Origin of the sequence: Bradyrhizobium erythrophlei (assembly GCF_900142985.1) — a bacterium.
Lineage (GTDB): Bacteria > Pseudomonadota > Alphaproteobacteria > Rhizobiales > Xanthobacteraceae > Bradyrhizobium > Bradyrhizobium erythrophlei_B.
Map to the genome: position 1 here is coordinate 4,988,124 of NZ_LT670849.1, position 109,601 is coordinate 5,097,724.

At 62.5% G+C, this 109,601-nt stretch carries 115 protein-coding genes (1 of these 115 only partly in view); 57 read left to right on the forward strand and 58 right to left on the reverse strand.

Features of this window, described 5'->3' with window-relative positions:
- The first annotated feature begins 165 nt into the window (after positions 1-165).
- Complete coding sequence (locus tag BUA38_RS23715) at positions 166-1,848, forward strand: methyl-accepting chemotaxis protein (protein ID WP_072821678.1); 1,683 nt, start codon at positions 166-168, stop codon at positions 1,846-1,848.
- Positions 1,849-1,858: 10 nt separating this feature from the next.
- On the opposite strand, the gene BUA38_RS23720 is transcribed toward BUA38_RS23715, so the two are convergent.
- The 3 genes from BUA38_RS23720 to BUA38_RS23730 all read right to left on the reverse strand — a co-directional run bounded on the left by BUA38_RS23720 (position 1,859) and on the right by BUA38_RS23730 (position 4,683).
- Positions 1,859-2,842: a Bug family tripartite tricarboxylate transporter substrate binding protein gene (locus BUA38_RS23720; RefSeq protein WP_083587728.1), complete on the reverse strand. Its 984-nt coding sequence runs from the start codon at positions 2,840-2,842 to the stop codon at positions 1,859-1,861.
- Positions 2,843-3,009: 167 nt separating this feature from the next.
- A complete protein-coding gene (greA, locus tag BUA38_RS23725; RefSeq protein WP_072821680.1) occupies positions 3,010-3,492 on the reverse strand; it encodes a transcription elongation factor GreA in 483 nt (160 codons plus the stop codon).
- Positions 3,493-3,525: 33 nt separating this feature from the next.
- Positions 3,526-4,683, reverse strand: a complete 1,158-nt coding sequence (locus tag BUA38_RS23730; protein WP_244553031.1) for a D-alanyl-D-alanine carboxypeptidase family protein — start codon at positions 4,681-4,683, stop codon at positions 3,526-3,528.
- Positions 4,684-5,015: 332 nt separating this feature from the next.
- On the opposite strand from BUA38_RS23730, the gene BUA38_RS23735 reads away from it, so the two are divergent.
- The 3 genes from BUA38_RS23735 to BUA38_RS23745 are packed head-to-tail and all read left to right on the forward strand — an operon-like array spanning position 5,016 to position 6,532.
- Positions 5,016-5,357, forward strand: coding sequence for a hypothetical protein (locus BUA38_RS23735; RefSeq protein ID WP_156898680.1), 342 nt, complete (start codon positions 5,016-5,018; stop codon positions 5,355-5,357).
- 26 nt (positions 5,358-5,383) lie between these two features.
- Positions 5,384-5,863: a VOC family protein gene (locus BUA38_RS23740; protein WP_072821684.1), complete on the forward strand. Its 480-nt coding sequence runs from the start codon at positions 5,384-5,386 to the stop codon at positions 5,861-5,863.
- 9 nt (positions 5,864-5,872) lie between these two features.
- Positions 5,873-6,532, forward strand: a complete 660-nt coding sequence (locus BUA38_RS23745; protein ID WP_072821686.1) for a GNAT family N-acetyltransferase — start codon at positions 5,873-5,875, stop codon at positions 6,530-6,532.
- 17 nt (positions 6,533-6,549) lie between these two features.
- Here BUA38_RS23745 and BUA38_RS23750 read toward each other — a convergent pair whose 3' ends face one another.
- Both BUA38_RS23750 and BUA38_RS23755 read right to left on the reverse strand, forming a co-directional pair.
- Entirely contained in the window at positions 6,550-7,395 is an 846-nt protein-coding gene (locus BUA38_RS23750) for an outer membrane protein (RefSeq protein ID WP_072821688.1), read from the reverse strand.
- Positions 7,396-7,497: 102 nt separating this feature from the next.
- Positions 7,498-7,941: a HEAT repeat domain-containing protein gene (locus tag BUA38_RS23755; protein WP_072821690.1), complete on the reverse strand. Its 444-nt coding sequence runs from the start codon at positions 7,939-7,941 to the stop codon at positions 7,498-7,500.
- Here BUA38_RS23755 and BUA38_RS23760 point away from each other — a divergent pair.
- Positions 7,935-8,294: a hypothetical protein gene (locus BUA38_RS23760; protein WP_072821692.1), complete on the forward strand. Its 360-nt coding sequence runs from the start codon at positions 7,935-7,937 to the stop codon at positions 8,292-8,294. The two genes, BUA38_RS23755 and BUA38_RS23760, sit on opposite strands and share 7 nt — an antisense overlap.
- Before the next feature lie 102 nt (positions 8,295-8,396).
- Here the strand turns inward: BUA38_RS23760 and BUA38_RS23765 are convergent, their stop codons facing one another.
- Positions 8,397-8,753 (reverse strand): cupin domain-containing protein, encoded by a 357-nt coding sequence (locus tag BUA38_RS23765; RefSeq protein ID WP_072821694.1) that lies wholly within the window; start codon positions 8,751-8,753, stop codon positions 8,397-8,399.
- 49 nt (positions 8,754-8,802) lie between these two features.
- Positions 8,803-9,378 carry a TetR/AcrR family transcriptional regulator gene (locus tag BUA38_RS23770; RefSeq protein ID WP_072821696.1) on the reverse strand — a complete coding sequence of 192 codons (576 nt, stop codon included), beginning with the start codon at positions 9,376-9,378 and terminating at the stop codon, positions 8,803-8,805.
- Between the two features lie 164 nt (positions 9,379-9,542).
- On the opposite strand from BUA38_RS23770, the gene BUA38_RS23775 reads away from it, so the two are divergent.
- Both BUA38_RS23775 and BUA38_RS23780 read left to right on the forward strand, forming a co-directional pair.
- Positions 9,543-11,030, forward strand: coding sequence for an MATE family efflux transporter (locus BUA38_RS23775; protein WP_244553032.1), 1,488 nt, complete (start codon positions 9,543-9,545; stop codon positions 11,028-11,030).
- A complete protein-coding gene (locus BUA38_RS23780; RefSeq protein WP_072821698.1) occupies positions 11,027-11,425 on the forward strand; it encodes a hypothetical protein in 399 nt (132 codons plus the stop codon). The genes BUA38_RS23775 and BUA38_RS23780 overlap by 4 nt, the downstream gene beginning before the upstream one ends.
- A 36-nt stretch (positions 11,426-11,461) precedes the next feature.
- Here BUA38_RS23780 and BUA38_RS23785 read toward each other — a convergent pair whose 3' ends face one another.
- The 4 genes from BUA38_RS23785 to BUA38_RS23805 all read right to left on the reverse strand — a co-directional run bounded on the left by BUA38_RS23785 (position 11,462) and on the right by BUA38_RS23805 (position 17,071).
- The gene (locus BUA38_RS23785) at positions 11,462-12,001 is read right to left on the reverse strand and encodes a DUF805 domain-containing protein (RefSeq protein ID WP_072826377.1); all 540 of its coding nucleotides are present in this window, start codon (positions 11,999-12,001) and stop codon (positions 11,462-11,464) included.
- Between the two features lie 138 nt (positions 12,002-12,139).
- Entirely contained in the window at positions 12,140-12,937 is a 798-nt protein-coding gene (locus tag BUA38_RS23790) for a hypothetical protein (RefSeq protein ID WP_244553033.1), read from the reverse strand.
- Positions 12,938-13,116: 179 nt separating this feature from the next.
- Positions 13,117-13,572, reverse strand: coding sequence for a hypothetical protein (locus BUA38_RS23800; protein ID WP_244553034.1), 456 nt, complete (start codon positions 13,570-13,572; stop codon positions 13,117-13,119).
- A 43-nt stretch (positions 13,573-13,615) separates the two neighbouring features.
- Positions 13,616-17,071, reverse strand: a complete 3,456-nt coding sequence (locus BUA38_RS23805; RefSeq protein WP_083587730.1) for a CHAT domain-containing protein — start codon at positions 17,069-17,071, stop codon at positions 13,616-13,618.
- 335 nt (positions 17,072-17,406) lie between these two features.
- On the opposite strand from BUA38_RS23805, the gene BUA38_RS23810 reads away from it, so the two are divergent.
- Positions 17,407-17,622, forward strand: coding sequence for a hypothetical protein (locus BUA38_RS23810; protein ID WP_072821704.1), 216 nt, complete (start codon positions 17,407-17,409; stop codon positions 17,620-17,622).
- 21 nt (positions 17,623-17,643) lie between these two features.
- On the opposite strand, the gene BUA38_RS23815 is transcribed toward BUA38_RS23810, so the two are convergent.
- The gene (locus tag BUA38_RS23815) at positions 17,644-17,838 is read right to left on the reverse strand and encodes a hypothetical protein (RefSeq protein ID WP_156898683.1); all 195 of its coding nucleotides are present in this window, start codon (positions 17,836-17,838) and stop codon (positions 17,644-17,646) included.
- A 141-nt stretch (positions 17,839-17,979) separates the two neighbouring features.
- Positions 17,980-20,346, reverse strand: a complete 2,367-nt coding sequence (locus BUA38_RS23820; RefSeq protein WP_072826380.1) for a mechanosensitive ion channel domain-containing protein — start codon at positions 20,344-20,346, stop codon at positions 17,980-17,982.
- Between the two features lie 301 nt (positions 20,347-20,647).
- On the opposite strand from BUA38_RS23820, the gene BUA38_RS23825 reads away from it, so the two are divergent.
- Complete coding sequence (locus tag BUA38_RS23825; RefSeq protein WP_072821708.1) at positions 20,648-21,034, forward strand: DUF1330 domain-containing protein; 387 nt, start codon at positions 20,648-20,650, stop codon at positions 21,032-21,034.
- 95 nt (positions 21,035-21,129) lie between these two features.
- Here the strand turns inward: BUA38_RS23825 and BUA38_RS23830 are convergent, their stop codons facing one another.
- Positions 21,130-21,369 (reverse strand): hypothetical protein, encoded by a 240-nt coding sequence (locus BUA38_RS23830; RefSeq protein ID WP_072821710.1) that lies wholly within the window; start codon positions 21,367-21,369, stop codon positions 21,130-21,132.
- A gap of 289 nt (positions 21,370-21,658) precedes the next feature.
- On the opposite strand from BUA38_RS23830, the gene BUA38_RS23835 reads away from it, so the two are divergent.
- Positions 21,659-22,930: an MFS transporter gene (locus tag BUA38_RS23835; RefSeq protein ID WP_072821712.1), complete on the forward strand. Its 1,272-nt coding sequence runs from the start codon at positions 21,659-21,661 to the stop codon at positions 22,928-22,930.
- Positions 22,931-22,949: 19 nt separating this feature from the next.
- Here the strand turns inward: BUA38_RS23835 and BUA38_RS23840 are convergent, their stop codons facing one another.
- The gene (locus tag BUA38_RS23840) at positions 22,950-26,399 is read right to left on the reverse strand and encodes a bifunctional diguanylate cyclase/phosphodiesterase (RefSeq protein ID WP_072821714.1); all 3,450 of its coding nucleotides are present in this window, start codon (positions 26,397-26,399) and stop codon (positions 22,950-22,952) included.
- A 210-nt stretch (positions 26,400-26,609) separates the two neighbouring features.
- Positions 26,610-26,876: a hypothetical protein gene (locus tag BUA38_RS23845; protein WP_072821716.1), complete on the reverse strand. Its 267-nt coding sequence runs from the start codon at positions 26,874-26,876 to the stop codon at positions 26,610-26,612.
- A gap of 221 nt (positions 26,877-27,097) precedes the next feature.
- Between BUA38_RS23845 and BUA38_RS23850 the strand changes: the two genes are divergently transcribed.
- A complete protein-coding gene (locus tag BUA38_RS23850) occupies positions 27,098-27,358 on the forward strand; it encodes a pilus assembly protein PilZ (RefSeq protein WP_072821718.1) in 261 nt (86 codons plus the stop codon).
- Positions 27,359-27,616: 258 nt separating this feature from the next.
- On the forward strand, positions 27,617-29,029 hold the full coding sequence (locus tag BUA38_RS23855; RefSeq protein ID WP_072821720.1) for a hypothetical protein: 1,413 nt from the start codon (positions 27,617-27,619) through the stop codon (positions 29,027-29,029).
- Between the two features lie 346 nt (positions 29,030-29,375).
- On the opposite strand, the gene BUA38_RS37010 is transcribed toward BUA38_RS23855, so the two are convergent.
- The gene (locus BUA38_RS37010) at positions 29,376-29,639 is read right to left on the reverse strand and encodes a hypothetical protein (protein ID WP_156898685.1); all 264 of its coding nucleotides are present in this window, start codon (positions 29,637-29,639) and stop codon (positions 29,376-29,378) included.
- 124 nt (positions 29,640-29,763) lie between these two features.
- On the opposite strand from BUA38_RS37010, the gene BUA38_RS23860 reads away from it, so the two are divergent.
- Positions 29,764-30,369 carry a hypothetical protein gene (locus tag BUA38_RS23860; RefSeq protein WP_072821722.1) on the forward strand — a complete coding sequence of 202 codons (606 nt, stop codon included), beginning with the start codon at positions 29,764-29,766 and terminating at the stop codon, positions 30,367-30,369.
- Between the two features lie 63 nt (positions 30,370-30,432).
- On the opposite strand, the gene BUA38_RS23865 is transcribed toward BUA38_RS23860, so the two are convergent.
- The 3 genes from BUA38_RS23865 to bamA form a co-directional block, all read right to left on the reverse strand.
- Positions 30,433-30,801 carry a response regulator gene (locus tag BUA38_RS23865; RefSeq protein WP_072826381.1) on the reverse strand — a complete coding sequence of 123 codons (369 nt, stop codon included), beginning with the start codon at positions 30,799-30,801 and terminating at the stop codon, positions 30,433-30,435.
- Positions 30,802-31,323: 522 nt separating this feature from the next.
- Entirely contained in the window at positions 31,324-31,557 is a 234-nt protein-coding gene (locus tag BUA38_RS23870) for a hypothetical protein (RefSeq protein WP_072821724.1), read from the reverse strand.
- Between the two features lie 133 nt (positions 31,558-31,690).
- Positions 31,691-34,045 (reverse strand): outer membrane protein assembly factor BamA, encoded by a 2,355-nt coding sequence (bamA, locus tag BUA38_RS23875; RefSeq protein WP_244553035.1) that lies wholly within the window; start codon positions 34,043-34,045, stop codon positions 31,691-31,693.
- Between the two features lie 235 nt (positions 34,046-34,280).
- Here bamA and BUA38_RS23880 point away from each other — a divergent pair, with 235 nt between their 5' ends.
- Positions 34,281-35,339 carry a hypothetical protein gene (locus tag BUA38_RS23880; RefSeq protein WP_072821728.1) on the forward strand — a complete coding sequence of 353 codons (1,059 nt, stop codon included), beginning with the start codon at positions 34,281-34,283 and terminating at the stop codon, positions 35,337-35,339.
- Between the two features lie 134 nt (positions 35,340-35,473).
- Here BUA38_RS23880 and BUA38_RS23885 read toward each other — a convergent pair whose 3' ends face one another.
- Positions 35,474-35,902 carry a cupin domain-containing protein gene (locus tag BUA38_RS23885; protein ID WP_072821730.1) on the reverse strand — a complete coding sequence of 143 codons (429 nt, stop codon included), beginning with the start codon at positions 35,900-35,902 and terminating at the stop codon, positions 35,474-35,476.
- Positions 35,903-36,078: 176 nt separating this feature from the next.
- Between BUA38_RS23885 and BUA38_RS23890 the strand changes: the two genes are divergently transcribed.
- The 3 genes from BUA38_RS23890 (at position 36,079) to BUA38_RS23900 (ending at position 38,578) form a co-directional block, all read left to right on the forward strand.
- Positions 36,079-36,840, forward strand: a complete 762-nt coding sequence (locus tag BUA38_RS23890) for an SPFH domain-containing protein (protein ID WP_072821732.1) — start codon at positions 36,079-36,081, stop codon at positions 36,838-36,840.
- A gap of 119 nt (positions 36,841-36,959) precedes the next feature.
- Complete coding sequence (locus tag BUA38_RS37650; RefSeq protein WP_083587732.1) at positions 36,960-37,451, forward strand: hypothetical protein; 492 nt, start codon at positions 36,960-36,962, stop codon at positions 37,449-37,451.
- A gap of 302 nt (positions 37,452-37,753) precedes the next feature.
- On the forward strand, positions 37,754-38,578 hold the full coding sequence (locus BUA38_RS23900) for an N-acyl homoserine lactonase family protein (protein WP_072821736.1): 825 nt from the start codon (positions 37,754-37,756) through the stop codon (positions 38,576-38,578).
- A 47-nt stretch (positions 38,579-38,625) separates the two neighbouring features.
- Here BUA38_RS23900 and BUA38_RS23905 read toward each other — a convergent pair whose 3' ends face one another.
- The 3 genes from BUA38_RS23905 to BUA38_RS23915 form a co-directional block, all read right to left on the reverse strand.
- Complete coding sequence (locus BUA38_RS23905) at positions 38,626-39,033, reverse strand: hypothetical protein (protein ID WP_072821738.1); 408 nt, start codon at positions 39,031-39,033, stop codon at positions 38,626-38,628.
- A 256-nt stretch (positions 39,034-39,289) separates the two neighbouring features.
- Entirely contained in the window at positions 39,290-39,604 is a 315-nt protein-coding gene (locus BUA38_RS23910; protein ID WP_072821740.1) for a hypothetical protein, read from the reverse strand.
- Positions 39,605-39,771: 167 nt separating this feature from the next.
- Entirely contained in the window at positions 39,772-40,644 is an 873-nt protein-coding gene (locus BUA38_RS23915; protein WP_083587733.1) for a hypothetical protein, read from the reverse strand.
- Positions 40,645-41,326: 682 nt separating this feature from the next.
- Between BUA38_RS23915 and BUA38_RS23920 the strand changes: the two genes are divergently transcribed.
- The gene (locus BUA38_RS23920) at positions 41,327-41,830 is read left to right on the forward strand and encodes a hypothetical protein (protein ID WP_172805949.1); all 504 of its coding nucleotides are present in this window, start codon (positions 41,327-41,329) and stop codon (positions 41,828-41,830) included.
- Positions 41,831-41,907: 77 nt separating this feature from the next.
- Here the strand turns inward: BUA38_RS23920 and BUA38_RS37655 are convergent, their stop codons facing one another.
- Entirely contained in the window at positions 41,908-42,051 is a 144-nt protein-coding gene (locus BUA38_RS37655) for a hypothetical protein (RefSeq protein ID WP_172806079.1), read from the reverse strand.
- Positions 42,052-42,476: 425 nt separating this feature from the next.
- On the opposite strand from BUA38_RS37655, the gene BUA38_RS23925 reads away from it, so the two are divergent.
- A complete protein-coding gene (locus BUA38_RS23925) occupies positions 42,477-42,770 on the forward strand; it encodes a hypothetical protein (protein ID WP_072821746.1) in 294 nt (97 codons plus the stop codon).
- Between the two features lie 211 nt (positions 42,771-42,981).
- Complete coding sequence (locus BUA38_RS23930) at positions 42,982-43,953, forward strand: L,D-transpeptidase (RefSeq protein WP_072821748.1); 972 nt, start codon at positions 42,982-42,984, stop codon at positions 43,951-43,953.
- Between the two features lie 83 nt (positions 43,954-44,036).
- Here the strand turns inward: BUA38_RS23930 and BUA38_RS23935 are convergent, their stop codons facing one another.
- From BUA38_RS23935 to BUA38_RS23950, 4 genes are all read right to left on the reverse strand, one after another.
- Complete coding sequence (locus BUA38_RS23935; protein WP_072821750.1) at positions 44,037-44,588, reverse strand: TIGR02281 family clan AA aspartic protease; 552 nt, start codon at positions 44,586-44,588, stop codon at positions 44,037-44,039.
- Positions 44,589-44,649: 61 nt separating this feature from the next.
- Entirely contained in the window at positions 44,650-46,320 is a 1,671-nt protein-coding gene (locus BUA38_RS23940) for a DHA2 family efflux MFS transporter permease subunit (protein WP_072821752.1), read from the reverse strand.
- Between the two features lie 10 nt (positions 46,321-46,330).
- A complete protein-coding gene (locus BUA38_RS23945) occupies positions 46,331-46,846 on the reverse strand; it encodes an isoprenylcysteine carboxyl methyltransferase family protein (protein WP_072826382.1) in 516 nt (171 codons plus the stop codon).
- Positions 46,843-47,892, reverse strand: coding sequence for a type III polyketide synthase (locus BUA38_RS23950; RefSeq protein ID WP_072821754.1), 1,050 nt, complete (start codon positions 47,890-47,892; stop codon positions 46,843-46,845). Before BUA38_RS23950 ends, BUA38_RS23945 begins: the two co-directional genes overlap by 4 nt.
- A gap of 520 nt (positions 47,893-48,412) precedes the next feature.
- Between BUA38_RS23950 and BUA38_RS23955 the strand changes: the two genes are divergently transcribed.
- Positions 48,413-48,616: a hypothetical protein gene (locus tag BUA38_RS23955; protein WP_072821756.1), complete on the forward strand. Its 204-nt coding sequence runs from the start codon at positions 48,413-48,415 to the stop codon at positions 48,614-48,616.
- Positions 48,617-48,769: 153 nt separating this feature from the next.
- On the opposite strand, the gene BUA38_RS23960 is transcribed toward BUA38_RS23955, so the two are convergent.
- A complete protein-coding gene (locus tag BUA38_RS23960) occupies positions 48,770-49,015 on the reverse strand; it encodes a hypothetical protein (protein ID WP_156898687.1) in 246 nt (81 codons plus the stop codon).
- Positions 49,016-49,222: 207 nt separating this feature from the next.
- Between BUA38_RS23960 and BUA38_RS23965 the strand changes: the two genes are divergently transcribed.
- Positions 49,223-49,576 carry a phasin gene (locus BUA38_RS23965; RefSeq protein ID WP_072821759.1) on the forward strand — a complete coding sequence of 118 codons (354 nt, stop codon included), beginning with the start codon at positions 49,223-49,225 and terminating at the stop codon, positions 49,574-49,576.
- Positions 49,577-49,670: 94 nt separating this feature from the next.
- Here BUA38_RS23965 and BUA38_RS23970 read toward each other — a convergent pair whose 3' ends face one another.
- The 4 genes from BUA38_RS23970 to BUA38_RS23985 all read right to left on the reverse strand — a co-directional run bounded on the left by BUA38_RS23970 (position 49,671) and on the right by BUA38_RS23985 (position 53,056).
- Entirely contained in the window at positions 49,671-49,856 is a 186-nt protein-coding gene (locus tag BUA38_RS23970) for a hypothetical protein (RefSeq protein WP_156898688.1), read from the reverse strand.
- 252 nt (positions 49,857-50,108) lie between these two features.
- A complete protein-coding gene (locus BUA38_RS23975; RefSeq protein ID WP_072821763.1) occupies positions 50,109-50,948 on the reverse strand; it encodes an alpha/beta hydrolase in 840 nt (279 codons plus the stop codon).
- 281 nt (positions 50,949-51,229) lie between these two features.
- Positions 51,230-52,747 (reverse strand): tetratricopeptide repeat protein, encoded by a 1,518-nt coding sequence (locus BUA38_RS23980; RefSeq protein ID WP_083587734.1) that lies wholly within the window; start codon positions 52,745-52,747, stop codon positions 51,230-51,232.
- Positions 52,748-52,807: 60 nt separating this feature from the next.
- Positions 52,808-53,056: a PilZ domain-containing protein gene (locus tag BUA38_RS23985; RefSeq protein WP_072821767.1), complete on the reverse strand. Its 249-nt coding sequence runs from the start codon at positions 53,054-53,056 to the stop codon at positions 52,808-52,810.
- Positions 53,057-53,356: 300 nt separating this feature from the next.
- Here BUA38_RS23985 and rocF point away from each other — a divergent pair, with 300 nt between their 5' ends.
- Complete coding sequence (rocF, locus tag BUA38_RS23990; protein ID WP_072821769.1) at positions 53,357-54,325, forward strand: arginase; 969 nt, start codon at positions 53,357-53,359, stop codon at positions 54,323-54,325.
- A gap of 64 nt (positions 54,326-54,389) precedes the next feature.
- A complete protein-coding gene (locus BUA38_RS23995; protein WP_072821774.1) occupies positions 54,390-54,671 on the forward strand; it encodes a hypothetical protein in 282 nt (93 codons plus the stop codon).
- A 28-nt stretch (positions 54,672-54,699) separates the two neighbouring features.
- On the opposite strand, the gene BUA38_RS24000 is transcribed toward BUA38_RS23995, so the two are convergent.
- The 10 genes from BUA38_RS24000 to BUA38_RS24050 all read right to left on the reverse strand — a co-directional run bounded on the left by BUA38_RS24000 (position 54,700) and on the right by BUA38_RS24050 (position 62,207).
- Positions 54,700-55,431 carry a Crp/Fnr family transcriptional regulator gene (locus BUA38_RS24000; RefSeq protein ID WP_072821777.1) on the reverse strand — a complete coding sequence of 244 codons (732 nt, stop codon included), beginning with the start codon at positions 55,429-55,431 and terminating at the stop codon, positions 54,700-54,702.
- Between the two features lie 118 nt (positions 55,432-55,549).
- The gene (locus BUA38_RS24005) at positions 55,550-55,744 is read right to left on the reverse strand and encodes a hypothetical protein (protein ID WP_072821780.1); all 195 of its coding nucleotides are present in this window, start codon (positions 55,742-55,744) and stop codon (positions 55,550-55,552) included.
- Between the two features lie 137 nt (positions 55,745-55,881).
- Positions 55,882-56,067, reverse strand: a complete 186-nt coding sequence (locus BUA38_RS24010) for a hypothetical protein (RefSeq protein WP_072826383.1) — start codon at positions 56,065-56,067, stop codon at positions 55,882-55,884.
- A gap of 171 nt (positions 56,068-56,238) precedes the next feature.
- Positions 56,239-57,075, reverse strand: a complete 837-nt coding sequence (locus BUA38_RS24015) for a hypothetical protein (protein ID WP_072821782.1) — start codon at positions 57,073-57,075, stop codon at positions 56,239-56,241.
- A complete protein-coding gene (locus BUA38_RS24020; protein ID WP_083587735.1) occupies positions 57,072-58,655 on the reverse strand; it encodes a putative bifunctional diguanylate cyclase/phosphodiesterase in 1,584 nt (527 codons plus the stop codon). The genes BUA38_RS24015 and BUA38_RS24020 overlap by 4 nt, the downstream gene beginning before the upstream one ends.
- 584 nt (positions 58,656-59,239) lie before the next feature.
- The gene (locus tag BUA38_RS24030; RefSeq protein WP_072821795.1) at positions 59,240-59,623 is read right to left on the reverse strand and encodes a DUF4345 domain-containing protein; all 384 of its coding nucleotides are present in this window, start codon (positions 59,621-59,623) and stop codon (positions 59,240-59,242) included.
- 36 nt (positions 59,624-59,659) lie between these two features.
- Positions 59,660-59,938, reverse strand: a complete 279-nt coding sequence (locus tag BUA38_RS24035; protein WP_072821797.1) for a hypothetical protein — start codon at positions 59,936-59,938, stop codon at positions 59,660-59,662.
- Positions 59,939-59,941: 3 nt separating this feature from the next.
- Entirely contained in the window at positions 59,942-60,667 is a 726-nt protein-coding gene (locus BUA38_RS24040; protein ID WP_072821799.1) for a maleate cis-trans isomerase family protein, read from the reverse strand.
- Complete coding sequence (locus tag BUA38_RS24045) at positions 60,664-61,395, reverse strand: ankyrin repeat domain-containing protein (RefSeq protein ID WP_072821801.1); 732 nt, start codon at positions 61,393-61,395, stop codon at positions 60,664-60,666. Before BUA38_RS24045 ends, BUA38_RS24040 begins: the two co-directional genes overlap by 4 nt.
- Before the next feature lie 8 nt (positions 61,396-61,403).
- Positions 61,404-62,207, reverse strand: coding sequence for a Crp/Fnr family transcriptional regulator (locus BUA38_RS24050; protein ID WP_083587736.1), 804 nt, complete (start codon positions 62,205-62,207; stop codon positions 61,404-61,406).
- 991 nt (positions 62,208-63,198) lie between these two features.
- On the opposite strand from BUA38_RS24050, the gene BUA38_RS24055 reads away from it, so the two are divergent.
- The 4 genes from BUA38_RS24055 (at position 63,199) to BUA38_RS24070 (ending at position 68,303) form a co-directional block, all read left to right on the forward strand.
- A complete protein-coding gene (locus BUA38_RS24055) occupies positions 63,199-65,142 on the forward strand; it encodes a PrkA family serine protein kinase (RefSeq protein ID WP_072821803.1) in 1,944 nt (647 codons plus the stop codon).
- Between the two features lie 36 nt (positions 65,143-65,178).
- The gene (locus BUA38_RS24060; protein WP_072821805.1) at positions 65,179-66,453 is read left to right on the forward strand and encodes a YeaH/YhbH family protein; all 1,275 of its coding nucleotides are present in this window, start codon (positions 65,179-65,181) and stop codon (positions 66,451-66,453) included.
- Positions 66,450-67,994 (forward strand): SpoVR family protein, encoded by a 1,545-nt coding sequence (locus BUA38_RS24065; protein ID WP_072821807.1) that lies wholly within the window; start codon positions 66,450-66,452, stop codon positions 67,992-67,994. Before BUA38_RS24060 ends, BUA38_RS24065 begins: the two co-directional genes overlap by 4 nt.
- 123 nt (positions 67,995-68,117) lie before the next feature.
- On the forward strand, positions 68,118-68,303 hold the full coding sequence (locus BUA38_RS24070; RefSeq protein ID WP_072821809.1) for a hypothetical protein: 186 nt from the start codon (positions 68,118-68,120) through the stop codon (positions 68,301-68,303).
- A gap of 21 nt (positions 68,304-68,324) precedes the next feature.
- On the opposite strand, the gene BUA38_RS24075 is transcribed toward BUA38_RS24070, so the two are convergent.
- The 5 genes from BUA38_RS24075 to chrA all read right to left on the reverse strand — a co-directional run bounded on the left by BUA38_RS24075 (position 68,325) and on the right by chrA (position 73,499).
- Positions 68,325-69,242, reverse strand: a complete 918-nt coding sequence (locus BUA38_RS24075) for an amidohydrolase family protein (RefSeq protein WP_072821811.1) — start codon at positions 69,240-69,242, stop codon at positions 68,325-68,327.
- Complete coding sequence (locus tag BUA38_RS24080) at positions 69,242-70,192, reverse strand: DUF1932 domain-containing protein (RefSeq protein WP_072821813.1); 951 nt, start codon at positions 70,190-70,192, stop codon at positions 69,242-69,244. The genes BUA38_RS24075 and BUA38_RS24080 overlap by 1 nt, the downstream gene beginning before the upstream one ends.
- Before the next feature lie 24 nt (positions 70,193-70,216).
- Entirely contained in the window at positions 70,217-71,206 is a 990-nt protein-coding gene (locus tag BUA38_RS24085; protein WP_072821815.1) for a Bug family tripartite tricarboxylate transporter substrate binding protein, read from the reverse strand.
- A gap of 146 nt (positions 71,207-71,352) precedes the next feature.
- Positions 71,353-72,165 (reverse strand): class I SAM-dependent methyltransferase, encoded by an 813-nt coding sequence (locus tag BUA38_RS24090; protein ID WP_072821817.1) that lies wholly within the window; start codon positions 72,163-72,165, stop codon positions 71,353-71,355.
- Between the two features lie 107 nt (positions 72,166-72,272).
- Positions 72,273-73,499: a chromate efflux transporter gene (gene chrA / locus BUA38_RS24095; protein ID WP_072821819.1), complete on the reverse strand. Its 1,227-nt coding sequence runs from the start codon at positions 73,497-73,499 to the stop codon at positions 72,273-72,275.
- A gap of 123 nt (positions 73,500-73,622) precedes the next feature.
- Here chrA and BUA38_RS24100 point away from each other — a divergent pair, with 123 nt between their 5' ends.
- From BUA38_RS24100 to BUA38_RS24140, 9 genes are all read left to right on the forward strand, one after another.
- Positions 73,623-74,726, forward strand: coding sequence for an MBL fold metallo-hydrolase (locus tag BUA38_RS24100; protein ID WP_072821821.1), 1,104 nt, complete (start codon positions 73,623-73,625; stop codon positions 74,724-74,726).
- Positions 74,727-74,729: 3 nt separating this feature from the next.
- Positions 74,730-75,347, forward strand: a complete 618-nt coding sequence (locus BUA38_RS24105; protein ID WP_244553036.1) for an SCO family protein — start codon at positions 74,730-74,732, stop codon at positions 75,345-75,347.
- A gap of 120 nt (positions 75,348-75,467) precedes the next feature.
- Complete coding sequence (locus BUA38_RS24110; protein ID WP_072821823.1) at positions 75,468-76,154, forward strand: response regulator; 687 nt, start codon at positions 75,468-75,470, stop codon at positions 76,152-76,154.
- A complete protein-coding gene (locus BUA38_RS24115; protein WP_072821825.1) occupies positions 76,141-77,511 on the forward strand; it encodes an ATP-binding protein in 1,371 nt (456 codons plus the stop codon). The genes BUA38_RS24110 and BUA38_RS24115 overlap by 14 nt, the downstream gene beginning before the upstream one ends.
- A 126-nt stretch (positions 77,512-77,637) precedes the next feature.
- Positions 77,638-78,342, forward strand: coding sequence for a putative quinol monooxygenase (locus BUA38_RS24120; protein ID WP_072821827.1), 705 nt, complete (start codon positions 77,638-77,640; stop codon positions 78,340-78,342).
- A gap of 210 nt (positions 78,343-78,552) precedes the next feature.
- Positions 78,553-80,106: a DUF1800 domain-containing protein gene (locus BUA38_RS24125; protein WP_072821829.1), complete on the forward strand. Its 1,554-nt coding sequence runs from the start codon at positions 78,553-78,555 to the stop codon at positions 80,104-80,106.
- Positions 80,107-80,184: 78 nt separating this feature from the next.
- On the forward strand, positions 80,185-81,378 hold the full coding sequence (locus BUA38_RS24130) for a DUF1501 domain-containing protein (RefSeq protein WP_072821830.1): 1,194 nt from the start codon (positions 80,185-80,187) through the stop codon (positions 81,376-81,378).
- A gap of 152 nt (positions 81,379-81,530) precedes the next feature.
- Positions 81,531-83,927 carry a bifunctional diguanylate cyclase/phosphodiesterase gene (locus BUA38_RS24135; RefSeq protein ID WP_072821832.1) on the forward strand — a complete coding sequence of 799 codons (2,397 nt, stop codon included), beginning with the start codon at positions 81,531-81,533 and terminating at the stop codon, positions 83,925-83,927.
- A gap of 145 nt (positions 83,928-84,072) precedes the next feature.
- Positions 84,073-85,911, forward strand: coding sequence for a potassium transporter Kup (locus tag BUA38_RS24140; protein ID WP_072826387.1), 1,839 nt, complete (start codon positions 84,073-84,075; stop codon positions 85,909-85,911).
- A 15-nt stretch (positions 85,912-85,926) separates the two neighbouring features.
- Here the strand turns inward: BUA38_RS24140 and BUA38_RS24145 are convergent, their stop codons facing one another.
- Entirely contained in the window at positions 85,927-86,322 is a 396-nt protein-coding gene (locus tag BUA38_RS24145; protein ID WP_072821834.1) for a hypothetical protein, read from the reverse strand.
- Positions 86,323-86,780: 458 nt separating this feature from the next.
- Here BUA38_RS24145 and BUA38_RS37020 point away from each other — a divergent pair, with 458 nt between their 5' ends.
- The 18 genes from BUA38_RS37020 (at position 86,781) to BUA38_RS24225 (ending at position 100,072) form a co-directional block, all read left to right on the forward strand.
- Complete coding sequence (locus tag BUA38_RS37020; protein WP_156898689.1) at positions 86,781-87,005, forward strand: hypothetical protein; 225 nt, start codon at positions 86,781-86,783, stop codon at positions 87,003-87,005.
- Positions 87,002-87,178: a hypothetical protein gene (locus BUA38_RS37025; protein WP_156898690.1), complete on the forward strand. Its 177-nt coding sequence runs from the start codon at positions 87,002-87,004 to the stop codon at positions 87,176-87,178. The genes BUA38_RS37020 and BUA38_RS37025 overlap by 4 nt, the downstream gene beginning before the upstream one ends.
- A gap of 76 nt (positions 87,179-87,254) precedes the next feature.
- Positions 87,255-87,524 carry a hypothetical protein gene (locus tag BUA38_RS24150; protein WP_072821836.1) on the forward strand — a complete coding sequence of 90 codons (270 nt, stop codon included), beginning with the start codon at positions 87,255-87,257 and terminating at the stop codon, positions 87,522-87,524.
- Positions 87,525-87,559: 35 nt separating this feature from the next.
- Positions 87,560-87,724 (forward strand): hypothetical protein, encoded by a 165-nt coding sequence (locus BUA38_RS24155; RefSeq protein WP_244553357.1) that lies wholly within the window; start codon positions 87,560-87,562, stop codon positions 87,722-87,724.
- Between the two features lie 18 nt (positions 87,725-87,742).
- Positions 87,743-88,045: a hypothetical protein gene (locus BUA38_RS24160; RefSeq protein WP_072821838.1), complete on the forward strand. Its 303-nt coding sequence runs from the start codon at positions 87,743-87,745 to the stop codon at positions 88,043-88,045.
- Positions 88,042-88,224, forward strand: a complete 183-nt coding sequence (locus BUA38_RS24165) for a hypothetical protein (protein ID WP_072821840.1) — start codon at positions 88,042-88,044, stop codon at positions 88,222-88,224. Before BUA38_RS24160 ends, BUA38_RS24165 begins: the two co-directional genes overlap by 4 nt.
- Positions 88,209-88,691, forward strand: a complete 483-nt coding sequence (locus BUA38_RS24170) for a GNAT family N-acetyltransferase (RefSeq protein WP_072821842.1) — start codon at positions 88,209-88,211, stop codon at positions 88,689-88,691. Before BUA38_RS24165 ends, BUA38_RS24170 begins: the two co-directional genes overlap by 16 nt.
- Positions 88,692-88,795: 104 nt before the next feature.
- Positions 88,796-90,052, forward strand: a complete 1,257-nt coding sequence (locus BUA38_RS24175) for a CaiB/BaiF CoA transferase family protein (RefSeq protein ID WP_072821844.1) — start codon at positions 88,796-88,798, stop codon at positions 90,050-90,052.
- A 231-nt stretch (positions 90,053-90,283) separates the two neighbouring features.
- The gene (locus BUA38_RS24180; RefSeq protein WP_072821846.1) at positions 90,284-91,258 is read left to right on the forward strand and encodes a quinone oxidoreductase family protein; all 975 of its coding nucleotides are present in this window, start codon (positions 90,284-90,286) and stop codon (positions 91,256-91,258) included.
- 7 nt (positions 91,259-91,265) lie between these two features.
- On the forward strand, positions 91,266-92,120 hold the full coding sequence (locus tag BUA38_RS24185) for a type 1 glutamine amidotransferase domain-containing protein (RefSeq protein WP_072821848.1): 855 nt from the start codon (positions 91,266-91,268) through the stop codon (positions 92,118-92,120).
- A gap of 366 nt (positions 92,121-92,486) precedes the next feature.
- Positions 92,487-93,875 (forward strand): 3-isopropylmalate dehydratase large subunit, encoded by a 1,389-nt coding sequence (leuC, locus tag BUA38_RS24190; protein ID WP_197685958.1) that lies wholly within the window; start codon positions 92,487-92,489, stop codon positions 93,873-93,875.
- Positions 93,876-94,523, forward strand: a complete 648-nt coding sequence (leuD, locus tag BUA38_RS24195; RefSeq protein ID WP_072821852.1) for a 3-isopropylmalate dehydratase small subunit — start codon at positions 93,876-93,878, stop codon at positions 94,521-94,523.
- Positions 94,520-95,659, forward strand: a complete 1,140-nt coding sequence (leuB, locus tag BUA38_RS24200; RefSeq protein ID WP_072821854.1) for a 3-isopropylmalate dehydrogenase — start codon at positions 94,520-94,522, stop codon at positions 95,657-95,659. The genes leuD and leuB overlap by 4 nt, the downstream gene beginning before the upstream one ends.
- Positions 95,659-96,702, forward strand: coding sequence for an ABC transporter substrate-binding protein (locus BUA38_RS24205; RefSeq protein WP_072821856.1), 1,044 nt, complete (start codon positions 95,659-95,661; stop codon positions 96,700-96,702). Before leuB ends, BUA38_RS24205 begins: the two co-directional genes overlap by 1 nt.
- Positions 96,703-96,909: 207 nt before the next feature.
- On the forward strand, positions 96,910-97,719 hold the full coding sequence (locus tag BUA38_RS24210; protein WP_072821858.1) for an ABC transporter ATP-binding protein: 810 nt from the start codon (positions 96,910-96,912) through the stop codon (positions 97,717-97,719).
- Positions 97,716-98,591, forward strand: coding sequence for an ABC transporter permease (locus BUA38_RS24215; RefSeq protein ID WP_072821860.1), 876 nt, complete (start codon positions 97,716-97,718; stop codon positions 98,589-98,591). The genes BUA38_RS24210 and BUA38_RS24215 overlap by 4 nt, the downstream gene beginning before the upstream one ends.
- Before the next feature lie 68 nt (positions 98,592-98,659).
- Positions 98,660-99,319, forward strand: a complete 660-nt coding sequence (gene maiA, locus BUA38_RS24220; protein ID WP_083587739.1) for a maleylacetoacetate isomerase — start codon at positions 98,660-98,662, stop codon at positions 99,317-99,319.
- 132 nt (positions 99,320-99,451) lie between these two features.
- A complete protein-coding gene (locus BUA38_RS24225) occupies positions 99,452-100,072 on the forward strand; it encodes a glutathione S-transferase family protein (RefSeq protein ID WP_072826389.1) in 621 nt (206 codons plus the stop codon).
- 20 nt (positions 100,073-100,092) lie between these two features.
- On the opposite strand, the gene BUA38_RS24230 is transcribed toward BUA38_RS24225, so the two are convergent.
- From BUA38_RS24230 to BUA38_RS24265, 8 genes are all read right to left on the reverse strand, one after another.
- Entirely contained in the window at positions 100,093-101,166 is a 1,074-nt protein-coding gene (locus BUA38_RS24230) for an amidohydrolase family protein (protein ID WP_172806080.1), read from the reverse strand.
- 55 nt (positions 101,167-101,221) lie between these two features.
- Positions 101,222-102,112, reverse strand: coding sequence for an NAD(P)-dependent oxidoreductase (locus BUA38_RS24235; RefSeq protein ID WP_072821862.1), 891 nt, complete (start codon positions 102,110-102,112; stop codon positions 101,222-101,224).
- A gap of 27 nt (positions 102,113-102,139) precedes the next feature.
- A complete protein-coding gene (locus BUA38_RS24240; protein WP_338076281.1) occupies positions 102,140-102,865 on the reverse strand; it encodes an ABC transporter ATP-binding protein in 726 nt (241 codons plus the stop codon).
- Positions 102,855-103,610, reverse strand: coding sequence for an ABC transporter ATP-binding protein (locus tag BUA38_RS24245; protein ID WP_072821866.1), 756 nt, complete (start codon positions 103,608-103,610; stop codon positions 102,855-102,857). The genes BUA38_RS24240 and BUA38_RS24245 overlap by 11 nt, the downstream gene beginning before the upstream one ends.
- Positions 103,607-104,542 (reverse strand): branched-chain amino acid ABC transporter permease, encoded by a 936-nt coding sequence (locus BUA38_RS24250; protein ID WP_072821868.1) that lies wholly within the window; start codon positions 104,540-104,542, stop codon positions 103,607-103,609. The genes BUA38_RS24245 and BUA38_RS24250 overlap by 4 nt, the downstream gene beginning before the upstream one ends.
- A gap of 24 nt (positions 104,543-104,566) precedes the next feature.
- Entirely contained in the window at positions 104,567-105,433 is an 867-nt protein-coding gene (locus tag BUA38_RS24255; RefSeq protein ID WP_072821870.1) for a branched-chain amino acid ABC transporter permease, read from the reverse strand.
- Between the two features lie 71 nt (positions 105,434-105,504).
- Positions 105,505-106,752, reverse strand: coding sequence for an ABC transporter substrate-binding protein (locus BUA38_RS24260; protein WP_072821872.1), 1,248 nt, complete (start codon positions 106,750-106,752; stop codon positions 105,505-105,507).
- 190 nt (positions 106,753-106,942) lie between these two features.
- Positions 106,943-107,833 (reverse strand): NAD(P)-dependent oxidoreductase, encoded by an 891-nt coding sequence (locus tag BUA38_RS24265; RefSeq protein WP_072821874.1) that lies wholly within the window; start codon positions 107,831-107,833, stop codon positions 106,943-106,945.
- Between the two features lie 207 nt (positions 107,834-108,040).
- On the opposite strand from BUA38_RS24265, the gene BUA38_RS24270 reads away from it, so the two are divergent.
- Both BUA38_RS24270 and BUA38_RS24275 read left to right on the forward strand, forming a co-directional pair.
- Positions 108,041-109,273 carry an acyl-CoA dehydrogenase family protein gene (locus BUA38_RS24270; RefSeq protein ID WP_072826391.1) on the forward strand — a complete coding sequence of 411 codons (1,233 nt, stop codon included), beginning with the start codon at positions 108,041-108,043 and terminating at the stop codon, positions 109,271-109,273.
- A gap of 14 nt (positions 109,274-109,287) precedes the next feature.
- On the forward strand, positions 109,288-109,601 hold the 5' portion of the coding sequence (locus BUA38_RS24275; protein ID WP_072821876.1) for a flavin reductase family protein. 253 nt of this gene lie beyond the right edge of the window; 314 of the gene's 567 nt are visible here — the first part of the coding sequence; the start codon lies at positions 109,288-109,290; the stop codon falls past the right edge of the window.

The window sequence follows — 109,601 nt, forward strand, 5'->3', positions numbered from 1 at the left end:
GCATTGCTTCGCGCGGCGAGCGACCAGAACAGCATGGCTCGGCATGAGAACCCGTCGTTCGTCGGCCAAAGATTAACGCGCAGGTCGTTTGGCTATTTTTCGGTAACCTTTTTGGGCGATGAATGGAGCAGCCGAAAACCGCCTCCCTCCTGCTCGGATTCCGCCATGTTCAGCAAGCTCTCCATCCGCACCAAGATTATCTCCGTCGTCTGCCTGCTGCTGCTGGCCTTGGCCGGCATGGGCCTGCTCTCGGCGAGCAGCATGCGGTCGCTGAACGCCAACACCAACGAGATGGCCAACAACTGGCTGCCGAGCATCAAGGCACTGGGCGATCTGCGTGGCGACGCCATCATGTACCGCGCCATCATCCGCCAGCACATGCTGGCGGAGACCAAGGAGGACAAGGACGGAGCCGAAAAGGCGCTGGAGAATCTCGCCCAGAAGAACATGAAAGTCCGCAGGGCCTATGAAGCGATGATCAGTTCGCCGGAAGAGCGCGCGCTCTACGCGGATTGGTCGAAACGCTGGGAGGCATACCAGGGTATCGCGGCGAAAATGATCGAGCTGTCCAAGAAGGATGGCCTGTCACGCGAGGCGCGGGACCTGAACAAGGAGATGATCAAGGCCGGCAATGAAGCCGAGGCCCTTCTGGACAAGGACATCGAGCTCAACGACAAGGGCGCGGCGCAAGATGCGCGCGCGGCCGAAGAGACCTATTCGTCGATGCTGATGTGGCTTGGCGTCATTGTCGGTCTTGCCATTCTCGCCGGCGCTGCCGTCAGCTTCTACGTCATCCGCGACATTTCGGCGGGCATCGCCTCGATCGTCGAGCCGATGCAGGCGCTCGGCAAGGGCGACCTCACCGCCGTAGTGCCGCACCAGGGCGAGAAGACCGAGATCGGCCAGATGGCCGACGCCTTGCAGATCTTCAAGGAAGCCCTGATCGCCAAGCGCGCCGCCGACGAGCTAGCTGCCAAGGACGCCGAAGCCAAGATCGAGCGCGGCCGCCGCGTCGACGGCATCACCCGCGAATTCGAGCAGATGATCGGCGAAATCGTCAACAACGTCTCTTCGGCCTCGTCGCAGCTCGAATCCTCCGCCGGCACCCTGTCGACGACGGCTGCGCGTTCGCAGCAACTGTCGACGACGGTTGCGGCCGCTTCCGAGGAAGCTTCGACCAACGTGCAGTCGGTCGCGTCGGCGACCGAAGAGCTGTCCTCGTCGGTCAACGAGATCAGCCGTCAGGTGCAGGAATCGGCGCGGATGGCGAGCAATGCGGTCGGTCAGGCCCGCTCGACGACCGATCGCGTCGGCGAGTTGTCGAAGGCCGCCACCCGCATCGGCGATGTCATCGAACTGATCAACACCATCGCCGGCCAGACCAACCTCTTGGCGCTGAACGCCACCATCGAGGCGGCGCGCGCCGGCGAAGCCGGCCGCGGCTTTGCGGTGGTCGCCTCCGAGGTCAAGGCGCTGGCCGAGCAGACCGCGAAAGCCACCGGCGAGATCGGGCAGCAGATCAACGGCATCCAGGCCGCGACCCAGGACTCGGTCGACGCCATCAAGGATATCTCCGGCACCATCGAGAAGCTGTCGGAAATCTCCTCGACCATTGCGGCCGCGGTGGAAGAGCAGGGCGCGGCGACGCAGGAAATCTCCCGCAACGTCCAGCAGGCCGCCCAAGGCACCCAGCAGGTCTCGTCCAACATCACCGACGTGCAGCGCGGCGCGACCGAAACCGGCTCGGCTTCCTCGCTGGTGCTGGCGGCCGCGAAGACCTTGTCGGCCGACTCCGGTCGCCTCAAGAGCGAAGTGTCGAAGTTCCTGACCAACGTGCGGGCGGCTTGACGGACGATTTTTACTGCGAGCCTTCGAGCCCGAGCTGTTTCACCATCGTCCCCCATTTGAGATGCTCGGACTGAATGTAGCCGCGCATGCCGTCGATCGAGGACGAATCGTTCGGGATCAGTCCTAGCGCGGCGATTCTCGCCTGCATCTCGGGCGCCTGCATGATGCGTTTCATCTCGGCATGAAGCCGCTCGACGATCGGCCGGGGCGTCTTCACAGGCGCCAGCAGCATGTGCCATGACACGCCTTCATAATCGGTGGCGCCCGATACCTCGGCGAACGGCGGCACGTCCGGTAGCAGCGGCAATCGTTGCGCGGAAGAAACCGCGAGCGCACGCAGCTTTCCTTCCCTGATCAGGGGGATCGAGAGGCCGGCCTCGAGGAAGCTCGCCGCAACGCGGCCACCCATGAGATCGTTAACCGACTCCGGCGTGCTGCGATACGGCACGTGGTTTGCCTCGAAGCCAAGCCGCTTCTTGGCGAACTCCATTGACATATGTTGCACCGAACCCGTGCCGATCGAGGCATAGCTGAACGGCGGGTTCTTCTTTTTGGCGAGTTCGACGAATTCCGAAAGCGTCTTCGCCGGCAGCGATGGATCGATCACCAGGACGAACGGCGATTTCACATAGAGTGAGATCGGCGTGAAGTCCTGCGGATCATAGTTGAGGCTCTTGAACAATGTCGGATTGATCGACAGAGCGATGCTGGTCAGCACGACGAGCGTGTAGCCGTCCGCTGCCGCCTTCGCGACCTGATTGGCCGCCAGGGTCGTAGCCGCGCCGGGCTTGTTTTCCACGATGACCGGCTTGCCGAAGGCTTCCGACAGCTTCTCCGCGTAGAGCCGCGTGATCGCGTCCATGCCGCTCCCGGCCGCGAGCGAAACCACGATCGTGATCGGCCTTGAGGGGTAATCGTCAGCTCGGGCCGGCGCGCTTGCCGATAGCCCCAGCAACAGGACGCAGGGCAAGATCCAGTACGTCTTCAAATTCATGACACTCAACCCGGGAGGTCGGGAGATAAGGAAAAATCGGGAGGTAAGGAAAAATCGATCGCACGGTCTATCGTTCGATCTAGCTATGACGGCCAGCCCCGAAGGAGTCAAACCTAAGGTGGTGCTCGGCCTCGCACACTCTGATCGGTGAAAGGGGCCTGAGGCGCCTACGCGATCGCGATGACCTCGAGCTCCTGGCCTGCGGAGGCCACGACGTCGCCGACGCTTTTGCCCATCAGCGATCTCGCGACCGGCGAGGCAAAGGAGATCGAGCCGGTTTTCGGATCGGCCTCGTCTTCGCCGACGATGCGATAGGTCTGCACGCGGCCGTCGTTGCGCTCGAAAGTGACGGTGCTGCCGAAGGCGACCTTGTCACTGGAGGAAGGAGGCGGGACGACCTGGGCCGTTCGCACCCTTTCATAGAAGTAGCGGACATCGCGCTGCGGGTGAGCTGCCTGCCGCCGCCGCTCGTTGACGTCCTCGATGGCTTGCGCGGCTTCAAAAGCCTCGCGCGCTTCCGCCAACTGCCGTTCGAGCGACTTCAATCCGGCCTCGGTGACCAGATTGGCATGCGGCGGGATCGGACGATCCGGCAGCTGCGTTTCGGACGCCGTCTCGGCACTTTCTTCCTTGGTGAAGGCAACGCTCAAATCTAGAGCTCCGATTCCGAAGTTCGCGCCGCACTAGTTCGCCGCAGCCGTAGCCTGACGGGTCTTTACGCCCGGACGATGACGCGCGAATTCCTCGCCGTCGTTGGGGGCGACATGCGGCGGGTCGCGGTCGAGATAGGGACGGCCGATGCCGAATTCGCTGCCGTGATCGTCGACCCATTTCCAGAGAGCGTTGCTGTTGGTCAGCCGTTCAGCTCGCGTGGCGCCCTTGGTGCTGACGATGTCCGCGGCAAGGCCATGGCCATAACCGCCGCGAAGGCTGCCGCCATGGAAGGATCTGTTGCTGGCGGCCTTGAGGCCGCTCGCGATCGACTGGCGATAATCGTCGCGAAAACCGCTGGTGATACCGGGCGCAAGGCCTGCCTGATCCGCGGCGTGCAGCATCGAAAACAGCCTGAGCTTGAAGTTCCGGTCGACGCCGCCGATCACATAATCGGCGAGCGACATGCGGGCGTTGGTCGCCGCCTTCGGGTCCTTCCAGCCGAAATCCTCGTCGACGACATAAGATGTGGTTCGCGTGACGGTGATCGATTTGCCCTTGCGCTTGATCGTTACCTTTTTCGAGGTGCTCTCGCGGATGGAGTCTTCCTTCTTTGTTTTCTGATAGAGTTGCCAGAGATAGCGGTCGGCGCAGACGTCGATGACGAGACACTCGTCGTCGATCTCAATCGAATTGGCGGCGTCGTAGACCTCATCGGTCTGCGGGCCGGCGAGATTGTTCGGCTGGGCGGCCATATCGGGCGATGGTTTGGCCAGCGTCTGCGTCGGCATTTCCAGCGCGGCCAGGACAGGTCCGCTTCCCTTCGCGGCATCCGTGTTCGGCGTGGCGGCGCCTGCCGCATCGACATCAGCTGCATCGACGCCTGCCAAATCGACCTTTGGCGTATCGGTCTTTATCGTATCGGTCTTCGCTGTTTCGATCCTGGGCGTATCTGCGGCAGCCGCCGCCATTGGAAGCGCCGCGGTCGTCGCCGGTTCGACGGACAGCGGCTCGACGGACACCAGCTCGCCTGACAGCGGGACGTTTGCAGCGTCCGGCGTTATCGCTGAAGTGGCCGGCGTGACGTCGGCAATGGCCAGCGAATAGACATTGTTCGCGGGCGCGCTAGCGGTGATGAGCACAGCCATCACCACGGCCGGAATCGCGATTTCCCGGCACCAGACGGCCATCTCTGCGAACCGCCGCTGTATCACCAACGCCCCGATGTGGCAGAATCCAGTCGCATTTTCACCCGAGGGTTATTTCGAGTAAAGACCCGGCGCGGCTCCATCCCGCATGATAAGGACACACGATCCCGAGGGAACCAGGCTCATCGCCTCAGCGATGCAAGCAACGTGCCGCCTTGCGACAGGCCGCCGCAGGCATGACCCCCGGCACCGACCGGCGAAGCACTTTTCGCCAATTTCGCGCCTCGATATCTCGATATAATGTTGGATATCATCATATTGGATAGTTGTGCCTCGATGAACATCGCAACGGCCAAGTCGATCGGAACTGCCTGATGCCAAGACGGATGTGGATTCTCCTGCTCGGAGCAGGCCTGCTTTCTCCGATCGCCAGAGCGGAAGAGTCCAGGGTCACCGTTGAACTCAACGGCATCGGCGCGATGACGTGCGCGCATTGGCGTTCGACGGCGACGACACGCGGGGAAGGCATCGTCTGGATCTTCGGATTCTGGTCGGGGCTGAATTATGTGGCGGCGGCGAGCGAACAGGACCATCCGAACCTGAACGACAAGCAGGTGATCGCCGAGGTCGCGAGAATCTGCGCGACCGATCCGTCGCAAATCCTGGCGAGCGCCGCCTGGTCGGCCTACGTCAATTCAAATGCCCTGAAGAAGTGATCTGAAGCGGGGAAGGGCGCGAGCTCATGGCAAAGCCAAAGAACACGATCTGTCTCTGGTACGACAGGGATGCCGAGGCGGCGGCGCGTTTTTACGCCGAGACCTTTCCCGACAGCGCCGTGCATGCCGTTCACCGCGCGCCTGGCGATTATCCGTCCGGCAAGTCGGGCGATGCGCTGACGGTCGAGTTCACGGTGGTCGGCATTCCCTGTCTCGGTCTCAACGGCGGTCCTGTCTTCACGCATAACGAATCCTTCTCGTTCCAGATCGCCACCGACGATCAGGCCGAGACTGATCGCTACTGGAACGCCATCGTCGGCAATGGCGGCCAGGAAAACGCGTGCGGTTGGTGCAAGGATAAATGGGGCCTCTCGTGGCAGATCACGCCGCGCGCGCTGACCGACGCGCTGTCCGCCGGCGGCGATGAGGCCAAGCGCGCCTTCGCCGCGATGATGACCATGAAGAAGATCGACGTCGCGGCGATCAACGCGGCGCGGCGCGGCTAGTCGCAGCCCATGCCACCCCCCGGAAGCGAACGGCTGTCGAAGAGAGAAGTCTGGTTCAAGTGCAACCGTTACTTCCTTCGGACGATCAAGCGAGAGGACGCTTCCGATCGTTGGGCTGAATGGCTGTCGGACCCGTGGACGGTGCACGTCCTCAACACCTCGCCGGCGCGGATCGGAAAACGAGAGATCGCGGACTACATCAAGCAGTTCGACCAGCGTTCGCGCCTGCTGCTTGGCATTTTCGAGATGGGCAGCAGGCTTCATGTCGGGTTCGTGCGGATCGACCTCGACGGCGCAGGCACCGCTCTGGTCAACGCCGTGATTGGCGAGGCGGCGCATCGCAACCGCGGCGCGACCACGGACGTGTTCGTGGCCTTGCTCGATTTCCTGTTCAATACCGTCGGCGTCAAGCGCACCCGCGCCTCGGTGTTGCTGCGCAATCAGGTCACGCTGACCTATCTGCTCAAGCTTGGCTGGCAAAGGGAGGAGGCGCCGGGTTCGGCGGTGCGATCGATCACCGACGGTTCGGCGCTCGAAACCTGCATGCTGAGCTGGACACGCGAGGGCTACCACGCCTTCCGGAGTACGCCGACCGGTCGCCGCATTCTTCGCCGCGTCTCGACAGGCGCGAGCGCGCCTGTTCGAATCCCCTCAGCCGGTGACAAGTAACGAGGCGATGAGCGCGATCAATAGCGCGCGACGACCGGCGACCAGAAGCGGTAGTTGATCCCGACCTTGACGGTGTCGATGTCGTGCTTGACGGTGAGATTGGCGGGCGTGACCAAGAAGGTATTGCCGACGACGTTCATGGAAACCGTCTTGGCGTCAAATCCGTAGTGATCGAATTCGACCATCGCGGACCAGTTCTTGGCGAACGCCCACTCGACGCCGACGCCGGCGGTCCATCCCCATCGGTCCGCGCTGCCGACCAGATTACAGCCGGTAAAGGTGACCGTTGGCGTACTACAGCCGAGAAAAGCCTCGTTCACGAACGCGGAATTATTCACCGCATATCTGTCGTGAGCAAAAGCCGCGCCACCCTTGCCGTAAAACAGGACGTTGTCGAAGGCATAGCCGACGCGCCCGGTGACGGTCGCGATCTCGTCGGTGCGCGTCGAAAGCGTCATCGGGTTGCCGTTCTTGCCGCCGAAGAACGGATCGTTGACCAGACTGCTCAGGTTGGTCCACGAAAAGTCGCCGCCAATTCCGATGACCCAGTGATTGTCGAACTGATAATCGCAGCCGGCCTGCACGCCGCCAAGGAATGCCGGTTGCCCGCTCGCGGAAAAGGGCGCACCTGCCGGGGCGAAGTTCTGCGTGATGCCTTGAACGACGCCTGAACCTGGCACGAACGTACCCGGATCGGAATAATTCACACGATCGGCGCCGGAGCCGATGTGGCCGCCCACGTGGCAGCTGCTCCAGATCGTCAGCACGGGCAACGCCATCGGCGGCGCCTTGAGAGGGAGATCGGCGGCGAACGCCGGGCCGGCGGCCACAAGGGCGGAGCTGACGAGCAAAAGCTTTTTCATGCAATCAAACTTCAAATATCGAAACTGCGGGCGAAATTCCCGGAACAACTATAGCGAGCCAAGGGCTCGCGATCTGTGCTGGTTTGGCAACACCGGCTGCCTTTAATCGCCGCTTACCGTGTGCAGAAATGCACGGAGCAGGGCGGCTCCGCGGGAATCGGAGTGTCTTAATCTTTCCACCGCCGTCCGGCCCGCGATCGCGGCCAGGATTTCCTGTCTGGCGTGATCGTGGCGCGCGGCATCGCTCGACGTCACGCGGATCGCCATGGCTTGCGGATCGGCTGGATCGGCCGGCAGGCCATACAGCGTGAGCAGGCCGCGCGCCGCGGCGTGGCGCACCAGCGGCTCAGTATCGTCGAGCGCGTGGATCAACGCCTGCACGGCCGCGGGCTCGCTGACGTCTTGAAGCGCCTGGACCGCCTCCTGACGGAACACCCAATGCGGCGCCGATGATAACACCTCGATAGCCGCCTGCGGCCAGCGTGAATCCGGTTCGATCCGCCACAGGGCGTGGGCGAGATAGAATAGCGCGGGGACGGATGCCATTCATCGCTGCCGCCGGGCTGCATCCGCGCGTCCTGCCGCGCCGCGATCTGCTGCTTCCGCTCGGCCTCGAACAGCGCGGCCAACTTCGGCTCCGCCGCGCGCGACCGCAGCACGCCAAGCCCGATCACGGCACGCGCATCGGGGAGGAATCCGAGCAGCATGATTTCCGCGTGCCGGCGTTCGTCGCCCTCAAGCGCGGTGAGGGCGGGCGTATCCAGCCCGTCCCGTGCCGACGTCGGGTCCTCGAAGAAGCTGTATCGGAAGCGTTGAAAGGCGGCCGACATTTCTCCCTCTCCTGCCGCGAGGCACGGCCGCGACGCCGGCCAAATGAAGGCCAGCGCCAACGCAAGTGAACGCAGCGTCTGTAGCTTCGTCCTGGATCGGTCTGTTCTGGCTTTCACGACCCTTGGTCGCACCGGCACGCCCTGTGGTTCGAACGCGCCGCTGGCGTGGCCTCACGGCTCCATGGTGTAGGAGCGGCCGGGCTCCAGCGCGTAGATGGTCAGAAAACGTAAAGGACGTTCGGAATCGCAATTGCGAAACAGCGTGTGGGGCAGATCAGCGCGGTCCTGCAAGGTCTCGCCGGCGCGATACACGCGCGGTTCGTCATCGCCGTAAGCCGACTCGGCGACGCCTTCGACGATGTAGATGATGCCGCCGACGGGATGGCGGTGCCGCGGCGCCACGCCGCCGGGCGGGTAAGTCACCTCGGCCACGACCAGTTCGCGGCCGTCGCCGGGCAATGAGAGATGTTCGAGAATCGTGCGCGTGACGCCGGGGAATCCGGCCTGCTGCTTGCCTTCTTCAGCCATGTGATCGCCTTTTGAGATTGCCTGGCGGCAGGTCGCCGCCGCACTCCGCTCAGTCTTCGCCGGCCAGCGTGATAGCGCCTTCGAGCGCATTCTCCAATATCTCGCTGGAGAGTTTCGGATCGTTGACCGCGCGCGCCATCTGGAGCGAGCCGACCATCATGCCGTAGATCGCCATCGCCTTGCGCCGCCGCTCCGCATCCGTTCCGTGACGCAGGCGCGCTGCGATCAAAAGAACGATGCGCTCGACATTGCCGGTGAAAACCCCTTGCGTCTTCGCCGGGTGCCGCGCGATCTCGGCCACCAGTGCTGCGGTCGGGCAGCCAAGCGCCGCATTGTCGCGGTGACGCGTCGAGAGATAGTCGCGGAGGCTTTCTCTCAGGCTCCCATGGCGCTCCAGATTGCCCTGAAGCCCCCGCGCGCGCTGCTCCAGCGCGTCGCCAAGCACGGCGCGAACCAGGTCTTCCTTGGAATCGAAATGCACATAGAAGGCGCCGTTGGTCAGGCCAGCCTGCGCCATGATGCCGGCAATGCCGACGGCTGCGACGCCGCCCTCGCGAAACTGACGGGAGGCCACGTCAATGATGTGCTGGCGCGTCGTTTCCTTGTGTCCCTTTTCATAACGCATTGAGGAGCCTCAAGCTTTGCCGGCCGGTGCCATCACAGCCGATCACGGCCACAAATTCGTGATGTGCATCCGTTGAATTATAATCATAATAGTGCAGTATGACCGTAATTCAATAGAAATCGACGCATGTGACCGCGGGAATCGCGAGAAAAGGGACGTTGAGAGTGGCAATCGAGGAAGCAACGGTGGCGACGCTGGACGACATAACGCGCGCTGTGCCGGTTGCGGCCCGTAGCGGCGTTAGCGATAAAGAAGCCAGCGACAAGGCAGCCGGCAACCAGAAAGCCGCTGACCGGGCGGCGGCCGCCCGCGCGGCGCTGTTGACCGCGCCGATCCTGCCGACGCTGCTCCGCCTGGCGCTGCCGACCGTGACGGTGCTGGTGGCGCAGACGGCCGTGAACATCGCCGAGGCCTACTATGTCGGCTTTCTCGGCACCGATGCGCTGGCCGGCGTGGCGCTGGTGTTTCCGGTTTTCATGCTGATGACGATGATGTCCAACGGCGGGCTCGGCAGTGGCGTTGCCTCGTCCGTGGCGCGCGCCGTCGGCGCTGGCCGCCACGAAGACGCCAATGCGCTGTTGTTTCATGCCATCGTGCTCGCGCTCGTGGTCGGCGCGCTGTTCACGCTCGCCGCCGTCTTTGCCGGGCCCTTGCTGTATCGGGCGCTGGGCGGTCAGGGCGGTGCGCTCGACGCCGCGCTGCGCTATTCGAATTACCTGTTTGCAGGCTCGATCGCGGTGTGGGTCGTCAATTTGCAGCAGGCGGCGTTGCGCGGCGCCGGTAACGTCAAGGTGCCTGCTTTGGTGACGCTGGTCGGCGCCATCGTGATGATTCCGCTTTCGCCGTTGTTGATCTTCGGTTTTGGCCCCATGCCGCGTCTCGGCATTGCCGGCGCCGGTGTGGCCTTCGGCCTCTATTATTGTGGCGCCATGCTGTTCCTGCTGCGCTACATGGCCTCGGGCCGCGCCGGGCTGATGCTGCGGCCGGTGACGCTGCGCTACGCCTTGTTCGCCGACATTCTCAAAGTCGGTCTGCCGACGTCGCTGAACGCTCTGCTGACCAACCTCACCGTGATCCTGGTGACCGGCACCGTCGGCCTGTTCGGCACCACGGCGCTGGCCGGGTATGGTTGCGCATCGCGGCTCGATTACATCATGATCCCGCTTCTGTTTGGCGTCGGCACGGCAACGCTGACCATGGTCGGCGTCAACATCGGCGCAGGCCAGGGCGCGCGGGCGCGAAAGATCGGCTGGGTCTCGGGGCTAGTCGGCCTTTGCCTCACCGGCTCCATTGGCCTGTTCGTGGCGATCTTTCCGACGCTCTGGCTTTATCTGTTCAGCCATGACGCCGACGTCGTCGCCGACGGGGTGCGTTATCTTCGCATCGTAGCGCCCGCCTACAGCGCGCTCGGCTTCGGCTTCGTCGTCGCCTTTGCTTCGCAAGGCACCGGGCGGGCGTTGTTGCCTCTGGTGGCCTCGAGCGCCCGCATTGTGATCGCGGCCGGCGGCGGCTGGATCGCGGTGAGTTATTTCGGCGGAGGCATGCACGCGTTGGCCGCGATGGTCGCGGCCTCGCTGATCGCCTACGCGGCGCTCTGCACCATCATCATGCTGTCGGATTCGGTCTGGAAGACCGAGGGAGGGAAAAAATGAAGACGCCTTTCGCATCCAGTCTTGTTGCGCTGTGCGTGGCGTTTGGCGGGCCTGCGCTCGCGCAATCCGCGCCTCCGCCGACGCCGACCACACGAATTCTGGCCATCGGCACCTTGAACCCCGGCGTCGATCCCGCGGCGGCCCGCGCCATCCTGCCGACGGAAGTGCGCGAGACCGCAAAACTCTATCTCGATGGCAAGATCGACCAGTGGTACTCGCTCCAGGACAAGCGCGGCGTCGCCTTCATCCTCAACGTCACCGATGTCGCGGCCGCGCATGACATGCTGGAGAAGTTGCCGCTGGGGCAGGCGCATCTGATGAGTTTCGAGTTGATCCCGATCGGGCCGCTCAATCCGCTTCGGCAACTGTTAGGGCCGCCAGCCGGCGCGCAGTAGCGCCGCAAGCGCTGGGGACTGAGGCGAGGGCTCGTTTTAGGTGCGGCGGCCGAATTGCGCCGTGGCGCGCGCGATGCGTTCTGAAGAAACCGGCGAGTTGGACGGGCGCTGCGGGGGAGGCGCGGGATCGTCGAAGACGGGCGGCGAAGGAACGTGGTCGCTGCCGGGCCAGAACAGCAGGATGACGATCAGCCCGAAGTTGATGAGGCCGCCGACGATCGTGCCGTCGTGTTTTTCCAGGGCCATCGCCGGTACGCGGCTTGCGAGCAGGGGGTCGAGCAACGTCACCGCGATCCAGCAGGACACCATGATGATCGGGTCCCATCCGATGTCGCGAAAGCGCATCGCGGCGAGCATGAAGTAGCTCAGCATGCAAAAGGCGATGAAGGCGGTCATCGGCCAACCCAGCGACCAAATGGACTTGGGCATCGCGCCGTGCAGCATCCCCTGCATCATGCCATGCTTGTAAGCGTAGTACGCGACCGGGATCGCAATGATCCCGTTCACGATCCCAAGCAGGATCGAAAAGAGGAAATATTTCAGGCGACCGATACGGGCATTGAAGCCGAACAGCATGTCGAGCATGGACGCGCTCCCGTTTGTGCCAGCATCTAGCGCTGCATCATTTCGGGCCGGTTAAGGGAGGGCGGATTTGCGCAAAGACGGTTTCGTTCGCGTTAAGGGTGTGCCCGTTTGGCGCGGCCTGGCCTGGCGTTACCAGCCAAAAATACCTTTAAGCCCGGCATAGATCGACGCGCCGGCGGACGCCGCAATCCCGACCAGGGGCCCGGCCGCGCGCATCAGGTCCTGGATCGTCCGGGCGCGGCGGCGGAGCTGATCCTCGCCGACATGCTGGCCGAGCAGTCCGGCAATCCGGTAGGCGACGGGATTGGGCTTGCCGCCATGTGACATCGTTTTCGGCAGCACGTCGAAGATCAGCGATCCCAGCAGATTTCCGGTCACGTAAGCGAGCGCAATGCTCGCGATATATTCCATCACCTCGCGCCATTCGATCCAGCTAACGGGAAGGATCGGAACGTTGTCGTTGATCCCGGTGACCGTCAGCATGCCGATCACGGCGAGCGCTGCGGTGAGGAAGCCGACCAGAAAGGCGCCGAGCCTGATCTTTTCGCGCGCATAGAGCAGAATGCCGAATGGCAAGGGAATGACGAAGGATGCGAGCCTCAAGTAAAGCGGCGTCACGTTCAGGATGATCGTGATGACGATGTGCGCCGCCACGAGCGACAGGATCGGTGCCAGCACATACACCAGCGCGCGAACGATCGTATATCGAACCGGCGAGCGGGTCCGCGCCAGGTTGGCATTCACCCGGTCGAGGCTGTTCTGCAGCCGGTCAAGCTCGGAGACGAGCTCCTGGATTTCCAGCATCACCGGGCGTGCGACGCGCAAATCGCGCGCGCAATGTTTGCAGGCGATCGCTTCGTCCTTGATGGATTCGGCGCAGAAGGGACATTCCATCAGCTTGACGGGCGCTTTTTGCGGCGCTCCCACGTTTCAAGTTCTGATGTGGCTGTGGCCAGTGCCTCGCGCAGGACATCTCGCTTGCGAAGCAGCGCGTCGCGCTCGAGGACCAGCGATTCCGGCACAGCGATGTCGCGCCCGCAAGTGGCGCATACCAGCACCGAAGAGGCGTTGTCGCTTTGGCAAAACGGACAACTCATTGTTTTCCCTTACGGAGAAATCTTCAGCAGGAAACTCGTGCTGCCGGTGCGTCCATCCGAATCCTTGATGTCGACCCGGATCAGGTGGTCTCCCGGCGGCAGTTCGGCATCGGGAATGTCGAGCCCGGTGACGCCCGCGAAGGATTTGACGCGCTCGGTGAGATCGACATTCGGCGTTCGCAGATAGATCACCTTGAGCGACTCGGGGTCGATCTTCGAGCCGCCAAAGGATTCGAATCTGAGCTGCAGGTGAACCGGCGAGTGGCTCTGTTCCCTGTCGCCGACGACCTCGATCTTCGGTCCTCGGGTGATGCCCCGGCGATCGGCCGCGATGGCGCCCTTCGCCGGCGGCAGTTTGGCCTCGTCCTCGGTAATCAGAACATGGTTGGCGCGGGCCGCAGACGAGACGGCGCCCACGATGACGGCGCAGACGAACATGAAGGCCAGACCAAAAATTCGCAGCATCATTCCCCTCGGATACTTGACGTCCAGATCCCCAACACCAAACTCAGCGCGCCCCGCCATCCCCGATGATGGTATACGGTGCCCAGAACAGCGGATGCGCGTAGGCAAAATCGGTTTTGCCGTCGGCGCCGACATAACCGGGTCCGTCCATCAGCGCCACCATGGCGAGCCGCAGCGCTTCGGCGCGCGTCAGCTTCGGATCGTCGGCCTGCCGCTTGAAAAGATCGGTGACGAGTTCGCGCGCCGACTGTGAATGGACCGACCAGTTGGTTACGAGCAAAGCCCGCGTGCCGGCATAGAAGAAAGCGCGGCCAAGGCCGGAGGCGGCTTCCGCGCCGGCGCCTTCGCCCGCGCCGGTGTTGCAGGCCGAGAGCACGACCCAGTCGGCGTCGAGCTTGAGCGTCAGCACTTCCTCCATGGTCAGGAGCCCGTCGCCTTCGACGCCTGCGACCGCAGGGGCCGAGAGCGCGAGCGCCGGCTGCGTCAGGCCGTTGAGTTCGCCGGGTACGAGCCCGTGGGTGGCGAAAGCCAATACCTTGAAGCCGGAAAGGTCCATGGTTTTGACGACGGCCTCATTGGCGTCCTTGCCGAGCTTGAGGACTTTTGAGGGATCGGCCTGCAAGGCAAGCGCAATCGATTTCAGTTCTTCCGCCGTATCCGGCAGCCGCGGCAGCATGGCGAGTTCCGCGCTATCGACGCCCTCGAGCTTCGGGCTCGATCGTCGCTTCAGCGGCAGCCCGCGGGTCGCAACTGTCGCCCCGGCATCCGCGAGCTTGACCGGTTCCTGCTCGCTTGCGGCTTGCGCGGCCTGCTCCGGGCTGAACAGCGGATCGCCGAACCCGATCAGCTCGTTGCGTCCGGCCTTGCCGGGCGGCAATTGCCGCAAGGTGCGCAGGGCGGCCGAGGAGGGCACGCTCGTCACCGCGTAGTTGCGCGCGAGCCACGGCACCTTTCGGTAGCTCGAGAACAACGGATCGTCGTTGCTATCGATGGCGGCTTCGGCAGTCGGCAACAGCGACAACGGCAACAGGCCGAGCGCGCCATTGGTGACCACGATCAGGCTTTTGGATTTTTTCCAGCCGGCTTCGACCGGCTGCAGCAGCAGCGAATAGAGTTCGTAGCCGAGCTTGACGTCGAAAGCGGGGATGTCGGAAATCATCGCCGCCTGCGGTTCGAGCGCCTCGCGCAGTTTGCGCACCTTGCTCTGGATGTCGCCGCCGGTGGCCTTGATTTCCGCAAACGCGACGGGGCCGTCTTTCGGCACCGCCCATACGAAGCTGGCATCGCGCCCGAAGTAGAACGACAGCATGGCTTCGCCTTCGACCAAAGTCGCCTGCACCTGCGCGACATTCGGCGGTTTGGGATCGACGAGGTCGGCATAGGACGGAAAGCGCTTGTTGATCTCAGTGCGCGCCTGGTCACGCTCGGTGCGCAATTTCTCTATCGAGGCGTTGACAGCCTTCACGCCCTGCGGATCGCGCTCGGTGGAGGGAAGGGCGAGAATGTTGTTGAGCAGGCCCAATTGTGCGCCGACCTGCTTGCCGAGGTCCTGCTCCTTGCGCACGAGTTCGGCGAGCGCCGGGTCCTTGATCGAGGCGCGCGCCCCCGAGGCGGCCAGCGCCTGTTGCACCGAATGGCTGCGGATCGAATCCGCAAGGCTGAAGGTGTCGACGGCCGCACTGCCGCTGCCGCCTTGCGCGCCGGCGAGCAGCTTGATGTAGGCCTCGACGATTTCCTGCAACCGCTGGCTCCGCGCCGCCACGACGGTCGCATCGTCATCGTCGGTGTTATCGCGCGCGGCGGCGAGCAGAACGGGGAGCGCAAGGCCAAATTCGCGGATCGCATCGCTGTCCTTGCCGGCGCGCATCAAACCGACCGCGAGAATGCCGCGGGCCGAAGCCGCATCGAAATGTTTCTCGCCGACACGCGCGATTTCACGCTTCAGCAGCGATTGCGCCGCTTCAAGGCCGGCCTGCGTCTGTCCGGCGGCGAACATCGCGTTGATGCGCGACCCGTTCAGCTCGAGCACCAGACGGCGCTGCGGCTCCCATTTGGCGATCGCCTTGTCGAGTTCGGCATAGACGGCGGCGGCCTCGGGCAGTTTCCGCTCGAAGGTGAGGATGGCGCCGAGTTGCGACAGCGTCTGGGCGCTGTATTGCGTGTCGTCGCCGATGTTCAGGGTGCGGTTGATCTCGAGCGCGATCCGCACCAGCTTCTCGGCTTCGTCGTAGCGGCCTTCCTCGACCAGGATATTGGCGAGGCTTCGGATGAATGGCACGGTTCGCGGATTATATTTGCCTTGTTGTTTGAGCTGCGTTTGCAGCAGGCTGCGCACGTCGACCTCGGCTTCGGCGAGCCGACCTTGCCTGGCCTTCATGCGTCCGGCACTGAGAAACTCGTTGTCGGCATACTGCCGCATCTGGAGTTCAGATGGCGCGTGCGGAAACTTCATGTCGGGGATGGAAGCAAGCTTCCAGTCGTGCGATTTCGCATAGGCTGCCTCGGCCTCGCGAAACTGGCCGCGTGCCTCGAAGATCACGGCGCGAATGGCCTCGATCTCGCCTTCCCAGGCCCGGCCGGCCTTGGCATAGCCCTCGCGCCAGCCGGGCAGGCCGCTGGTGCGCGCCTCCTGAATCATGGCCAAGCTGCTGCGCATGTAGCCTTCGGCCTGCGGGATATCTCCCATCTGCGCGAGAACCTGGGCGGCGATCCGCCGTGCATTGAACATGTATCCCTTCTGCCCGGGCCGGTTGGCATCCGAAATCATGAACTGCGATACCTGAAGCGCGCCTTTGACGTCGCCCAGCGAGAGTTTTTGAATCGTGAGGAACTGACGGATGCGTTGTCCGAAAAATCCGTCGCCTGAGGCGACCGCGATAGACAACGCCTTCTCGCCGTCGGCCAGCCCTTCGACGTTACGGCCAAGCGAGGCGCGGGCGATTCCGCGATCATAGTAGAATTGCGCGAGGTCGGATTGGGACTGGCTTTTGCCGGGTTCGCTGTCGGCATCGGCCTTCAGCTTCGCCAGCACGGCGGGATCAGGCTTCTCGCCGTCGAGGATGGCGGCGATATCGCCGATCGTGCGCGGCGGCGGCACAAAGCCGGCCGGCAACGCATTGCCGGGCGCGACCGCATCTTCTTTCGGCTTGCCGTTCTTGTACATTTCGATCGGCACGTTGGCCCGGCCGTTAGCGGCATTGAGCGCCGCCAGCACGCAGGCCTTCACCCGGGGCGTCGCCGTCTCGCGGCAGCGCGCCAGATTGCCTTCGCGATCTCCGCCGCCGCCTCGGCCTCCGCCCATGCCCTGCATGCAGGCCATCACGATCGGCCGGCCGACGCTCTCCCGGCAGTTCGCGATCGCCTGCTCTTTCGACAGCGCGAGAGCGCTGCCGCAGGACGCGGCAAAAGCGAGGCTCGCGATAAAGCCGGTCGCAAACGTCGCGGCAAGCGCGCCTGGCCGTCGGCGGAGAGGTGGAGCGGTGTTGAAAGACTTCTGCATCGAAAAGCCCCACAAAATGACTTCAAGAAATGGGTCCGAAACGGACCGTGCCTGGAACCTGTCCAGGCGAGATAACAAGCCAGATAACAACCCAAAAAATCAGAGCCGGCAAAACGGCGACCGGCGCAATTTTGCGTTTAAAATGAGAGAAGTAAAGCCTGCTCGGCCGGCAAGCGGGTGGTTGAGCCGCCAGGTGGGGCCCATGGAACCGCCGGTTGCCGGGTTAAGAAAGGTTATCGGCCATTTGCAGGTTTCTTTTGGCCCGGTAGCAAGTCGTTGACTACCGCAACGAAGCGCGCTGGATCGTTTGCCGCAAGCGTAGCATCATCGCGGCCATGGCAGGCAGCATCTGGACCACCGAATTTTTTGATTGCCCCAAGTGCAGGCTCGGTTACGCCGCAACGAAGGAGCAGCATGCGACCCGGCGTTCGGGCGCTTTCGCATGCGAAGTCTGTGGCACGGAAGTCCACGCATGGTCCGGCTATTACGATTTCTTCGACTGGAAGATCGATCAGCCGGCCGCGCCCGTCTTCGGCAAACGCTGGGCCTGAGCCAGCGCCTCTAAGCCAGCATCATTCCGCGGCCACGAACGGGTCCGCGCGTTTGGCGATCACCTGGCGGAATTTGTCGGCGAGGTCGTCGCAGTATCCGGCGAGCCCCTGATAGAGCGCGCGGTCCGCCCTGGACTTCGCCTGTTCGGCTGCGGTCTTGTAGCTTGCGGCCTTGCGCTCGTACTTCTCTAGCTTTGTCTGAAGATCACTCGACACAACGCAACTCCACTCAACATGCGCTACCCACGTGATCATCGTTGGCCCGCGGGCCGACCGAAACCATGACCGACATGAGGCAATTTTGCGGACGCGATACGGTTCGCGTTGGACGTGGCTTCGCGGCCACACCAATTAAGATCATCCCGCGGCGCGGCGCGGCATCGCGCCCGGCGCATCGTCGCTTGCAGCCGCTGCCGGAACCTGCATCAGCACAGTGCGGCCAGGCGTAGCGATCTCGATGCCAGCTTCCTGGAAGCGCCGCTTCATGCGGCGGTTGAATTCGCGTTGCACCGGCCAGCGCCCAGAGTCGGAGCAGCGGATCTGGCCCACGATCGTCGCCATCGAGCCGTCGATCTTGTCGACGCCCCACAATTCGAGATCGCCGCGGATCGACATCCGGAACTCCGGATCTTTACGCATCTCGGCGACGATGTCTTTCAGGATCTGGCTGACGCGATCGGTGTCTTCCTTGTAGGCGACGCTGACGCTGACGGCGGCATTGCCGGCGCCTCGGCTGGCATTGGTAATCGTCGTCACCGCGCTGAAGGGAATGATGTGCACCGAGCCGTCGCCGGCGCGCAGGCGAATGGTGCGGATCGAGACGTTCTCGACATTGCCGGTGAGGCCCGCGACGCTGACGTCGTCGCCGACCTGGACGCCGTTTTCGAGCAACAGAAACAGACCCGTGATCAGGTCCTGCACCAGCTTCTGCGAACCGAAGCCGATGGCGATGCCGACGATGCCGGCGCCGGCCAGCAAGGGCGCAACGTTGACGCCGATCTCGCTCAAAGCCGTGAGGCCCACGACCACGACGATCAGGCACAACAGCGCCGTGCGCAGCATCGGCTGGAAGGTGCGCAAGCGCGCGGCGCGCGCGTAATGGCCCTCGCGCGACAGCGTATTGATCTGGCGATCGAGCAGCGCGTTGGAGATCTCCCAGATCGCGGCGGCGACGAGGGCTGCGACGGCGACGGTCGCGAATGCCGACAACAGCCGGCCGCCGATCTGGCCGCCATAGAACCAGACGATGGCGTCGACGCCCCACACCTCGAGCATCGCGACGAAGCCGATGAAGGCAATGATGCCGGCGACGATCCTTCGCAGCACCGGCAGATAGCGGTTGGCGCGGGTTTCCAGTCCGGGGAAGCGCTGAAGGATCTCGGGCCGGATCGAGAAGCCGCGGTCGATCAGGCTGAGCGCGACGATGGTCGCAAGCCGTGTGATCAGGCCGATCGCGACGGTGCCGACAAAATATTGCAGCAGCAGCGAATAGCCGTTGTGGATGTTGAGCGCCCACACCGCCCAGAGCGCGATGTCGAGCGCGATGGCGAGATAATGCCACACGGCGGCGAGGCGGTTGCGCATCCGCGCGGCAACGCCCTCACGCCCCGCAGGCGCGCGCATGAGGTCGGCGACTTGCGCGCGGCATTGCAGGATGATGACGACGATGAAGAGATGCACCACCAGCATCACCAGGCGCAGCAGCGCCGCATAGCCGCTGCGGTGCAGGCCCAACAGCAGCGCGACGTTGGCGAACGCGATGCCCGTGACGGCGACGCCGACGATGCGGCGGGCCCAGATCTCGATATAGGCGGCGGTCTCAGCCCGCACGCGTAACAGGCCGAAGGGACCTGCCAGCGCCCGCACGGCGCAAATCAGGCCGCGCGAGAACGCGTAGGCGTTCACCACGGCGAGGATCACAAGCCGCGTGGTCGGCGTGTCCGCAAGCCCGGTGCCCAACAACATCGTGGCGACGCCGACGAACACCACGACAGGAAGCAGTTCGAGCAACAGCCGCCCGAGCACGAAGGGCAGGCGGATCACCGATTGCCAGGCGCGTGCGAAGCTCAGGCGGCGGCGATGCTGATCCTGGCCCGCCATCACGTCCATGGCCGAGGAGGGCGGATCGGCCATCGCCAGCGTCGGTGCGGGCGCGTGGGCGGCTTGCGGAATCCGCGCTTCGAGAGCCGCGACCGGCCGCTTGACCAGGCGGAACACCAGCCATTCGGCCACGAAGGCGCAACCAAACACCAGCGCCAGCTTCCAGGCGATGTCGAGCAACTGGTCGTAGGCGGCGGGGTCGTTGGCGGTGCGGATGAACCACCAGTAGAACGCCTTGAAATGGGTCAGCGTGCGCGCGACATCGGCCACCTGGCGCGAAATCTCGCCGACCTGATCCGACACGGTTTCCAGAAGCTGCGCGGCGAGACTGTCTTCGCTGAGCGGGATCGCGGATTGTTTCTCCGGCGCAGGCGCGGCTTGCGGCGTCGCGTTAGCGATCGCCCGCAGCGTCTCGATCATCTGCGTGCGTTTCTGGTCGTCCTGGAGCGTGTCGAGCGCGCGCTTCGCCTGTTCCGGTGTCAGCGTCTCCACCTTGTTCGGGGCCGCCGGCGGTGCGTCGCTGGCGGGCGGCGCGCTGATTTGGGCCGCGCCGGTCTGGGCGAAAGCGGGAGTCGCGATGAGCGCGAGAGCGAGCAGGATCGCGGAGACGAGTTTGTGCGACACGAAAGCCTCATTGTTTGAACGGTTGGGCGCAGCGCCGAAGCTCGGCGTTGCGCTGTGCTCGCGTGATGTCGGAAAGGCCGGTTTCGCCGGTCCGGTGTGTCGGAAGTTTGCCAACCTGACGGCATTCTCTTGAAATTTGCCTTGCCGCGCATGGAGTTGATGGCGGCTCGTTCGCAATGTGCCGGCCGCATTTTCGCCCCAGCGCCCTCAAGTTGTCTCGAGCCGGGTCATGATCCCTGTGGTAGGCTGGTTCCCGTGGCGGATCCTCGCCACGCTAGCTCGCCACATCAGGGAGAGTGCAATGAAAACCCATTACACGATCGCAATGGCAATGCTCGCTGGTTTCGGCCTTGGCACGGTCGCGGTAGAGCGACTTCATGCTCAAGCCAAGGCGCCGGTCTACCAAGTCACTGAAGTGGAAATACTGGATCCGGAAGGCTATGCGAAGGACTACGCCCCGAAGGCCTCGGCCGCGGTCAAGACCGCTGGCGGCAAGTTCCTCGCAGTTGGCGGCAAGACCACTTCGTTCGACGGAGACCCGCCGAAGTCCCGCATCGTTATCTCGCAATGGGACAGCATCGAAAGCATCAAGGCCTATCGTGACTCGGCCGCCTTCAAGGAAATTCAGCCGATCCGCGCAAAGCTCGCGAAAGTCCGCACCTATGCGGTCGAAGGAATCCCGCAATAACGATTTTGATTTTTCTTTTGGATTTACTGACGACAAGGCCGCCGCAAATGACGGCCTCTTTCATTTGGCAACGTCCAGACCGGCTGCGCGGTGTCCTATTTCTCTGCGGTACGAACGCCCGATCCGTTCAGGCATGAGCGGGCAGCCTGGATCTCGGCGTCGGTCGCGCCATGGCCGCGCGCCCAGGCCTCGGCGGCCATTTCCGAATATTTCGCCACGTAGTAGCGCACGACGGTGCAGGAAACGCGATGGGCCAGACTTGGTTTCTCGCCGGCAACCGCCACCTGTCCGAGCGCCATCAACATGGACAGCGCCACCACTGCTCGCCTCAACATTTTCGTAACCCCGTGCCCGAATCCCACCCGGCGAACCAAAGTAAAATGATTCTTTTCGCCTTCGATATGCGGAACTGTGAGTCAATGCCGTTTTGTCGCGACGTGTGTTGCGGAAGACACGAGTGGAGTGGATTTGACCGGCGCCGGTTGCGCTTCAGCCAGCCATGGGATAGCCATTCCGGCCCATTTCTGCCGGGATAACCAATACCCGATAACCGAGAATTGTCTGTTGCTGGACGCCTTGCGTCGCTCTGCGACGGTCCCCAAATTATCTGCCGAAAGAAGCTGTATGACAGAACAAACTTTGGCGGCGCCGATCGAGGGCGATCTGGAGCTGCAACGTGGCTTTTCGGGCTACCAGTCGGGTGTGGTCGCGCTGCTGGCGTTGGTTCAGTTCACGATCATTCTCGACTTCATCATTATGTCGCCGCTCGGCGCGATCATGATGCCGGCGCTGAACATCTCTCCGGCGCAGTTCGGCGTCGCGGTTTCCGCCTACGCGTTCAGCGCAGGCGTTTCGGGCGTGCTCGCGGCCGGTTTCGCCGATCGCTTCGACCGCAAGCGCATGTTGCTGTTCTTCTATGCGGGCTTTGCCGTCGGCACCGCGCTGTGCACGATCGCTCCGAATTATCATGTGCTGATGCTGGGCCGGATCGTGACCGGCCTGTTCGGCGGCGTGGTCGGCTCCATCGTGATTGCGATCGTCACCGACCTGTTTCCGCTGCGGCTTCGCGGCCGCGTCATGGGATATGTCCAGACGGCATTTGCGGCGAGCCAGGTGCTGGGCATTCCGGCCGGGCTGTTCCTCGCCAATCGCTGGAACTGGCATGTCGGCTTTGGCGCGATCGTGGTTCTTGCGATCGCCGTGTTCGTGTCGGTGCTCGTCCTGATGCGCCCCGTGGACGGCCATCTGCGCGACCAGAAGCGCACCAATGCTTTCGCCCATTTGCTAGCGACTGTCAGCGACCCGAACTACACGCTGGCTTTCGCCGTCACCACGCTGCTTGCGACCGGCGGCTATATGCTGATGCCGTTCGGCAGCGCCTACACCGTGCACAATCTTGGAATCGGGTTTGAGCACCTGCCGACGATCTACCTGGTGTCGGGATTGTTCAGCGTCCTCATCGGCCCGCTGGTCGGCCGCGCCAGCGATTCCCTCGGCAAGTTCCCGACCTTCGTGTTCGGCACGGCGGTGTCGATCGTCATGGTGCTGATCTACACGAACCTCGGCCAGGTCGGGCTGCCGCTCGTCATCGTCGTCAACGTGCTGTTGTTCGTCGGCATCTTCTCGCGGATGATTCCGTCCCAGGCGATGATGTCGGCGATCCCGGCGGCGCATCAGCGCGGCGCGTTCAGCGCCATCGGCGCCTCGCTGCAACAGCTCTCCGGCGGCCTCGGTTCGGTGGTCGCCGCGATGGTGGTCGCGCAAAACGCCGACGAGTCGCTCCGGCATTTCGACCGCCTCGGCTATATCGTGGTCGCAACGGCGCTGGTGGCGTTGACGCTGATGTATTTCGTGCAGAAGCGCGTGGCGGAAAAGTCCGGCAAGGCCGTCATTTGAAGATGCCGGGAGACCGGCTTTACGCGACGAGTTCGGTCAGCATCGGCGCGTTGGCGCGGCCGAACTCGGACACCGGTACGGGCTTGCCGAACAGATAGCCCTGCGCGAGCTCGACCCCGGCGGCGCGCATGTAGTCGAGCTGGTCTTCGGTCTCGATGCCTTCGACGGTCGTGATGATGCCGAGCCCCTTGGCGAGCGCAAGCGAGGAGGCAACCACCGCCTTGCAGTCGGCGCGAGAGAGAATGCCGCGGGTGAAGGACTTGTCGATCTTGATCTTGTCGAACGGGAAAATCGTCAGGTAGTTGATCGACGAGAACCCGGTGCCGAAATCGTCGAGCGCGATCGACAGGCCGAGGTTCTTCAACTGCCGGATCGTGGTCAGGTGTGCGTCCTGGTTTTCCAGCAGCGACGTCTCGGTGATCTCGAGTTCGAGCCGTTCCGGCTGCAAGCCGGTCTTCACCAGCGTCGCCAGGATGATCTCGAACAGGTTGCCCTTCTTGAACTGGATTGCCGAGATGTTGACGGCGACTTTGACATGTTCCGGCCAGTTGGCGGCGTCGGCGCAGGCTTGCAGCAGAATCCACTCACCAAGCGGGACAATGAGGCCGGTGGATTCGGCGAGCGGGATGAAATGGTCCGGCGGGATCATGCCCTTGGTCGGATGCCGCCAGCGCACCAGGCACTCGACGCCGGTAAGCTCGCGCGTCTTGATGTCGACCACCGGCTGATAATGCAGCTCGAACTGTCTCTCGGCGATCGCTTCGCGCAGTTCGCGCTCGGCCGACTGCTGGGTATGGACGATTTCGAGCATCTCGGCGCGGAACAGGCAGTAGTCGTTGCGGCCCGATGACTTGACGTTGTAGAGCGCGAGGTCAGCGCGCTTGAGCAGTTCGCCGGGCTCGACGCCGTTCTCCGGCGCCAGCGCGATACCGATCGAGGTGCCGACCGCGACATCCTGGCCGTTGAGATCGAAGGGAGCGGAAATCGCCTCGAGGATACGAAGCGCGAGCGCCACCGCGCCTTCGCGCTGGTCGGCGCCGCCTTCCTGGATGATGGCGAATTCGTCGCCGCCGAGCCGCGCCAGCACGTCGGTGTCGCGCACGGTCGATTGCAGGCGGCGCGCCACCTCGCTCAGGAGCTGGTCGCCGGCCAGATGGCCGAGCGTGTCGTTGACTGCCTTGAAGCGGTCGAGGTCGATCATCATCACGGTGACGCCGCCGCCGTTGCGCTTCAGCCGGCGGCTCGCTTCGTCGAGGCGGGCGTTGAACTCGGCGCGATTGGCAAGCCCGGTCAGCACGTCGTGCCGCGCCAGGTGCACGATCTCGGCTTCGGCGCGGCGCCGCTCGGTGATGTCCTCGATCAGCGTGACCCAGCCACCGCCGGCCATCGGCTGGCGCGTCAGCATCACGAACTTGCCGTTCCGCAGTTCGTCGATCCTGGAGGCGTCGGGCGGCAGTGCGAGCAGTTCCTTTACCCTGGCCGTGACCACGGGATCGTCAGGCGTTCGCCGCATGTCTGTCGAGACCCGGCTGGTGAGAATCTCGTGCAGCGGCGTTCCAACCTTCAAAAGATGTGCCGGCATGTCCAAGAGTTCGACGTAGCGGTCGTTCCAGACCGTCAGGCGCTTCTCGCCGTCGAACATGCACAGGCCCTGCGCCATATTGTCGAGCGCGGTCGAGAAGCGCGTGTTGATCACCTCGAGCTCCGCGGCCTTTTCGGCCAGCAGCTTTTCGTTCTGCTTTTCGGCGGTGACGTCTTCGTGCGTGGTCAGCCAGCCGCCATTGGTCATCGGCTGCCGCTTGATCGAAATATAGCGGCCGTCGGCGATCCTCTGAATCTCGGCCGCCTGTTTCACGTTGACCTGGATATAGTCGTCCATGTTGGTGGCAAAGCCGGTGCCGTTGTCCTCGCGCGCCTGCAGGATGTCACGCAGCGCCGTGCCAGGCTTCACCTGATCTTCGCTCAGATGGTAGAGCGCGGCATATCGGGCGTTGGCGACCACGACGCGCTTGTCCGGGCCGAACAGGCAAAGCCCGTGCGACATGTGGCGAAGTGCTGCCGTAAAGCGCGAATTGGTCTCTTCGAGTTCGGCGGCCTTCTCCTCGATGAGTTTGGCCTGGGCGCGCTGCGCAGTGACGTCCTCATGGATACCGACCCAGCCGCCGCCCGCAATCGCGGTCTTGACGATCGCGATGATCCGTCCGTCGGCGAGGTAGTTGGTCGCAAGGCTCTTGCCGGTTTGCTCAAGCTCGCGTCGGAATCTGTCGACGAAGGTCTCGACATCGAAGCCGCGCTTGCCGTTCTCGGCGGAGAACTGCACGACGTCGTAGATGCTCGCGCCGTGTTTCACGAGGCCAGGCGGCATCCGGTAGATCTGTTCGTAGCGCTCGTTCCACACCGTCAGCCGCCCATCGGCGTCGAACATCGCAAGGCCGCTCGACATGTTGGTCAGCGCCGCATCGAAGCGGACGTTCTGCCGCGAGATCTCCTCGTTGAGCTGCCGCAGCGCCTGCTGGCTGCGGCTGAGCCGGATCTGGTAGCGGACGGCAAATCCGATGGCGATCAGGACCAGGAGCGTGACGACCGAGGCGACGATGCGATAGGCCGTGCGATGCTGGCGGTATTCGCTCAGGATGGAGTCTTCGGACAGGCCGATCGTGAAGATCAGCGGGAAGCGATCCGAGGTGCGGTAGGTGATCAGCCGGATGATGCCGTCGATATTGCCGATGCCCCAATAGTGGCCGGAGGCGGACTTTGCCAGTTCGCTAGACAACATCTGCCGGCCCGGCTTGGTGCCGATGAGGTTGGCCGAGTATCCCTTGGCCGCAAGGACGACGCCGGCCGTGCTGCGCATCGAGATGCCGCCATTGCTGCCGAGATCGGCGGCGCTGTAGAAGCGATCGATGAAGTTGGGGCTGATCGAGAGCGTGATGAGACCGGCCGTCGAGCCGTCCGGATTCCGCAACCGGCGCAACAGAACGATAGACATCCGTTTGGTGGTTCGCCCCACGACCGGATCGCTGATCATCAGTTCGTCGTCAGTGGCCTGCAACGCCTTGGCGACGTGCGGGCGGTCGCCGAGATAAGGCGGATCACCGCGGGTCGGCAGCGTCGTGGCCTTGGTGTAGCCGTCGGCGCCGATCAGGGTCAGCAGTATCGCGTCCCCGCTGATCAGCGCGCTCTGTTCGGCCCATTTAGGCAGATCGAAGTGGGCGGGGTCGTCCTCGTAGCTCTTGCGCAGGAGCAGCAACGTGCGGTCGAAGCGGGCGATGGTGTCCACGGTGCTGTGCTCAAACAGCCGCGCCAGGCTGTCGGACTGCTTGAGTGCTTCCTCCACCGCCTTCTCATGCTCGACGGAAGAGATGTAGGCGACGACGAACCAGCTCGCGGCGATCAGCACGAGGCCGGCAATAGCCGCCGGCTGCAGGAAAGCCCGCATCCAGAGCAGCCATTTGCCGCGCGCTATCATTTTCGATAGGCCTCGAAGAAAAAATGCCAAAAAACGAAAGCGTGTTATCGCCTCCTGCGGCTTAAACCGCGGTTACACGGGCATCTTTCCGAAAGGCGTGGTTAAGGGCGATCAAACCTGTGAGCCCCAGAAAGCCCGCATTTACCACGCGCATCCCGCGAGGCATGCGTCCCCCGCGGGGCTTGCTGCTGCGCAGCATCCGGCGCCAGCTCAGTACTGGCTGCGGTCCATCACCGGCACCGGCGCGCCTTCCTGCGCGATCGCCGCCGCCTTGCGGGCATCCTCGATCGCGTATCGCACTTCCTTGGCGTTCAGGAGCGCCTTGCGGACATTGCGGTCTTCGACGGTCGGATCGAAGGTGATCAGGCGGTTGCAGTGGGGGCAGTTGGTCTGAAAGTTGGGGCGAATTCGTTGCGCTCGCTCGCGGAAGACCTGCGAGCATTTCGTGCATTTGATCTTGACCTTTTCGTCGACCATGAATGCCCCTGTCGAGAGATGCCGGAAGATGTCGAAAGATGTCCATACAGGCGGGGGTTTAAAACCACCTTCGGACCTTTGCTAAAACTTGAACGACAGGTGAGGTGATCGCTTGAGGCGGCGTGGTTCGTTTTGATTCAAATTACCACGCTTAAGGTTTCCGGAACGCGCCGATCGGCACTTAATAATGCTGTAACCGGGTATGGCAGAGGGTGTCGCTGATGGTGCCGGATACCAAACCAAAACGACTTTATCAGCGCGTGCGGCCGACCAGCGGCGAGGCGGCGAAGGCGCAGATCATCGTTGGCCCGAAAGTGCCGGTGGTGACATGCCGGCTGGTCGACTATTCGCCGGGCGGCGCGTGTGTCGAGATCTTTCCGATGGTGCCGGTGCCGGACCGGTTCGAATTGCTGCATGGCCGGGTGAGAAAGAAATGCCGCGTCGCCTGGCGGCGCGGCGTCCGAATTGGGGTGGCGTTCTAGCGCTCCGTTTCTAGCATCGCCGCCCTTCTCAGCGGCCAGCGCGGCGACGGCGGGATCGGGCCGCCAAGCCCCGTGACAAAGGCCCCGTGACATCTTTGCGAACCCGCCTCCAGGCGCCTTTCGAAGCATTGCGGGGCCCGCTGCGGCCCGATATTGATACCCCCATTAAATACCGCAGCCGGACTGTCTACCCGGCCTCCTTTCGGTGCCGGCATCTGACGATGCCGGGTTGTGTCATTTGATTTTTGGGGATTTGCGATGTGGGGTCTCCTGGCGTGGCTCGCGCTGCTGGCCGCAACCGTGGCGCTCGCAGCCGTGGCGTTTCATTTCGACCCGACCTCCATCCCGGCCGCCTTCCAGGCCTTCTCGCCAACACAGCAGATCGTGGCCATCCTGATCGCGCTGGTTGCGGCGGCCCTGATTGCCTCGACGCTGTACCAGGCCTGGCGCGTGGCGGGCGAAGCCGAAAGCGCGCGGGCGCTGTGTGAGGGCGTGGTGAGCGCGAAGGGCGCGCTGGCAGCGGCCAAGGCGTCGCAAAAGGATTTCGACGCCGCTGTCTCCCATCTCTCCACCAGCGATCCGGAGGATGCATTTTCTTCGATCCACAAGCAGCTTTCGGAGTCCGAGGCGCGGCTTGCCTTGCAGCGCGGCCGCAACGAAGCTACCGACATGAAGGAGCGGCTAGAAGAGGTGCGCCGGCGTCAGCAGGCCCTGCGTGAGCAGATCGGCGAGGTCGCCGAACGGCGCCGCACCATCGAGCCGGTGTTCGAGGAGTTGAAGGACCGCCAGCGCCAGCTCGCGCGCTCGCTCGACAAGATCGAGACCGACGACAACAACAACAACTTCATCGATCTCCTGAAGGAGTTCGACATCAAGACAGGCCCGATCCAGTTGCGGCATCAGGCCTTGCAGGACGCCTTCGCGCTGCTGACCCGCCTCAAGGAAGGGATTGCGACCTCGCAAGGCGAACTGGTGCGGTTGCAGGCGCCGGCGACCGGCGTCAAGACGCTGCTCGCCGACGTTCAGGTCGCGCGCGATCAACTGGTGAAGGCGATCGAGGGGCTGGAGACGACGGCCGAGGGTGAAGCGCTCTCCGCGCGCGTCGGCACGCTCGATTCGGGGAAGAGGGACGCCGAGCAACGCATCGCGCGGCTGGAACAGTCCTTCGCGGTGCTCGATGCGGTCCGGCGCGACATGGCCGAATTCAAGAAGCGCCAGGAAGATCTCGCGGCGGCCTTTGCTGAGGTCGAAACCGATGCCGACGGCAAGAGCCTGAACGCGCGCCTTGAGGAACTGGATCAGTTCTCGGCGCAAACGCGAGGCCGCCTGCGCGCCTTGCAGGAAATACTAACGACGCTCAACCGTTACCGGAAAGACCTCATTCATTCGCAGAACGAAATGTCGCCGCTGCGCGCGCCGGGCGAGGGCGTCCATGCCGTGATTGAAGAGCTGGACAAGCGGCAGGCCGAAATCGCGGCGGTGCTCGACGAGATGGAAACCAGCGGCAACCAGACCCTAGGCGCGCGCGTCGCCGGCTTTGCCGACAACAAGCGTTCGGCTGAACAGCGGATTGCGGAAGTGCACCGGCTTTTCGCGCAACTGGAATCGATCCGCGACGAGATCGCGACCGCCTTCGCCGATCTGAACAGCTCGTTCAAGAAGTTCGTGTGAAGCGTTGGTTCGGCCTGTGTTTTCGCCGGCCTGTCTTTTGGCCAGCTTGTCGAGGCCGGGTGGGGCCGGGTTGCCCTGATGGCGAGACCCTGATTGCCGGGCAGCCTCCTGGCCAACCCTGGCGGCCAAGTCTGGCCGGCTCGGTCCGCTTTTTCGGCCCGCTTGTAGCTTTAGCGCAACACCCGGATCTTCTGGGTCCTGCCCTGAATCTGTGGCCCAAAGGCCACGTCCGTGCCGCGCCTGATGTGAGGGTGTGACCTAGAAGCCGAGCAGCGCGAGGCCAACCCAGCTGAAAGCGAACAATCCGCAGGCGCCGACGGCGACCGAGGCGAAGGTGGTTATCAACTTAGTGACCGGCATGACGCACCTGTATTCGAAAGACGGGAAGCACTGTGTCCTGCGATGTCAGCGCAATGATGGCGAGAAAATGCTCGCGCCAAATAACCGCTCGTTGTGGTAGTGCTGCAACATCATCCTCATCTTGCCCGCAAAAACCCGTAATCCGACGGCGTAGTGGGCGAATCAAAACTGGTGTTTGGTTTTTCAAAGTTCGCAATTTCGTCCCGGCGTTGCCGCGTTTTGCAACTTGTGTAATAGCCGGCAGCAGCAAGTGGGGCGCTGAGGAATCTAAAGGGTCTGGTGTTGCTATCGATCTGAAGTCCTTCAGCTAAGCCGCGGGTCGCGGGCGAAGCAGGGGATTTGAGACCGGTAGCCGCGCCGCGGGGGACCGAAGAATGTTTCATTTGGACTATGGCGTGCGGGTCTTGCTGGCGGCCGTGGCCGCCGCCGCATCCATTGCGCTGTCGGTCGTATGGCTTCTCTCCGGCGGATCGTCGCCGGATTTGGCGCGCGATTATGAAGACTGTGTCGAACGGATGCAGGCGCAGGGTCTGCCGGACGAGGAATTGAACAGCGCGTTGTCCGGCTGCGGCGCGCGGTTTGCGGGACGGCGCAAACCGGAGGGCGGCTACAGCTATTACGACTTCATGCAGGACCGGAAGTTCGACATCGCAGGACCCAACCCGACCGGCGAAGAACGCAAGGCGATCGATCGCGAATACATCACCTATCTCGAGGGCCAGCGCCGCGAGGCGATTTCGGAGGCGCTCGCCAAGCAGCAGAACGACAAGCTGCGCGCCGACATCGAGACCGCGCGCCAGCCGGCCGGCGCGCCGCTGTCGCTGACGCCGGGGGGCGTTGTGCCCTTGCCGGTGCCGCGGCGGGTGGCCGAGCAGCGCGGCAGGGCGCAGCGCTGCTCCGAGGACACGTTGTTCTGCACGATCTCGAAGCTGTCGAGCGCGGTGAAGGACGCCTTTGCTTCGTCGAAGGGACGGAATTGAGCTGCCTCGCCCCGCAAGCACTCTCTTATCCCTCCCCACAAGGGGGAGGGATAAGAGAAGCCCTCAATGCCTGCGATCGCCGCTGAGCTCGCGGATCAACTCGATCGGATAAAACGGCTTGGCGAAGAACGTCACGCCATCGGGCAGCGCACGCGCCGGCGGCCGCCCGGACATCACGATCACCCGGAGCGACGGATTGACCTGCCGCGCGCTTTCGACAAGTTCGAGGCCGGTCATCGCGCCGACGAGCGTAACGTCGGTGACAAGCAGCGCGGGATGCCGGTTCTTCAATGCGAGCTCCGCGGTCTGCGCATCCTCGCATTGAATGACGTCGTAGTCGGTTTCTTCCAGCAGCATCGCGATCATTTCGCGCTGGATCGGGTCGTCCTCGACCACCAAAGCGACCGGGCGGAAAGGTCTTGATTGTCCCATCGTCCGCTCCTCCATTGCCATTTCCAATTTTCAGCTCTTTTGCGCCTCGCCTCGTTCCTCCGTTACCAACCCAGGTTAAAGCCGCGAAGGCGCGGATAGTTGCGCGCGGAAGCCGCTGAAAAATCGAGCAGTTCCCGAAGAAGGAACTGCCGTTTGTAACTTTGGCCTTTTGAGAGAATGTGCGATCAGGCGGACGGCGAAGTCGCGGCGTCCCGATATCTCGACGCTGATATCAAGTCGGTGGATCGATCGGCCGATCATGGTGACAAAAAGCCAGATCACCAAGGAGACCACGAAGGAAGCCGTTAAAGACAATCGCGCAGGGAATGCCGGACCGTTGCGGCCAACCTGTGGTGACTATGCTCGTATGCTCTTTCATTCGCATACGAGGCTGCCGGTGCGTCGCGCACCGGCATTCCCTGTGCCCTCTGTTCCCGGAGGACGATGGGCAACGCGTGGCGGGAAGCCGTTTTCCTGCCACCAATCACGGCCGATGAAGCCACCAGTTTTATTGATTTTATTTCAGCGATGGTCCGGTCGTCGTACGGCTTTCGAGGTCTCGCCGTAGGTCATCCTGTTGTAGGCATTACCCCAGCCCCGGATGTCGGTCTCGCTCAGCTGATGAAAGGTGTCGTTGTCCGCGTTGCCCTTCCCAAAGGCAGGGTCGCGCGGCGGGATGCTCGGATCGTAGGTTTGCGCAATGGCGCCTGCCGTCAATGCGGACGCAAACACTGCTGCCAAAAGAAATGTTCTCATGATCGCCTCTCGGATTTTCCGTTGCCAGAATTCGTCAACGGATACGTGTCTTCGCACTTTCACTTGAGGTGTTCTGGCGAGGCTTCAAGAGGTCTCATGTCCGTCGACGATCACGAACTCGGGAAGGCGGCGCTCAGAACGGCGAGGCGGTGAAGCCGAGCGGCTGCGTCACGTCGTAGGACGCTTTAGTGAGCGGCGCGGCGTAGGTCACGGTGAGTGCGCCGAACGGCGAGGCCCAGGTCAGACCGGCGCCGATGGACGAGCGCACCACGTTGGAATTTGCCAGTTGCAGCGATTGCGACGAGCCGGGAAAGGTCGTCGACCCGTTGTAGCGAAACACGCTGCCGGCATCGACGAATGCCACCGCCTTCAATCCGTACTCCGCCGGCACGCCGGGAATGTTGCTCTGAAGCTCGGCCGTGGTCGCCCAGTACATGCTGCCGCCGACATTATCCATGGTGGTGCCGGGCGTGAGATCGCGCGGACCAAAACCGTACGGCGCAAAGCCGCGCACCATCGACGGGCCGCCGAAGAAGTTGTCGATCAACGGCACCTGGCTGCCGCCGAAGCCCGTGATGTAGCCGCCTTGCGCGCGCGCCAGACTGACGACGTCGTCGTTGATCTGGTGATAGTACTTGAAGTCTTCGGTGGTGCGCAGGAAGCGGACGTCGCCGCCGAGACCAGCGAGATCCTGGCGAAGCGATGACGTAAAGCCATTCGTCGGCGCCTTCGGATTGTCGACCGTCGAATAGGTCGCGGTGTCGCCGACCGCCGACACCCATTGCGGACCTGCCGCCGCCGCCGACTGCACCACGATCGAAGGCGGGGCGGCGAGCGAGGTCGGGTCGAGCGTCATTTCCTGGCGCGAGATCGAATAGCGCCACTGCACGCCGAGCTGTTCGGAGATCGGCGTGCCGATCAGCATGGTCGCGCCGTAATTCTCCGTGCCATAGGATACGAAGTCGTTGGCCACGGTCTGCTTGGCCGAGAGAACGATGCCGGCCGAGGCGCGGTTGTCGAAGAAACCGGGATCGGTCGCGCCAACCTCGAAGCCGCGCGTGTACTGGCCGTAGGTGAAGGTCGAGTTGAGCGCGACGCCGGTGCCGGCAAAGCTTCTGTCGCCAAGCTTGATCTCGGCGAGCCAGCCGTCGGTGGTCGAATAGCCGCCGGAGACGTTGAAGTTGCCGGTTTCCTTTTCCTGCAAGTCGACGTCGAGGATGACGCGATCCGGCGCCGAGCCCTGTTTGGTCGTGATCTTGACGGTCTTGAAGTAATCGAGATTTTTAAGCCGCCGTTCGGCGCGCTCGATCAGCCCCTTGTTGAAGGCGTCGCCTTCGGAGATATCGAACTCGCGGCGGATCACGTAGCCGCGCGTGCGCGTGTTGCCGTGAATGTCGATCCGCTCGATATAGGCGCGCGGGCCCTGCTCGATGGCAAAGGTCACGTCGATGCGGCGCGTGCCCTCGTCGCGCCGGCTGCGGGCCAGCGCGCGGGCAAAGGGATAGCCGAGCTTGGCGAGTTCAGCCGAAAGCTTGTCGTTGCTCTTGTCGAGCGCTGACCCGTCGAACTGCGCATCGGCCTTCACCAGCAGCAGGCGTCGGAGTTTTTCCGGATCGACGCCGTCGACATGGCTATCGATTCCGACGTCGCCGAAACGATAGAGCGGGCCTTCGTCGATGGTGAAGGTGAGCGCAAAGCCTTTTGCGGCGGGATCGTATTCGGCATTGACCGAGCGCACGTTGGCGTCGGCATAGCCTTTGCTACGATAGTAGTTGCGGATCGCTTCGCGATCGGTGTTGACGATATCCGGGTCGTAGACGTCGCCGCCCATCAGAAAGCTCAGCATGTTGGTGGCGGAAGTCTTGATGACGGCGGCGAGCTGCCGCTTGCCGAAGACGGTGTTGCCGACGAAGTTGATCTGCCGGACCGGCGTCTTGGCGCCTTCGGTGACCTCGAAGACGAGATCGACGCGGTCGTTGCCGCGATCGATGACCATGGGTTTGACGCTGACGTCGTCGCGCCCGAGGCGGCGATAGGCCTCGACGATGTGGTTGGCGTCGGACTGTATGGTTGCGCGTTGCAGGCTGCCGCGCGGCTTCGACTCGACGACCGGCGAAAGTTCGTTGTCCTTGACGCGCATGTTGCCCTCGAACACGACCTTGTCGAGCACCGGCGCCTCATGCAGATGGACGAGGAGCCGTTCGCCCTTGCGCTCGATCGTGACGGTGTCGAATAAATGCGTGCCGATCAGCGCCTTCAGCGCCGCATCGCGCGCCGCTTCATCGAAGCGCCCGTCGGGCGAGGCGTGAAAATAGGAGCGGACGGTGGCGACATCGACGCGCTTGTTGCCTTCGACGTCGACCAGCGCGCGCCCGTTTTCCTCGTAGTCGCTGCTCTTCGCATCATCGGCCGCCGCGGCAGACGCCATGCCTGACAACAGGCATCCGGCCAGGCCCAATGCGATCAGTACTCTCGTTACGCGCGTCACGTTCGGCTCGATATCCCGCGCCCTTGCCCAGGCTCGATCCAAATTGGTGGCGAGGGCGAAACAATGTCGCGGGCAGGGAGAGATGATGCCTTAAATCTTAACGCCTGCCACAATTTCGACGCGAGTGGTGCCAGGTCATCCAGAAAATGTCCTTATGCCGCTCAAAATGATTTTTAGGGTGTTGCCCAAATGGCGCTGCTTGCCTCACCAAGTGAGCACTTGCCGGGAGCATCACATGCGTTGCGTAGCCGTCTTTCTTGCCGTCCTGACCTTCATCCAGCCTGTCTTTGCCGCCGCGCCCGCGCAGGAGATCGATCCGCGCGCCTCGCTCGGCGTGGTGCAGCAATGGATCTACAACTATCGCGCCAAGCCGGACTATGCGCACATTCCAGCCGCCGTGCGCGTGCTGTTTCATGCGCAGACCTTCAAGGAGCCGGAGAATGCCGGCATCTATCTCGGCTTCATCGCGGGCGCGCTTGCCTCCAATCCCGCCAAGGCCGAAGCGCTCGTCAACAGCTTCTTCCCGGTGCCGGCGGAAGACGAATGGGTGATCGTGCGCGCGATCGCGTTTTCCGGCCTTCCGGATTGGCGCAACCTGCTGCGGCGGGTCGCGCCAAAGATGCCGGGCCGTCAGGTGATGATCGATGCGTATCTCGCGGGCTCCCTGCCGACGCTGACGGACATTCCGCTCGAAGAGAAACAGCCGGGCGCGATGGACAAGGTCAAGGCGGTCTTCACCAAGAACCCGTTCGCCAAGGAAGACAAGAAGCTGAAGATGAGCCAGACCTTCGCGGGCAATCAGGATCTGCTCGATACGCTGTGGGGCTATTACTTTGCCACCGGTTCGTTCCGCCCGATCCTGCGCATCATGGCGATGCTGCCCTGGAGCAAGAGCCGCGACACCGTCGACAAGCTCACCGTCGGCAGCATGGCGCGCTATACGCTGGCAAGCTACGCGGTGCGCGACAGCGCCTTGCGCGAATATCTCCGTAGCGAACTGAAGGTGCAGCCCGAGCCTGTGAAGGTGCCTCTGACCGAGGTCGTCGAGGCCGCCGACACCGTGCAACTCGGCGCGGTGCGCAAGGATGCGCTTGCCGCGGTCGATGAACTGAAGGCGAAGGGTTCGGACTCGCGGCGCAATCTCGACTTCTGGGGCCAGGTCGGCGTCGGCGCGGTCGCGCTCGGCTGCGTCTCGGCGGCGGCGCTGGGGGCGGTCGCGATCGGCATTCCCTGCGTGATCGGCGGCTCCGCCGGCCAGGGCCTGCTCTCGTTCTGGGAAAAAAATCAGCAGTAGCGCTTCGCTGCTGGAAGAAACCGTCATGCCCGGGTTTATCCCGGGCATCCACGCCTTTCTTGACGCGCTCATCAAAGACGTGGATGGCCGGGGTCAACCCGGCCATGACGACTGAGAGAGCGGGGGCATCGCCCCTACGCCGGCGAGGCCAGCGGCTTGCCTTTTTCGACGATGTAGGTCGAAACCAGGTGGCTCTTCTTGTCACCGTTCTTGCCGCCGGCATGCGGCGTGTTCGCCGGAACGACGATGCCCATGCCGGGCTTGAACGCGACCGTCGGCTGTCCCTCGATCGGAAGATCGAACCCGCCGTCGAGCATATAGGCGCTCTCGATGCCGGGATGGGTGTGACGGCCGATCGTCACGCCGGGCTCGATTTCGATATCGACGACGAGGGTGACATAGCCGGGCGTCGGGCCGTCGGTCTGCGAGAGAATCTTTCGCGTCACGCCGGGCGTCACGCCCGGGGTGGGCGGCGTCTGGGCGGAAGCGTCGGACGCGATGAAGCCGGTGAGCGAACAGAGCGCGCAGGATGCGACGCCCGCAAAATCGCGGCGTGAGAGCATGGGTAACCTCCCTTAAGTTTTCCGGTCTTGGTTTGGAGCCGGTCGGGCCAAAAAGTGCCCGAGGGCAGGGGGCTTGGCAAGAAAGGTTTGGCCGGGATAGCCGCCTATCGCATGGGGTTCATCGGCCTTGGATAGAGTATGGTGATGAGAATGAAATAGAGGTTGAGGAGCGCGCCATGGGTCTTTTGTCGTCCCTGATTGTTCTCGCCATCTTGTACGCTTTCGTGTCGATCCGCGTGATCAAGCAATATGAACGTGGCGTGGTGTTCTTCCTCGGCAAGTTCGAGGGCGTGCGTGGCCCGGGCCTGACGCTGATCTTCGTGCCGTTCCAGACCATGACGCGGGTATCGCTGCGCACGGTGACGATGCAGATTCCCTCGCAGAAGATCATCACCAAGGACAACGTCTCGATCGATATCGCCGCGGTCGCCTACTATCACATCACCGATCCGGAAAAGGCTGTGATCGCGATCGAGAACGTCTATAACGCCATCAACCAGATCAGCCAGACCACGGTGCGCAACGTGGTCGGCCGCTTCAGCCTCGATCAGCTGCTGTCGGATACCGCTTCGATCAACGAGCAGATCAAGAACGTCATCGACACCCACACCGAGCCGTGGGGCGCGCAGGTCACCGCGGTCGAGATCAAGGACATCACGCTGCCGGACAACATGCAGCGGGCGATGGCGCGCGAAGCCGAAGCCGAGCGCGAGCGCCGCGCCAAGATCGTCGCGGCCGAGGGCGAATACCAGGCTGCGGTGAAACTCGGCGAGGCCGCCGACATCATCACGGCGCATCCGGTCGCGCTTCAGCTCCGCACCCTGCAAACCATGGCGGAAATCTCGATCGAGAAGAACTCGACCATCATCTTCCCGGCGCAGTTCATGACCACGGTGCAGGAAGCGCTGGCGACGGTGAAGCAGGATACCGCGAAGTAGGGGCTGCTCGTCCATCCTCGAGACGGCGCTCGTACGAGAGCTTCGATATTCCAAAGGGCACGCTGCGCGGTTCGCCCGCCATACCCGACGATGACGTCACGACGCTGCGCGTGCAGTACATGCTCGTCGCCAACCGCCATCTGAACCCGCAGGTGGTCGGCGAACTCGCGAAGCGCGTGATGGCCGCGCGGCGCGATCTCGCGGCCAACCAACCGTTGATCGCCAATATCGCGACGCCGACGCTGGATGCGGATGCCTTCATCACGGTGCATCCCGGTGCGGCCGCGTTCTACAACGGCACCCAGGAAAGTTTCATGGATCGCTGGAGCAACGCGATCTACCTGACGCCGATGGTGCTCGGCGCGCTCGCCTCGGTCTTTGCCGCCGCCTGGCGCTTTCTCGGCATCCGAGGCAATGGTGTGGAGCACACCGCGCTGTCGCGGTTGTGCGCGATGCGCGAGCGCATCCGCGAGCTCGACGACGAGGCCGCCTTGCGTAAACTCGAAGACGAGATCGAGGCGGCGCTGAACGCGCAACTCGCCAAGCCGCCGGGCGGTGCTGTCGGCGCCCAAGGGGTGAGGCTCGCCGGTTTCCGTCGCTTGAGGGAATAATTCTGCAATCCCAATGTTGAAGAGGGACCGAGGCGTGCCGGTCTTGGGCCACTGCCGGGAGGAGGCATGCGGACATTTCATCGTCACTGACATGCATGTATCCTGCACAGGCCGTCTCAAGGCCGATCTAGTGTCCCGATTCCGAAGTTCGCAGCATTTTTCGGAGCCACGTTTCGAACTTCGGAATCGAAAGGACACTAGCACACCTATTGATCTAGTGCGGCTTTGGTTCAGAAGTCCGCATGACGAACCCGCGGCACAAATGATGCGGACTCCTGAACCGCCGCACTAGGGGAGAAACGATGACCAAGACACTGACCAACCTCGCGACAGGCGCGATCCTTCTCGCCGGTCTCTCCGCGCCCGCTCTCGCGGCCGATGTCTCGCTGGCGCGCTTTGCCGATTGCGGCACGCCGGCGGCGCCAACCGCTGTCAATCAGCGCTTCTCCGACACTTTTGCTTACGGTGAACTGAAGCTTCAGCTCGCTTTCAGCTGCTATGTCATCAAGCACGGCGACGAGTACATGCTGTGGGATACGGGCCACGCGATGACCATGCCCAATGTCGCGCCGAAGGTGAGCCTCGTCGATCAGTTGGCCAAGATCGAGGTCAAGCCCGAGCAGATCAAGTATGTCGGCATCAGCCATTACCACGCCGATCACACCGGCCAGATCTCGTCGTTTCCGAAGGCGACGCTGTTGATCGGCACCCGCGAGTGGGACGCGATCTCGGCGCCGAAGCCCGCCGAAGGCGTCAACTTCAAGCCGTTCGAAAGCTGGATCAAGGGCGACAGCAAGGTCGAGCCGCTGCCGCTCGGGCTCGACAAGGACGTGTTCGGCGATGGCAGCGTGATTGTGCTGCGCACGCCCGGGCACACGCCGGGCCATTCCAGCCTGCTGGTCAAGCTTGAGCAGATGGGCCCGGTCATCCTCAGCGGCGATGCCGTGCACTTCCGCGAGAATTACGATTCGGACGGCGTGCCGGCCTTCAACTACGACCGCGCCCAGACCGTCGCCTCGATCGAGCGCATGAAGAAGATTCTGGCAAACCTCAAAGGCACGATGATCATCCAGCACGACGCGCGCGACGTCGGCAAGCTGCCGGAGTTTCCCGCGTTCGCGAAGTAATGTGGGCTCGAATGAAAAATGAGAGCGCTGCCCTGACGGGGCAGCGTTCAGCCTCGCTGACGGAAGCGCAGGTATCCGCCGAAAGCACCCAGCACGAGACTTAAGGGGACGAAAGCGAGATACAGCCCGACGTGGTTCGTGATGCTTCCGCTGAATATGGAGTAGGCGCTTAGTCCGACGCACAGCACAGATGAAAGAGTTCCGTTCAGAACTTCGTCGTGCTTGGCGATCCGCGCTGAAACGTAACCGGCCAATATCGAACAAAGCGAACCCAAAATGCTGGAGACCGCAACAAACATGCCGCTCTGGCCGAGGGCGGATGGGTCAAGGGGCTGCCGATAGCTAAGCGTGTGGACGAGCGCGATCGGAAACGCGGCGACAAACGCCACGATGAACGACGATATGATGTCAATCAGATTGCCGGTCGCGACGCCAACCAAGGACACTCGGTTCATTCGATCTTGACCCCGGATTGTAGTTGGTGAGTTCTACACCGGGGGCAGCGACAGGGAACGACGGTTCTCCGTTTTGCGTAAGCAAATCACTAACAGCAGCGCTACAATCGCAACCGCGGCCAGCAGCGCCCAGACCAGCGCTCAAGCCTTGTTCACCGGCATCGCGAAGGCGGCGCACTCCGACACGCCGCCCTGGTTTCAGGGCAGCGTGGTTTTCAGGGCAGCCTCGTCGGCGCAAGGCGCAAGCCAAGCGCGATCAGAGAATTCGCTCCGGTTGCTGCGAGGGGTCGCGACGACCTTCTCGGTCCAGCGCAGAGGGCATATCCGGGTTGGACCAGATGTGATCCGGCGTCAGGCCCAGGTAAACCTTCCGGCTGTGGACGCCTCTGATACCCTGCTTGACGCTCAGCGTCGCCACGACACCAAGCTTGCGGCTTGCCGCCCACTTGCTGGCCTTGCCGATGGCGTCTTCGTCGTTTGACGCTTCGATGACCTGATTGTCGTAGGGCACAGCGTCGTCATCTTCATTGTCACAAAGTTCGGCAAAGTATTGTTTGTCATCGGTGATCACGCACGCCTCCCATTACTATTTGTTCTCAGGATCAATCTGGAACGTGGATCAACCGCGGCGTTTTTGTGCAGAAAGATGGCAAACACCGTGCTCAGTTAGAGACACGCGGTGGTTGAGCGGGCGCGAACGTGGTTTTCGGGAACGTCAGGGTAGGAGGAGGCTGGCCCTCAATATTGACCGCCGCCCCAGTAGCAACCGCCGACGCCACCCATGCAGGGCCCGGCATATCGGGATTTTCGGCGAATCCGGTCCGGCATGAAGTCGTTGTAGGTGCGCGATTGGGCCGTTCGGGGACGATCGTTCGCGACCGGCGGTGTTGACGGCGGCGGGCTTGCAGCCGGGGGATTGGCGGAGGCGGCCGGTGAAGGTTGAGCGGGGGTCGGTTCATTGGCGGATGGAGCAACTGTGGCTGCCGGAGGCGCCGAGGGGGTCGCGGAACCGGTTGACGGAGATGCCGATGGTGCCGGCTCGCCCGGCGAAACTGGCGGGGTGACATCGGCACGTTGGCGCGCCGCGCCGAGACCGGCGCGATATCCGGGAAAGTGCCAGCTGCCTGCGGCAAATTCGTGCAAGGCGTAAACCAGCACGACGCCTAATCCTGCGATCACGAGGAACCGCAGAAGATAAGAGACCAGCGCAGGGTCTCTCCGCGATTCCGCGACGTCCCGCTCGTTTTCAAGCTCCACTTGATGGAGCCCGCTGTGCACCGCCTTTTCGTAGCGGGGAGCGACGTGACCGCCCAGCTCGAGGGCCTCAGCGATCTGACGAAAGCTCTGGCCCTCCTTTCGCAACGACGCGCCGGTGTCGCGGAACGCCGCGTCTCCCAGCCCATCGGGCTGATCCATGCGCTTGATGCTGGCGACGATCCTGGGCCGCAGCAGCAATCGACGCTCTTCGATCAATTCGGCAATCTTCGCAAAGCTCAGCCCGGCGTTGGAAAGGATCTGCGCGGCGCGGTCCCTGGCGGCCTGGGCGACCGCGGGATCATCGGAGTCCATCTGCTCCATGGCGTGTTTCAACGATGCCATATCGTCGATCATCGCAATGTTCTCCGGCGATCAGTCAGCTTTCGCCGAAGTCGATCGTAGCCGATGCGAAGCCGCTTTCTGTAACTGTCCCGGTCAATTGTTCTGTAGCCATAGACCCAGTCGAATATATCGGGGTGCCGTCTTCTTTCGACGACTTCGAGCCAGACAGTGACGTTGTCGATGATGACAGGATGCCAGGCGAACCACCTCTGCCAGGTCGCTCTGTCTTTGGGCCTTATCCTCATTCATGCCCCTCTGGTTGCTTCACTGACCAGCGCTCCGATTTTAGCATTTGCGTCGCGATGAAGGCAGACGCTTTTTGCAAACGGCCTTGAAAGCACCGGGCTTAACGAAACGCGTGGCCGCATTTTCGATCGCGTCATCGGCACTTTTGCGTCCGAACATCGCAAAGCTAATCGCATCAAGGAAAATATCGAGCAAATGGTTAATGCGATCGGCGTGAGTACGCACCGGCGATCCCGTGCAGTGGAACTCTGGTCGAAATCTTCGTGCCTGCGGTTACTTAGATCAAGTGTCGCTGCAAGTTCATCGTGAGATCGCGAACCGGGTTTGTCGTCTGCAAAACGCGAAGGCGTGCTTGTCGAGATGTCGTGCGCGCAACCGGTCGCACTTTGGTCCCATTTTTTTTGCCACAACGCTGCATCGATCAGCGCGCGCATGTTGGAGTTTTACAATGAACAGTACTGTCAGCGCTCGACCATCGGCGCCTCGACGATGGGCAATGATCGCAGCCGGCACCTTCGCAATGCTTGGATCGTTCGTGATCACGGCGCCCGCGCAAGCCGGTTACTATGAGGACGGCGGCTACGGCCCCAATCCCTGCTCGTACCGTTGCGGCTACCCGGTCTATCGGCCCTATCCGGTCTATCGCCGCCACTATGGATGTTACTCGTGCCGCTCGCACCTCATCTATGAGCGTCGCTACGTCGAACGCGAGTATGTCGAGCGGCGCTACGGGTATGGGGGTTATCGCCGTCACTACGGCTACAATCCCTACGGCTACCGTCGTCCCTATGGCTACTATCCGTATGGAGGCTACCGGCCGACGACCTGGGGCTACGGCTATGGCGGTATCGGCCGCCGCTGGCCGGCGCCATATGTCGATGGGTCGTACGGCGATGGATACGAGGCACCGCCGCGGCCGCCGGAACCCGTCCCGTATGAGGGCGACTACTAGCTTTCAGTCTGGTCCGCCAACCATCGATGCCGGGTGCGCCGAGGCCGCAGCCTCGTCGCATCTCGCCTTCGGATATCTCAATCGAACGCGGTGCCTGCAAGAATAATGTAGGCACCAACGGCGAACCAGAACGCGTAGTTGCTGACGATCGGTATCTCGATGAAGACGCTGAGGACCGCGACGATAATCACAAGGAGCGAAGCGACAAAGCCAAAGTTCACTGCCTATATCTCCCGCTACAACCGAAACGCTCAAAAACCTTGTCTTGATGATTGCGCGTAGCAATGCGCCAGCTCATCCCACACCGCAATGTGCTGGATGTGCGGCAAGCTCAATGCGACCTACGAGTCGAGTGGCCTGTTGCTCGCAATGCGCGCGCTCATTTGGGATTGTAGTTCCAGAGTGGACTTGATCCTTCGAACCCCATTGCTACCCCTTGCGCGTTGCACGTAGGCCTGATTCGCGAATTTTTCGGGGCTTTAATTGGAGAGTTTCAAGGCCGGTGTGTCGGAAAGCGGTGAGGGGCGGTGAGGGCCAGTCGGCTACGGGCGAAAAAACACGAAAGCTTTCGCTGGCTTCGACGGCGAGCCGGCACGCGCATCGATCAACGCCGTCATCTGATCGTCATGCGAACGGAGAATTTCCAATGCTCGTGACCGAAGAAGACGCCGTGATGAAAAGGTGGTGCCCCATGGTCCGGCTTCGCCTGGATCCTAAGCAGTTTGCCTTTAATCGCGTCAATGCAGGACCCAGAGCCCGCATCAGAAACATGCTGTACCGGATGTTTTTCCCGCGCTTGCATCACGAGATGAGGGGGCACTTCTACCGGTGCCAGGGAGCCGGCTGCATGATGTGGCGATGGGAAGCCAATGCGCCGCGTGCGCCGGAGTTGCGTAAGGGATATTGCGGTTTGGCCGGTACGCCGCTCACGCTTGGCTGAGACGTCGGCACGGTGATGCGCATCGCGCGTTTCGGAACGCGGTAAACGATTTGCACCCGTCGCTAACCGCTGGCCGTACAAGGCGTTAGCGATCTCTCCGCACGCGATCCATTTTGCGCCCAAATTCGACACCCACTTTGGTCAAAAAGGCACCCTGATTAGTCCCCGATTCAATTGCTTTATGGCGCATCGCAAGATTCGGGGGTTATCCATGCGTGGCCATGCGGTCGTGCTGGCTGCAACGCTGGCATGGTTCATCAGCATCGATACCGCCGAAGCCAAGCTCGACATCCTCGTCGATAAAGCGACGCAGCGCATGCTCGTCATCCAGGACGGTTACATTCGTTACATGTGGCCCGTCTCGACGGGCCGCGACAACATGCAAACCCCAAACGGGGTCTATGCTCCGCAACGGTTGGAGCGCAACTGGTTCTCCTCGGCGTATTACGACTCGCCGATGCCGTTCTCGATCTTCTTCCACCATGGCTATGCGATCCACGGCAGCTACGCGATCGATCGGCTTGGCGGGCCCGCATCCCACGGCTGCGTGCGGCTGCATCCCCATCATGCGGCAATTCTGTTTGATCTCGTGCAACAGGAAGGGCCGGCGAGGACGACGATCGAAATAACCGACAAAGGGCGTCCCGCCGAGCCGCCGTCGCCGGGGCAGATCGCGGCATTGCGGGGCGCGAACCCGCCGATGCCGAGCACGGTGCGTTATCGGGAAGCCTTGGACGCGCCTGAGCCGCCGCTGCCGCTGCCACCGCCGCAAGGCGGCCGGCCGATGGTTGTGAGGGATGGTCCGCCGCCACCACCGCAAGGCAGCCGGCCGATCGTCGTGAGGGATGGTCCGCCTCCACCGCCGCGGCCGGCGCCGGTCGCGAGCCGCATGCCGGTCGGTGGAGCAGGGGAGGCCGACATAGCAGGCGGTTCTCCGAGGCTGCCGAAGGAATCGGTCTCTCGTCCCAAGCCGAAGGTGAGTGAGGGAGCGGTGCCCGCTGAGCCGCCGAAGGTCATTGAAGCGTCGAAGGTGGCTGAGGCGCCGAAGCTTGCCGAACGATCGGCTTCAGAACCGGCGCCATCGACGTCGAATCTCAAGCTCCTGCCGGCGTCCTGTTGGTCCGGCGGCGCCTCGCGATGGCAATGGTGGGCATCATCGAGCCAGCAAAATCCATGCAGGTAATTTCTGGAACAGCATGATCCGGAAAAGCGTGTAGCGGTTTTCCCTCGCGACAAGCGCAAAGCGCTTGCGCTTCCAGATGGCGTTTATTTGAGGACCAGACTGCGGCGGCCGACGTTCCAGACGACCGGCTCCTGAAAGCCGCGCAACATCAGTTGGTCGGCGCGGACTTCAAAACCCTCGAGCCGGTCCAGAAAGCTCATGCCGAGCAGGTTCGTCTTCATCAGGCCTTGCGGCACCACCAACGCTGGCACGTTGCGTTCAACCAGCTTTCCGATCACCAGTCGATCGAGCCAGAGACGCGCCGCCTTGGTGTGCCCGCCGGCGGTTTGAACGTCGATGTTGTACTCGAGCATCTCCAGCGGCAGACCGACCGCCTTCGCGGTTTCATAAGTCAGAACCACCGAAGTCGCTCCGGTATCGACCACCATCGCGGCGGCAATCCCGTTGATTCTGGCCTGCACGGCAAACTCGCCGTTCGAGCCGCGCGGAATCTGAACGGCATAGGTTGGCTCGCGCTGGTGCTGGGAAGCGGAACTTGCGTCCTTGGCGAGTGCGCTCCGGCTCGAATCTTTCTGCGCAACAACGACGCCGGCGATAAAGACCAGCGGGAGTGCCAGCGTCAGCAGCCGCATCATGATCGGCCTGCCTTGGGGGCGCCGCGGCGCCTCATTCTTGTTCTGAATGCGTCGGGACGTTTTACTCATCAAGCTTCACAAGTTTGCGCGATGCTTCGGGACCGTCTTTGCATCGCCTACCTCTTGCCAACAAATTCTTAAGAGGCTGCCACGCGTGGAGCGGATTTTGACATTCGCTATCGTTCGAGTGTTCGACGTTCGGCTTGCCCAAACACCAGACCGAAATCAAGGCAATCGTGGCAACCATAGCCAGCATCGCCCAGGCCTCGTTCACCGACATCGCAAGGGCGGCGCGCTCGACCATCGGGCGGACATAGGCCTCGATCGTCGCTTGTGTCACATCGGGAGGCGGATGCAGGAAGAGCTGTTCGTCGAGCCCGATCGCCCGTGCCGCGCTGACGTCGCCCGCGATCAGGCGATCGCGCAACGCTTCGCCGTGGCCGATGGTGCGGCCATAAAGAATGGTGTCGATCGCCGCAATCCCGATCGCGCCGCCGAGGTTGCGCATCAGGTTGAAGAGCCCGCTTGCATCCGGCACTTGCGCTGCGGTGAGCGCGCCGAGCGCGAGTTGCGTCGGCGGCAACAGGCAGAACATGATGGCGACGCCGCGCAGGACCTGCGGGAGAAACATCTCGTCGAAATCGGCGGTTCGGCCCTGGAAGAAGCTCAACGCCAATCCGAGCGCAAACAGCGCAAAGCCAAACGCCGATAGCTTGCGCGGATCGAGCCGGCTCTCCAGATAGCCCGCGACCGGCGCTGCGATCAGTTGCGCGGTGCCCGTCACCAGCATGATGCTGCCGATCTCGAACGCATCGTGGCGGCGAACGTAGGCAAGAAACACCGGCATCAGATAGACCGAGCCGAACAGGCCGACGCCGAGGCAAAAGCTCAGGGCGCATCCGACCGCGAAGGGGCGCGCGGCCAGCGTCGTGAGTTCGACGACCGGATGCGCAGCCATGATCGTCCGCTTGATGAAGATCGCGCCGCTCGCGAGGCTGCCTATGAACAAGAGCAGCGGCCGCAGCGCGAGCCAGCCGTCAAGCGGTGCCTGCTTGAGGCCGAGCTCGAGCGTGGCGAGCGAAATCGCCATCAGGATCAGCGAGAGAACATCGAGGTTTCTGAATTCGGCGAGATCGGTCTTGTCCTGCGGCAGCAGAAACGGCGTGGCGGCGGCAGCGAGCACGCCGGGCGCGACGTTGATGAGGAACAGCCAGTGCCACGACCATGTCTCGGTGATCCAGCCGCCGACGATGGGGCCTATGGTCGGCGCCAGCACCGCGACGACACCGGCGATGGTGGTCGCAACGGGATGCAGGCGCAGCGGAAACAACAAGAACACCGCGGAGAACACCGCCGGGATCAGCGCGCCACCGGCAAAGCCTTGCAGCACGCGGCAACAAATCAGCGTCGCGAAACTGTCGCTCGCCGCACAACCGATCGAGGAGACCGTGAACAGTGCGATCGCGGCGACGAACAGCCAGCGCAGTGTCAGCGTGCGCGTCAGCCAGCCGGTCAGGGGGATCGCGGTGATCTCGGCGATCAGATAGGCGGTCTGGATCCAGCTCATCGCGTCGCGCGAAATCTCGAGTGCTCGCTGGATCGCGGGCAGCGACGTTGCGACGACCTGGATGTCGAGGATCGCCATGAACATGCCAAGGCACATCAGGAGGAAGCCTGCCCAGGTCGCAAAACCGGCGTCCTCCCGTGCTTGCGCGTGCAAGGCAAGGCTCATGTGGCAAGGCTCATGTGGCGCGCTCCTCGCTCAAGGCGCGCCACGACGCAAGGCCACGATTTTCCGCGCGGATGCGGATGAACAGCACGAGCGCGTTGAGGATCGTGAAGAAGAGGGCGATGCCGGGCAGGTGCAGCGTCAACGGCAGCGCGGCGATTTCGCCGGCGACCACGGCATAATTCGGATGGCGGAGATAGCGGTAAGGGCCGGAGGTGACCAGCGGCGCGTTCGCCAACACGATGATACGCGTCGTCCAGCGCGAACCCAGCGTCGCCATCACCCAGACGCGCAAGACCTGAAGCAGGAGATAGGCGAGCAGCACGACCGGATTGACCGGCTGATCGTGTCCGAAGACCCAGAGCGAGGCCAGCCATGAAGCGTGGAGTGCGACCAGCAGCGGATAATGACTGGATGCGATCTCGACCGCGCCGCGCGCCTTGAGTTGCGCGGTGTTGCGGCGGGCCAGCACGAGCTCGAGGCCGCGCTGGACCGTCACAAGCGCAAGGAGGATTTCCGCCGTCGTCACGCCGCGTGCCGCAACGACACGCAACTGGCGGTGAAGCCGGGGCCGAGCGCGGTCAGCAGCGAACGCCGTGGCAATCCTTTTGCGCGAGCGCGCTCAAGGATGAACAGCACGGTCGGTGCCGACATGTTGCCATAGTCGGCAATCACGCCCCGTTCATGCTCAAGCGTGCCCTGATCAAGTGAGAGCGCGGTTTCGATCGCATCGATCACCTTGGCGCCGCCGGGATGGCAGATGAATTTGTCGAAATCGGCGATCGACAGATCCATGCGCGAAAGAATTTGTATCAGCGCGGGTTTGAGCTGGGTCGTGACGAATTCCGGCACGGTGCGGCGAAGGATCACGCCAAACCCCAAGGGATCGACGCTCCACCCCATGACATCCAGCGTGTCGGGCCAGAGATGCTCGCCGGCAGCTTCGATCAGCGTCTCGCCGCCATCACCGGCGCGCAGCACGATCGCGGCGGCGCCGTCGCCGAACAGGCTGGTGGCGATGATGTTGGCTTTCGAGAGTTCATCGAGCCGAAGGGCGAGCGAGCAGAGTTCGACTGCGACCATCAGCACATTGCTGCCGGGTCGCGCCTGCGCCAGACGGGAAGCAATCGACAGGCCGGAGATGCCACCGGCGCAGCCAAGCCCGAACACCGGCACCCGCGAGACGTCAGAGCGAAAGCCCATGCGCTTGGCGACGCGCGCATCAAGACTCGGCGTTGCAATTCCGGTCGAGCAAACCGTGACGACGGTGTCGACATCCGTCGCCTTGAGGCCGGCATCAGCCAGCGCTTTGTTCGCGACCTCGATGAACAAGGCTTCGGCGCCTTCAAAGAACGCTGCCGAGCGCTCCGGCCAGCCGCGCTGGGTCAGATACCAGTCGAACGGCTTGACACCGTAGCGCTTGACGATCCCGGTGTTGGCATAAATGCTGGCGAAGCGGTCATAGTCGGGAAAGCGACTGCCGAAGACCTCCCACGCCGCCTCCAGAACGTCCTTCTGCTGGAAACAATGGGGCGGGACCGAGGTCGTGAGCGAGAGCAGGGCAGCTTGGGGCATCAAAGAAATCCATGTCGTTATCTGTCTTGATGGGAACAGCATCTGTCTTGATGGGAACAGCGACTGGACGCGATTATTTCGACAGCTTTCAGCCGCATAGTCGAAAAAGTGTCACTTAAAAGTGTTTAGCGGCCGCTCGTGACCGCGTAACACACCGAGAACGGGTCGGCATTTCCATTGGCGGACGGCGGGTAGTAGTGGATACCAGATACAACCTGGTTCCGGTTGCATCCTGTTGTCGGCTGTTGAGCGATCTCGACGGCCCACAGTGGGTCCAGTTCATGCCAGCGTTGTGAGTCCAGATCGTGCGATCGGAGGATGTGGTGCGCCACACGCCACGGTGATGCGCGGCTGGCGCAACGAAACGAGTATGAAGCGGTAAATGCTACCTCTGCGCAAGTTCCGTCATGCACAACTGCCGACATAACTTGCTCGGGCTGATCTTCCTTGGCATACTTTTCACGTAGCGCTTGCGGCTTGTTTGATGTCCGCGTGGAAATAGTTGGCGAGAAGGCACGGGATGAAAAATCGCACATCTGCTTCTGAAGTCAGCGCCACGCTCGGTTTTCCTTCCAGCGAAACCGTGCAGGGTTTGCGACTGTGGAAGGCCTTTATCAAGCTTTCGCCGTCGCAGCGCTCCGAGGTGCTGGCGCTCGTGGAGCAACTTGCCACCGATCCCGCGCCGCTTCCGGGTGGCGTCAGCGGCCGATTCACACCGCGCTGACGATCAGCCGTCCTGATCGCGTTTCGCCGACACTGCGCGCCTGTCGCACGAATGGCTCGCAAAGAATTGCTCTAAAGAACATCTTGCCAGTTTCACGTAATTGGATTTTGAAGGAAGAGGCCGCAGGTCGCGGCGGCCTCTCCGCAGTCGGGTCTAGCGTTCGAACCAGAACCAGTCGGCGTGTGCCCGGCGCCAATCGGCGTTACGCTGTTCGTTGCGGCCGATCAGGATGCCGAACCGGATGCAGGCCTTGCGGTCACCCTTTTCGCAGAGCTGATGGAAGCCGATGATTTCCGCCTCCATGGCGCTTTGGGCGCGGGCGGGGGAAGCAACCATCGAAGCCGATCCGGCAATGCCGGCCGCGATCACACAAGCAGTCATCAATCGCCTTAAGGTCATGGGTTCTCCTGTCAAAAAATCGATGCCCCCGCGATCAGGCTTAGAGCGCCAAATCTGAATGCAATCTGAACCTTGCGGGGAAGGGTTCGCATGGCACTGCGAGTGCCATGGAGGAAACGCACCTTAAAAAATTCGTCCGGTCGCTTCGGCTCTTTATCTGTGCTAATCCTTAAAAAAATGGGCCCACAGGAAAAGAGGATACTGCCGATGTCCGAACCGAAACTCGAAGTGCCGGCCGAGCTGCGCGATCTGGCCGAAAAGACCATTGACCAGGCCGAGCGGGCGTTCGGCATGTTTTTCGAGGCGGCCGCCAAATCCGTCGGCGCGATCCCGAGTCCGGGCACGGAAATCTCCAAGCAGGCGCTGTCGTTTACCGAGCAGAACATGAAGGCCGCGTTCGAACATGCGCGCAAGCTCGTGCATGCGACCGACCTTCAGCAGGCGCTGCAAATCCAGTCGGAGTTCTTGCGGAGTCAGTTCACCAATGCCGGCGAACACATGCGGCAGATCACCGGCGACGTGATGTCGGCCGCCAAGGACACGATGAAGCCGAAGTTTTAAGCCCGCGGAGTCGCAGGAAGCGCGCGGCTTTTCGAAGGCCGCAAGCCAGCTTGTCGCTGATTGCTAACGCGCGTCTCGAAAGCGAGGTGTTGGATCAGATCGTCTTCAGGAAACTCTCGTTCGACGAACATCCACCGCAATGGTAAGTGACGAAGTTAAAGCGTTCGTCCCTCGGTTCGATCAGCATCAGTCTCATCCGATCGTTGCACTTGATGCAGGTTATCTCGGTCGTGGTCTGCGAACTCGTACATGTCGGTGTCGGCTTTGGAACGTCCAGCATGGCACCCTCTTTCGCTTCCTCGAATTCCCTTCTCTTCTTCAACGAGATATGCCGACGCAACCAACGATATCCGCAACTGACGGCAGTATGTCCGATTCCTGACACGCTTGATACGATTTAGCGCGCGCTGATTCTCCCACCGATAGAGGAGCTTAGTGGCTCAATCCTTGGGCACGCTTCAAGTTCCACTGGGTTCCCTGACATCGGCGGGATTGGCCTGACGTCGCCGGTGGCCGAAGGCCCGCGCGAAGGTTATGGATACGGACCCGGTCCCATTTTGGTGATTAGGAGATTGTCGGTCGGCACCGGCGACAGGTCGCTGGCTGCCGACTCGCCAAGGAACTTGTTGAGCGTCGACTGAATCTGCTCGCGCGCATTTTCCGGGCCGCGGTCGCTCATCCAGGTGTGCTGGAACGGCGTCTTGACGATGTCGATGCCCTCGGCCTTGGCCTGCTCAGGCGTCGGCAGCACGCCGGGATCGGCCTTGAAGTTCGGATCGTCCGAGCGGAACGACAGGATCTTCATCTTGTCGTTGAGGACGAAGGGGACGCGCAGGTTGTCGAGCGTGATCACCTTCGACACCAGCTCGGGGTGCTCCTTGGCGGTGAACATCGCGATGTCGCCGCCGTTGGAATGCCCGACCAGCGTCAGATGGTTGTAGTCGGCATTCGGCTGGACCTTCTTCAGCTCGCCGAGCACAAAGATGATGTTGGCCTCGCCGCGCTTGTAGACCTCGAGGCGGCCGACATAAGGCTGGCCCAGTTTGGTGACCAGCGGCGGATCGCTCGGCAGGTCCTGCTGGATGCTGGCGACGAGATAGCCGCGCGCGGCCAGCACGTTTTCCAGGAACGAATATTCGGTGTTCTTCACCGTGTTGCCGTTGCTGATGATGGCGACCGGCAGGATGCGCGTGCCCTCGTTGGCGCGCGTCTCGTAGTCGCGGCGCACGGCAAGGTCGACCGCGACCGGCCGCTGCCGCGTCGCGTCGAACAGCTCGAGCGTGTCATGGCGAATGGCCCACTTGCTGCCGGCGACGTAGAGCCCGCCGGCGACGGCAATGATGCAGGCCAGGACGATCAAGGCCCGTTTCATCTTTTTATCCCTCTCCGCCTCGACACATGGTGATTAAACGCGGCAACCAGCAGTTGGGAGCCGGCGTTCACCCGAATTAAATTTTGGATAGCTGCAATCTTTTTGCTTTGCAACATAAGGGCTTGACCTCGCTGGAGCGTCAAATGCCGCCCAACCATTGGTCGCATCTTCGCAGCCTGCGGTTCTAAGTGGAGTGGATTTGACATTCGCTACCCGCCTAGCCGCGAGTACATTCGCAAAAGTGGTCGCTGAGAAGGGATGCGAATGTTAGAATCGGACCACTAGCCGTGTTGTTCAACATTCGCCGGGAGCGCCACGCCAGCGCGTTGCCTGATCATCGCGACCACGGCCTCGACCGCGGCCGATATCGCGCCGCGCCGGTAGGCCCAGCGCGGGTCGTTGTCGGGCGGGGCTGCGATCACCATGGTGGCGTTGGCCTCGAACAGCAGAAGGTCGCCATCCGCATTCAGGGCGAAATCGATCCCGCCATAATCGAGGGACAGCCGGGTGCAGATCGCATGCAGCGCGGCCATGGCCTTGTCGCCGAGCACGCCGCCCATGTTTTCCAGGAAAGCCATTTCCTCCTTTCGATGATCGGGGTGATCGGCCATGTCGGAGGTGAAGTAGTGCACCTTCCAGTTTCGCGAAATCGCCAGATGCAGCGGAAACAACTCGCCGCCGATCATCATCACGCGATACTTGCGCGCGCTGCCGTCCGCAGCCCGCGCGTCGAGATATTCGATCGCGAGAAGCTCCTCGCCCGGCAGTGCCGCGACCGCTGTGGCGAGATCGGCGGCTTTCTCCACCAGCACGAAGTTGCGCCCAGTATGATAGCCGGGCGAGCGCAGCAATAACGGAAACGCAAAACCGTTGGCGCCAAGCCAGGCGGCGGCTTCCGCACCGGCGAGAGTTGCGCGGCTCACCGCGAGCGTCCTGGCGGTGATCACCCCTCGCAGGCCGGCAAGCCGTGCGGCGTTGTCGATGCGCCCGGTCGTCATCACCGCGTGCGGATCGTTGATGACCGGCGCTGTGCTCTGCGCGGTCAGGCGGATCGCGGCTTGAAGCGCCGGCTGGCACAAATCGGGATCGCCGATGGCGTTGAAGATCAGCCGGTGCGGCGGCAATGGCGTTGCGGGATCGAGATGGTCGGCCACCACCACCGTGGTCATGAACACGCAGTCGTCGAGAAACGGCGCGGTCGGAATGTTGCCGCCGCCGGAGGACACCAGTTGCAGCAGCGGGATCGGCGGACCACTGCCGCGATAGGGCAGCGTCGAGACCGCATGGCCGCGAAAGCCCTTCCTGAAATGCGCCAGCGCGCCGTCGCGATCGCCCTCGTCGGCGAGCACCGCGCCCATGCCCTGGTGGGCGGCGGCGTGATCGGGATCGGCTTTCAGCGCCGCCTCGTAATGCACGCGCGCTTCCGCATGGCGGTTGGCGCGAAGCAAGAGATTGCCGAGATTGACGCGCGCCATCGGATTGTCGGGATGGTGCAGGATCGCCTCCGCATAGACGCGGCAGGCGGCATCGATCGCGCCCTCGGCGGCAAGCCACGTTCCGAATTCGTTGAGCGCGCTGAAATGCGTCGGATGCCGGCGCAGGATGTCGATGAATGCCGCCTGCGCCTGCGCATTCCGATCGAGCGCGCCGAGCAGCGCCGCGCGCTCGATTTCGCTTTGCAGCCGCGCCGGCGCATCGCCAGGCAAAGCCAATTGCGCGTCGAGCTCGGCGAGCCGCGCCTCCTGCATGAGGCGCGGTGCCCAGGCCGGCGCAGGCGCGTGATTTGGTCTGGCGGTCATCGGCGCAACTATTGGCTGATTCGCGGTGCGACGACTCTTACGTTTTGCGGAGATGGCCGATCACACCGTATCGAAGGTGATGCCGATGCGCTTTTCCTTGCGCCAGACCACCCGGCACGGCCGGCGAATGCCTTCCGCCACCAGCGTGAAATCGGTGGGGATTCCGACCGGGCTTGTGACGTCAAGCGCTGCGCCGGTGTCGGAGAGGTTTCTGATCGTGCAGTCGATTGCGCTGCCGCCAAATTCGATCTTGGCGCCTTTCAGCACGCGATGCCGGGCAGCAATCCGGTTGTCGTCGTCCTCGTTCATTCCCCCAAATCCCAAACAAGGGCCGGAAAACCCCGGAAACCTCAGATTGATGACCCGACGGTACTTTTCTGCTTTGCCTGGAATAAGATCAAGCTGCGATGCGGCTTGTTAAACCTTTTTCCGATGCCAGGTGCGGCGGGTTGATCGGCTCCGTACATTTACCGGAATGTCAGAATCGGCGGCTTGCGGTTAAAGTCGGAGAGGCTTGCGGCGAGAAGTCGAAGCTGTTTCGCGTTGTTGCCAGGGCGCTCTGGCCTCTCGCCGCGGACCCTGAAAGCGAATGGTGAGGATGACGAGCCCATGACATCTTCCGCTCCAGCGAAAAAAATCGCCGTTCTCGGCGCGCCAATCGAGATCGGGGCGTCGCAAATGGGAACGCTGATGGGGCCGGACGCGCTTCGGACCGCAGGCCTTTTGACCTTGCTCGAAGGGCTCGGCTTTGCGGTCGAAGACCACGGCAATCTTTCGGTCAAGAATGTTCCCGCGCTCGAGGACACTCCGCCGGAAAACACCAAGCACTATCGGGAAATCCAGCGCTGGATCCATACCATCAGCTCACGCGCCTATGAGCTTGCGCGAACCGGCGCCATTCCGATCTTTCTCGGCGGCGATCATTCGCTCTCGATGGGGTCGGTCAACGGCGTGGCGCGCCACTGCCGCGAGACCGGCCGCGAGCTGTTCGTGATGTGGCTCGACGCGCATGCCGATTACAACACGCCCGCGACCACGATCACCGGCAATATGCACGGCATGTCGGCGGCGTTCCTGTGCGGCGAGGCGGGACTCGACAGCCTGCTCGGGCGCGAGCCGCGTGCACCGATCGATTCGAGCCGGCTGGAGTTGTTCGGCACCCGCTCGATCGACAAGCTCGAAAAAGACCTCGTCAAGCTTCGCCGTATCAGCGTCGTCGACATGCGCAAGATCGACGAGTTCGGCGTCAGTGTGTTGATCCGCCGCGTCATCGACAAGGTGAAGGCGGTGGACGGCGTGCTGCATCTGAGTTTCGATGTCGACTTTCTCGATCCCGAAGTCGCGCCCGGCGTCGGCACCACGGTGCCGGGCGGCGCGACCTATCGCGAGGCGCATCTGATCATGGAGCTGCTGCACGATTCCGGCATCGTGCATTCGCTCGATATCGTGGAACTCAATCCGTTCCTCGACGAGCGCGGCCGCACCGCGCGCAGCGTCGTGGAATTGATCGGAAGCCTGTTCGGCCAGCAGATATCAGACCGCCCGACGCCGACCAACGCGATCCCTCCGGAGCACTGAAACGCGGAACCATTGCCGCCGCGCATCATTGGTGTTTGGAGGAAACGACAGGCGAGGTGTTCGAATGATCTTCGATCAGGCGAAGCATAGAGGTGTGCGACCGGTATCGGTTGCGCTCGGCGTCGCGATTTTCGGAATGCTGGCGATGCTGGTGGTCGATCACGGTCCGTGGGCGCGTCCGCATGCACAGGATTCTCGTATCGCGACCTATCAGACGACGGGCGAGTCCGCGCATGCCGTTGGCGCGAACGTGGCGCCGACGCCGCCGAAATCCCAGCTCGAGCCTGATCCACTCGGGCCGAAGCGAGCAGATCCCCCAAATCCTGAACCCGGCATCGTGCACTAGAAAGTGCTCGTCCACTCAATGGATCGGATCACGTTGCGGGCGACTGATGAAGATATCGGTTGTCGAAGTCCGCAAGTTCCTGAAATTTCGCCTCATCGAGCACGGTGACGCGCCCGCGGTGAAGGTCGACGACGCCGTCCTCACGCAACTGCCTGATCACGCGGTTGGCGTGCACGGCGGTGATCCCGATCGCCTCGCCGATCTGCTCCTGGGTGAGCGGCATCTCGAAACTGTTGGTCTGCGCGCGTCCGATTATCTTGAGACGCTCGCGCAGCTCGGCCATGACGTGAGCAAGCCGCGCCGGCGCCGGGCGCTGGCCGACATTGACGATCCATTCGCGGAACATCGCGGCGTCGATCAGCGTATCGCGCCAGAAGATCTCGGCGACGTTCGGCCTGCGGAAGTGCAGCTTTCGCAACGTCTCATGGCTGATGAAGCCCAGTGTGCACGGTGTCAGCGTGACGAGGTCGTGATCCATCACGTGCAGGAACAGGCTCATGAGATCGGGAATTTCGCCCGGGATGTGGATCGACAGGATCTGCCGCCTGCCGTCGGCGATGGTCTTGGAGCGCACGCAAAAGCCCTCGGCGATCAGGCAGCAATCGGTCGCCCGCTGGCCGTCGCTGACCACGGACCGCTCCGCTGCGTATTGCTTCACCGAAATGGGCAAAGCCAGGATTGCGCTGACGTCCTCATCCGATATTCCGGATGAGATACGCAACCGCTGGACGAGCGCTGCGCGGATCGCATCGCTGGACACTGCTAGCTCCGGCCTTTCAGGGAATTCCGACCCGCCTTCGGACAAGAGAACCCGCAAGGAACCGTCCGGTTCCAACAAATGTCAGCGGCGTGGCGTGGCTAGCGAAAACACTGCCGATTCAGCCGGTTTGGTCTTCGGCGCCGCCGAGTTTGGCCGCGATCACGGCCTCGATGTCGCCGGCCAGCGTCGTCAGATGTTCGGCCAGCCGTCTAAACAGCTCTCGTTTGTCGGGATCGGTCGCCAGGTCGCGGATCAGCGCGCATTCGGCTGCGTCCGCCCGCAGCTTCTCAAGATGCGCCTTCATGTCCTGCATTTGTGATGCTCTCCCCGGCGGAGAGCGTAGCAGGCGCCAGCGAAGGGGGATTCAACAAATGTTAGACGCGCATCGATTTCGTTGGCCGGCGTTCGCGGCCGCAATGCAGCGGTCGTCTGCCGAGGCTACACGCTGCGTCAGCTTATGCTGACGAACTTGGCCCAGACGCCGGCGAGGATAGCGCCAACCAGCACATAATGCGGGCTGTCGCAGAACGTGCCGCCGTATTGGCACATGGTGATGCCGAGGTCGCCGATCTCGTGCTTGCCGGCGGCGTAGAAAAGTGCGGACAGGACTGCGAGCGCTGCAGCTACAAACCACATGGCACCCTCCATGAAGGGATCAAACCCGGTTGCACAGAAATACGCGGCCGCGCTGAGCTCGTATCTCGAACCCATTCTGGCGCGGCGCTGTTTCGAATCAGAGAATAAACTAGAGAAAATTTTCCGCATCGCGGCAAGTGGAGTTGCCGGAAATAATCACACCGGAAATCGTCAAAGTGAGTAGCCGCTCCAGGGCGAGGGGCGCGCGGGCGAGGCGGCGGCGCCGACCAGCGGACGCCTGTTCCAGTCCATCACCGAGTCGTTGTGCACGAGCTTGACCACCCAGAGGAAGTAGATCGAGGCGGGAATGCCCAGCAGATCGAAGAACAGCATCGCGCCGTCGCCATGCGTGGAGGCATCGACGAGATGCATCAGCGCGCAGGTAAAGAACACGCCGGTGAGCGAGACGCCGGACAGCGACCAGGCGCTGGTTGTCAGATAGCGGCGCACCTGGAAGTCGGCCAGATACCAGCCGACCATGCCGTAGGTGACGGTGACGAAGATGTTGGTGACGAAGCTGAGCGAGGTGAAGTCGACGCCACCATCGCCGGACGACGCGCGCCGTTCAAGACCCGACGACGTGCACACTACCTGCCACAGGGCGTCTGCGGCGGGCTGGACGAAGACGCCGGCCGCCAGCAGACCGGTCGCAAGTGCGAACACACCCGCCAGCATGGCCACGCGATCGGCCGAGGCCGTGATCACCCGCTCGCCCTGGCCGCCCCACATCCGCTCGAGCCGCAGCCCGACGAAGGTAAGGCCGGCGGGCAGCCCGATCACGGTTGCCGCCAACATCGGCCACGAAATGCTGCCGCCCTGAAGCACGTGCCAGCCATGCACGAGGTGATGCGGACCGCAGCTTGCGGCCATCAGCGAGAAACCAAGCCCGAAACGCGACCAGCCACGGTAACGGTGCAGGCTTGCGGTTTCCCAGGCGGCGAGTAGGCCGAGGCCCGCATAGGCGATGCCAATCCCGAGATTGCTGAGACCGATGACGAGCGAAATCATGACCGGCCTGCCGCCTTGGTCCCCATCGGGGCGCCGATATGTTGGAGGAATTCGTCGATGAAGTAGCGATGGCCGCGCCGCACTGGGCCGTCGGTGGCATCGGCGCCATGCAGCGCCACTGCCGCGCGCGGCTGCCACAGCGCGGTCGAAAGCATCGGCGCGATCTTGTCGGCCGCCACCGGCCGCGAGAAGAAGTAGCCCTGGGCGACTTCGCAGCCCATGCGCAGCAGGATCGCCGCCTGTTCACGCGTTTCGACGCCTTCGGCAATCGTGTGCTTGCCCATGGCGTAAGCGAGGCTGAGGATCGACGACACGATCGCGGTGTCGCCGGGTTCGCTGGAAAGGCCGTCGATGAAGCTGCGGTCGATCTTCAGCACCTCGGCGGGCATGTCGCGCAACCTGGACAATGATGAGTGCTCGGTGCCGAAATCGTCGATGGCGATGAAGACGCCGAGTTGCCGGACCCGCTCCAGCACCTCGATCACTTCCTGCCGCGCGCTCATCATCATGCTTTCGGTGACTTCAAGGCACAGCGCGGTCGGGTCGATGCCGGTCTCGGAAAGAACCTCGCGGAGCTCGGCGATGAAATTCGGTTCCGCGATCTGGCGCGGCGAGACGTTCACGGTCATCGCCAGCGAACGGTCCGGCATCTGGTTCGCCCACTCGGCGAGCTGGCGGCAGGATTCCTTCAGCACCTCGCGTCCGAGCTTGACGATGAGCCCGCACTCTTCGGCGACGGGAATGAAATCGCCGGGCGGAATGACGCCGTGTTCGGGGTGACGCCAGCGCACCAGCGCTTCCACCCCGACCACGCAGCCGTCCTTCAGGCGGACCTGCGGTTGATATTCGACGAAAAGTTGCTGTTCGCGCAACGCGGCGCGCAAATCCGACTCGATCCGCATCCGCTTTTCGGCGCGGGCGTGCAGTTCGTCGTTGAATTGTTCGAGCCGCGCACGGCCGCGGTCCTTGGCTGCATAAAGTGCGGTGTCGGCCTCGCGCAACAATTGTTCGACCGATTTCATGCCGGGCTTGCACAGCGCCACGCCGACGCTTGCGGAGACTACGACCTCCTTGCCGGAGACGAGCATCGGCTCGGTCAGGCTTGCGAGGATCCGGTTGCCCAAAGCGAGACTCGAATCGTTGGCGGCGCGCACGTGCAGCACGACCATCTCGTCGCCGCCAAACCGGCTTGCGATATCTTCCGGTCCGATGCAGTCGACGATGCGGTTCGCCATTTCGCGCAGCACGGCGTCGCCGCTGCCATGGCCGAGCGAGTCATTCACGAGCTTGAAGTTGTCGAGGTCGACGAACAGGATCGCGATCTCGGCGCCGTCGGAAGGATCGCGCCTGAGTTCCTGCTCAAGCTGTTCGAGCAGCACGCCGCGGGTCGGGAGAGCGGTCAGCGGATCGTGCGCCGTCTTGTGCATCAAATGCGCAATCAGGTCGCGCAGGCGCTCGACTTCCGAACCCGCCGCTGTGAGCAGCGGGTGGTCGGATGTGACGCTGACTTTCGATTCCCCCCTGGATTCCCTGGCTGACGTTCCGAAGGACACTGAGGTATTGGCACGAATTCCAAGCATATATTCTGCTCTTCATCTCCTTCTGGAACGGCCAAGCGTAAGCAGGGCGGTGTTTGCGAAAGGTTGCCGAAGCCGCGTTTCGGCCGGCGAAATACCGCTATCGAATGAAATGGTTAGCGATTTGCGACGTCGTCTCCTTTAAGTTGTAGTACTTTGGGTATTACGGATTGTGATGACCCTATCAATTTCGGCGCAAGCTGAAGGCGTCCGGCCGTTATGGTTCCGTAGAATTACGGCTGACCTGTAACCGCCCGAAAGCCGCAAGGCGAAGCCTCCGGGGAGCGAAATTGTTAAACACTTTCGATGTGAATGTGGGGCTGTCGCCAACTGGCGTTTTGGATCGCTCGGATGTGCAACTCGGTGCGTTACCTTGATCGTGACCATCAATCGCCTGTCCAGCTTGCCGAGTTAGTTGGCGGTGTGGACCATATTGTGTGGGTGGAAGACGGCTCCCGCGACATGAACGGCTGTCTTTGTTCAGTCGATCTGGAAGCAACGCTTCAGCGAGCGGGTTTTCGTTGGACACGAGGCGCTGATCCAATGGAATGGACGGCGCTCAAGACCGGCTAGCGATCAAGCAGTCATCACCGTGCGATCCGCGCCTGCCACCCGATGAAGAACGGCGCGCCGACGATCTCCAGAATCGTAAAGCCGACAAAAGGCAGCGGCGGGATAGCCAGAAACAGCATCGACGCCAATCGTCCGACGCCGCCCAGAAAAATCATGCCCCACAGGACACGAAACAGAAGCGTCTGCTTTTCGATGTTGGGAATGATCCAGTAGAGCGCCAGTCCCAGCCCCAGCCATATCCCGCCAAAGAATCTCAGGTTGCTGTCGAGCAGGGCATTCGCGGGGATTCCGGCCGAGGCGTAAAGCGGATCGCCGAGGCCTAACATGGTGACGATCCCGGTCAGCACCGGGATTAAGCCCAGCAACGCTGTTACGATCTGCAAGCCGCGCTTGTTCATGGCTCTGCCCTCGTTCAGGTAATCCGCGGCCGATGACTATTTGGCGGCCGTGGACCACTGCATCTCGTCTTTCAAGTCGTCAAAGCAGGTTTGGCAGACCCACTCATAGCGGGCGCCTCTCGGATAATCGTCGCAGGTCGCGTAGCCTTCGTGCAAGATATCGGAACCTTCAAACTCGGCGAATTTGGCCCAACAGGCGGCGCAGTGGTCGTGATCCGAATTTTCACCGCGCGGCTTGTAGGCCTGGAACTGGAGCCGGAATCCCTTCAGGCGTTTGGCGAAGTCGATACGCCATTGTTTGTCCGAACTCGCCACGACCTAGCCACCCTCGAGCAACTGGCCATAGCCCTTGATGCTACCATGGACACCCGCGGTGCGCAGCGCATGCCACATCATGGCGGAGGCGGCCGAGATCACGGGCTTGCCGGTGTCTTCCTCCAGCGCCTGCAACGCCTCGAGCGTCGGCATGCCGACGCCGGAGAGAAAGATCACGTCCGCGTTCGCGTGATCGACCTGCCGGCCGAGCGCATAAGCGCGCTCGCTGTTTTCCTCGTAGATGTTGCGCACGTTGGCCAGATGGCCCGAGGAGACCACCGTGAGGCCGCAGGTTTCGAGGTGCTGCCGTCCGCGCGCCGTCATGTCGGCGGAATAGGGCGTGCCGTAGGCGATGCGCCGCACGCCAAGGTGAGAAAAGGCCGCCAGCACGCTGCCGAAGGCGGTGATGAAGCGCGCCTCGCTCAACGCTTCCATCTGCGCGACAAGCTCGGCTTCGCGCTGTTGGCCGAGCGTATAGCTCGTCGCTGTATGCGCCATCGCGATGACCTTCGGCGACACCATCGCGAGCAGCTTGACGCATTCGGGCACGCTCGCGACCTGGCTCAGGTTGCGTTCTTCTTGTCCGGCGTGCGTCCCGGCCGGACCTTCGGCATGCATCCGCGTGAAGTGAAGCGAGACGCCTTGCGGCGCGAGCTCCATCATTTCCGGTTCGAGCGTTGGATTTCCGGGTGGCACCAGAAATCCGATGCGAGCGCGCCATCCCTTCATGCTGATTTCCCGTGTACGGCCCCTTTTTCGAGAAGCCATGCTACCACATCGCTTCGTCCCGTTTGCTCTGCGATATCGAGCGGTGTCTGCCCCGACCACGGCGTAGCCCAGTTGAGGTCGGCGCCCCGCTCAAGCAGATATTGAGCAACTGCGAGTTGCCCGCCATGGCAGGCATTCCAGAACGATCCTGGAAGCGCATCGGTCTGCGTCGCCGGTTCAACCTCGAACCGCCGCTGGATCGCGGGCAGCATTCCCAGCGCCGCTTCGTGCCACAAGCGCGTCTGCGCGCCGCGATTCACCAGCCGGCGCGCCACCTGCCACTGTCCATACCCAACAGCCGACGACAATGGCGGGCCGCCATCGATCGAGGACCCCTCGTGCTCGATGTCGGCGCCGGCGTCGAGCAGCGCGTCAGCCAGCGTTACATCGTCGTTGCTCGCAGCCCAGTGCAGCGGCGTTTCCCTATGCCACATCGACACCGCCGGTGCATCGAGGTCTGCGCCCGCCGCGGCAAGCGTCTGCACGATGGCGGCAGCATTGGGGTTGTGACCTGGCCAATCGGCAAACAGGTGCAGCAGCGTTCGTCCGCCGCCTTTCGCATCTTCGACCACACAGGAGGCAATCTCGGGATTTGATGCGATTAACTCGCGGAGTCGTTCGAACTCGCCAGCCTTGACGACCGCCGTGAGCTCGACCGCAAGCGGTTCGTCGCTTCGCAACCTGTGCATGCCGTTTCTCAATTCGCCGTCGGCTGCGTGGCGATCTTGTTCTGCGCGATGATGCCCTCGAGGCGGGCGATGTTTTCCAGCAACCGCTGGCTGGTGAGCACCAGGAAGTAGTAACCGAACTGCGGATTCTGGAAATAGATCTCCAGAAGCTTCTCATAGGTGATGGTGAGCACATGGCCGTCTTCCAGACAGGTCACGGTCGCCGTGCGCTTGTTGTCGGGGGAAAGGAATCCAAGTTCGCCCATCAGCCGGCCCGGCGGCAGCTCGACGCCGATTTCCTTCACCAGGAATTTTCCGGTCATCGTCAACATCATCTCGTTGGCGGCTTCGTCCTTTTTGAACAGCACGTCGCCCTTGCGATACTTGCGCTCGGTCATGAACGGCTTCAGCCATTCCATCGAGGCGTCGCCTTCGGTGGCGCTGCGCGCCATCTTCACGAGGTTGAGCATCTGGCGCAGACGAAACGCGTTGATCGGCACCATCAGGAAGTAGAGCAGGAAGGTCGTGATGTTGCCGGCGAGCGCGCCGAAGCCGGCGAAGAAGGCGCAGCCGAACATGTTGGCGACGCGCAAGGGGACCATGGTCTGCGTCAGCAGGGTTGCGACAAAGAAGATCGCACCGATCAGCGCGAACAGATTGGCGAGTGTGATGTTGGCAAGAAACAGCTCTAACAGGCGGTTGAAGATCGCGTCGTAAGTGACGTTGTTGGGATCGAGCCCGAGCTGGATCAGGATCTTGGCGACCCTCAAATTGTCTGCCGCGGTGTCGAGAATACGATTGAGAATCGTCGACATGTCAGCACTGGGAGTCATGGCCGTTCCTTGCGCAATAATTTGCCGGTTATTGCCTCTGTTCGGCCGGCCCCTTGAAATGGCGGGCAGCCGCGTTGGGCCGTTACTACCGGTTGTGACGTATACCGGCAACTATACCCCGAAATGGCCGTCCAAAAGCGGGTCGTCCCCTCATCCACTGGTCGAATAAGCCAGCCTATCCGGGGCGATCCTCGGCTATCCCGGCGCCTTTGGCGGGCGTTTTTTGCTCTGCGGCGGCCGTCGCCAGGTGATCGAATAGCGCGCAGACGCGGCCCAAGAAATGATCAGGTCAATGATCGGGTCGTGGCCAGGCCATGACCGGCAACGGGCGCCAAGGAGGGTTTGCGAAGGCGGTGGGCATTCCGCCGAACGGCGGAGTTGAAGCGCGACAGGGTAAGCCGGCGAGTGGACAAACGCGGTGGATAAGCGGATCACGAATGAAAGCGGGAAGAGTTGGAACGCCTCTCGCGAGATGTGTCGCGAGCCACTTTCCAATGTCGGGAATGCTTTGCGATGTCGGAGATGCTTTCCGCTGTCGCGCGGCCCGCGGAGAAAACGAAGTACGCTGCCCAAACGCGCGCTTAAGACTCTTGTCTCACGCGTTTGTTCCACTCACCGCGTCACTGGGCCGCGTCAGTCCCGCGCTTGTGAAGCTAAAGCCTCGCTTACGCCCTGCTTACGCCGGCCTCTACGGTATTCTACGCACTTTAAAGCCGTTCAGGAAAGCATAAGTTAACAAAAGATTAATGCATTTCCGAGCGTGCCAGTAGTGGCCCGGATGTTGCGAGATAGCTACATCGACCAAGAATAAACTTAATTTCCGCAGTGGCGGATCATCTAGCACAAGGTTTGCATTGCCTCATGAAGTCAGTCGCGTGTCCAATGGAAGATAGAGTTGAGACTGATTCGGAAGGGGCCGGTACAGCAGCGTTAGACGACGTGGTTATGACGCGTTTCAGCGATGCCAAAAACCAGATGAGGAGCGGGATCAATGTATAACGACTCTCTGTTCAACGCCTTCGCCAGATCGTTCGAGGCGCGAAGCGAAACCGACATGTCGATGGCGGAATACCTAGAATCGTGTCGAGGAGATCCGATGCGATATGCGAATGCGGCAGAACGACTACTAGCCGCGATCGGTGAGCCTCAGATGATAGACACGGCCAGGGACCCACGCCTTGGCCGTATTTTTTTGAACCGGACCATGCGCGTCTATCCGGCCTTCGCCGGCTTCCACGGCATGGAAGAAACGATCGAGCGCATCGTCGGTTTCTTCCGTCACGCCGCGCAAGGTCTCGAAGAGCGCAAACAGATTCTCTATCTGCTCGGCCCGGTCGGCGGCGGCAAGTCATCGCTCGCCGAGCGGTTGAAGTCGCTGATGGAAGTTCACCCGATCTACGTGCTGAAAGCCGGCGACGAACTCTCTCCGGTGTTTGAATCTCCGCTCGGCCTGTTCGATCCGGAGCAACTCGGTCCGATGATCGAGGAGAAGTACGGCATTCCGCGCCGGCGTCTCAACGGGCTGATGAGCCCGTGGTGTCTGAAACGGCTCGAGGCGTTCGGCGGCGACATCTCGCGCTTCCGCGTCGCCAAGATCCAGCCCTCGCGACTGCGCCAGATCGCGATCGCCAAGACCGAACCGGGCGACGAGAACAACCAGGACATCTCTTCGCTGGTCGGCAAGGTCGATATCCGCAAACTCGAGACCTACGCGCAGAACGATCCTGATGCGTATAGCTACTCGGGCGGCCTCAACCGCTCCAACCAGGGCATTCTCGAATTCGTCGAGATGTTCAAGGCGCCGATCAAGATGTTGCACCCGCTGCTCACCGCGACGCAGGAAGGCAACTATATCGGCAGCGAGAATATAGGCGCGATCCCGTTCACCGGCGTCATCCTCGCGCACTCGAACGAAGCGGAGTGGCAGAGCTTCAAGGGCAACAAGAACAACGAAGCCTTCATCGACCGCATCTGCGTCATCAAGGTTCCGTACTGCCTGCGCGTCACCGAGGAGCAGAAGATCTACGAGAAGCTGATCTCGGGCTCCGAACTGGCCGCAGCGCCTTGCGCGCCGTCGACGCTGGAAACGCTGGCGCGTTTCTCGGTGATGTCGCGCCTGCGCAAGCACGAGAACTCGACGACCTTTGCCAAGATGCGCGTCTATGACGGCGAGAGCCTGAAGGAGAGCGATCCGAAGGCGCGTAGCGTGCAGGAATACAAGGACGCCGCCGGCGTCGACGAAGGCATGGACGGCGTTTCGACCCGTTTCGCCTTCAAGGTTCTGGCGTCGACCTACAACCACGACACCGCCGAAGTCGGCGCCGATCCGGTGCATCTGATGTACGTGCTGGAGCAGTCGATCCGGCGCGAACAATTGGCCGAGGAAATCGAGAAGCGTTATCTCGAATTCATCAAGGCCGAGCTGGTGCCGCGCTATGCGGAGTTCATCGGCAACGAAATCCAGAAGGCGTATCTGGAATCCTATTCCGACTACGGCCAGAACCTGTTCGATCGCTACGTCGACTACGCCGACGCCTGGATCGAGGATCAAGACTTCAAGGATCCCGACACCGGGCAGATGCTCAATCGCGAGTTGCTCAACCAGGAACTGACCAAGATCGAGAAGCCCGCCGGGATCGCCAACCCGAAGGACTTCCGCAACGAGGTCGTCAAGTTCAGCTTACGCTCGCGTGCCCAGAACAGTGGCAAGAATCCGGCATGGACGTCCTACGAAAAGATCCGCGAAGTCATCGAAAAGCGTATATTCTCGCAAGTTGAGGACCTGCTTCCGGTGATCTCGTTCGGTTCCAAGAAGGACGGCGAGACCGAGAAGAAGCACGGCGATTTCGTCGCACGCATGGTCGGGCGAGGTTATACCGAGCGCCAGGTGCGAAGATTGGTCGAGTGGTACATGCGGGTGAAACAAGCCGGCTGACGCGAACGCAACAATGAGGCGATAGCAACAGTGGCGATGTTCATAGTCGATCGGCGGCTCAATCCAGGCTCGAAGAGCCTGGAAAACCGGCAACGCTTCCTGCGCCGCGCCAAGGCGCTGGTTCAGGGAGCCGTGAAGAAAACCTCCGAAGGCCGGGACATCAAGGATGTCCTGGAAGGCGGCGAGGTCTCGATCCCGCTCGACGGGATGCACGAGCCTCGTTTTCGGACCGAAGGCGGCACGCGCGACCGCGTGCTGCCCGGCAACAAGAAATTCGTCGAAGGCGATATCATCGAGCGCCCGAAGGGCGGCGGCGGCCGGGGCTCGCAGCCGGGCGAGGGCGACAGCGAAGACGATTTCCGCTTCGTGCTGTCGCGCGACGAATTCGTCAACCTGTTCCTCGATGATCTCGAATTACCCGATCTCGCCAAGCGCAAGCTTGCCGAAGTCGAAAGCGAGGGCTTGCAGCGCGCCGGCTATTCGACGTCGGGCTCGCCCGCCAACATCTCGGTGAAGCGCACCGTGCAATTGGCGCTGGCGCGCCGCGTGGCGTTGCGGCGGCCGAAGCCGGAGCAGATCGCCGAGCTTGAGGCGGAGTGCGAGGCTTGCACCGACGAGAAGCGCCGCGCCGAGCTTCTCGCCGAACTCGATAGCTTAAGAGCCAAGGCCAAGCGCATTCCCTTCATCGATCCGATCGACATTCGCTTCCGGCGCTTCGAGACCGTGCCGAAGCCGGTCGCGCAGGCGGTGATGTTCTGCCTGATGGATGTGTCGGGCTCGATGACCGAGCACATGAAGGACCTCGCCAAGCGGTTCTACATGCTGCTCTACGTGTTTCTCACTCGCCGCTACCGCCATGTCGAAATCGTCTTCGTCCGCCACACCGATCGCGCCGAGGAGGTGGACGAGGAAACCTTCTTCCATGGACCGGCCTCCGGCGGCACCATGGTGTCAAGCGCGTTGCAGGCGATGAGCGACATCGTGCGCTCGCGCTTCCGTCCCGCCGACTGGAACATCTATGCGGCGCAGGCTTCCGACGGCGACAACTCGATCGCCGACAGCGCGCTCACTGGGCGGCTGTTGACCGAGAATATCCTGCCCATCAGCCAGTTCTTCGCCTATCTCGAGGTGGGCGAGGCGAGCGGCTCGACCTTCGAGATGCCGGACTCCTCGCTGTGGACGCTGTACCAGCGCCTGCGCAGCGAAGGCGCGCCGCTCTCGATGCGCAAGGTCAATAACCGCAGCGAGATATTTCCGGTGTTCCACGATCTGTTCCAGCGTCGCAGTGCCCAGGAGAAAGCCGCTTCATGAGCGAGACCCACGAACGGCTGTTCGAAGGCGCCGATTGGGATTTCCAGCAGTTGCAGCGTATCCACGATGCTTGCCAGGAGATCGCGCATGGCGAGCTTGGTCTGGAAACCTATCCGAACCAGATCGAGATCATCACCGCCGAACAGATGCTGGATGCGTATTCTTCCTCCGGCATGCCGCTGTTCTACAAGCACTGGTCGTTCGGCAAGCGTTTCGCCCATCACGAGACCTTCTATCGCAAGGGGCTGATGGGGCTTGCCTATGAGATCGTGATCAACTCCTCACCGTGCATCTCCTACCTGATGGAGGAGAACACCGCGACGATGCAGACGCTGGTGATCGCGCACGCCGCCTTCGGTCATAACCACTTCTTCAAGAACAATTACCTGTTCAAGCAGTGGACCGACGCCGAAGGCATTCTGGACTATCTCGATTTCGCCAAGGGCTATATCGCAAGCTGCGAAGATCGCTACGGGACGCGCGCGGTCGAGATGACGCTCGATGCCGCGCATGCGCTGATGTCGCATGGCATCGACCGTTATCCCGGCAAGAAGGGCCTCGACCTTCGGCAGGAGGAAAAACGCTCCCGTGAACGCCGCGAGCACGAGCAGAGCGTGTTCAACGATCTCTGGCGCACGGTGCCGACGGGACCCGCCAAGAGCGCCGAGATCCTGAATTCGGAGCGCCGGCGCGCGCTGCTCGGTTTGCCGCAGGAGAACATTCTCTACTTCCTGGAGAAGACCGCGCCGCGCCTGCATCCCTGGCAGCGCGAACTGTTGCGCATCGTGCGCCATATAGCGCAGTACTTCTATCCGCAGAGCCAGACCAAGGTGATGAACGAGGGCACGGCGACTTACGTGCACTATCGCATCATGAATCGGCTGCACAGCCAAGGCCGGCTCACCGACGGCAATTTCCTCGAATTCCTGCAATCCCACACCAACGTGGTGTTCCAGCCGGAATTCGACGACCAGCGCTTCTCCGATTTCAATCCGTATGCGCTCGGTTTTGCCATGATGCAGGATATCGAGCGCATCGTGACGGCGCCTGACGACGAGGACCGCGAGTGGTTTCCGGACATCGCAGGCCGAGGCGACGTGATGGGCGTGCTGCGCGATGTGTGGGCCAACTATCGCGACGAAAGCTTCGTCAGCCAGTTCCTGTCTCCGAGATTGATTCGGAGCTGGCGGATGTTTCATCTGCACGACGATCCGGAATTTTCCGAAGGCATCCAGGTCGATGCGATTCACGATGCGCGCGGCTATCGCCGCATTCGCCGCGAACTGGCGCGGCAATACGACGTCGGCTTCATCGATCCCAATATCGAGGTGATGGATGTCGATCTCGCCGGCGATCGCCGCCTGATGCTTCGCCATGTGGTAGTGAAGGGCGCGCAGCTCAACGAGACCGACGCAAGGCGCGTGCTCCAGCATCTCGCGGATCTCTGGACCTACGACGTCTCCCTGGTTGAGGTCGACGCCAAGGACAACGTCCTGAAGGAGTACGTGATTAGCCCGCGTGCCGTCGCGATCGCGGCCTAAAAACGCCTGAAATGACGCGATAGGGGAAAACTCCCAGACGCCACCAAATCATCGCTACCAGCGCCGAATTTTGCCCCAATCACACCCGGATATGGCATCGGGCGTTTCAGTAGGGGACTACCAATGGCGTACAAGCGGACTGAAGTTGCTATCGAAAAAATCATAGCATCTTGCGATGGCAACATGCGGGGGGCGCTTGAGGCGCTTATGCTCGTGAACGAACACCTCGAGGAAGAACTGCAGCGGCTCTACACGATCATGTCGCTGGGTGACGAGGGTGAGGAATACCGTTTCGAAACGGTGCATTGAAAAGTCTTCCTTTTTAGCTTTTCAGGCTTCCTCCGGCCAATACAGCCGCATCGGATTACCGGCGAGCAGCTTCTGTTGCAACTCGGGGGTCGCTGCGATGTGCGGGATAAAGTCAACGAGCAGGCCGTCGTCCGGCATGTGGCCTTTCAGGTTGGGATGGGGCCAGTCCGTGCCCCACAGGACGCGGTCGGGGAAGGTTTCGATCAGCGTTTTCGCAAACGGGATGACGTCCTGGTAGGCATTCTGTTCGCCGTTTAGCGCGGGCGGCCCCGAAACGGACAACCGTTCCGGGCAGCTGACCTTCGACCACACGTTATTGTGGCGTTGCATGAAGTCCACGAACCGGGCGAATTCCGGCCCGTCCACGGGCTTGGTGACATCAGGTCTGCCCATGTGGTCGACCACGATGGTCGTCGGCAGGCTGGTGAAGAAATCGATCAGCTCCGGCAGATCGACCGCCTCGAAATAGATCACGACATGCCAGCCGAGTTTGGCGATGCGCCCCGCGATCTCCATCAACTCGTCCTTGGGCGTGAAATCCACCAGCCGCTTGACGAAGTTGAAGCGCACGCCGCGAATACCGGCCGCGTGCAACGCCTGCAATTCGGCATCGGTGATATTTCGCTTCACCGTGGCAATGCCGCGCGCCTTGCCGTTCGCCGCGCGCAACGCATCGACGACGGCGGAATTGTCGGCGCCGTGACAGGTTGCCTGCACGATCACGTTGCGCGAGAAGCCGAGATGATCGCGCAATGCAAAGAGCTGGTCCTTCGAGGCGTCGCAGGGCGTATATTTTCGCTCCGGCGCAAACGCGAATTGGTCGCCGGGCCCGAACACATGGCAATGCGCATCGACCGCGCCTGCGGGCAATTTGAAGCGCGGCTTTGCGGGGCCGGCGTACCAGTCGAGCCAGCCGGGGGTTTTCTCGAATTTGGCCATCAGTCTTTCTTTGCTTTTTTCTTGGCGGCGATGTCACCGATGATCCGGTCCGCTTCCGTGCGCCAGTCGGCCGCTCGTGCGAATTCTTCTGTCCCGCGTTCGCCGAACAGGCCCTGGTCGGCGAGATCAGCGATAAAGGCCTGGCGCTCGGCGGTGCCTTGCGACGACCATGGCTCGAGACCGATCTCGCGCACGGTCTCGGCGACCTCGCGCACTTCCTCGCTGCGTCGCCTGCCATGTTCGATCACACGCTGGAAGAAATAGGCGCCTTGCTTTTCCCAGTCGATGCCGGGGAAGGTCTCTTTCAGCGACACCAGCACCGCATCCTCGACGCCATAGGCGCGCGCGGTGGTGAAGCTCTCGATCACCATGGCCTCCAGCCCCTTGATCATCACGCTGCGGCACATCTTCACGGCCGAGGCGACGCCGAGCCGGTCGCTCGCCACCTTGGCGGCAAAGCCCAGCTCGACCAGGTGCGGCGCCAACGCCGCCGCATCGCCGCCGCCGAGCAACAGCGGCACCTTCAAGCGGAGAGGCGGCACGGATGTCATCACCGCGCCCTCGACATAGCGGGCGCCGGCGCTGTCGATCATGGCCGCCGCGCGCTGCTTGGCGCCGGGCGAGGCCGAGTTGAAATCGAGATACCACGCGCCGCGCTTGACAGCCTCGGCGCACGCTTTGGCAACCGGCACGGCCTGGCTTGCGGTCACCGCCGAGACGAGAAGATCGGATTGCGCGGCCAAATCCGCATGCGAAGCCGTGAGCGCGACGCCATGTTGCCGGGCGTGGTCGCGTAAAGGTTTGCCCGACTGGTCGCTGCGCAGCTTGATGTCGTAGGCTGTGACCTTGATGTCCTGCTGGCGCAGGTCCTCGGCAAGGATGCGGCCGACTTCGCCATAGCCGATCAGGCCGACGTTCCATTCTCTCGGATCGCTCGATAGGGGAGTCATGGGCGCGTGTCTCCGCGGACGTTATTATTGCTTCGGAATATGGGCCTTCTCGATCACGGCCCGCCATTTGTCGATGTCGGATTTCAGCCGCTCCCCGATCGCTTCCGGCGTACCGGCCCGGGCTTCGACGCCGAACGCGAGCAGCTTCTTCCTGACCTCGGCATCACCCAGAATTTCCTGCAAGGCGCTGTTGAGTGTCTTGATCACATCGGGCGGCGTACCTGTTCGTGCGAACATCGCGTTCCACGACACGACGTCATAATCGGCCACGCCGCTTTCCTTCACCGTGGCCAGATCCGGGGTCGATTCCGAGCGTGTCGCGCCGGAAGAGGCCAGCGCACGGAGCTTGCCGTCGACGATGTTGCCCTGGAGCACCGAATAGCTGTCGATCACGAGCGACACGTTGCCCTGCAACAAGGCGACCTCGGCGTCGTGGTTGCCGCGAAAAGGCACCAGCGTGAAGTCGACATTGGCTGATGTCTTGAACAGCTCGGCGGACAGATTCTGCGTCGAGCCGACATTGATGGTGCCGACATTGAGCGCGCCCGGTTTCGCCTTGGCCGCCGCAACGAAGTCGCCAAGCGTCTTGAAGCCGGATGAGGCGCTGGTGACGAAGGCGAAGTCGAAAAATCCAAGGCTCGAGACCGGCGTGAAATCCTTCACCGGATCGAATGGCAATTTCTCGAACAGGGAGACGCTGACCGCCGTGCCGTTGGTCAGCATGGTCACGGTATAGCCGTCGGCAGGCGCGGAGATGGCGTTACGTGCGGCGGTGATGCCGCCGGCGCCGGGCTGGTTCTCGACGTAGAAGCGCTGGCCGAGTTTCTCCGAAAGCTTGTCCGCCACCACGCGCGCGGTGGTGTCGGCGACGCCGCCGGCGGCAAAGGGCACGACGAAGCGCACTGGCCTGACAGGATATTTTTCCTGCGCCGGCACGGCTTGCGTTGCGCCGATGAACAGAAAGGCGAGGGACGCCAGCAAAAGGCGTCGGTGGTGACGTGCAAATGTCTTCATCGCGGCGCACGATAGTGGGGCGAAGCGGACGATTCAATCCGTTCCCGGAGGATGCGGCCATGCTTTCCGGGGGCAAGCCTATCGCGTCAATCATCGGTTTCTGCCAGGAGCCAAACGGGATGTGGCTCGATGACTCCGTCGGAGCCTTATCGGCGCCGGGCGGTCGTGAGCAGCGCAGGCCATTTGAGCACGATGTTTCCTGCCGGTTGCCGATAACGTTCCGAGCCTCGCAGGATAGCCTGCTCGATGGCATGACGGATCTCCGGCGTCTGCGCCTCAATCAGCATGGGTGTTCGCACCGTGCCCCGATGCAGAGCGTCGAGAACCGCCTGTGGTGTGTCACCGGTCCAGACAAGAGGCAGCTTTTTGAAAGAAGGCTCTGCGAAACCCGCAGCGAGCAGGGCAGAACGGCACTCACCTTCGTCGCCAAAGCGGAACAGCGGCGGGGCAAGAGGTAGCGGCACGCCCATATCGGCATGCGGCTGCACTGCCTGTCCGACAAGTGCGAAGAACTCCCCATCAGGGGTCCAGGACGTCAAGGCAAAGCGCCCGGTCACCGGCCGCAGCACACGCACGACTTCGGCCAGCACCCGCTCGGGCCGCTCCATGTGGAGCATGCCGAAGGAGCATGTGGCGGCATCGACGCTTGCATCGGCAAGCGGGATGGCCTCAGCGTCGCCGACCCGGAAATCGACGCCCGGATGGCGCCGGATGGCCTCGGCGATCATGGTCGGGGCGAAATCCATTCCGATAACATCGGCACCACGCCGAGCTGCCGTGGCGGCAAGCGAGCCGGTGCCACAGGCAATGTCCAAAACGCGCACGCCGAGCGTTGCCCCAACGGCCTCCATCAATGGGTCGATCGCTCCAAGCGTCACCAGGCCTATCGTGTCGTCCCAATAACCAGCCTTGCGGTCCCACCCCTCCAACTCGGCGTCGCGAAAGCTTGGTCCGGTCATTGCCGCCTCCCCATCCTGCGCGTTTTGATCGGGAACAGCCGTTGGCAGCTTACTCGATCTTCAGGGCTAGTGTCCCGGCTCTGACGTTCGTATCATTTCGCGGTGGACTAGAGAAATTGCGACAGCGTGCCCGCCGCGGCGAGCAGCACAACCACGACCCAGGACGGCAGTTTCCAGACCGTCAGCAGCAGGAAGCCGAACAGCGCCAGCGCGAAGTCGCGCGGGGCGAGGACCGCGCTGGTCCAGACCGGGTTATACAGCGCCGCGCCCAAAATGCCGACCACGGCGGCGTTGGTGCCGCGCATCGCCGCTTGCGCTGTGGGGCGGGTACGAAAGGAGTCCCAGAACGGCAGCATGCCGTAGACCAGCAGCATGCCCGGCAGTAGCAGCGCAAACAGCGCGATCGCCGCGCCAGCGAAGCCGTTCGGCGGCGTGTTCATGACCGCGCCGAGATAGGCGGCAAATGTAAACAGCGGCCCTGGCACGGCCTGCGCCAATCCATAGCCTGCGAGAAATGTCTCGTTGCTGACCCAGCCCGGGGTCACGACTTCGGCCTGCAACAGCGGCAGCACGACATGCCCGCCGCCAAACACCAGCGCGCCGGAGCGATAGAAGGCGTCGAACACCGCAAGCCCATGCGAGCCGCCGGCAGCCACGACCAACGGCGTCGCCACCAGCAACACCGCGAACAGCACCAGCGCGATGCCGCCGGCCCTTCGCGAAACCGGAAAGTTCAATCCCCCGGAAGCCGGCGCACCCTCGGCGCGGCATAACCAAAGTCCGGCGAGCGCGCCGAGCACGATTCCCCCGATTTGCGCCAACGATCCCGGAAACAGCACCACGACCGCAAGCGCGGCGAGCGCGATTGCGGCGCGTGGCTTGTCGGGGGTGAGGCTTTTGGTCATGCCCCAGATCGCTTGCGCCACCACGGTGACTGCGACGAGCTTCAGCCCGTGCAAAAAGCCCTGCGCGAGTGGTCCGGTGAAGCGGCCGGCGACGCTGGCAAAGGCGAACATGATGATGGCCGAGGGCAGGGTGAAAGCGAGCCACGCCGCAAGTCCGCCAAGAAGACCGTTGCCGTGCAAGATCCCTAAGGAAAAGCCGACCTGGCTCGACGCCGGGCCGGGCAGAAACTGACACAGCGCGACGAGATCGGCATAGGTTGTTTCATCGAGCCAGCGTCGCCGGATCACCAGTTCTTCGCGGTAGTAGCCGAGATGGGCGATCGGACCGCCAAACGACATCACCCCTAACTTGAGAAAGGCCGCGAACACTTCGCCAACGGAGCCGCGCGCCTGCGGTGCGGCAGCCTCTTGCGGCGCGGATAGGTTCATGGCGTTCTCCGGAAGTCAGGTCGTCCTGACGACATATCACAACCGCCGGCGGCACCGCCATTTGCATTGACAGGCCAGCCGGCCGGCCCTGTACTCTCGGGCCATCGACCTGGGGAGAGACGGATGGCGAATTTCAATCGACGTGACGCGCTGAAAATGTCCGCTGGTTTTGCTGCCGCGACGGCAGGCGGATTTTCCTGCATCGAGCTCGCCAAGGCGGGGCCGATCCAGGTGCCCACCATCGACAAGCTCAGCGTCCGCGTGATCGTCGACAGCGCCAGCGATATCTTCTTCAAGCCGGCGGAAGTCGCCGGTGTGAAGACCGAGCCCGGCCGTTCCTCGAATTCGCTGCTTCCGCTGCACAGCGAATGGGGATTGTCGCTTTTTCTCGAGCCGCAACGCGGCGACCTCAAGCGCACGTTGCTGCTCGACTTCGGTTGGACGCCCGAAGCCATCAACGGCAACATGGAATTGCTGAAGGTCGATCCGTCGAAAGTCGACGCGCTCGTCATGAGCCACGGCCACTGGGATCATCTCGGCGGCATCATGGGGTTCCTCGATCGGCACCGCAAGTCGATGCCATCAGACCTTACGATCTATGCCGGCGGCGAAGACAATTTCTGCCAGCGCTACCAACGTTCCCAGGGCGGCGACCTCAGCGACTACGGCATGCTCGACCGCCGCGATCTCGCCAAACGCGACGTCAAGGTGATGCTGTGCGAAACGCCGACCGTGATCGGCGATGTCGCCTTCACCACCGGCAAGATCAAGCGTAACTCGATCGAAAAGGTGCTGCCGAATTCGATGGTCGAGTTCAAGCAGAAGGACGGCGCCGGTTGCAACTGGAGTCACTACTTGCCGGCCGAAATGGAAGGCAAGATCGTGCCCGACGAGCACATCCATGAGCATGCGACCTGCTTCAACCTGAAGGACAAGGGCCTCATTGTCATTTCGTCTTGCGGCCATGTCGGCATCGTCAATTCGGTGCGGCAGGCGATGGAAGTCTCCGGTGTCGACAAGGTCCACGCCATCATGGGTGGTTTCCATCTCGGGCCCGCACCGGCCGATTATCTGACGCAGGTCGTCGCCGAGATCGGCAAGCTCAACCCGGACGTGCTGATCCCGATGCATTGCAGCGGGCTCAATTTCACGCAAGAAGCGCACCGGCAGATGCGCGGCAAGGTGCTGACCACCACGACCGGTACCCGCATCACCTTCGGCGCCTGAGCGGTGCCGATCAGGCAAGCAAAAACGTGGCTCACGATTGCCACGCTACTCGCCTTCGGCCTGCCGCTCGCGAAAGCCGGCGAGCCGCCGGATCGGTTCACCGCCGTCGAAATGATGGAAGACCTGATGTATGGCCGCGGCACGGTCGGTGGACCGTTCACGCTGACCGACCAGGCAGGCGAGAGGCGCAGCGACAGCGACTTCCGCGGCAAGCTGATGATCGTCTATTTCGGTTACACGTTCTGCCCCGACGTGTGTCCGGCCGACCTGATGGCGATCACGCAGGCGCTCGATGCGCTGGGGCCTGAGGCCGACGGCATCCAGCCGATCTTCATCACCATCGATCCCAGGCGCGACACCAAGGTGCTGGGCGAATATCTCAAAGCCTTCCACAAGAGCTTCATCGGCCTGACCGGCACGCCCAATGAAATCCGTAAAGTCGCCAACGCCTATAAGGCATTTTACGCCAAGCTGCCGCCCGCGCGAGACGGCGACTACGCGATCGACCACACCGGCATCATCTATCTGATGGGCCGGAACGGCGAATATCTCGGCTTCATGCCGCCGCAGACCGACCCGGAAAAGCTGACTGAAATCCTGCGCAAGCATCTTTCGAAGTAGCTGAATTCTTACATCAGCCTTACGGCGAGCCGGTTTCGTTAACCGCAGGCCGTCTGCACGCTTGTCGTTCCCCGCAAAAGGGCTCAAAGCTTGCGGGAAATAATCCGGCCGGCCTCAGCCATGCGGCTCCTCGTGATCGAAGACAATGCGACGCTGTCCGAACTGCTCGCCAAGGGCCTGCGGACGGCTGGCTACGAGGTCGATCTGCTCGCAACCGCGGCCGAGGCGCGCGCCGTGCTGATGACCACGACCTATGCGGCCGTTATTCTCGATCTCGGGCTGCCGGATGGCGATGGGCTCGCGGTGCTGCGCGAACTGCGCCATCGCAAGGACTCGACGCCGGTGCTGGTGCTCACCGCGCGCGGCGGCTTGCAGGACCGCGTCTCGGGACTGCGCAGTGGCGCCGATGACTACATGGTGAAACCCTTCGCGCTGGAAGAACTGGTGGCGCGGCTCGAGGCGCAGCTGCGCCGGCCGGGCCAGCAGCTCGGCAACTCCCTGCATATCGCCAATCTCGAATTCGATTTGCGCGGCCGCCAGGCTTTGATCGACGACCAGCCGCAGGTGTTGTCGGCGCGCGAGACCGACGTGCTCGAGCTTCTGATGCGCAGCAAGGGCAGGGTGGTTTCGAAGAAGCAGGTCGAGGATCACATCTTCGGTCTCTCCGGCGACGTCGCCTCCAATGCCGTCGAGGTTTACGTCCATCGCCTGCGCAAACAGCTCTCGGACCGGGGCGCCAAGGTGACGATCCACACCATCCGCGGCGTCGGCTATCTCATCGCTGAGGAAAAGCGTGATCCGGTTTGAGTCGATCATCTCGCGCATCGTGATCCTGCATGTGATCGTGGTCGCGATCACATCGGTCCTGATGTCGGCGGCGCTATCGTGGCTCTTGAGCGTCGCCACCAGCAACATCCACAATCAGGCGATGCAAGAGCAGGCGGTGTCGCTGGCCGAACATCTGGCGCCACGGGCCGACGGCACGCTCGCGCTCAATTTGCCGCCGAGCCTGCAAGGTCTCTATTCGCAGCCCTATGGCCGCTATGCCTACGCGGTCATCGACGAGAATGGAAAGACGCTGTTCTCGTCGCGGAAGGACAACACGCCGATCTTTCATGTCGATGCCAATGGCGGCACGGTGCAGTTTCTGGATACCCATATTGGCGACGCCGCGATCTCGGGAGCCAGCATTCGCCGCAGCGTCGGCGGCAAGACGGTGTGGGTGCAGGCGGCCGAAGACCTCGCCAACAGCGACGTGTTGATCGACGACATTGTCGACGACTTCTACCGGCATGTCGGCTGGATCACGCTGCCGATCCTCCTGGTGTTGCTTGTCATCGATATCGCGATCTTTCGACGCGCGTTGTGGCCATTACGCCAGGCGTCCGAGACCGCGCAGCAAATCACGCCGGCGCGCACCGACATCCGCCTGCCGTTCGAGGAAATCCCGACCGAGGTGCGGCCGCTGGTTTCCGCGATCAACAAGGCGCTCGACCGCCTCGACGAAGGCTTTCGCTTGCAGCGCGAATTCACAGCCGACGCCGCGCATGAATTGCGCACGCCGCTCTCGATCCTGCGCACCCGCGTCGAGACGCTCGACGATCCCGGCGTTGCCAAGGCGCTGCATCAGGATATCGAGGCGATGAGCCGCGTCGTGAGCCAGCTGCTCGACATCGCCGAGCTCGAAGCCTTCACGATCGATCCGTCCGAAGTCGCCGACCTGCAAGCCGCGAGCGCCGAAGTGGCGGGCTTCGTCGCGCCGCTCGCGCTCGAACAGGGCCGCGAGATCGCGCTGTTGGGCGCGACCGCGCCGGTGTTCGTCAAGGGCAATGCCGAGATGATCAAGCGGGCGATTCGTAACCTCGCGGAAAACGCGATCCGCCATGCGCCGAAAGATACGGTTGTGGAGTTCGTGGTCGAGGAGAATGGCACGGTGTCCATACAAGACCGCGGGCCCGGCATTTCGGAGGAGGAGCGCGAACTGATCTTCCGCCGCTTCTGGCGGCGCGACCGCAACAGCCAGGGCGGTTCGGGGCTTGGATTATCGATCGTGCAGCGCATCGCCGAACTGCATGGCGCGACCATCGAGGTCGAGAACCGGGTGATGGGCGGTGCGCAGTTTTCCCTGCATTTTATTCCGGCGTCGGGTCCCGCCAAGGCTTGACGCCGGCCCGCCTCGTGCGGTCAACATAGCGCCGTTCAAAAGCCCCGCGAGGCAGGACGGACTGCGGGGAAAGATCAAAGGACGCCTCTCAAACAGGGTCCCCGTCGTTTCTGGAGGAATTCACAAATGCATCGTTCCTTTCTGGCGGCTGTCATCGCCGTGGCCGGCTTTGTCGCCGTGGGCTCTGCCGCGCGGGCTCAAACACCGCCGCCGGCGCTGGATCCAAGCCAGCCCGCGACCATTGTCGTCTACACCGAAGTCGCGCCCGCGAAGGCGGCCGAGGCTCGCAAGCTCGTGCTCGCTTATGTGGCTGCCGCCCGCAAGGCCGATGGCGCCGTGCAGATCGATGCCGGGCAGCGCGTTTCCGATCCCGGCCATTTCGGGATTGTCGAACAGTGGAAGTCCCTCGCCGCCAAGCAGGCCTTTGCGCAAACCGATGCTTACACGAAATTCCGCGCCGCGCTCGATCCGCTGCGAAGCGCAGCCTATGACGAACGCATTCACAACGCGCTGTCGGTCGGCGCTTCGAAGCCGGCGCCCGCTGGCGCAATCCTGGTGCTGACGCATGTGGATGTGATCCCGACCCAGGTCGAACCAGGCACGGCCAAGGTGAAGGCCTTCGTCGAGGAAGGCCGCAATGCGCCGGGCAATCTCCGCTTCGACGATGTCGTCCAGGCCAACCGCAAGAACCACTTCACGGTGATCGAGACCTGGAAATCGCCATCCGACAAGAATGGCTGGATTTCGGGCAAGAGCGCGCGCACCTTCCGCGAGGAATTGCAGCCGATGGGCGGCGCGCTTTACGACGAGCGCGTGTTCAAGGTTCTGTAGTCAACTCTCGCCTCACCTCTCCCCGTGTGCGGGGAGAAGGGGTTTTGAGCGCGACGACGGTCAATCATGGCGGGAAGTTAATCTTTCCCGCCATGAATCTTTTGGTTCATCTTTTTCGCCACGATTTTCCGGTATCTGTTCAGAGCCTATTCATGCGTGCTGCGCCAAAGTGGCGAGCCTTCCACGGGATTGCATGACGAGCCCGCGCCAATGGAACCGAACGATCCGAGCCAGTTCCGCCGCCGCCTGATCCGCATTTTTTCCGCCTGCGCGGCGATCGCGGTGGGCGCGGCCATCACGCCAGCCAACGCCGCCGACCTGGCCCCGCACGACCTGATCCTGCTCGACCGCCTGACCTTCGGCGTCAACGCCTCGAGCGCGGCGCATCTGCAAGCCGTCAGTGTCGAGCGCTGGCTCAACGAGCAACTGCATCCGCCGGCGAATTCGACATTGCCGCAGGCCGCGCAATCGCAGATCGAACCGATGTCGGATCTGTACAAGTCGCCGCTCGAAATTCTGACGTCGTTCGATGGGCAGGCGAAAAGCGCCAACCAGGTCGCCGACCCCGACCAGCGCAAGGCCGCACAGCAGGTCTATCAGCAGGCGATGAACGACCGGATGAAGCAGGCGCAGGCGCGCTCGATCCTGCATGCGCTCTATGCGCCGGACCAGTTGCGCCAGCGCATGACCTGGTTCTGGTTCAACCATTTCAACGTGCATCAGTACAAGTCGAACCTGCGCGTGATCGTCGGCGATTACGAAGACCGCACCATCCGCGCGCACGCGCTCGGCAAGTTCCGCGATCTCCTGGTTGCGACGCTGCGGCACCCCGCGATGCTACGCTATCTCGACAACACCGACAATGCCAACGGCCATCTCAACGAGAACTACGCCCGCGAGATCATGGAGCTTCACACCATGGGTGTCGGCTCCGGCTACTCGCAAGCCGACGTCGAGGCCTTGGCGCGCATTCTCACCGGCGTCGGCATCGACATCAAGCCGGAAGAGCCGAAGCTCAATCCCGAGCAACGCCCGCTGCTGGTGCGCGATGGCGCGTTCGAATTCAATCCGGCACGGCACGATTTCGGCGACAAGACGTTTCTTGGGCACCAGATCAAAGGCCGTGGCTTTGCCGAAGTCGACGAGGCGATCGATATTCTCGTGCATCATCCTGCGACGGCTACCCACCTGTCGAAGCAGATCGCGACCTATTTCGTATCGGACAATCCGCCGGATTCGCTGGTGCAAAAGATGGCGCAAACTTTCAAGACATCGGACGGCGATATCGCTTCCGTGCTCGCCACCATGGTGCATTCGCCCGAATTTGCCGCATCCCTGAAGCCCGGCGTGAAAATCAAGGACCCGGTGCATTACGTATTCTCGGCCGTCCGGCTTGCCTACGACGACAAGGTGATCCTCAATACCGCACCCGTTCAGAACTGGCTCAATCGTCTGGGCGAGGGGCTGTTCAATCACGAAACGCCGGATGGCTATTCGATGGTCTCGGCATCCTGGAATGGTCCAGGACAGCTGACGTTGCGCTTCGAGATCGCGCGCCAGATCGGTTCGGGCTCGGCCGGCCTGTTCAAGCCGGATGGGCCGAACGCGGTCGACAAGCCGGCATTTCCGCTGATCCAGAATGCGCTCTACTTCAACGGTCTGCGCCAGACGCTGGGTCCGGCCACGCTGGCCGCGCTCGACCAGGCGGTGTCGCCGCAGGACTGGAACACGCTGTTTCTGTCGTCGCCCGAATTCATGCGCTGAAATCGCGAGCATGATCCGAAAAAGTGGGAACCGGTTTTTCGAAAAGATCATGCTCAAACTCCACAAAGGAGAGCCAACATGAACCGACGTGAACTGATCAAGGCTTTTGCCGGCGCCGTGCCGCTGACGGTCGCAGGCCGCGTCTGGGCCGCACCCGCGACCGATGCGCGGCTGCTCGTGGTGTTCCTGCGCGGCGCGTACGATGCGGCCAACATCGTTGCTCCGGTCAGTAGCGAGTTTTATCACGCGGCGCGCCCGACGCTTCACCTCGCCAAGCCCGACGCCGGAAATCCGAACGCTGCGCTGTCGCTCAATGCCGATTGGGGCCTGCACCCGTCGTTGCGCGACAGCATCTATCCGCTATGGGCCAAGCGCGAGATCGCCTTCGTGCCGTTCGCCGGTACGTCGGACGATCTCACGCGCAGCCATTTCGAGACGCAGGACACGATCGAACTGGGACAAACGACCGGCGGGTCGCGCGATTTTCGTTCCGGCTTCATGAGCCGGCTCGCGGCCGAGTTGACGCGCGCCAAGCCGATTGCGTTCACCGATCAACTGCCGCTGATCTTCCGCGGCAAGACGCAAACGCCGAACATCGGTATCAACAGCGTCGGCAAGCCCGGCGTCGACGATCGTCAGGCCCGGCTCATCAAGGACATGTATGCGCAAAGCGATCTCTCGTCGTCGGTCTCCGAAGGTTTCCGGATTCGCGACGACGTCTATCGCTCGATCTCGGAAGAGATGACCGCGGCCAATCGCGGCGCGGTGTCACCGCGCGGCTTTGAACTGTCGGCGCGCCGCATCGGCCGCCTGATGCGTGACCAATTCAATCTCGGCTTCGTCGACGTCGGCGGCTGGGACACCCACGTCAACCAGGGTTCGGCAATCGGCTATCTCGCCGATCGCATGGGCGAACTCGGTCGCGGCCTTGCGGGTTTCTCCGAAGAGATCGGGCCCGCCACCTGGCGCGACACCGTCGTCGTCGTGATCTCCGAATTCGGCCGCACCTTCCGCGAGAATGGCGATCGCGGCACCGATCACGGTCACGGTAGCGTCTACTGGGTGATGGGCGGCGGCATCAATGGCGGACGCATCGTCGGCGAGCAGATCAAGGTCGAGCAGGCGACACTGTTTCAGAATCGCGATTATCCGGTGCTGACCGATTATCGCGCGATGTTTGCAGGTTTGTTCCAACACCTCTACGGGTTGCAGACGGCGAATCTCCAGCGGATCTTTACCGGCGTGCATCCGATGGAACTCGGATTGGTTTAAGCAGGCCGATCCGAACGTCTACCGGCGATTTTTGCAAATGCATGGCTGTCCATCGGACGATAAATGTCATGTCTTGCACTCGATTTACGTGACCTTCACGGAGTCGAAGGTAGGTTCCGCTGACGAAAAGTATACGAAAGCGGAATTTTCTCATGCTGAAAATTTATAACTGTATCACGGAGGCGCATGACCTGCGGCTCGTTGCACTTGCCGCTTTTGTGTGCGTTCTGGCGTCGGTCGCCGCCATCAGGCTGCTGCGTTATGCCCGAAAGTCAGCGGGCCGCATGCGCAGTGTATGGTTGACGGTTTCTGCCATTTCGACGGGCTTCGGCATCTGGGCCACGCATTTCGTCGCGATGCTCGCGTTCACGCCGGGGATTCCGAGCGGCTATAATATCGCGTTAACCGTGTTCTCACTGATCGCCGCGGTGCTGCTCACAGGCCTCGGCCTCTCGGTATCGCTGACTGAAAACTGGCGTCACGGACCTTGGGTCGGGGGCGCCATCGTCGCCGGCGGTATCGCAGCGATGCACTATCTGGGCATGGCCGCGTTCGAGGTCGCGGGCACCATCGCGTGGGATCCTGTACTGGTGGCGGCTTCGATCGTGGTTGGTGCGCTGATCGGCGCAATCGCGTTGCCGGTCGGCCTGCATGGCGAAAGCGAGAAATGGAAGATCGGCGGCGCGCTGTTGCTGACGCTTGCGATTTGCAGCCACCACTTCACCGCGATGGGCGCGGTCTCGATCACTCCCGATCCGACGCGCGTGGTTTCGCAGTCGGCGCTGCCGGCCGAATGGCTCGCAATGGGCGTTGCGATTGCAAGCGTTGCCATTCTCGCCATGTCGGCCGCAGCCGTCGTCATCGATATTCGCGATCACCGCCGCTCCGAACTCGAGACCGTTCGCATGCGCGATCTGGCGGACGCTTCCGTCGAGGGGCTTCTGGTTTGCGACGGGCAAAACATCGTCTCGGCCAACAAGAGCTTCTCGCAGCTTGCCGGCACGCCCGCCAATGGCCTTGTCGGCGGTACGCTCGAAAACTGCTTCCCGGACCCGATCGCACGCTTCAAGCTGATGTCGAAGCCGAACCAGCCGGTCGAAACCGAACTGCGTCACCGCGACGGCTCGATGACACCGGTCGAACTGATCATGCGGCCGATCATCTTCGCCGAGCGCCCGCATCACGTCATCGCGGTTCGCGATCTGAAGGCACGCAAGGACGCCGAGCAGCACATTCACTTCCTGGCGCATCACGACGCGCTGACGGGCCTGCCTAACCGGAGCTTCTTCAACGCGCGCGTCGATCAGGAGATGGCTGCGCTCGCGCCCGGCAAGAGCCTTGGCGTACTCTGTCTCGACCTCGACCGCTTCAAGGAGATCAACGATCTGTTCGGGCATGCCGCCGGCGATCGCACCTTGCAGACGTTTGCATCGCGCGTCGGTGCGCTGCTCGATGACCGGCAGATGATGGCGCGGCTCGGCGGCGACGAATTCGCCATTCTGGTGCCCGATATCGCGGGTCCGGCGGCGGCCGGCCGGCTTGCCGAATCCATTTTCGAAACGCTTCGCGATGCGAGCGATGCGCCGGAAATCACCATTGCAACCTCGATCGGCATTGCGCTCAGCCCCGACGATGCGGTCGACCGCCAGGCGCTGCTCAACCATGCCGACGTCGCGCTCTACCGCGCGAAAGAGGAAGGCCGCAACACTTACCGCTTCTTCGAGGCCAAGATGGGCGCCGAAGTCCGCGACCGCCGCCAGCTCGAACATGATTTGCGTCTTGCGATCTCGCGTGACGAATTGTGGCTCGCCTATCAGCCCCAGCTCGATATCCGCAGCAGCAAGGTGGTCGGCTTCGAGGCACTGGTGCGCTGGAGGAATCCCGCGCGCGGCGAAATCGCGCCCGGCGTCTTCATTCCGATCGCCGAAGAGATCGGCGCCATCCTGCCGATCGGCGACTGGGTGCTGACCGAGGCCTGCCGCGAGGCCGCGAGCTGGAAAACGCCGCTCAAGGTCGCCGTCAACGTCTCGGCCGTGCAGTTGCACAATCCGTCATTTGCCCAGCAGCTTCATCAGACGCTGATCGAGACCGGCCTGCCCGCCAAGCGCCTCGAGATCGAGATCACCGAAACGGCGCTGGTGCGCGACCTCAACCGCACGCTGGCGACTTTGCGCCAGGTCAAGGCGCTGGGCGTCGAGATCGCGATGGACGATTTCGGCACTGGCTACTCTTCGCTTTCGAACCTGCGCGCCTTTCCGTTCGACCGGATCAAGATCGACCGCTCGTTCATCAAGCAGGTCCACTCCAACCAGCAGGCCGCCACGATCGTGCGCGCCGTGCTCGGCCTCGGCAAGGGCCTCGGTCTTCCGGTGATCGCCGAAGGGGTCGAGACCAACGAGGAACTGCGCTTCCTCCAGGAAGAAAGCTGCGACGAGGTCCAGGGCTATCTGCTGGGCCGGCCCGCGGCGATCGGCAGCTTCCGCCAGTACACCCATTCGGACACGGACCAGCCGCTGGCTGAAACCGTCCGCAAGGTCGCCAACGGCTGAGGTTGCCTTCAAGGTGGCTTGGCTGTCGCAATATCAGGCGATAGTTTACGGGAACGGGGCCAATGGCCCTATCCTCCAGGGCGGCCGTTCCGTGACCGAACAAGCGATCATTTCCTCCGAAACGCGGCAGGCGCCGCAGGGCAAGATGTCGGCGTTGGCGCTGTCCGCGCTCGGCATCGTGTTCGGCGATATCGGCACCAGTCCGCTTTATACGTTCAAGACCGTGCTCGGCACCGCGGAGATGCCATCGGATCCAGCGACGGTGCTGGGCGCGCTGTCGCTGGTGCTGTGGACGCTCTTTGTCATCACCACGGTGAAATACGTTTCCTTCGCCATGCGCGTCGACAATGACGGGGAGGGCGGCATCCTTGCGCTGATGGCGTTGCTCGGCGTGAAGAAACATCACCGGCCGAGCATCGTTGCGGTCGGTCTGTTCGGCGCGGCGTTGATCTATGGCGATGGCGCGATCACGCCGGCGATCTCGGTGCTGTCGGCGCTGGAAGGGGTCAACATGGCTACGCCCGCGCTTCAGCCCTATGTGGTGCCGGCCGCGGTCGTGATTCTTCTGGCGCTGTTTGCGATCCAGTCGCGCGGCACGGCGGAGATCGGGCATTTTTTCGGACCGATCATGCTGGTCTGGTTTGTCGCGATGGCGGTGATGGGCGTCGCGGGCATCGCGCGGCATCCGATGGTGTTTGCCGCGCTCAGCCCGTCCTACGGATTGTCTTATCTGTTCTCGCACGGCATGACCGGCTTTCTGGTGCTGGGTGCGGTGTTTCTCTGCGTCACCGGCGCGGAAGCGCTTTACGCCGACATGGGCCATTTCGGCAGCCGTCCGATCAAGCTCGCCTGGTTTGGCATCGTGTTTCCGAGCCTGATCCTCAACTATGCCGGCCAGGCGGCGCTGGTGCTCGAGGGCGCGCCGACCGACGGCAATATCTTCTTCCGCCTTTGCCCCGAGCCGCTGCTATTGCCGTTGATCGGGTTAGCTACGATTGCGACCATCATCGCCAGCCAGTCGATCATCACCGGCGCATTCTCGATGACACGGCAGGCGATCCAGCTTGGCTGGTTGCCGCGACTCTACATCAAGCAGACCTCGTCCGAAGGCTACGGCCAGATCTATGTCGGCGTCGTCAACTGGCTCTTGATGATCGTCACGGTGGGCCTGACCATCGTGTTCGGCAAGTCCGACAACCTTGCCGCCGCCTACGGCATCGCGGTATCCGCGACCATGCTGATGACGTCGGCGCTGCTCTTCATTGCGATGCGCGAGATCTGGGGCTGGAGCGTGTGGGCTGCGGGCTTTGTCGCCGGCTGTTTTCTGGTGGTCGACAGCGCGTTCTTTCTCGCCAACCTCACCAAGATTGCCGAAGGTGGCTACGTGCCGCTGGTGCTGGCGCTTCTGATCTACGGGGTCATGTGGATCTGGCACCGGGGTGCTGCGGCCGTGTCGCAGCGCATGCGTGAGGCGCTGATCCCGGTCGATGATTTCATGAAGCGGACGCAGGCCGCCGGCATTCCGCGCGTGCCGGGCACTGCGGTGTTTCTCACCCGCGCCGAGCGTGACATCCCGCCGGTGATGGTGTGGCACGTCAAGCATAACCGCGCGCTGCACGAGCATCTGTTCGTGCTGCGCGTCGAAATCCGTTCAGTGCCGTGGGTGTTCGGCGAACAACGCCTCACGATCGAGGAAGTCGCGCCGAACTTCTGGCGGGCCGAAGCGCATTTCGGCTTCATGGAGCGCCCGCACATTCCGGAACTGCTGGCAGCTTCCAAATCGCTCGGCTGCACGGTCGATCTGGCCGATGTCACCTACTACGTCGGGCATGAGACCGTGATCCACCGCGATGACGGCATGGGCATGCCGGCGTGGCAGGAAAAATTCTTCGCGGTGATGGAGCGCAACGCGGTCCATGTCAGCGACTTCTTCAGTCTGCCGAACGACCAGGTGGTCGAGATCGGTCGGCAGATCGCGATCTGACAGCTTACACCAGCCTTACGGCTTCGGTCCCTTCGACGCGCAGGCGCCGTTCGCGCATTTCAGGTTTGAGGTGACGACCGTTCCGCCCTTGTTCGGTGGGATGACCGGCGGATTCGGCCGTGGCCCCGGCGGCTGATTGAGCGCCGCATTCGAACTCAGGCCCGGTGAGGTCACGCCGGGCGAGGTGGGCTTGACCGTATTCGCGACCGCACCCGGCTTGGGCGGGGTCGGCGGGGATGGCGTGTGGATGACGGCGCCGCCAACGCTAGGTGCAGGCTTTGCGACACCGCCGATCTTGTTCTGCTGCGTCTTCGCGCCGCCGAGCGTGCTTTGCGCCAGCGCGGGCGACGTGCTCGCAACCGCGATGCCGAGTGCGCCGGCCAGCATCAGCCGGATAGTCTGTGTGTTCATGGCGGCGCCTCGCGTGAAACGGCTTCGACAACACCATAGGTAAACCTGCCACGCGCTCCCGCCAAGAGTCGAGCGTGGCTATTTTCCGGCTATTATCGGCAAGCCGCCGGAAACAAATTTGACACGTCGGGCAAATCACCGGCATAGGTCCATCGTTGGAAATATAAAGCCGCAGGAGCCGGAAACGGACCTGCGGGATTTTGTTTTCGAAATCGGGCGGCGGCCGCTAGTGCCCACTTTCCGAAGTTCGTATTCCATCGCCGCACTTCGCGAACTTCGGAAAGTCATGGGCACTAGCAAATCTACTCATTCTAGTGCCGCATTCTATTTGAAGTTCCTGGATCGAATTTGCCGCTTGTGGTGCAGGAACTTCAAATAGGCGGCACTAGGCGCAATAATCTCGTTGTGCTTCAGGCAAGGCGCCATCGAAGCGCGCCGCCGTCCGAACCATTTTGCCGATGCGCGCGAACGCGTCGGCCGCGGCCCCTCTGATTCTCTCTCTGGAGGGACAAGGTTCGCGCCCCAAATGGGCCCGCGCGCATGAAACGCGCCGGCTCTGCCGCGCCATTCATCATCCTCAACTCAAGAGAGAGAGAACCTGCATGGCCGCTTCCGCCGCCTATCTCATTGCGCTTGCGCTGACGCTGTTGATCCTCGTCGTGCTCTGGGAGGGTTTTTCGTGAGCGCGGAGATCATTCCATTCGTTCCGCAGACGTGCCGCGAGCGTCGCCCGCTCAACATCTCGCACCTGTTCCGCTCGCGGCCTCGGGAAAACGATCTCGTGATGGATCACGCCGACGCCGCGCCCTGCGAGATTCTGCCAACGCACGAAACCTGCGAGGACGATGTCAGCTAGCGCGCATCTTTGCGCCAACGCCGCCGCGCCACCCGATTTGCGAGAACTCGAAGCTCCAGGAGACTTTCAATCCGCCATGGCCAAGGCCGTTACCGAAATCCGCTCATTGGCGCGAAGCCACACGCGCACCGCACTGAACGTCCTCGTCGCCGTGATGCGCAACACCAAGGCGACGCCGCCGGCGCGGGTCGCGGCCGCGAACGCGATCCTCGATCGCGGCTGGGGCAAGCCGACGCAATCGCTGGGCAATGACGAGAACGCCCTTGAACTGATTCATCGCATCGAGCGTGTGATCGTGCAGCCTGATCATGTCGACGCTGAAAATCCCGACCGCGAAAGTCTTTGAGCCGCTGCTGGCGCCGAGCCGGTACAAGGCCGCGTTTGGCGGCCGAGGCTCGGGAAAAATTCCTGATATTCGACAAAGTACTTGCACTCGGCTCAACCGACGGGCTCACCGGATTTGCTTCGACGACGGCCAATCTCATCGTGGCGTCTTATTTCGCCAAACGCGGCTTCGAGAACGTCGCAAGGATCATCAAGCGATGATCCGGAAAGCGTGCCGCCATGGCTGATATCAGTGAGGACACCATCCGCGCCGTCGTGGCCGAGACGTTGGGCGAACGACAGCGGATCCATAATGGCGACATCGAAGCCGTCGTCGATCGCGCGATCGCGACGGTGCTGGCATCGTTCGGGATCGAGGAGGACGATCGCCGCGAGCTGCGCGCCGATTTCCAGCACTTGCGGCGATGGCGCAAGAGCGTCGAGCAGGCTCAGGGTTTTACCTTCAAGGCCGTCATCAGTGTCATCGTGGCCGGCTTTCTCGGAGCGGTATGGCTCGGCATCAAGGTGATGCTGGGAAAATGATCTACGCGGTATTGCTGCTGATCGCGCTGCTGACATCGTCGCCGGCAGACGCCATCCCGTGCTGGGTCGTCAGGCGCGCCGTGGCGCAATATGGCGAAGCGGCCGCTGAAGCGTTCGCGCGTGCGAAAGGGTTTTCACCGAAGGACATCGAGCGGGCGAAGCGATGTCTCAAATCCTGACCTACCGCATTCGCGAGGTGGACGGGCGCGACGATGAGATCGCCGACGTCCTTGCCGAACTGCATCGCCTGACTTTCTTCAGCGGCGCCTCCATTCCGGCGTTCGATCGGGGCCACTGGTGGCTCGCTTTTCACGAGGCCGCGCCGGTCGCCTTCGCCGGCGTCATTCCCTCGACGCATATTCGGAACGCCGGATATTTCTGCCGCGTCGGTGTTGTGCAGCGCCACTGGGGCCATCGCCTTCAGTTGCGGTTGATGCGGACCATGGAGGCGCGGGCGCGACGCAATGGCTGGAGCTGCGTGGTGTCAGATACGACCGGCAACGTCGTCTCCGCCAACAATTTCATCCGCGCCGGTTATCGGATGTATCGGCCAGCCTGCCCGTGGGCATTTCCGGATACGCTTTACTGGCAAAAGCGTCTCATTTCCGGTGCTTCTTCTCATAGCACCCATTCGAAAAGGCGATAGCGGCCCCGTCCAGCCGACTTCTCTTGGAAGGATCGCAAGGACGCGTGTACAATCTTCCTCAACGATCCCGACAGGGTCGAGCAACGGGAAGGAACGCGCCGATCATGAGACCGAAACTGCCAGGCCGGGTACCGAGAGAGAAGGGCGCCCCGACTGCCCTGGACGGTCTTCTGGTCGTCGATTTCACCCGCGTCGTTGCCGGTCCCGCCTGCACGCAGACGTTGGCGGATTTCGGCGCCAATGTCATCAAGATCGAAAATCCCGAAGGCGGCGACGACTCGCGGCACTATGAGCACGCCGACCTTGCCGGCGAGAGCGCGGCCTTTATCAGCCTGAACCGCAACAAGCGTGGCATTGCGCTCGATCTCACCAAGCCCGAAGCGTGCGCGGTGGCGCGCGAATTGATCGCGCGGGCCGATGTGGTGGTCGAGAATTTTTCGTCCGGTGTGATGAAAAAATATGGCCTCGACTACGCGTCGGTCGCGCCTCATCACCCGCGTCTCGTCTATTGCTCGATCTCGGCCTATGGCCGCAAAGGTCCGTTTGCCTCGCGTCCGGGCTTTGATCCGATCACACAGGCCGAAAGCGGCTTCATGTCGCTCAATGGTTTTGCAGATGGCCCGCCGGTGCGAACAGGTCCGCCGGCGGTCGATATGCTGACAGGCATGTCGGCCTGCAACGCGATCCTTCTGGCGCTGCTCGCCCGCGACAAGCTTGGCCGCGGCCAGCATGTGGAGGTGGCACTGTTCGACATGGCGCTCGGCATGACGCAGTTCTACGGCATGGCCTACCTGATGAGCGGCGTAAATCCGAGCCGTCAGGGCAATTCCCCGAACGGCTCGCCGTCGGTCGGCGTGTATCACGGCTCGGACGGACCGTTCTACATCGCCTGCGCCAACGATCGCCTCTATCGCCGCTTGGTCGTTGAGGTCATGAACCGTCCCGATCTCGTCAGCGGTGAATTCGGCGACCGGCGTTCGCGCACGGCCGGCCGGGATAAATTGCGCGCCATCCTCACCGACGTCTTTGCGACCGACACCCGGGAGAACTGGGTTGCCAGGATGAAAGCGGCGAATATCCCGGTCGGTTATCTGCGCACCGTCGAGGAAGCCTTCAACTCGCCGGAAGCACGCGAACGTCATCGCGTCAGCGAAATCCCGCATCCGAAGGCAGGCGCGGTTCCGAATATCGAAACTCCGCTCAATCTTTCGCTGACGCCGGCGATCGATCCGATCGCGGCGCCCTTGCTTGGCCAGCACACCCGCGAAGTGCTGCACGACACGCTCGGCTATGATGAGGCGCGGATCGCCGAACTGGCCGAAGCCGGCGTGTTCGGCAAGGTACTAGTGACGGCCGGTTGATCGCCGTCACCTCGTCGAGGATGAAAAAGCCCGGTGGCCGTATGGCCGCCGGGCCTTTTTTCGTTTCTGGAGCAGCCATTGACGCCGTTTCAGCTTTCGCCAGTCGCGGGGGCGTGTATTTTCGCTTTCCGCACGGCGATATAATAAGGTGACGGCCCCGCGCTCCCGGCGCGGCAAAAAGGCTCTCTCATAACGTTCCATTCCCCGTTCCATTCCCAAGGAGTATTTCCCATGACGCACGCCATCCGCTTTCACAAGACCGGCGGTCCCGAAGTCCTTGTCTGGGAGGAGGTCAATGTCGGCAAGCCGGGGACGGGGGAAGTGCGTATTCGCCACACGGCTGTGGGGCTCAATTTCGTCGATATCTATAATCGCTCCGGCGTCTATCCGTTGGCGCTGCCAAGCGGGTTGGGCGGTGAGGGCGCCGGTGTCGTTGAAGAAGTCGGGCCTGGCGTCACTGAGCTGAAGGCAGGAGATCGCGTCGCTTATGGTGCGGCTCCGCTCGGCGCCTATGCCGAAGCACGGCTTATTCCGGCCGAGCGCCTGCTCAAACTGCCCGACAGCATCGATGACAAGACCGCGGCTGCGATGATGCTCAAGGGCCTCACGGTGCAGTATCTCATCCGCCAGACCTATCGCGTCAAAGCGGGCGACACGATCCTGCTTCATGCCGCCGCCGGCGGCGTCGGCCTCATTCTCTCGCAATGGGCAAATCACCTCGGCGCCACCGTGATCGGTACGGTCGGTAGCGACGAAAAAGCCGCGCTCGCCAAGGCTCATGGCTGCGCGCATACGATCGTCTATTCGCGCGAGGATTTCGTGAAGCGCGTCGACGAGATCACCGGCGGCAAGAAGGTGCCGGTGGTCTATGACTCCGTCGGCAAGGACACCTTCCTGAAGTCGCTCGATTGCCTTGCGCCGCTCGGCGTCGCCGCGTTGTTCGGCCAATCCTCCGGCGGTGTCGAACCGTTGAATCTGGGCCTGCTGGCGCAGAAAGGCTCGCTTTACGTTACCCGTCCGACGCTGAACACCTACGCCGCCAAGGCCGAGAGTCTTCGCGCCATGGCGAAGGAGCTGTTCGAGGTCGTGTCATCTGGCGCGGTGAAAATCAACGTCAACCAGACCTATCCGTTGAAGGACGCGGCGAAGGCTCATGCCGACCTCGCGGCGCGCAAGACCACGGGCTCGACCGTCTTGCTGGTGTGAGGCGCGTTTGGCCCGCGTTCTCATCCTCCTGCCGGCGCGGGACTTCGACCCGAGCGAAGCCGCCGTGAGCTGGCAGGTTCTGATGGATGCGGGCCATTCCATCACCTTCGCGACGCCGGACGGCAAGCCTGCCGTCGCCGACGACATGATGCTGACGGGCGAAGGCCTCGATTTCTGGGGCACGATCCCGCTGTTGCGAAGACTGCCGCTGATCGGCCTTTTGATGCGCGCCAACAGCGATGCGCGCAGCGCCTATGCGGCGATGACCATCGATCCGAATTATGCCCGACCGTTACGTTGGGACGAGGTTGACGTTTCCGTCCTCGACGGATTGCTGTTGCCGGGCGGGCATCGCGCGCGGGGCATGCGCGACTATCTCGAAAGCAGGACGCTTCAGCGTTGCGTGGTCGATTTCTTTGATGCGCAAAAACCGGTAGCCGCGATCTGCCACGGCGTTCTGCTCGCCGCGCGCAGCATCTCGCCAAAGACCGGCCAGTCGGTGCTGCACGGCTACAAGAGCACCGCGCTGACCTGGGCGCTCGAAAACAGTGCGTGGAGGGTTGCGCGCATCACGCGATTCTGGGACCCGAACTATTATCGGACCTACCTCGAGCAGACCGGCGATCCCGACGGCTACATGTCGGTGCAGCAGGAGGTCACGCGAGCGCTGGCGAATCCTTCGGACTTTCTCGACGTTCCCGAAACCGATCCGGATTATCGCCGAAAGACCTCCGGTTTGCAGCGCGACACAATAAATGACGCGCGTCCGGCCTTCGTCGTGCGTGACCGCAACTATGTTTCGGCGCGATGGCCGGGTGACGTTCATACCTTCGCGAAAGCCTTTGCCGGCCTGCTGAAATAGTAGGCCCTCCGATAGGCGAAGACTTGGCAGTTATCGCTTCAGACCCTAGTGTGGCGGTTCAGAGGTCCGCATCATCTTCGCCGCGAGTTCGTCATGCGGACCTCTGAACCAAAGCCACACTAGATCAATAAGTTTGCTAGTGTCCTTTCGATTCCGACGTCCGCCAATAAGGGGCCGCACGACCGTGCGGACGTCGGAATCGGGACACTAGCCGAAGCGCAGCCTCCTGTGCTTTGATGCCCTCAAGGCCGGGGCCCAATGAGGCCCTCATACCCAAGCCCGAAAACGGCGGACGACGGTGAAACTCCGTGGCCATCAAGGGAGGTACACTTGGAAACACGTGGTCACACCGCGCCCGGCCGTACCATGCTGGCCAAGATCTGGGACCAGCATGTTATCGCCCGCATCAGCGATGATACAGATCTCCTCCACATTGATCGCCATCTGCTGCACGACCTCGGCGGTTCGCGTGGCTTGCTCGACCTCAAGAGCCGCAATCTTCCCGTTCACAATCCCGAGCTGACCTTTGCGACGCCGGATCACGCAATTTCGTCCGCGCGTGGCCGCGCCGGCACCAGCAAGACCGGGCTGGAGCTCCTCGAAGGGTTGCGTGCCGAGACTTCGGCCAGCGGCATCACCATGTTCGACATCGATCAACCGGGCCAGGGCATCGTTCACGTCATCGGCCCCGAACTCGGCTTGAGTTTGCCTGGCTGTCTGATCGTGTGCGGCGACAGCCACACCTGCACACATGGTGGTCTCGGCGCGCTCGCGTTCGGCATCGGCTCGAGCGAGCTGACGCATGTGCTGGCGACGCAGGCCCTGATCCAGCGTCGTCCGAAAACGATGCGGGTGAAATTCGAGGGACGGATGTCCGCAGGCGTGACGCCCAAGGATCTCATCCTCGCGCTGATCGGCCATGTCGGCGCCGCCGGCGGCACCGGCTATGCGGTCGAGTTTGCCGGCAGCGCCATCCGCGACATGGGAATCGAGGGCCGGCTCACCATCTGCAACCTTTCGATCGAACTGGGCGCGAAGATGGGCATGGTCGCGCCGGATGACAAAACCTACGACTTCATCCGTGGCCGGCGTTACGCGCCGAAGGGTGCGATCTGGGAGCGCGCGGTCGCCGCGTGGCGTCAGCTGCCGAGCGATGCCGACGCCGTGTTCGGTCGTGAAGTGACGATCGACGTCAACAAGATCATTCCGCAAATCACCTGGGGCATCAGCCCCGAGCACGTCGTCGGCGTCGATGGCCATGTGCCGAACCCCGCCGACATTACAGACCCTGCGCGCCGCACCGCGATCGAAACCGCGATCGATTATATGGGCCTCAAGCCCGGTGCGCCGATCGCGGGCACGCCGGTCGATTGGGTTTTCATCGGCTCCTGCACCAATAGCCGGATGAGCGATTTGCGCGCGGCAGCCGCGATTGCCCGCGGCCGCAAGGTCGCCCCCAACGTCCGGGCCTGGGTGGTGCCGGGCTCGGAGACGGTGAAGCGGGAGGCCATGGCAGAAGGGCTCGACAAGCTCTTCACCGAGGCCGGCTTCGAATGGCGCGAGCCCGGTTGCTCGATGTGCCTTGCCGCCAATGGCGAGGTCGTAGCCCCAGGCCAGCGCTCGGTCTCGACCTCGAACCGCAATTTCATCGGCCGGCAGGGGCCGCAGGCGCGGACCCATCTCGCCAGTCCGGCGATGGCGGCGGCGGCCGCGATCTCGGGCGCGATCGCCGACGTCAGGACCATGGAGCGTTAGATGCCAAAGCCGTTTACGAAGCTCAGCGCCATCGCGGCTCCGATTATGCGTAGCAATATCGATACGGATGTGATCATCCGCATCGAGCGTCTGGTGGGCAATTCCATTCGCGGCACGCTGGGAAAATGGGCGTTCGGCTCGCTGCGCTATCTGGCGGATGGATCGGAAAATCCCGACTTCATCCTCAACCGTGAGCCCTATCGCGACGCAGAAGTTCTGATTACGGGCCCGAACTTCGGTTGCGGGTCGTCGCGCGAAGGCGCGGTGTGGTCGCTTCAGGAGAAGGGCATTCGCGCCATCATCGGCTCGGGTTTTGGCGATATCTTTTTCGCCAACTGCTTCCAGAACGGCATCCTGCCTATCGTTGTCGAGAAGCAGATTGTCGACGGGCTCGCCATGGAAGTGGAGCACAGCCAGGGCGCTGGCCGGGTCTCGATCGATCTGGAAGAGCAGACGATCACCTCGCCATCGGGAAAGGTACATCGTTTCGAGATCGATCCGCGCCGCCGCGCGGGCCTTCTAAAGGGCCTCGACGAGGTCGCACTGACGCTGCAACGCGACAGCGAAATTCGCGCCTTTCAATCCGCCGATCGGGCCGAGCGGCCCTGGATTCATTTCGCAACGGATTCTGCAAGGGACCACGCATGAGCGCTTCATCCAACATGATCAAGGTCGCTGTGGTGGGCGGCGAGGGAATTGGCCCCGAGGTGACGGCGCAGTCGCGCCGAATTCTGGGCTGGTTTGCGACCAGGCGCGGCGTGCCGATGGCGTTGCGCGAGGCGCAATACGGTCTCATTCCGTATCTTGCGACCGGCAAGGTGTTGCCGGAAGACACGGCCAACGCGATGGACGAGGCCGACGCGATCCTGTGGGGCGCGACCGGCGGCCCCGAGACCAAGGAGGTGCCGGCGGAAGCGCGCAAGGCCGGCGGCCTGCTTTCGCTGCGCCAGAAATACGACCTCTATGCGAATTTGCGGCCGATCCGTGCCAACCCGGCACTGTCTGAATCCTCGCCATTAAAAGCGCGGATACTCAAGGACGTCGATTTCGTCATCATCCGCGAACTCACCAGCGGCATCTATTTCGGCGAGCCGCGTGGTATCGAGAAACTGCCGGACGGACAACGCCGCGGCTTCAACACCGAGCAATACACCACGAGCCAGGTGCGTCGCGTGGCGCGTTCGGCGTTTGAACTCGCGCGCACGCGCAGAGGCAAGGTCTGTTCGGTCGACAAGGCCAATGTGCTCGAGACCAGCGTGCTGTGGCGCGAGGAAGTTACGGCGCTGCGCGCGGAAGAATTCCGCGACGTCGAACTCAGCCATATGTATGTCGACAACGCCGCGATGCAGATCGTGCGCGATCCCGCGCAATTCGACGTGATGGTGACCGGCAATATCTTCGGCGACATCCTGTCCGATTGCGCGGCGATGGCGTCGGGATCGCTCGGCATGCTGCCGTCGGCCTCGCTCGGTCCGGTCGATCGCTATGGCCGCCGGAAGGCGCTGTATGAACCGGTTCACGGCAGCGCGCCTGATATTGCCGGGCGTGGCATCGCCAATCCGCTCGGTTCGATCCAGAGTGTGATCATGATGCTGCGCATGACGCTCAACCGGCCGGAAGACGCGGACCTGTTGGAAAAGGCGGTCGATCTTGCGCTTGCGAACGGTGCGCGTACCGCCGATATCGCGGAAGCCGGGATGAGGAAGCTCTCGACCAAAGAAATGGGAGACGCGGTGCTCGCCGCACTCGACAGGGTTGCGAGCGATGTAAAGGAGAAAGCGTGATGGCGATGATCACCCGTCGCTCAGCGCTGACCGTGATCGCCGGCGGTGCAAGCCTTGCCGCCGGGCCAGCACGCGCTGAGACCATGAGCGGGCGGCCGATCTATCCCGTCGCCGTGCCGATCTACCAGTCGCAATTTGTCGCCGATCGCATCGGCTACTTCAAGGAGGCCGGCCTCGACTGCAAGCTTGTTCAGGGCGGCAGTGGCGTGAAGACCCGGGAGATCATCGCCTCATCGCAAGGCGATGTCGGCATCGGCGACGTCACCCATCCGATGCAGCTCGCCAATCACGGCCGCGCCGGGCGCATTCTGATGCCGACCGACACCCGCAGCAGTTCGGTGATGTTCATCATCCGCAAGGACCTGTGGGATCAGGGCATCACGACGCTGGAGAAGCTCACCGAGTCGAAGCGGCCGGATGGCCGCAAGCCGATCGTCTCGGTGTCCTCGCTTGGCGGCACCAATCATGTCTGGTCGTCTTATTATATGGAGACGATGGGGCTCGCCGAAAAAGTAACCTGGATTGGCACCGGCAACGTCGACACCATGCTGGGCTCGCTCAAGAGCAAGCAGGTCGACGTCCTCGTCAGTTCGCTCTCGCTGCTCGACGAATCGAAAGAGCAGGGCTGGGGTACGCTGTTGTTCGACGGCACGGATGAAGCGATCTGGAACAAGTATATCGGCGGCAAGGTGCCGGTGACCTGCCATTTCACGGTGCAGTCGACCATCGACAAGGACCCGCCAAAAATACAGGCCTTTGCCACCGCCTTGTGGCGCGCGGCGCAATGGATCAAGACCCATTCCTCCGATGAGGTCTACGACGCGATCGAGCCTTACGTCGGCAGCACGTCGCGCAAGGCCAATATTCTGGAAATCACGGCGCTGAAGAAGGTCGCCGATTTCGACTGCGTGATCGATGCGGCGAGTTTTGCGCGCGGCGAAAAGGTCTGGTTCCGGGAAATGACCGGCATCAAGCCGCTGGCGATGTCCGAAGTCGTCGTCCCCGATTTCGTGCTGGCCGCCAGGAAAGCCTATCCGGGTTGATCGCGGGCCGGAAAGCCCGAAGGGCGAGGGGACTAGTGCGGCGACTCTGACGTTCCTTTCAGTCTCGCCGTACCTTCTTCGAAGGAACGTCAGAGTCAAAGCCACACTAGAGTCATATGGTTGCTAGTGTCCCTTTGGTTCTGACATTCGTAAACGAAACCGCCACGACATAATACGAATGTCAGAAGCGGGACACTAGGGGACGCCATGCCGCTTGATCGATCGCAGGATGTGAGCCGCATCGACGTCAGGGATTTGAACAAGACGTTTCAGCTCGCAGGAGCCGCGATCGAAGCGGTGCGCGGGGTTTCCTTTAGCGTGAAGCGGGGGGAGTTCGTGGCGCTGCTGGGGCCGTCCGGCTCCGGAAAAAGCACCGTGCTGAACATGATCGCGACCCTGATCAGGCCCTCCAGCGGGCAGATCCTGATCGATGGCGCGCCGATCGTCCCCGGCAAGGCGACGCCCAATGTCGGCTATGTCTTCCAGCGCGACACGCTGTTTCCCTGGCGTACGGTCGCAGACAATATCGGCTATGGCCTGCAACTGGCCGGAAAGAGCGACGCCGAGCGCAAGGAGCGCGTGGCCGCCTGCATCTCGCAGGCCGGACTTGAAGGATTCGATGAAGCCTATCCGTCTGCGCTATCCGGCGGCATGCGCCAGCGTGCCGCACTGATGCGCACGCTCGTGGTCGAGCCGCAGATCCTTCTGATGGACGAGCCGTTCGGTGCACTCGATACCCATACCAAGATCGACATGCACGAGGTGCTGTTGCGCATCTGGGAGCGCGAGCAGCAGACGGTGCTGTTCGTGACCCACGACCTTGGCGAGGCGTTGACGCTCGCCGACCGCATCATCCTGTTCTCGGCGCGTCCGGGCCGCATCAAGGACATGTTCGAGGTCGATTTCCCGCGGCCGCGCGACGCCGTGAAGGTGCGGGAGACGCCGCGTTATGCGGAACTGTTCCAGCACATCTGGCACTCGCTCGGCGAGGAATTCGTCAAGGGGCGCGAGCGATGAAGCCGCGCCGGCATTCGCTCAGCGCGCTGGCGTGGCAGGTCGGAATCTGCATCGTCGTGCTGTCGGTCTGGCAGTGGGGTTACCAGCTCCGCGCCCGCTTTCCCTGGCTCGTGCCCGATCTGCTCGATCCTTATTTCATCTCGAAACCATCGGAGATCTTCGAGCAATTCCTGATCCTGAGCTGCTTGAAATCGAAGCTCGGCGTCTTCAACGGCTGGTTCAACGGCGATTTCGCCAAGTGCATGGCGCGCACCGAGAACAATCTCTGGGTCGCGACCGCGATTACGCTGAAGAACACGTTCTTCGGCTTTGTCACCGGCGTCACGTCGGGATTTGCCGCCGGGCTCATTCTCGGGCGATCGGATCGCCTGAGTGCGATCTTTCAGCCGTTCATTACCGCCGTAAATTCGATTCCGCGCATCGCGCTGGCACCCATCATCGTGCTGGCATTCGGCATCGGCGATACTTCGAAGATCGTGACGTCGTGGATCGTGGTGGTGTTCCTCGTGTTCTACAACACCTTCGAAGGCGCACGCTCGATTGACGAAGGTTTCATCAATGCCGCCCGGCTGCTCGGGGCCAGCGAATGGCAGATCACGCGTACGGTCGTGATCCCTTCGACCATGGCCTGGGTGTTTGCCTCGCTGACGCCTGCGATTTCCTTTGCGTTGATCGGCGTCATCGTCGGCGAATTCATCGGCGCGGAAAAAGGCATCGGCCGGTTGATCATCGAATCCGAGGCGCGCGGCGAGGCCTCGGGCATGATGGTGGCGGTCACCATCCTGATGCTGGTGGGCGTCGTGCTCGCCGCGCTCATACGCCGGTTACAAGCCTATCTTCTGCGCTGGCAGCAGCATAACCGTGCGGATTGAAGCGCTTGTCTATTCGCGCGCGGATGGTACAGCTATTCCCGCGCCTCTAGTTTTGCAAAGGTCTTTCCATGAGCATCAAGGTCTACGGGTTCTGGCGGTCGATCGCGTCGTTTCGTATCCGTGTCGCGCTGAAATTGAAGGCGCTGCCGTTCGAGGAAATCTCGATCGACATTCTCCAGGGCAAGCAGTTCGAGCCGGGTTACGATGCCGTGAACCCCGAACACGTGGTGCCGACCTTCATCCATGATGGCCATTCGCTGTACCAGTCGCTCGCGATCATGGAATATCTCGACGACATCAAACCGACGCCGCGGCTATTGCCTGATGACGTCAAGGAGCGGGCCTATGCGCGCTCGCTGGCGTTGATGACGATCGCGGACGCGCACCCGCTCACGGTGCCGCGCGTGCGCAAGCATCTCGCCGGGAGCTTTGGCGCCGACGCTCACGCGATCGAGGCGTGGGTCACGCATTGGACCGTCGAGGGGCTGGCGGCCTATGAACGGTTTCTTGAGCGGCGTAAGCCTGCGCCGTTTGCGCTGGGCAAGGAAGTTGGTCTTGCCGATATCTGCATCGCGGGCCAGGTGGTCGGCGCGCAGTATGTCAAGGTCGAGCTTGATGCGTATCCGCTGGTGAAAAGCATCTCGGACCGCTGCTTTGCGCTGCCGGAATTCAAGAGCTCGCGTCCGTTCGAACAGCCCGACTACAAGGCCGCGGGCGGCAAGCACTAACGTTACGGCGAGATCATTTCGTTTCGCGAAATGGTATCTTGCGCTCCGCGAGGCTTCAACGATCGCGTCCAAGCCGCCATGGTCGCCGCGGCCGGAGCTGATGCCGGCTCTTCCATTCAGGAGAACCGACCCATGAAGCTCTACTGGCATCCGCTGTCCGGCCACGCCCACCGGGCGCAACTTTTCCTCTCGCTGATCGGAGCGAGGTTCGACCTCGTCGAGGTCGATCTTGCCAAAGGCGCGCACAAGGTTCCTGAATTCCTGAAGCTCAATCCCTTCGGGCAGGTGCCGGTGCTGGACGACGACGGCGTCGTCGTCAGCGACTCCAACGCGATCCTGATTTATGTGGCGAAGAAGCTCGGCAAAACCGACTGGCTGCCCGAGGACGCCAAGGGCGCTGCGGCGGTGCAGCGCTGGCTTTCGGTTGCGGCCGGGCAAATCGCCTTCGGCCCTGCGGCTGCGCGCCTCATCACCGTGTTCAACGCGCCGCTCAATGCCGACGAAGTGATCAGGCGCGCGCATGCGATCCTGGCCCTGATCGAGGCCGAACTCGCCGGCAAGAGCTGGATCGTCGGCGGTGCGCACCCGACCATCGCCGACGTGGCGCTCTACAGCTACATTGCGCGCGCGCCGGAGGGCAACGTCGACCTCTCGCAGTATCCGGCCGTGCTCGGCTGGCTCACCCGGGTGGAATCTCTTCCGCGCTTCACGCCCTTCAAGATCACGCCAGCGGGCTTGCAAAAGGTGGCTTGATCGCCTCCGGGATCGACGGTCTAGACGTCGAGCCCGAGTACGCGCGCAGCATTGCCACCGGCGATCTGGGCCAGCGTCGTCTCGTCCATGCCGTGGACACCAGCGACATGCCCGATCGGATTATATTCGGCCATGTCGAAGGGATAGTCGGTGCCCATGACGATGCGGTCGGGACCAAATACATCGATCAAATAGGCGAGCTGGTGATAGCTGAAGACGACGGTGTCGAGATAGACCTGGCGCAGGTAAGTCGTCGGTGGCAGCAGCAGCTCTCCTTGTGAATCCTTGCGCGCGCCCCAGGCGTGATCGATACGGCCGGAATAGCCGGGCAGGTAGCCGCCACCATGCACCGCCATCAGCTTCAGATCGGGAAAGCGCGCCAGCGTCCCTGAGAAGATGAGGTTGTGAAGCGCGAGCGTCGTTTCCAAGGGATTGCCGAGCACGTTGTTGAAATAGAAGTGCGTCAGCCGGTCGCCATGCGTGAAGCCGTTCGGATGCATCATGATGAAGGCGCCGAGTTGTTCGGCCCGGGCGAAGAAGGGACGGAATTTTGGATCGGACAATTCCTGGCCGTCGACATTGGTCAGGATCTCGACGCCCTTCAGCTTGAGATCCTTCATCACATAGTCGAGCTCGCGCACCGCAAGCTCCGGTTCCTGCAAGGTGACGACGCCAAGGCCGACGAATCGGTCGGGCCTGCGCGCGCAATATTCGGCGACGCCGTCGTTGGCGAGCTTGTGTGCTTGCTCAGCGATCTTGGGATCGACCGCGTAGTAGCACTGCGGCGGCGCCGGCGCGACGACCTGAATATCGATCCCCATCTTGTCGAGATCGAACAGGCGGCGATCGATGGTCGTCATGACCTCGGCGACGTCCTTTTCCTGCTGCGCGTTGATTTCCTTGGTGAGGCTGTCTGCAAAATGCGCGAGCGGCACGCGGGAAAGATCGACATGGGGACCTGCGAGCTTCGCCGCCTGCGGCACCACGATATGGGCGTGAATGTCGATCGTGGTGGAGGAGGGGCGTCGCGCAAGGCCGTCCGCATCATGGTTGCGGGCGGCGGTGCGGCCATAGCGGTTCTTGGTATCGATCATGGACGAGTGCTCTTCTGTTGTATTGGGCAAATAGGTCGGTCGAACGATATCTCGATCAGGTTTTGGGCTTGCGCCGAGTCCAGTGCACGGAAACGGTAGTGGCATCCGCCTCGCCTAGCCCGTCTTTTTCCGCTTCCTCAAAGCAGGCCAGCGCGCTTTTCGCAACCGGCAGTTCGGCATGGAGGGAGGCGGCGAATTGCACGGCGGTGGCGAGATCTTTCTTGGCCGCCGTAATGCCGAAGGCGGTTTCGCTGAGCGGCCCGCCACCAAGCACTTTGGCGATGATCGCGCCGCGTCCCTTCATGGCGGCAGGCGCGCCAGCGGTATCGGAGAGGATATCGATCAGCCGTTCGGCGGGCAGGTTGAGCGGCTTGCAGATGGTCAGGGATTCGCCGAGCGCCTGCCAATAAACCAGCAGCGGCAGGTTGACCGCGAGCTTCAGGGTTGCGCCGGCGCCAAGCGGCCCGACATGCTCGATCCGCCGGCAAAGTTGTTCAAGAAGCGGCCTGGCGCGCGCGACGTCTGCGTCGGAGCCGCCGACGAGACCAAACAGCTTGCCTTCCCTGGCCGGCACCTTGCTGCCGCCAACCGGGCACTCGACAAAGGCCGCGCCCGCTTTGGTAGCAGCGTTGCCGACCGACTTCATCGTGTCCGGTTGGATCGTACTCATATCGATCAAGAGCTTGCCGCTGAGTTTTGCCTTCAGCAGCCCGTTCACGCCGTGATAGACAGCGTCGGTTGCGGTATCGTTGAGCAGCATGACGATGATGACGTCGCAGCCTTCGACAAGCGCAGCCGGGGAGGCGAAGGCTTTCGCGCCGGCATCGACCAGCGGTTTGGTCTTCGCGGTGTCGCGATTCCACACCCCGACCTCGTGCCCGACCGCGAGCAACCGCTCGGCGATCGACCCGCCCATTCGTCCTGTGCCGCAAACGCCGACTTTCATTTTGGGTCCCTCGGTTCTGTGCCTGGTTCAGTGGGCATGATACACGCCAAGATGCTGCGCGATCAGCTCCTCGTTGTTCAAAACTTCGCTGGCTTCGCCCGCAAAGACGCAGCGTCCGGTGTTGAGAATGACGGCCTGGTCGGCGACATCGAGCGCCAACTGGCGATTCTGTTCGACCAGCACGATCGATTGGCCTTCTTCCTTCAGCCGTTTGATGGTGCGGCCGACTTCGGCGACGATCAACGGCGCCAGCCCTTCGGATGGCTCATCGAGCAGGAGCACGCGGGGATTTCCCATCAGCGCGCGGCCGATCGCGAGCATCTGCTGTTCGCCGCCCGAAAGCGTTCCGGCAAATTGCGCATGGCGCTCCTGCAAGCGCGGAAACAGCTCGAAGATGCGCTCGACATTCCACGGCTTCGTCGTTGCTCGTTCCCGCTGCCGGGCGACGATCAGGTTTTCGCGCACGGTGAGCGACGGGAAGATGCGACGCCCCTGTGGCACGAGGCCGATGCCCAGACGCGATATGCGCTCGGGGCTTAAGCCCCCGATCGCCTCGCCAAACAGGCGGATGTCGCCCTGCTTCGGCGTCAGGAAGCCGACGATGGTGGAAATGCAGGTGGTCTTGCCGGCGCCGTTGCGCCCGAGCAGCGCCAGCACATGGCCTTCGGTCAGCGCGAAGCCGACGCCATGCAGAATATGGCTATCGCCATAGAAAGCATTCACGTTGGAAAGGGTAAGGGCCTCACGCGCCAAGGTACACCTCGCGCGTTCGTTCATCCACAATCACCTGGTCGCGCTGGCCGTCGACGATGACCTTGCCGTAATTGAGCAGCGTCACGGTTTCGGCGAGGTCGAGCGCGGTGTCCATGTCGTGCTCGATCATCACTACCGTCGTCTGTTTCGAGATCGAAGCGATCAGTGCTTTCACAGTGGCGCGCTCGGCATTGGAGAGGCCGGCGAGCGGCTCGTCCAACAGCAGCACGCGGGGCTTCTGCGACAGCGCCATTGCAAGCTCGACCCGCCGTTTTTCGCCATAGGCGAGATCGGAAACCGGATGAGCGGCGAGATGCAACAAGCCGACGCTGTCGAGCGTCCGGCGCGCCTCTTCGGCCAGATGCCGGTAGGACGAGAGAGGACGCCACATCTGCCAGCGCGAAGGCAATAGTCCGAGCAGGCCAAGCGTCACATTGTGTTCGAGCGTGTCGCCAGCAAACAGCGTGATGATCTGATAGGTGCGCGACAGGCCGCGATGGGCGCGCTGATGCGGCGCAAGCGTCGTGACATCCTCACCGAACAGTTTGATCTGGCCGGCGTTGGGGCGCATGTCGCCGCTGATCTGGTTGAATAGCGTGGTTTTGCCGGCGCCATTCGGACCGATAATCAGCCGCCGCTCGCCGGGCCGGATCGATAGCGATACGCCTTGGGTGACCTTCAGGCCGCCGAACGCCTTGTTCAGACCGACGATCTCGAGCGCAAAATCAGGCGAGGGCGCGGTCATGACGATCGCCCCCGAAAGCGTTCAGTGAGTTCTTGCAGGCCCGGTACAATCCCGGTCGGCATCACAAGCACGATGAACAGGAACACGAGGCCGAGCAGCATGTTCCAGCGCTCGATATAGGCGGAGGCGTAGTTCTTCAGTAGCAGCACCAACGCGGCGCCGACCGCGGGGCCGGCGAGCGTGCCGGAGCCGCCGGCGATCACCCCTAGCAGTGCTTCGGCCGAGCTCGTGGTCGAAAGCGAGGTCGGGTGGATGTACTTGTTGTAATAGACGTAGAGCAGTCCTGCGATCGCGCCCCAGAATCCGGCGTAGATGAAGGTGATCCAGCGGATCATCCAGGGATTGAAGCCGAGCGCTGCCATGCGCCGCGGCTGATCGCGAACGCCTTTCAGGGAAGAGCCGAACGACGACGAGACGAAGATCGTCATCATGATGAAGGCCAGCACGGTGACGGCGAGCGCGAACCAGTAGAACGAGATCGCGCTATCGAGTGAAATGCCGAACGGAGCCGGACGCGTCACGCCGGTGACGCCGTTGTCGCCGTTGGTGACATCCGACATGCGGTAGGCCAGCCCCCACAGCACCTGCGAGAGCGCCAGCGTAATCATGAGAAAGCCGAGGCCGGTTGCGCGCAGCGCGATCACGCCGAAAAATGCCGCTGTCGCGACGGTTCCCAGGATCGAGATCAGCGCCGCGGGGCCATGGCCGAAGCCGTAGCGAGTGGTCAGCAGCGCACAGAGATAGGCCGCGACACCGAGATAGGAGGCATGGCCGAGCGAGGTCATGCCGCCAAAGCCGACCAGGAGATTAAGGCTGAGTGCGAAGATCGCCGCGATAAAGATCTGGCTGGCGAGATTGATATAGAAGTCGCCGGCGACAAACGGCAGCGACAGCGCCAAAACGGCGAAGATGGCGATCGCGACCCACTTCATGTGCCAAGTCTCACGTGCCAAGTCTCATGTGCCAAGACGCCCGAACAGGCCCTGTGGGCGAAATGCGATGACAAAGATCATCGGCAGAAACAGGATGATGTAGGCAAGCTCCGGAAACAGCGCGGTGCCGAACGTGTAGATGAAGCCGATGATGAAGCTGCCGACAAAGGCCCCGAACAGACTGCCGATGCCGCCGAGAATGACGACGATTAGCGCCAGCGGCAGCATGTCGGCGTCGAGGCCGGGATAGGCGGACAGGATCGGGCCGCCAAGCACGCCGGCCGCGCCGGCAATGCCGGTGCCAAGGCAGAACACGATGGTGAAGAGGCGCGAGACCGGGATGCCGACCGCGCGCGCCATCTGGCGGTCATCGACGCCGGCGCGGATCATGGCGCCCAGCCGCGTGCGATCCATCAGGATATAGAGCGCGATCGCAGCGACGATGGCGACGCCGACCAGCACCAGGCGGTACGTCGGGAAGACGAAGCCGAACAGCCGCGTCGGCGCCTGAAGGTTGCGCGGCGTCGGCACCGGAATGGAATCGCCGCCCCATAACACAAGGCACGCATCCGAAATGATGAAGGCCATGCCGAGCGTGACCAGCACCTGGCCGAGCGGATTGGTTTTCAGTCGTGTCAGCACCAGCCGTTCGAACAACCCGCCGAGCGCGGCGACGATGATGCCGGCGCCGATCGCGGTGACCCAGATGTTGAGCCCACTATAGTCGCGCATCGCCACGGCGCCGAAATAGGTGCCGAGCATGAAGAAGGCGCCATGCGTGAGGTTGGCCAGCCGCATCAGGCCGAAGATCAGCGAGAAGCCGGACGACAGCAGAAACAGCAGGCCCCCGAGCGACAGGCTGTTGAGACCCTGGATGATCCAAAACTGCATCTAGTGGTCCTTGAAGCCGTGTCGCGTCTCTAAGCAATAATGCGAGGCGTCGTTGTCTCGCGTCGTCTAAGTCACAGCTCCAGATTCTTCGCCGGCGGATAGTCGCGCGAGTAGACCGGGTTCTTCAGGAACTCGGTCTTGTCGTAGGTCCAGAACTGGCTGACGTCCGGATAGGTCTTGATCACGGAATTGACCAGCCGCCCGTCGCTGCGCGTCACCTTGCGGATATAGACATTGCCGATCACGTTGCCGAATTCGTCGAACTTGATGACGCCGCGGATGGTATCGACATTGGTGCCGCGGATCGCGGCCATCAACGCCTTCTTGTCTTCGGCATTGGCCTTGACGGTTTTCAGCGCCGCTTCCAGCACTTCGCCGGCCATATAGGTGCTTCCGGCGTAGTAGCCGGGATCGTATTTGATCTGCTTCCGGAAGGCGGGCGCAAACGCCTTGTTGAGCGGGTTGTCGATTTCAGCCGAATACCAGCTCGTCGTCACGATGCCGAGCGCTTCATCGCCCATGTTGCGCAGCACGGACTCGTCGAGAGCGGTCATGCCGCCGATCACGGCCATCTTGTCCTTGAGGCCATATTCGATGAACTGGCGCAGGAAACGGAAGCCGTTGGCGCCCGCGGTGCCGAGGAAGATGGCGTCCGCATTCTTCACCTGCGCGACGTAGGTGCCGTAATCGGGCGTCGCCAAGGGCGTGAAGAGCTTCTGGATGATCTTGCCGCCATTATCCTCGAAGACGCGCTGGAAGCCGGCGCACATTTCGTGGCCATAGGCGAAGTCGTCGGCGATGGTGACGATCTTCTTGTACTTCAGCTCCTTCGCCGAATATTCGGCAAGCGGGTAGGCGCATTGCGCGGAAGTCGAGGTCAGCCGGACATACCAGGGTGAGGGGTGCCGCTGTGTCATGTCTTCGGCGGCCGAGACGCCGAGCGTCGGCACCTGCTTCTCGGTGAGATAGTCGATGATCGCGAGCGCTTCGAAAGCGGCGAGGGGACCGATGATGCAGTGAACGTCGTTCTTCTCGACCAATTCCTGCGCCTTGGTGCGGGCGGTGGCGGGCACGCCGGCGGTGTCGGCCACAATCAACTCGATCTTGCGGCCGGCGAGCGTGTAGTCGTGCTCTTTAAGGAACATGGTCAGCGCCAGTTCCATGTCGATGCCGCCGGAGGCGAGCGGGCCGGTCTTAGCTGCCAGGAGACCAACGCGAACCGGGCCGCTGCCTTGCGCGAACGTCATCTTCGGGCTCGCCATGGTGGCAAGGCCCGCACCGGCAACGCCGGAGACGAATTGTCGTCGTGAAATCGTCATGGTCCCTCCCGAGGGCAATGAGCGGAAATATCCGTGCTTCTTGTTTTCTTGATCGATTTATCGGACGGAAGTCCTAAATGATCAAGTGATAACCATGTATCCGAAAGCCGATCCGTCACGCACTAAAGTCGAAAACAAGCGCATCTGACGCGTTTTTGACGCGCTGCGGTAGCATCTGCGACGATTGGCCTTATTTGCCGCTTTTTGCAGCTTTGACAATGTTCTTTTTCAAGACCTCGAACACGGCCGCGGTGTCCTGATCGCCGAGCCCCATCGTCATGGCCTGCGTGTAGACCGGCTGCGTCAGCGTAAACATCGGGGTCTCGACGCCGACGTCGTCGGCGAATTCGGCGATGATCGCCATGTCCTTTTTCCAGGTCGAAACCTTCATGGTGGCGGGTTCATACTTGCCCTCGACCATCATCGGCGCACGCATCTGGAACATGCGCGAGCCGCCGGCACCGGGACCGACCATTTCGACCACGAGTTTCGGGTCGAGGCCTGCGCGTTCCGCCAGGATCATGGCTTCGGCCGTTGCGACATTGTGGATCGCGACCAGGTGATTGGCGACGAATTTCATTCGGCTGCCATTGCCGTAGGCGCCGAGGTCTGCGCTTTGCTTGCCGAAGTCGGCAAACAGCTGATTGCATTTGGCGATCGCGGCGCTGTCGCCGCTGGCATAGACGATGAGGTCGCGCATCTTCGCCTGCGCGCCGGTGCCGGAGAGGGGACAGTCCAGCGCGATATGGCCGGCCTTCTTCAAGGCCGCCTCGAAGCGAAGCTTGTCGGCGAGCGTCAGTGTCGAGAGTTCGACGACGATGCGTTGCGGCGCGCCGGATTCGGCGATCTGTTTCGCGACGCTTTCGACCGCTGACGGCGTCGGCAGGCTCGTCATGACGATCGGCGTATTGCGCGCGACATGGGCGACGCTCTCGACGATGGCGACACCGGCCTCGGCCAGTTCGGCGCATTTGGCGGCATCGGTGTCGAAGCCGACCACATGCCAGCCGCGCGCGACCAGGTTGCGCGCGATCGCGCCACCCATGATGCCGAGCCCGACGATCCCGACCGTCTTGTCCATGCGAGTGATCCTTCCCTGCCGGCCTTCCATGCCGAATTCGATTGACGGGCAACGCAGGCCGCGCCTTAATAAGTGATCGGACGATAAACAACCGTCAAACGGCCGGCCGGTCAAGCGGCATCAATAGCTGTCTTGATGGCAGCAGAGAACAAGAATCGGGCGTATAAGATTTCAAGGCGTGGCGGGCGCGATCGGGAGGACCGCGACATGACAGCTACCGGTCTGAAGACGAATGCGACATCGCCCTCCGGGGCGGATGCGGACAACCGCGCCTACGCGGCGATGGTGGCGCAAGCCGCTGCGCTGGCGCCGCACTTGCGCGAGCGCGCGTCGAGTTCGGAACAGTTGCGCTGTTTGCCGAAAGACACCGAACGTGAGCTGCACGAAAGCGGCCTGTTCCGCATCGTGCAACCCAAACGTATCGGCGGCTCCGAACTCGATTATGTCGCGCTGATCGATTGCGCCGATGCGATGGGGCAGGGTGACGCCTCCGTGGCCTGGACGTTTGCCAATCTCGCAAGCCACCACTGGATGCTCGCGATGTTCGATTCCCATGCGCAGGATGCGGTCTGGGGCAAGAATCCCAATGCACTGATTGCGTCGTCCTTCATCTTTCCGGCCGGGCGCGCCCGGAAGGTCGACGGCGGCTATGTGCTGCGCGGCCGCTGGCCGTTCTCCTCGGGCGTGAATTGCAGCGAGTGGAACATGCTGGCGAGCGTGGTGTCATCGGAGGACGACGCCGACGGCATCGAATATCGCATCTTCCTTCTGCCCAAGAGCGACTACCGCATCAAGGACACCTGGGACGCGACCGGCTTGCGCGGCACGGGCTCGAATGACGTCGAGGTCGAGGACGCCTTCGTGCCCCACGACATGACGGTCGGCGTGCATGAAGTCGCGGGCGGCCCGACGCCCGGCAGCGCCGTCAATCCGAACGCGCTGTATCGGCTTCCGGTGTTTTCCCTGTTTCCCTATGTGCTCTCGGGCGTCGCGCTCGGCAATGCGCAGGCTTGCCTCGACGACTATGTCGATCTTGCCCGGCATCGCGCCTCCACCTACAACCGCGCCAAGCTTGGCGATCTCCAGACCACCCAGATCAAGATCGCCGAAGCCGCCTCCAAGATCGACGCGGCGCGGCGGATCATGCGCTCGGCCTGCATCGAGGCGCTGGCCGATGCGCGGCGCGGGCACATTCCGGATATGCTCGCCAAAACCAAGCTGCGTCGCGACGGCGCCTTTTCGGTCAATCTCTGCACCGAGGCCGTCTCGCTATTGTTTGCCGCCAGCGGCGCGCGCGGCCTCTATATGTCCGGCGCCTTGCAGCGGCAGTTCCGCGATGCGCATGCGATCAATTCACACATCGCCTTCAATTTCGATGCGGCAGGCACCAACTATGGCCGCCTCGCGCTCGGCCTGCCTTCCGAAAATCTGACGCTGTGAGACGGTCCCAGGGGATGAACGACAAACCAACACACGTGCCGGAGCCCGAGACCGCCAATGAACTTGCGAGTGGAAGTTCGGCACTCGACCCGCGGGACTTTCGCAACGCCCTCGGCACCTATGCGACCGGCGTCACCATCGTCACCGCGATGGCGGACGACGGCAAGCCTTACGGGTTGACCTGCAATTCCTTTGCGTCCGTCTCGATCAATCCGCCGCTGGTGCTGTGGAGTCTCGGCATGTATTCGCAGGGCCTGCCGATCTTCCAGAACGCAGCCCATTTTGCCGTGAATGTGCTCGGTGTTTCGCAGGCCGCGCTGGCGACGAA

What these genes read in the sequence shown, in the direction of transcription:
- BUA38_RS24045 (WP_072821801.1), bottom strand. Translation starts at nt 61,395, where the DNA reads ATGCACAGGTTGCGAAGCGACGAACCGCTTGCGGTCGAGCTCACGGCG.
- BUA38_RS23750 (WP_072821688.1), bottom strand. Translation starts at nt 7,395, where the DNA reads ATGAAAAAGCTTTTGCTCGTCAGCTCCGCCCTTGTGGCCGCCGGCCCG.
- BUA38_RS24005 (WP_072821780.1), bottom strand. Translation starts at nt 55,744, where the DNA reads ATGCAGGACATGAAGGCGCATCTTGAGAAGCTGCGGGCGGACGCAGCC.
- BUA38_RS24010 (WP_072826383.1), bottom strand. Translation starts at nt 56,067, where the DNA reads ATGTGGTTTGTAGCTGCAGCGCTCGCAGTCCTGTCCGCACTTTTCTAC.
- BUA38_RS24015 (WP_072821782.1), bottom strand. Translation starts at nt 57,075, where the DNA reads ATGATTTCGCTCGTCATCGGTCTCAGCAATCTCGGGATTGGCATCGCC.
- BUA38_RS23960 (WP_156898687.1), bottom strand. Translation starts at nt 49,015, where the DNA reads ATGACCTTAAGGCGATTGATGACTGCTTGTGTGATCGCGGCCGGCATT.
- BUA38_RS23905 (WP_072821738.1), bottom strand. Translation starts at nt 39,033, where the DNA reads ATGAACCGAGTGTCCTTGGTTGGCGTCGCGACCGGCAATCTGATTGAC.
- BUA38_RS23920 (WP_172805949.1), top strand. Translation starts at nt 41,327, where the DNA reads ATGAACAGTACTGTCAGCGCTCGACCATCGGCGCCTCGACGATGGGCA.
- BUA38_RS24085 (WP_072821815.1), bottom strand. Translation starts at nt 71,206, where the DNA reads ATGAAGACATTTGCACGTCACCACCGACGCCTTTTGCTGGCGTCCCTC.
- BUA38_RS23810 (WP_072821704.1), top strand. Translation starts at nt 17,407, where the DNA reads ATGGCAGGCAGCATCTGGACCACCGAATTTTTTGATTGCCCCAAGTGC.
- BUA38_RS23850 (WP_072821718.1), top strand. Translation starts at nt 27,098, where the DNA reads ATGGTGCCGGATACCAAACCAAAACGACTTTATCAGCGCGTGCGGCCG.
- BUA38_RS24180 (WP_072821846.1), top strand. Translation starts at nt 90,284, where the DNA reads ATGACGCACGCCATCCGCTTTCACAAGACCGGCGGTCCCGAAGTCCTT.
- leuB (WP_072821854.1), top strand. Translation starts at nt 94,520, where the DNA reads ATGAGCGCTTCATCCAACATGATCAAGGTCGCTGTGGTGGGCGGCGAG.
- BUA38_RS23765 (WP_072821694.1), bottom strand. Translation starts at nt 8,753, where the DNA reads ATGGCTGAAGAAGGCAAGCAGCAGGCCGGATTCCCCGGCGTCACGCGC.
- BUA38_RS24055 (WP_072821803.1), top strand. Translation starts at nt 63,199, where the DNA reads ATGTATAACGACTCTCTGTTCAACGCCTTCGCCAGATCGTTCGAGGCG.
- BUA38_RS23830 (WP_072821710.1), bottom strand. Translation starts at nt 21,369, where the DNA reads ATGTTGAGGCGAGCAGTGGTGGCGCTGTCCATGTTGATGGCGCTCGGA.
- BUA38_RS23865 (WP_072826381.1), bottom strand. Translation starts at nt 30,801, where the DNA reads ATGGGACAATCAAGACCTTTCCGCCCGGTCGCTTTGGTGGTCGAGGAC.
- BUA38_RS24060 (WP_072821805.1), top strand. Translation starts at nt 65,179, where the DNA reads ATGTTCATAGTCGATCGGCGGCTCAATCCAGGCTCGAAGAGCCTGGAA.
- BUA38_RS24160 (WP_072821838.1), top strand. Translation starts at nt 87,743, where the DNA reads ATGGCTGATATCAGTGAGGACACCATCCGCGCCGTCGTGGCCGAGACG.
- BUA38_RS24260 (WP_072821872.1), bottom strand. Translation starts at nt 106,752, where the DNA reads ATGACGATTTCACGACGACAATTCGTCTCCGGCGTTGCCGGTGCGGGC.
- BUA38_RS24050 (WP_083587736.1), bottom strand. Translation starts at nt 62,207, where the DNA reads ATGACTCCCAGTGCTGACATGTCGACGATTCTCAATCGTATTCTCGAC.
- BUA38_RS23965 (WP_072821759.1), top strand. Translation starts at nt 49,223, where the DNA reads ATGTCCGAACCGAAACTCGAAGTGCCGGCCGAGCTGCGCGATCTGGCC.
- BUA38_RS24020 (WP_083587735.1), bottom strand. Translation starts at nt 58,655, where the DNA reads ATGCTTGGAATTCGTGCCAATACCTCAGTGTCCTTCGGAACGTCAGCC.
- BUA38_RS24100 (WP_072821821.1), top strand. Translation starts at nt 73,623, where the DNA reads ATGGCGAATTTCAATCGACGTGACGCGCTGAAAATGTCCGCTGGTTTT.
- BUA38_RS23770 (WP_072821696.1), bottom strand. Translation starts at nt 9,378, where the DNA reads ATGCGTTATGAAAAGGGACACAAGGAAACGACGCGCCAGCACATCATT.
- BUA38_RS24245 (WP_072821866.1), bottom strand. Translation starts at nt 103,610, where the DNA reads ATGACCGCGCCCTCGCCTGATTTTGCGCTCGAGATCGTCGGTCTGAAC.
- BUA38_RS23995 (WP_072821774.1), top strand. Translation starts at nt 54,390, where the DNA reads ATGATCTTCGATCAGGCGAAGCATAGAGGTGTGCGACCGGTATCGGTT.
- BUA38_RS24065 (WP_072821807.1), top strand. Translation starts at nt 66,450, where the DNA reads ATGAGCGAGACCCACGAACGGCTGTTCGAAGGCGCCGATTGGGATTTC.
- BUA38_RS24070 (WP_072821809.1), top strand. Translation starts at nt 68,118, where the DNA reads ATGGCGTACAAGCGGACTGAAGTTGCTATCGAAAAAATCATAGCATCT.
- BUA38_RS23885 (WP_072821730.1), bottom strand. Translation starts at nt 35,902, where the DNA reads ATGCTCTCACGCCGCGATTTTGCGGGCGTCGCATCCTGCGCGCTCTGT.
- BUA38_RS24170 (WP_072821842.1), top strand. Translation starts at nt 88,209, where the DNA reads ATGTCTCAAATCCTGACCTACCGCATTCGCGAGGTGGACGGGCGCGAC.
- BUA38_RS23930 (WP_072821748.1), top strand. Translation starts at nt 42,982, where the DNA reads ATGCGTGGCCATGCGGTCGTGCTGGCTGCAACGCTGGCATGGTTCATC.
- BUA38_RS23720 (WP_083587728.1), bottom strand. Translation starts at nt 2,842, where the DNA reads ATGAATTTGAAGACGTACTGGATCTTGCCCTGCGTCCTGTTGCTGGGG.
- BUA38_RS24145 (WP_072821834.1), bottom strand. Translation starts at nt 86,322, where the DNA reads ATGAACACACAGACTATCCGGCTGATGCTGGCCGGCGCACTCGGCATC.
- BUA38_RS23940 (WP_072821752.1), bottom strand. Translation starts at nt 46,320, where the DNA reads ATGAGCCTTGCCTTGCACGCGCAAGCACGGGAGGACGCCGGTTTTGCG.
- BUA38_RS23900 (WP_072821736.1), top strand. Translation starts at nt 37,754, where the DNA reads ATGACCAAGACACTGACCAACCTCGCGACAGGCGCGATCCTTCTCGCC.
- BUA38_RS24265 (WP_072821874.1), bottom strand. Translation starts at nt 107,833, where the DNA reads ATGGACAAGACGGTCGGGATCGTCGGGCTCGGCATCATGGGTGGCGCG.
- BUA38_RS37650 (WP_083587732.1), top strand. Translation starts at nt 36,960, where the DNA reads ATGCTCGTCGCCAACCGCCATCTGAACCCGCAGGTGGTCGGCGAACTC.
- BUA38_RS23730 (WP_244553031.1), bottom strand. Translation starts at nt 4,683, where the DNA reads ATGGCCGTCTGGTGCCGGGAAATCGCGATTCCGGCCGTGGTGATGGCT.
- BUA38_RS24235 (WP_072821862.1), bottom strand. Translation starts at nt 102,112, where the DNA reads ATGAAAGTCGGCGTTTGCGGCACAGGACGAATGGGCGGGTCGATCGCC.
- BUA38_RS23825 (WP_072821708.1), top strand. Translation starts at nt 20,648, where the DNA reads ATGAAAACCCATTACACGATCGCAATGGCAATGCTCGCTGGTTTCGGC.
- BUA38_RS23970 (WP_156898688.1), bottom strand. Translation starts at nt 49,856, where the DNA reads ATGCTGGACGTTCCAAAGCCGACACCGACATGTACGAGTTCGCAGACC.
- BUA38_RS24040 (WP_072821799.1), bottom strand. Translation starts at nt 60,667, where the DNA reads ATGAAGGGATGGCGCGCTCGCATCGGATTTCTGGTGCCACCCGGAAAT.
- BUA38_RS23890 (WP_072821732.1), top strand. Translation starts at nt 36,079, where the DNA reads ATGGGTCTTTTGTCGTCCCTGATTGTTCTCGCCATCTTGTACGCTTTC.
- BUA38_RS24030 (WP_072821795.1), bottom strand. Translation starts at nt 59,623, where the DNA reads ATGAACAAGCGCGGCTTGCAGATCGTAACAGCGTTGCTGGGCTTAATC.
- BUA38_RS23980 (WP_083587734.1), bottom strand. Translation starts at nt 52,747, where the DNA reads ATGACCGCCAGACCAAATCACGCGCCTGCGCCGGCCTGGGCACCGCGC.
- BUA38_RS24140 (WP_072826387.1), top strand. Translation starts at nt 84,073, where the DNA reads ATGTCGGCGTTGGCGCTGTCCGCGCTCGGCATCGTGTTCGGCGATATC.
- BUA38_RS24210 (WP_072821858.1), top strand. Translation starts at nt 96,910, where the DNA reads ATGCCGCTTGATCGATCGCAGGATGTGAGCCGCATCGACGTCAGGGAT.
- BUA38_RS24250 (WP_072821868.1), bottom strand. Translation starts at nt 104,542, where the DNA reads ATGAAGTGGGTCGCGATCGCCATCTTCGCCGTTTTGGCGCTGTCGCTG.
- BUA38_RS24120 (WP_072821827.1), top strand. Translation starts at nt 77,638, where the DNA reads ATGCATCGTTCCTTTCTGGCGGCTGTCATCGCCGTGGCCGGCTTTGTC.
- BUA38_RS23925 (WP_072821746.1), top strand. Translation starts at nt 42,477, where the DNA reads ATGCTCGTGACCGAAGAAGACGCCGTGATGAAAAGGTGGTGCCCCATG.
- rocF (WP_072821769.1), top strand. Translation starts at nt 53,357, where the DNA reads ATGACATCTTCCGCTCCAGCGAAAAAAATCGCCGTTCTCGGCGCGCCA.
- leuC (WP_197685958.1), top strand. Translation starts at nt 92,487, where the DNA reads ATGCTGGCCAAGATCTGGGACCAGCATGTTATCGCCCGCATCAGCGAT.
- BUA38_RS23985 (WP_072821767.1), bottom strand. Translation starts at nt 53,056, where the DNA reads ATGAACGAGGACGACGACAACCGGATTGCTGCCCGGCATCGCGTGCTG.
- BUA38_RS23845 (WP_072821716.1), bottom strand. Translation starts at nt 26,876, where the DNA reads ATGGTCGACGAAAAGGTCAAGATCAAATGCACGAAATGCTCGCAGGTC.
- BUA38_RS24075 (WP_072821811.1), bottom strand. Translation starts at nt 69,242, where the DNA reads ATGGCCAAATTCGAGAAAACCCCCGGCTGGCTCGACTGGTACGCCGGC.
- BUA38_RS23915 (WP_083587733.1), bottom strand. Translation starts at nt 40,644, where the DNA reads ATGATCGACGATATGGCATCGTTGAAACACGCCATGGAGCAGATGGAC.
- BUA38_RS24230 (WP_172806080.1), bottom strand. Translation starts at nt 101,166, where the DNA reads ATGATCGATACCAAGAACCGCTATGGCCGCACCGCCGCCCGCAACCAT.
- BUA38_RS24110 (WP_072821823.1), top strand. Translation starts at nt 75,468, where the DNA reads ATGCGGCTCCTCGTGATCGAAGACAATGCGACGCTGTCCGAACTGCTC.
- BUA38_RS23870 (WP_072821724.1), bottom strand. Translation starts at nt 31,557, where the DNA reads ATGAGAACATTTCTTTTGGCAGCAGTGTTTGCGTCCGCATTGACGGCA.
- BUA38_RS23755 (WP_072821690.1), bottom strand. Translation starts at nt 7,941, where the DNA reads ATGGCATCCGTCCCCGCGCTATTCTATCTCGCCCACGCCCTGTGGCGG.
- BUA38_RS23745 (WP_072821686.1), top strand. Translation starts at nt 5,873, where the DNA reads ATGCCACCCCCCGGAAGCGAACGGCTGTCGAAGAGAGAAGTCTGGTTC.
- BUA38_RS24135 (WP_072821832.1), top strand. Translation starts at nt 81,531, where the DNA reads ATGCTGAAAATTTATAACTGTATCACGGAGGCGCATGACCTGCGGCTC.
- BUA38_RS23860 (WP_072821722.1), top strand. Translation starts at nt 29,764, where the DNA reads ATGTTTCATTTGGACTATGGCGTGCGGGTCTTGCTGGCGGCCGTGGCC.
- BUA38_RS23935 (WP_072821750.1), bottom strand. Translation starts at nt 44,588, where the DNA reads ATGATGCGGCTGCTGACGCTGGCACTCCCGCTGGTCTTTATCGCCGGC.
- BUA38_RS24130 (WP_072821830.1), top strand. Translation starts at nt 80,185, where the DNA reads ATGAACCGACGTGAACTGATCAAGGCTTTTGCCGGCGCCGTGCCGCTG.
- BUA38_RS24175 (WP_072821844.1), top strand. Translation starts at nt 88,796, where the DNA reads ATGAGACCGAAACTGCCAGGCCGGGTACCGAGAGAGAAGGGCGCCCCG.
- leuD (WP_072821852.1), top strand. Translation starts at nt 93,876, where the DNA reads ATGCCAAAGCCGTTTACGAAGCTCAGCGCCATCGCGGCTCCGATTATG.
- BUA38_RS23880 (WP_072821728.1), top strand. Translation starts at nt 34,281, where the DNA reads ATGCGTTGCGTAGCCGTCTTTCTTGCCGTCCTGACCTTCATCCAGCCT.
- BUA38_RS23800 (WP_244553034.1), bottom strand. Translation starts at nt 13,572, where the DNA reads ATGCTGCGAATTTTTGGTCTGGCCTTCATGTTCGTCTGCGCCGTCATC.
- BUA38_RS23740 (WP_072821684.1), top strand. Translation starts at nt 5,384, where the DNA reads ATGGCAAAGCCAAAGAACACGATCTGTCTCTGGTACGACAGGGATGCC.
- BUA38_RS23805 (WP_083587730.1), bottom strand. Translation starts at nt 17,071, where the DNA reads ATGCAGAAGTCTTTCAACACCGCTCCACCTCTCCGCCGACGGCCAGGC.
- BUA38_RS23975 (WP_072821763.1), bottom strand. Translation starts at nt 50,948, where the DNA reads ATGAAACGGGCCTTGATCGTCCTGGCCTGCATCATTGCCGTCGCCGGC.
- BUA38_RS24125 (WP_072821829.1), top strand. Translation starts at nt 78,553, where the DNA reads ATGGAACCGAACGATCCGAGCCAGTTCCGCCGCCGCCTGATCCGCATT.
- BUA38_RS24150 (WP_072821836.1), top strand. Translation starts at nt 87,255, where the DNA reads ATGGCCAAGGCCGTTACCGAAATCCGCTCATTGGCGCGAAGCCACACG.
- BUA38_RS24270 (WP_072826391.1), top strand. Translation starts at nt 108,041, where the DNA reads ATGACAGCTACCGGTCTGAAGACGAATGCGACATCGCCCTCCGGGGCG.
- BUA38_RS23855 (WP_072821720.1), top strand. Translation starts at nt 27,617, where the DNA reads ATGTGGGGTCTCCTGGCGTGGCTCGCGCTGCTGGCCGCAACCGTGGCG.
- BUA38_RS37020 (WP_156898689.1), top strand. Translation starts at nt 86,781, where the DNA reads ATGCGCGCGAACGCGTCGGCCGCGGCCCCTCTGATTCTCTCTCTGGAG.
- BUA38_RS24215 (WP_072821860.1), top strand. Translation starts at nt 97,716, where the DNA reads ATGAAGCCGCGCCGGCATTCGCTCAGCGCGCTGGCGTGGCAGGTCGGA.
- BUA38_RS23840 (WP_072821714.1), bottom strand. Translation starts at nt 26,399, where the DNA reads ATGATAGCGCGCGGCAAATGGCTGCTCTGGATGCGGGCTTTCCTGCAG.
- BUA38_RS23715 (WP_072821678.1), top strand. Translation starts at nt 166, where the DNA reads ATGTTCAGCAAGCTCTCCATCCGCACCAAGATTATCTCCGTCGTCTGC.
- BUA38_RS23785 (WP_072826377.1), bottom strand. Translation starts at nt 12,001, where the DNA reads ATGCTGTTCGGCTTCAATGCCCGTATCGGTCGCCTGAAATATTTCCTC.
- BUA38_RS23835 (WP_072821712.1), top strand. Translation starts at nt 21,659, where the DNA reads ATGACAGAACAAACTTTGGCGGCGCCGATCGAGGGCGATCTGGAGCTG.
- BUA38_RS24255 (WP_072821870.1), bottom strand. Translation starts at nt 105,433, where the DNA reads ATGCAGTTTTGGATCATCCAGGGTCTCAACAGCCTGTCGCTCGGGGGC.
- BUA38_RS23955 (WP_072821756.1), top strand. Translation starts at nt 48,413, where the DNA reads ATGAAAAATCGCACATCTGCTTCTGAAGTCAGCGCCACGCTCGGTTTT.
- BUA38_RS24080 (WP_072821813.1), bottom strand. Translation starts at nt 70,192, where the DNA reads ATGACTCCCCTATCGAGCGATCCGAGAGAATGGAACGTCGGCCTGATC.
- BUA38_RS24090 (WP_072821817.1), bottom strand. Translation starts at nt 72,165, where the DNA reads ATGACCGGACCAAGCTTTCGCGACGCCGAGTTGGAGGGGTGGGACCGC.
- BUA38_RS24225 (WP_072826389.1), top strand. Translation starts at nt 99,452, where the DNA reads ATGAAGCTCTACTGGCATCCGCTGTCCGGCCACGCCCACCGGGCGCAA.
- maiA (WP_083587739.1), top strand. Translation starts at nt 98,660, where the DNA reads ATGAGCATCAAGGTCTACGGGTTCTGGCGGTCGATCGCGTCGTTTCGT.
- BUA38_RS23735 (WP_156898680.1), top strand. Translation starts at nt 5,016, where the DNA reads ATGCCAAGACGGATGTGGATTCTCCTGCTCGGAGCAGGCCTGCTTTCT.
- BUA38_RS23780 (WP_072821698.1), top strand. Translation starts at nt 11,027, where the DNA reads ATGAAGACGCCTTTCGCATCCAGTCTTGTTGCGCTGTGCGTGGCGTTT.
- BUA38_RS24205 (WP_072821856.1), top strand. Translation starts at nt 95,659, where the DNA reads ATGGCGATGATCACCCGTCGCTCAGCGCTGACCGTGATCGCCGGCGGT.
- chrA (WP_072821819.1), bottom strand. Translation starts at nt 73,499, where the DNA reads ATGAACCTATCCGCGCCGCAAGAGGCTGCCGCACCGCAGGCGCGCGGC.
- BUA38_RS24165 (WP_072821840.1), top strand. Translation starts at nt 88,042, where the DNA reads ATGATCTACGCGGTATTGCTGCTGATCGCGCTGCTGACATCGTCGCCG.
- BUA38_RS23760 (WP_072821692.1), top strand. Translation starts at nt 7,935, where the DNA reads ATGCCATTCATCGCTGCCGCCGGGCTGCATCCGCGCGTCCTGCCGCGC.
- BUA38_RS23950 (WP_072821754.1), bottom strand. Translation starts at nt 47,892, where the DNA reads ATGCCCCAAGCTGCCCTGCTCTCGCTCACGACCTCGGTCCCGCCCCAT.